At 59.8% G+C, this 114,054-nt stretch carries 104 protein-coding genes, 4 tRNA genes, 2 pseudogenes and 1 riboswitch; of the genes and pseudogenes, 42 read left to right on the top strand and 68 right to left on the bottom strand.

The window, feature by feature from the left end; all coding sequences use genetic code 11:
* Positions 1-9: 9 nt before the first annotated feature.
* From acpP to ACLH0J_RS11365, 6 genes are all read right to left on the bottom strand, one after another.
* On the bottom strand, positions 10-246 hold the full coding sequence (gene acpP / locus ACLH0J_RS11390) for an acyl carrier protein (protein WP_010566559.1): 237 nt from the start codon (positions 244-246) through the stop codon (positions 10-12).
* Positions 247-437: 191 nt separating this feature from the next.
* Positions 438-1,181, bottom strand: coding sequence for a 3-oxoacyl-ACP reductase FabG (gene fabG, locus ACLH0J_RS11385; protein ID WP_411392060.1), 744 nt, complete (start codon positions 1,179-1,181; stop codon positions 438-440).
* A 19-nt stretch (positions 1,182-1,200) separates the two neighbouring features.
* Positions 1,201-2,139, bottom strand: coding sequence for an ACP S-malonyltransferase (gene fabD, locus ACLH0J_RS11380; protein WP_411392059.1), 939 nt, complete (start codon positions 2,137-2,139; stop codon positions 1,201-1,203).
* Between the two features lie 126 nt (positions 2,140-2,265).
* A complete protein-coding gene (gene plsX / locus ACLH0J_RS11375; RefSeq protein WP_411392058.1) occupies positions 2,266-3,276 on the bottom strand; it encodes a phosphate acyltransferase PlsX in 1,011 nt (336 codons plus the stop codon).
* 4 nt (positions 3,277-3,280) lie between these two features.
* Positions 3,281-3,463 carry a 50S ribosomal protein L32 gene (gene rpmF, locus ACLH0J_RS11370; protein WP_003179396.1) on the bottom strand — a complete coding sequence of 61 codons (183 nt, stop codon included), beginning with the start codon at positions 3,461-3,463 and terminating at the stop codon, positions 3,281-3,283.
* 13 nt (positions 3,464-3,476) lie between these two features.
* A complete protein-coding gene (locus ACLH0J_RS11365) occupies positions 3,477-4,007 on the bottom strand; it encodes a YceD family protein (protein WP_411392057.1) in 531 nt (176 codons plus the stop codon).
* A 105-nt stretch (positions 4,008-4,112) separates the two neighbouring features.
* Here ACLH0J_RS11365 and ACLH0J_RS11360 point away from each other — a divergent pair, with 105 nt between their 5' ends.
* Positions 4,113-4,691, top strand: a complete 579-nt coding sequence (locus ACLH0J_RS11360) for a Maf family protein (RefSeq protein WP_411392056.1) — start codon at positions 4,113-4,115, stop codon at positions 4,689-4,691.
* A gap of 34 nt (positions 4,692-4,725) precedes the next feature.
* Here the strand turns inward: ACLH0J_RS11360 and ACLH0J_RS11355 are convergent, their stop codons facing one another.
* Genes ACLH0J_RS11355 through rluC form a run of 3 tightly spaced genes read right to left on the bottom strand, consistent with a single transcriptional unit; the run spans position 4,726 to position 7,339 of the window.
* Positions 4,726-5,709: a S49 family peptidase gene (locus ACLH0J_RS11355; RefSeq protein ID WP_411392055.1), complete on the bottom strand. Its 984-nt coding sequence runs from the start codon at positions 5,707-5,709 to the stop codon at positions 4,726-4,728.
* Positions 5,710-5,730: 21 nt separating this feature from the next.
* A complete protein-coding gene (locus ACLH0J_RS11350) occupies positions 5,731-6,393 on the bottom strand; it encodes an HAD-IA family hydrolase (RefSeq protein ID WP_411392054.1) in 663 nt (220 codons plus the stop codon).
* A complete protein-coding gene (gene rluC, locus ACLH0J_RS11345; RefSeq protein ID WP_411392053.1) occupies positions 6,380-7,339 on the bottom strand; it encodes a 23S rRNA pseudouridine(955/2504/2580) synthase RluC in 960 nt (319 codons plus the stop codon). Before rluC ends, ACLH0J_RS11350 begins: the two co-directional genes overlap by 14 nt.
* 767 nt (positions 7,340-8,106) lie before the next feature.
* Between rluC and rne the strand changes: the two genes are divergently transcribed.
* Positions 8,107-11,280 (top strand): ribonuclease E, encoded by a 3,174-nt coding sequence (gene rne / locus ACLH0J_RS11340; protein ID WP_411392052.1) that lies wholly within the window; start codon positions 8,107-8,109, stop codon positions 11,278-11,280.
* 62 nt (positions 11,281-11,342) lie between these two features.
* Here rne and ACLH0J_RS11335 read toward each other — a convergent pair whose 3' ends face one another.
* From ACLH0J_RS11335 to ACLH0J_RS11325, 3 genes are all read right to left on the bottom strand, one after another.
* Positions 11,343-11,927: an NTP transferase domain-containing protein gene (locus ACLH0J_RS11335; protein WP_411392051.1), complete on the bottom strand. Its 585-nt coding sequence runs from the start codon at positions 11,925-11,927 to the stop codon at positions 11,343-11,345.
* Complete coding sequence (locus tag ACLH0J_RS11330) at positions 11,924-12,910, bottom strand: XdhC family protein (RefSeq protein WP_411392050.1); 987 nt, start codon at positions 12,908-12,910, stop codon at positions 11,924-11,926. Before ACLH0J_RS11330 ends, ACLH0J_RS11335 begins: the two co-directional genes overlap by 4 nt.
* Before the next feature lie 248 nt (positions 12,911-13,158).
* Complete coding sequence (locus tag ACLH0J_RS11325; RefSeq protein WP_411392049.1) at positions 13,159-14,493, bottom strand: dicarboxylate/amino acid:cation symporter; 1,335 nt, start codon at positions 14,491-14,493, stop codon at positions 13,159-13,161.
* 339 nt (positions 14,494-14,832) lie between these two features.
* Here ACLH0J_RS11325 and ACLH0J_RS11320 point away from each other — a divergent pair, with 339 nt between their 5' ends.
* Positions 14,833-15,831 carry an AraC family transcriptional regulator gene (locus tag ACLH0J_RS11320; protein ID WP_411392048.1) on the top strand — a complete coding sequence of 333 codons (999 nt, stop codon included), beginning with the start codon at positions 14,833-14,835 and terminating at the stop codon, positions 15,829-15,831.
* Here the strand turns inward: ACLH0J_RS11320 and ACLH0J_RS11315 are convergent.
* Genes ACLH0J_RS11315 through ACLH0J_RS11305 form a run of 3 tightly spaced genes read right to left on the bottom strand, consistent with a single transcriptional unit; the run spans position 15,828 to position 18,175 of the window.
* Complete coding sequence (locus ACLH0J_RS11315) at positions 15,828-17,174, bottom strand: ATP-binding protein (RefSeq protein ID WP_411392047.1); 1,347 nt, start codon at positions 17,172-17,174, stop codon at positions 15,828-15,830. The genes ACLH0J_RS11320 and ACLH0J_RS11315 overlap by 4 nt on opposite strands.
* Positions 17,171-17,848, bottom strand: a complete 678-nt coding sequence (locus ACLH0J_RS11310) for a response regulator (RefSeq protein WP_010208358.1) — start codon at positions 17,846-17,848, stop codon at positions 17,171-17,173. The genes ACLH0J_RS11315 and ACLH0J_RS11310 overlap by 4 nt, the downstream gene beginning before the upstream one ends.
* A gap of 18 nt (positions 17,849-17,866) precedes the next feature.
* Positions 17,867-18,175: a hypothetical protein gene (locus tag ACLH0J_RS11305; protein WP_411392046.1), complete on the bottom strand. Its 309-nt coding sequence runs from the start codon at positions 18,173-18,175 to the stop codon at positions 17,867-17,869.
* A 149-nt stretch (positions 18,176-18,324) separates the two neighbouring features.
* On the opposite strand from ACLH0J_RS11305, the gene ACLH0J_RS11300 reads away from it, so the two are divergent.
* Entirely contained in the window at positions 18,325-19,044 is a 720-nt protein-coding gene (locus tag ACLH0J_RS11300) for a 4'-phosphopantetheinyl transferase family protein (protein WP_411392045.1), read from the top strand.
* Positions 19,045-19,063: 19 nt separating this feature from the next.
* Here ACLH0J_RS11300 and ACLH0J_RS11295 read toward each other — a convergent pair whose 3' ends face one another.
* Positions 19,064-20,674, bottom strand: coding sequence for an ATP-binding protein (locus ACLH0J_RS11295; protein WP_411392044.1), 1,611 nt, complete (start codon positions 20,672-20,674; stop codon positions 19,064-19,066).
* Positions 20,671-21,396: a response regulator gene (locus ACLH0J_RS11290; RefSeq protein ID WP_411392043.1), complete on the bottom strand. Its 726-nt coding sequence runs from the start codon at positions 21,394-21,396 to the stop codon at positions 20,671-20,673. Before ACLH0J_RS11290 ends, ACLH0J_RS11295 begins: the two co-directional genes overlap by 4 nt.
* Before the next feature lie 771 nt (positions 21,397-22,167).
* Between ACLH0J_RS11290 and ACLH0J_RS11285 the strand changes: the two genes are divergently transcribed.
* On the top strand, positions 22,168-25,059 hold the full coding sequence (locus ACLH0J_RS11285) for a ribonucleoside-diphosphate reductase subunit alpha (protein ID WP_411392042.1): 2,892 nt from the start codon (positions 22,168-22,170) through the stop codon (positions 25,057-25,059).
* Positions 25,060-25,162: 103 nt separating this feature from the next.
* Here ACLH0J_RS11285 and ACLH0J_RS11280 read toward each other — a convergent pair whose 3' ends face one another.
* From ACLH0J_RS11280 to ACLH0J_RS11245, 8 genes are all read right to left on the bottom strand, one after another.
* A complete protein-coding gene (locus ACLH0J_RS11280) occupies positions 25,163-26,212 on the bottom strand; it encodes a hypothetical protein (RefSeq protein WP_411392041.1) in 1,050 nt (349 codons plus the stop codon).
* 143 nt (positions 26,213-26,355) lie between these two features.
* Positions 26,356-27,561 carry an ISL3 family transposase gene (locus tag ACLH0J_RS11275; RefSeq protein ID WP_411392040.1) on the bottom strand — a complete coding sequence of 402 codons (1,206 nt, stop codon included), beginning with the start codon at positions 27,559-27,561 and terminating at the stop codon, positions 26,356-26,358.
* 142 nt (positions 27,562-27,703) lie between these two features.
* On the bottom strand, positions 27,704-29,008 hold the full coding sequence (gene flgE, locus ACLH0J_RS11270; RefSeq protein ID WP_411392039.1) for a flagellar hook protein FlgE: 1,305 nt from the start codon (positions 29,006-29,008) through the stop codon (positions 27,704-27,706).
* Positions 29,009-29,039: 31 nt separating this feature from the next.
* Positions 29,040-29,765, bottom strand: a complete 726-nt coding sequence (gene flgD, locus ACLH0J_RS11265; protein ID WP_411392038.1) for a flagellar hook assembly protein FlgD — start codon at positions 29,763-29,765, stop codon at positions 29,040-29,042.
* A 16-nt stretch (positions 29,766-29,781) separates the two neighbouring features.
* Positions 29,782-30,225 carry a flagellar basal body rod protein FlgC gene (flgC, locus tag ACLH0J_RS11260; RefSeq protein WP_411392037.1) on the bottom strand — a complete coding sequence of 148 codons (444 nt, stop codon included), beginning with the start codon at positions 30,223-30,225 and terminating at the stop codon, positions 29,782-29,784.
* Between the two features lie 3 nt (positions 30,226-30,228).
* Entirely contained in the window at positions 30,229-30,636 is a 408-nt protein-coding gene (gene flgB, locus ACLH0J_RS11255; RefSeq protein WP_003175633.1) for a flagellar basal body rod protein FlgB, read from the bottom strand.
* A 306-nt stretch (positions 30,637-30,942) separates the two neighbouring features.
* On the bottom strand, positions 30,943-31,770 hold the full coding sequence (gene cheR / locus ACLH0J_RS11250; RefSeq protein WP_411392036.1) for a protein-glutamate O-methyltransferase CheR: 828 nt from the start codon (positions 31,768-31,770) through the stop codon (positions 30,943-30,945).
* Between the two features lie 43 nt (positions 31,771-31,813).
* Positions 31,814-32,746 (bottom strand): chemotaxis protein CheV, encoded by a 933-nt coding sequence (locus ACLH0J_RS11245; protein WP_411392035.1) that lies wholly within the window; start codon positions 32,744-32,746, stop codon positions 31,814-31,816.
* Between the two features lie 81 nt (positions 32,747-32,827).
* On the opposite strand from ACLH0J_RS11245, the gene flgA reads away from it, so the two are divergent.
* The 4 genes from flgA (at position 32,828) to ACLH0J_RS11225 (ending at position 35,422) form a co-directional block, all read left to right on the top strand.
* Positions 32,828-33,592 carry a flagellar basal body P-ring formation chaperone FlgA gene (flgA, locus tag ACLH0J_RS11240; protein ID WP_411392034.1) on the top strand — a complete coding sequence of 255 codons (765 nt, stop codon included), beginning with the start codon at positions 32,828-32,830 and terminating at the stop codon, positions 33,590-33,592.
* A 141-nt stretch (positions 33,593-33,733) separates the two neighbouring features.
* Entirely contained in the window at positions 33,734-34,057 is a 324-nt protein-coding gene (gene flgM, locus ACLH0J_RS11235) for a flagellar biosynthesis anti-sigma factor FlgM (RefSeq protein ID WP_411392033.1), read from the top strand.
* Between the two features lie 48 nt (positions 34,058-34,105).
* Positions 34,106-34,576: a flagella synthesis protein FlgN gene (locus ACLH0J_RS11230; RefSeq protein ID WP_411392032.1), complete on the top strand. Its 471-nt coding sequence runs from the start codon at positions 34,106-34,108 to the stop codon at positions 34,574-34,576.
* A 96-nt stretch (positions 34,577-34,672) separates the two neighbouring features.
* Positions 34,673-35,422 (top strand): flagellar brake protein, encoded by a 750-nt coding sequence (locus ACLH0J_RS11225; RefSeq protein WP_411392031.1) that lies wholly within the window; start codon positions 34,673-34,675, stop codon positions 35,420-35,422.
* A gap of 61 nt (positions 35,423-35,483) precedes the next feature.
* On the opposite strand, the gene ACLH0J_RS11220 is transcribed toward ACLH0J_RS11225, so the two are convergent.
* Positions 35,484-36,869 (bottom strand): MFS transporter, encoded by a 1,386-nt coding sequence (locus ACLH0J_RS11220; RefSeq protein WP_411392030.1) that lies wholly within the window; start codon positions 36,867-36,869, stop codon positions 35,484-35,486.
* A 722-nt stretch (positions 36,870-37,591) separates the two neighbouring features.
* Between ACLH0J_RS11220 and ACLH0J_RS11215 the strand changes: the two genes are divergently transcribed.
* Together ACLH0J_RS11215 and ACLH0J_RS11210 are read left to right on the top strand one after the other, a co-directional pair.
* Positions 37,592-39,988, top strand: coding sequence for a membrane-bound PQQ-dependent dehydrogenase, glucose/quinate/shikimate family (locus tag ACLH0J_RS11215; RefSeq protein WP_411392029.1), 2,397 nt, complete (start codon positions 37,592-37,594; stop codon positions 39,986-39,988).
* 116 nt (positions 39,989-40,104) lie between these two features.
* Positions 40,105-41,290, top strand: a pseudogene (locus ACLH0J_RS11210) (ISL3 family transposase).
* 120 nt (positions 41,291-41,410) lie between these two features.
* Here ACLH0J_RS11210 and ACLH0J_RS11205 read toward each other — a convergent pair.
* Positions 41,411-41,487 (bottom strand) — tRNA-Arg (locus tag ACLH0J_RS11205).
* 326 nt (positions 41,488-41,813) lie between these two features.
* Here ACLH0J_RS11205 and ACLH0J_RS11200 point away from each other — a divergent pair.
* The 4 genes from ACLH0J_RS11200 (at position 41,814) to ACLH0J_RS11185 (ending at position 44,264) form a co-directional block, all read left to right on the top strand.
* Positions 41,814-42,041, top strand: a complete 228-nt coding sequence (locus ACLH0J_RS11200) for a hypothetical protein (RefSeq protein ID WP_411392028.1) — start codon at positions 41,814-41,816, stop codon at positions 42,039-42,041.
* Between the two features lie 11 nt (positions 42,042-42,052).
* Positions 42,053-42,235 (top strand): PA3371 family protein, encoded by a 183-nt coding sequence (locus tag ACLH0J_RS11195; RefSeq protein ID WP_411392027.1) that lies wholly within the window; start codon positions 42,053-42,055, stop codon positions 42,233-42,235.
* Positions 42,236-42,605: 370 nt separating this feature from the next.
* Positions 42,606-43,828, top strand: a protein-coding gene (locus ACLH0J_RS11190) for an IS3 family transposase (RefSeq protein ID WP_411389081.1) whose coding sequence is annotated in 2 segments (ribosomal slippage) — positions 42,606-42,957 and positions 42,957-43,828 — 1,224 coding nt in all. Because the reading frame shifts where the segments join, the coding sequence is not laid out codon by codon here.
* A gap of 109 nt (positions 43,829-43,937) precedes the next feature.
* Positions 43,938-44,264: an Arc family DNA-binding protein gene (locus tag ACLH0J_RS11185; RefSeq protein ID WP_262049941.1), complete on the top strand. Its 327-nt coding sequence runs from the start codon at positions 43,938-43,940 to the stop codon at positions 44,262-44,264.
* Positions 44,265-44,361: 97 nt separating this feature from the next.
* Here the strand turns inward: ACLH0J_RS11185 and mgtE are convergent, their stop codons facing one another.
* The 8 genes from mgtE to ltaE all read right to left on the bottom strand — a co-directional run bounded on the left by mgtE (position 44,362) and on the right by ltaE (position 52,101).
* Positions 44,362-45,804: a magnesium transporter gene (gene mgtE / locus ACLH0J_RS11180; protein ID WP_411392026.1), complete on the bottom strand. Its 1,443-nt coding sequence runs from the start codon at positions 45,802-45,804 to the stop codon at positions 44,362-44,364.
* A 339-nt stretch (positions 45,805-46,143) separates the two neighbouring features.
* Positions 46,144-46,220, bottom strand: a tRNA-Arg gene (locus ACLH0J_RS11175).
* A gap of 72 nt (positions 46,221-46,292) precedes the next feature.
* Positions 46,293-46,369, bottom strand: a tRNA-Arg gene (locus tag ACLH0J_RS11170).
* 108 nt (positions 46,370-46,477) lie between these two features.
* A tRNA-Ser gene (locus tag ACLH0J_RS11165) sits at positions 46,478-46,568 on the bottom strand.
* Positions 46,569-46,630: 62 nt separating this feature from the next.
* Positions 46,631-46,819 (bottom strand): carbon storage regulator CsrA, encoded by a 189-nt coding sequence (gene csrA / locus ACLH0J_RS11160; protein ID WP_003175645.1) that lies wholly within the window; start codon positions 46,817-46,819, stop codon positions 46,631-46,633.
* A gap of 175 nt (positions 46,820-46,994) precedes the next feature.
* Positions 46,995-48,236 carry an aspartate kinase gene (locus ACLH0J_RS11155; protein ID WP_010566599.1) on the bottom strand — a complete coding sequence of 414 codons (1,242 nt, stop codon included), beginning with the start codon at positions 48,234-48,236 and terminating at the stop codon, positions 46,995-46,997.
* 96 nt (positions 48,237-48,332) lie between these two features.
* A complete protein-coding gene (alaS, locus tag ACLH0J_RS11150; protein ID WP_411392025.1) occupies positions 48,333-50,951 on the bottom strand; it encodes an alanine--tRNA ligase in 2,619 nt (872 codons plus the stop codon).
* A 145-nt stretch (positions 50,952-51,096) separates the two neighbouring features.
* Positions 51,097-52,101 carry a low-specificity L-threonine aldolase gene (gene ltaE / locus ACLH0J_RS11145; RefSeq protein WP_411392024.1) on the bottom strand — a complete coding sequence of 335 codons (1,005 nt, stop codon included), beginning with the start codon at positions 52,099-52,101 and terminating at the stop codon, positions 51,097-51,099.
* Between the two features lie 192 nt (positions 52,102-52,293).
* Positions 52,294-52,463: riboswitch (FMN riboswitch) on the top strand.
* 112 nt (positions 52,464-52,575) lie between these two features.
* On the opposite strand from ltaE, the gene ACLH0J_RS11140 reads away from it, so the two are divergent.
* Positions 52,576-53,085 carry a 6,7-dimethyl-8-ribityllumazine synthase gene (locus tag ACLH0J_RS11140; protein WP_411392023.1) on the top strand — a complete coding sequence of 170 codons (510 nt, stop codon included), beginning with the start codon at positions 52,576-52,578 and terminating at the stop codon, positions 53,083-53,085.
* A gap of 71 nt (positions 53,086-53,156) precedes the next feature.
* Here the strand turns inward: ACLH0J_RS11140 and astE are convergent, their stop codons facing one another.
* The 7 genes from astE to ACLH0J_RS11105 form a co-directional block, all read right to left on the bottom strand.
* Positions 53,157-54,161: a succinylglutamate desuccinylase gene (gene astE / locus ACLH0J_RS11135; RefSeq protein WP_411392022.1), complete on the bottom strand. Its 1,005-nt coding sequence runs from the start codon at positions 54,159-54,161 to the stop codon at positions 53,157-53,159.
* Between the two features lie 11 nt (positions 54,162-54,172).
* Complete coding sequence (locus ACLH0J_RS11130; protein WP_411392021.1) at positions 54,173-54,463, bottom strand: topoisomerase II; 291 nt, start codon at positions 54,461-54,463, stop codon at positions 54,173-54,175.
* Between the two features lie 23 nt (positions 54,464-54,486).
* Entirely contained in the window at positions 54,487-55,833 is a 1,347-nt protein-coding gene (astB, locus tag ACLH0J_RS11125; RefSeq protein WP_411392020.1) for an N-succinylarginine dihydrolase, read from the bottom strand.
* 53 nt (positions 55,834-55,886) lie between these two features.
* Complete coding sequence (gene astD, locus ACLH0J_RS11120; protein ID WP_411392807.1) at positions 55,887-57,356, bottom strand: succinylglutamate-semialdehyde dehydrogenase; 1,470 nt, start codon at positions 57,354-57,356, stop codon at positions 55,887-55,889.
* Complete coding sequence (gene astA, locus ACLH0J_RS11115) at positions 57,353-58,378, bottom strand: arginine N-succinyltransferase (RefSeq protein WP_411392019.1); 1,026 nt, start codon at positions 58,376-58,378, stop codon at positions 57,353-57,355. The genes astD and astA overlap by 4 nt, the downstream gene beginning before the upstream one ends.
* A 50-nt stretch (positions 58,379-58,428) precedes the next feature.
* Positions 58,429-59,448, bottom strand: coding sequence for an arginine/ornithine succinyltransferase subunit alpha (aruF, locus tag ACLH0J_RS11110; protein ID WP_411392018.1), 1,020 nt, complete (start codon positions 59,446-59,448; stop codon positions 58,429-58,431).
* A 190-nt stretch (positions 59,449-59,638) separates the two neighbouring features.
* Positions 59,639-60,859 carry an aspartate aminotransferase family protein gene (locus tag ACLH0J_RS11105; RefSeq protein ID WP_411392017.1) on the bottom strand — a complete coding sequence of 407 codons (1,221 nt, stop codon included), beginning with the start codon at positions 60,857-60,859 and terminating at the stop codon, positions 59,639-59,641.
* A gap of 310 nt (positions 60,860-61,169) precedes the next feature.
* Between ACLH0J_RS11105 and ACLH0J_RS11100 the strand changes: the two genes are divergently transcribed.
* On the top strand, positions 61,170-67,082 hold the full coding sequence (locus ACLH0J_RS11100) for a dermonecrotic toxin domain-containing protein (RefSeq protein WP_411392016.1): 5,913 nt from the start codon (positions 61,170-61,172) through the stop codon (positions 67,080-67,082).
* An 8-nt stretch (positions 67,083-67,090) separates the two neighbouring features.
* On the opposite strand, the gene ACLH0J_RS11095 is transcribed toward ACLH0J_RS11100, so the two are convergent.
* From ACLH0J_RS11095 to acs, 7 genes are all read right to left on the bottom strand, one after another.
* Entirely contained in the window at positions 67,091-68,071 is a 981-nt protein-coding gene (locus ACLH0J_RS11095; RefSeq protein WP_411392015.1) for a GlxA family transcriptional regulator, read from the bottom strand.
* 139 nt (positions 68,072-68,210) lie between these two features.
* The gene (locus ACLH0J_RS11090; protein ID WP_411392014.1) at positions 68,211-68,975 is read right to left on the bottom strand and encodes an ABC transporter ATP-binding protein; all 765 of its coding nucleotides are present in this window, start codon (positions 68,973-68,975) and stop codon (positions 68,211-68,213) included.
* Between the two features lie 27 nt (positions 68,976-69,002).
* Positions 69,003-70,115, bottom strand: a complete 1,113-nt coding sequence (locus tag ACLH0J_RS11085) for a succinylglutamate desuccinylase/aspartoacylase family protein (protein ID WP_411392013.1) — start codon at positions 70,113-70,115, stop codon at positions 69,003-69,005.
* Position 70,116: 1 nt separating this feature from the next.
* The gene (locus ACLH0J_RS11080; RefSeq protein WP_411392012.1) at positions 70,117-70,815 is read right to left on the bottom strand and encodes an ABC transporter permease; all 699 of its coding nucleotides are present in this window, start codon (positions 70,813-70,815) and stop codon (positions 70,117-70,119) included.
* Entirely contained in the window at positions 70,812-71,501 is a 690-nt protein-coding gene (locus ACLH0J_RS11075) for an ABC transporter permease (RefSeq protein ID WP_010566615.1), read from the bottom strand. The genes ACLH0J_RS11080 and ACLH0J_RS11075 overlap by 4 nt, the downstream gene beginning before the upstream one ends.
* A 91-nt stretch (positions 71,502-71,592) precedes the next feature.
* On the bottom strand, positions 71,593-72,378 hold the full coding sequence (locus ACLH0J_RS11070; protein ID WP_411392011.1) for an ABC transporter substrate-binding protein: 786 nt from the start codon (positions 72,376-72,378) through the stop codon (positions 71,593-71,595).
* Positions 72,379-73,041: 663 nt separating this feature from the next.
* Positions 73,042-74,997 carry an acetate--CoA ligase gene (acs, locus tag ACLH0J_RS11065; RefSeq protein ID WP_411392010.1) on the bottom strand — a complete coding sequence of 652 codons (1,956 nt, stop codon included), beginning with the start codon at positions 74,995-74,997 and terminating at the stop codon, positions 73,042-73,044.
* A gap of 397 nt (positions 74,998-75,394) precedes the next feature.
* Here acs and ACLH0J_RS11060 point away from each other — a divergent pair, with 397 nt between their 5' ends.
* Both ACLH0J_RS11060 and ACLH0J_RS11055 read left to right on the top strand, forming a co-directional pair.
* Positions 75,395-75,664 carry a DUF2790 domain-containing protein gene (locus ACLH0J_RS11060; RefSeq protein WP_411392009.1) on the top strand — a complete coding sequence of 90 codons (270 nt, stop codon included), beginning with the start codon at positions 75,395-75,397 and terminating at the stop codon, positions 75,662-75,664.
* Positions 75,665-76,252: 588 nt separating this feature from the next.
* On the top strand, positions 76,253-77,503 hold the full coding sequence (locus tag ACLH0J_RS11055) for a ribonucleotide-diphosphate reductase subunit beta (protein ID WP_411392008.1): 1,251 nt from the start codon (positions 76,253-76,255) through the stop codon (positions 77,501-77,503).
* A 1,473-nt stretch (positions 77,504-78,976) separates the two neighbouring features.
* Here the strand turns inward: ACLH0J_RS11055 and ACLH0J_RS11050 are convergent.
* From ACLH0J_RS11050 to ACLH0J_RS11040, 3 genes are read right to left on the bottom strand one after another with little or no spacing between them, the layout of a single operon-like run.
* Positions 78,977-79,294 carry a hypothetical protein gene (locus ACLH0J_RS11050; RefSeq protein ID WP_411392007.1) on the bottom strand — a complete coding sequence of 106 codons (318 nt, stop codon included), beginning with the start codon at positions 79,292-79,294 and terminating at the stop codon, positions 78,977-78,979.
* Positions 79,287-80,006 carry a DUF4225 domain-containing protein gene (locus tag ACLH0J_RS11045; RefSeq protein WP_411392006.1) on the bottom strand — a complete coding sequence of 240 codons (720 nt, stop codon included), beginning with the start codon at positions 80,004-80,006 and terminating at the stop codon, positions 79,287-79,289. Before ACLH0J_RS11045 ends, ACLH0J_RS11050 begins: the two co-directional genes overlap by 8 nt.
* Positions 80,003-80,491 (bottom strand): Hcp family type VI secretion system effector, encoded by a 489-nt coding sequence (locus ACLH0J_RS11040; RefSeq protein WP_411392005.1) that lies wholly within the window; start codon positions 80,489-80,491, stop codon positions 80,003-80,005. Before ACLH0J_RS11040 ends, ACLH0J_RS11045 begins: the two co-directional genes overlap by 4 nt.
* A gap of 357 nt (positions 80,492-80,848) precedes the next feature.
* Between ACLH0J_RS11040 and ACLH0J_RS11035 the strand changes: the two genes are divergently transcribed.
* The 3 genes from ACLH0J_RS11035 to ACLH0J_RS11025 all read left to right on the top strand — a co-directional run bounded on the left by ACLH0J_RS11035 (position 80,849) and on the right by ACLH0J_RS11025 (position 82,933).
* The gene (locus tag ACLH0J_RS11035; RefSeq protein ID WP_411392004.1) at positions 80,849-81,493 is read left to right on the top strand and encodes an HAD-IB family hydrolase; all 645 of its coding nucleotides are present in this window, start codon (positions 80,849-80,851) and stop codon (positions 81,491-81,493) included.
* A gap of 66 nt (positions 81,494-81,559) precedes the next feature.
* Entirely contained in the window at positions 81,560-82,507 is a 948-nt protein-coding gene (locus ACLH0J_RS11030; RefSeq protein WP_411392003.1) for a hypothetical protein, read from the top strand.
* A gap of 105 nt (positions 82,508-82,612) precedes the next feature.
* Positions 82,613-82,933, top strand: coding sequence for a helix-turn-helix domain-containing protein (locus ACLH0J_RS11025; protein ID WP_411392002.1), 321 nt, complete (start codon positions 82,613-82,615; stop codon positions 82,931-82,933).
* A 6-nt stretch (positions 82,934-82,939) separates the two neighbouring features.
* On the opposite strand, the gene ACLH0J_RS11020 is transcribed toward ACLH0J_RS11025, so the two are convergent.
* The 3 genes from ACLH0J_RS11020 to ACLH0J_RS11010 form a co-directional block, all read right to left on the bottom strand.
* Positions 82,940-84,418, bottom strand: coding sequence for an amidase family protein (locus tag ACLH0J_RS11020; RefSeq protein WP_411392001.1), 1,479 nt, complete (start codon positions 84,416-84,418; stop codon positions 82,940-82,942).
* 126 nt (positions 84,419-84,544) lie between these two features.
* Entirely contained in the window at positions 84,545-85,099 is a 555-nt protein-coding gene (locus ACLH0J_RS11015; protein WP_411392000.1) for a hypothetical protein, read from the bottom strand.
* A 327-nt stretch (positions 85,100-85,426) separates the two neighbouring features.
* Positions 85,427-86,485, bottom strand: coding sequence for an MBL fold metallo-hydrolase (locus ACLH0J_RS11010; protein ID WP_411391999.1), 1,059 nt, complete (start codon positions 86,483-86,485; stop codon positions 85,427-85,429).
* A gap of 123 nt (positions 86,486-86,608) precedes the next feature.
* Here ACLH0J_RS11010 and ACLH0J_RS11005 point away from each other — a divergent pair, with 123 nt between their 5' ends.
* The 3 genes from ACLH0J_RS11005 (at position 86,609) to ACLH0J_RS10995 (ending at position 89,094) form a co-directional block, all read left to right on the top strand.
* The gene (locus ACLH0J_RS11005) at positions 86,609-87,235 is read left to right on the top strand and encodes a TetR/AcrR family transcriptional regulator (protein WP_411391998.1); all 627 of its coding nucleotides are present in this window, start codon (positions 86,609-86,611) and stop codon (positions 87,233-87,235) included.
* Between the two features lie 190 nt (positions 87,236-87,425).
* Complete coding sequence (locus ACLH0J_RS11000; RefSeq protein ID WP_411391997.1) at positions 87,426-88,484, top strand: diguanylate cyclase; 1,059 nt, start codon at positions 87,426-87,428, stop codon at positions 88,482-88,484.
* Between the two features lie 91 nt (positions 88,485-88,575).
* On the top strand, positions 88,576-89,094 hold the full coding sequence (locus ACLH0J_RS10995; protein WP_411391996.1) for a DUF1003 domain-containing protein: 519 nt from the start codon (positions 88,576-88,578) through the stop codon (positions 89,092-89,094).
* Here ACLH0J_RS10995 and ACLH0J_RS10990 read toward each other — a convergent pair.
* Complete coding sequence (locus ACLH0J_RS10990) at positions 89,091-89,975, bottom strand: LysR family transcriptional regulator (protein WP_411391995.1); 885 nt, start codon at positions 89,973-89,975, stop codon at positions 89,091-89,093. The genes ACLH0J_RS10995 and ACLH0J_RS10990 overlap by 4 nt on opposite strands.
* A gap of 80 nt (positions 89,976-90,055) precedes the next feature.
* Between ACLH0J_RS10990 and ACLH0J_RS10985 the strand changes: the two genes are divergently transcribed.
* Complete coding sequence (locus ACLH0J_RS10985; protein ID WP_411391994.1) at positions 90,056-90,763, top strand: CTP synthase; 708 nt, start codon at positions 90,056-90,058, stop codon at positions 90,761-90,763.
* Entirely contained in the window at positions 90,760-91,128 is a 369-nt protein-coding gene (locus ACLH0J_RS10980; protein ID WP_411391993.1) for an antibiotic biosynthesis monooxygenase family protein, read from the top strand. Before ACLH0J_RS10985 ends, ACLH0J_RS10980 begins: the two co-directional genes overlap by 4 nt.
* Here ACLH0J_RS10980 and ACLH0J_RS10975 read toward each other — a convergent pair.
* A complete protein-coding gene (locus ACLH0J_RS10975; RefSeq protein WP_122720494.1) occupies positions 91,100-91,423 on the bottom strand; it encodes a DUF2025 family protein in 324 nt (107 codons plus the stop codon). The two genes, ACLH0J_RS10980 and ACLH0J_RS10975, sit on opposite strands and share 29 nt — an antisense overlap.
* A 234-nt stretch (positions 91,424-91,657) precedes the next feature.
* Here ACLH0J_RS10975 and ACLH0J_RS10970 point away from each other — a divergent pair, with 234 nt between their 5' ends.
* Together ACLH0J_RS10970 and ACLH0J_RS10965 are read left to right on the top strand one after the other, a co-directional pair.
* Positions 91,658-92,785: a glycerophosphodiester phosphodiesterase gene (locus ACLH0J_RS10970; protein WP_411391992.1), complete on the top strand. Its 1,128-nt coding sequence runs from the start codon at positions 91,658-91,660 to the stop codon at positions 92,783-92,785.
* An 83-nt stretch (positions 92,786-92,868) separates the two neighbouring features.
* Positions 92,869-93,177, top strand: coding sequence for a PepSY domain-containing protein (locus ACLH0J_RS10965; RefSeq protein WP_411391991.1), 309 nt, complete (start codon positions 92,869-92,871; stop codon positions 93,175-93,177).
* Between the two features lie 94 nt (positions 93,178-93,271).
* Here ACLH0J_RS10965 and ACLH0J_RS10960 read toward each other — a convergent pair whose 3' ends face one another.
* Together ACLH0J_RS10960 and ACLH0J_RS10955 are read right to left on the bottom strand one after the other, a co-directional pair.
* Positions 93,272-93,976 (bottom strand): methyl-accepting chemotaxis protein, encoded by a 705-nt coding sequence (locus ACLH0J_RS10960; RefSeq protein ID WP_411392806.1) that lies wholly within the window; start codon positions 93,974-93,976, stop codon positions 93,272-93,274.
* Between the two features lie 228 nt (positions 93,977-94,204).
* Positions 94,205-94,315: pseudogene (locus ACLH0J_RS10955) on the bottom strand (hypothetical protein); the annotation flags it as partial.
* 843 nt (positions 94,316-95,158) lie between these two features.
* On the opposite strand from ACLH0J_RS10955, the gene ACLH0J_RS10950 reads away from it, so the two are divergent.
* Positions 95,159-96,181, top strand: coding sequence for a transporter (locus ACLH0J_RS10950; protein WP_411391990.1), 1,023 nt, complete (start codon positions 95,159-95,161; stop codon positions 96,179-96,181).
* 142 nt (positions 96,182-96,323) lie between these two features.
* A complete protein-coding gene (locus ACLH0J_RS10945) occupies positions 96,324-97,940 on the top strand; it encodes an inorganic phosphate transporter (RefSeq protein ID WP_411391989.1) in 1,617 nt (538 codons plus the stop codon).
* Positions 97,941-97,985: 45 nt separating this feature from the next.
* Here ACLH0J_RS10945 and ACLH0J_RS10940 read toward each other — a convergent pair whose 3' ends face one another.
* Positions 97,986-98,882 (bottom strand): LysR family transcriptional regulator, encoded by an 897-nt coding sequence (locus tag ACLH0J_RS10940; RefSeq protein WP_411391988.1) that lies wholly within the window; start codon positions 98,880-98,882, stop codon positions 97,986-97,988.
* Between the two features lie 104 nt (positions 98,883-98,986).
* Here ACLH0J_RS10940 and ACLH0J_RS10935 point away from each other — a divergent pair, with 104 nt between their 5' ends.
* Positions 98,987-99,745 carry an SDR family NAD(P)-dependent oxidoreductase gene (locus ACLH0J_RS10935; protein WP_411391987.1) on the top strand — a complete coding sequence of 253 codons (759 nt, stop codon included), beginning with the start codon at positions 98,987-98,989 and terminating at the stop codon, positions 99,743-99,745.
* Here the strand turns inward: ACLH0J_RS10935 and ACLH0J_RS10930 are convergent.
* On the bottom strand, positions 99,644-100,156 hold the full coding sequence (locus tag ACLH0J_RS10930) for a multidrug/biocide efflux PACE transporter (RefSeq protein WP_411391986.1): 513 nt from the start codon (positions 100,154-100,156) through the stop codon (positions 99,644-99,646). The two genes, ACLH0J_RS10935 and ACLH0J_RS10930, sit on opposite strands and share 102 nt — an antisense overlap.
* An 88-nt stretch (positions 100,157-100,244) precedes the next feature.
* On the opposite strand from ACLH0J_RS10930, the gene ACLH0J_RS10925 reads away from it, so the two are divergent.
* Positions 100,245-101,099, top strand: coding sequence for a LysR family transcriptional regulator (locus tag ACLH0J_RS10925; protein WP_411391985.1), 855 nt, complete (start codon positions 100,245-100,247; stop codon positions 101,097-101,099).
* Positions 101,100-101,106: 7 nt separating this feature from the next.
* Here the strand turns inward: ACLH0J_RS10925 and ACLH0J_RS10920 are convergent, their stop codons facing one another.
* A complete protein-coding gene (locus ACLH0J_RS10920) occupies positions 101,107-101,595 on the bottom strand; it encodes an SRPBCC family protein (RefSeq protein ID WP_411391984.1) in 489 nt (162 codons plus the stop codon).
* 106 nt (positions 101,596-101,701) lie between these two features.
* Between ACLH0J_RS10920 and ACLH0J_RS10915 the strand changes: the two genes are divergently transcribed.
* Both ACLH0J_RS10915 and ACLH0J_RS10910 read left to right on the top strand, forming a co-directional pair.
* On the top strand, positions 101,702-102,199 hold the full coding sequence (locus ACLH0J_RS10915) for a GNAT family N-acetyltransferase (protein ID WP_411391983.1): 498 nt from the start codon (positions 101,702-101,704) through the stop codon (positions 102,197-102,199).
* A gap of 157 nt (positions 102,200-102,356) precedes the next feature.
* Complete coding sequence (locus ACLH0J_RS10910) at positions 102,357-103,538, top strand: hypothetical protein (RefSeq protein ID WP_411391982.1); 1,182 nt, start codon at positions 102,357-102,359, stop codon at positions 103,536-103,538.
* A 41-nt stretch (positions 103,539-103,579) separates the two neighbouring features.
* On the opposite strand, the gene ACLH0J_RS10905 is transcribed toward ACLH0J_RS10910, so the two are convergent.
* Positions 103,580-104,059, bottom strand: coding sequence for a GyrI-like domain-containing protein (locus ACLH0J_RS10905; protein WP_411391981.1), 480 nt, complete (start codon positions 104,057-104,059; stop codon positions 103,580-103,582).
* A gap of 196 nt (positions 104,060-104,255) precedes the next feature.
* Here ACLH0J_RS10905 and alaC point away from each other — a divergent pair, with 196 nt between their 5' ends.
* Positions 104,256-105,467: an alanine transaminase gene (alaC, locus tag ACLH0J_RS10900; RefSeq protein WP_411391980.1), complete on the top strand. Its 1,212-nt coding sequence runs from the start codon at positions 104,256-104,258 to the stop codon at positions 105,465-105,467.
* 44 nt (positions 105,468-105,511) lie between these two features.
* Here alaC and ACLH0J_RS10895 read toward each other — a convergent pair whose 3' ends face one another.
* Together ACLH0J_RS10895 and ACLH0J_RS10890 are read right to left on the bottom strand one after the other, a co-directional pair.
* Positions 105,512-106,864, bottom strand: coding sequence for a GntP family permease (locus ACLH0J_RS10895; RefSeq protein ID WP_017847208.1), 1,353 nt, complete (start codon positions 106,862-106,864; stop codon positions 105,512-105,514).
* Positions 106,865-106,948: 84 nt separating this feature from the next.
* Positions 106,949-107,482 carry a gluconokinase gene (locus ACLH0J_RS10890; protein WP_411391979.1) on the bottom strand — a complete coding sequence of 178 codons (534 nt, stop codon included), beginning with the start codon at positions 107,480-107,482 and terminating at the stop codon, positions 106,949-106,951.
* A 213-nt stretch (positions 107,483-107,695) separates the two neighbouring features.
* Here ACLH0J_RS10890 and ACLH0J_RS10885 point away from each other — a divergent pair, with 213 nt between their 5' ends.
* The 5 genes from ACLH0J_RS10885 to ACLH0J_RS10865 all read left to right on the top strand — a co-directional run bounded on the left by ACLH0J_RS10885 (position 107,696) and on the right by ACLH0J_RS10865 (position 111,461).
* Positions 107,696-108,727, top strand: coding sequence for a LacI family DNA-binding transcriptional regulator (locus tag ACLH0J_RS10885; protein WP_411392805.1), 1,032 nt, complete (start codon positions 107,696-107,698; stop codon positions 108,725-108,727).
* Positions 108,728-109,045: 318 nt separating this feature from the next.
* Positions 109,046-109,285 carry a DUF6124 family protein gene (locus ACLH0J_RS10880; RefSeq protein WP_411391978.1) on the top strand — a complete coding sequence of 80 codons (240 nt, stop codon included), beginning with the start codon at positions 109,046-109,048 and terminating at the stop codon, positions 109,283-109,285.
* Positions 109,286-109,374: 89 nt separating this feature from the next.
* The gene (locus tag ACLH0J_RS10875; RefSeq protein ID WP_411391977.1) at positions 109,375-110,007 is read left to right on the top strand and encodes a glutathione S-transferase family protein; all 633 of its coding nucleotides are present in this window, start codon (positions 109,375-109,377) and stop codon (positions 110,005-110,007) included.
* Positions 110,008-110,208: 201 nt separating this feature from the next.
* Positions 110,209-110,706, top strand: a complete 498-nt coding sequence (locus tag ACLH0J_RS10870; protein ID WP_411391976.1) for a hypothetical protein — start codon at positions 110,209-110,211, stop codon at positions 110,704-110,706.
* Between the two features lie 323 nt (positions 110,707-111,029).
* A complete protein-coding gene (locus ACLH0J_RS10865) occupies positions 111,030-111,461 on the top strand; it encodes a GNAT family N-acetyltransferase (RefSeq protein WP_411391975.1) in 432 nt (143 codons plus the stop codon).
* A gap of 62 nt (positions 111,462-111,523) precedes the next feature.
* Here ACLH0J_RS10865 and def read toward each other — a convergent pair whose 3' ends face one another.
* From def to ACLH0J_RS10850, 3 genes are all read right to left on the bottom strand, one after another.
* Positions 111,524-112,063, bottom strand: coding sequence for a peptide deformylase (gene def / locus ACLH0J_RS10860; RefSeq protein WP_411391974.1), 540 nt, complete (start codon positions 112,061-112,063; stop codon positions 111,524-111,526).
* Between the two features lie 3 nt (positions 112,064-112,066).
* Complete coding sequence (locus tag ACLH0J_RS10855) at positions 112,067-113,017, bottom strand: YihY/virulence factor BrkB family protein (RefSeq protein ID WP_411391973.1); 951 nt, start codon at positions 113,015-113,017, stop codon at positions 112,067-112,069.
* Positions 113,018-113,186: 169 nt separating this feature from the next.
* The gene (locus tag ACLH0J_RS10850; protein ID WP_411391972.1) at positions 113,187-113,372 is read right to left on the bottom strand and encodes a CsbD family protein; all 186 of its coding nucleotides are present in this window, start codon (positions 113,370-113,372) and stop codon (positions 113,187-113,189) included.
* A 199-nt stretch (positions 113,373-113,571) separates the two neighbouring features.
* Between ACLH0J_RS10850 and ACLH0J_RS10845 the strand changes: the two genes are divergently transcribed.
* Entirely contained in the window at positions 113,572-113,949 is a 378-nt protein-coding gene (locus ACLH0J_RS10845) for a hypothetical protein (protein ID WP_411391971.1), read from the top strand.
* Positions 113,950-114,054 lie beyond the last annotated feature (105 nt).

Here is a 114,054-nt window from a genome sequence, read left to right as displayed (position 1 = left end):
TACAAACTATTACGCCTGGTGGGCAGTAACGTAGTCGATAGCAGCTTGAACAGTAGTGATTTTTTCAGCTTCTTCGTCCGGGATTTCGGTCTCGAATTCCTCTTCCAGAGCCATCACCAGCTCAACGGTGTCAAGGGAATCGGCACCCAGGTCTTCTACGAAGGAAGCAGTGTTGGTCACTTCTTCTTCTTTAACGCCCAGTTGCTCGGCGACGATTTTCTTGACGCGCTCTTCGATGGTGCTCATACCTTGTTTAACTCCTAATGGACAAATTCAGGCAGCTGGCCAGTGGGTAAGTGTATAGAAAGCCATTTCAGCTTTTCAACTGAAAGCTTCACCCTGTACCCGGTCCGTCACCTGCCTATAAATTAAGTTGCAGCTTTATAACGGATTTTAGACAGCTCGTATGACATTTTTTTGAAGCGATCCGTCACAATTTAACTCATGTACATCCCGCCGTTAACCGGGATTGTAGCCCCAGTCACGTATGCCGCACCGTCGGATGCCAGGAAAGTGACCACATTCGCGATCTCTTGAGCCTGGCCCAGACGACCCAGCGGAATCTGCGTCAGCAAGGCTTCACGCTGTGCTTCCGGCAGTTCGCGGGTCATATCGGTATCGATGAACCCTGGGGCTACCGAGTTGACCGTAATCGACCGCGAGCCGACTTCACGCGCCAGTGCACGGCTGAAACCTTCCAGACCGGCCTTGGCGGCTGCGTAGTTTACTTGGCCTGCGTTGCCCATGGCACCCACTACGGAGCCAATATTGATAATTCGGCCCCAACGCGCCTTGGTCATCCCGCGCAAAACCCCCTTGGACAGGCGAAACAGACTGTTCAAGTTGGTGTCGACGACGTCATGCCACTCGTCGTCTTTCATCCGCATCATCAGATTATCGCGGGTGATACCGGCATTATTGACCAGAATTGCCGGCGCGCCGAACTGTGCGGTGATTTCGGCCAGTACGGCCGCCACGGACTCATCGCTGGTGACATTCAGCTCAAGGCCGGTGCCCTGCACGCCGTTTTCCTTCAAGGTCGCGGCGATACGCTCGGCACCCGAGGCGGAAGTGGCGGTGCCGATCACAACGGCGCCCTGACGACCCAGCTCCAGGGCGATCGCCTGGCCAATGCCACGGCTCGCGCCGGTAACCAGTGCAACTTTACCTTGCAGACTCATGCAGGCTTCTCCTAAGTTCTCAGGCCTGTGCCGCCAGCGCGGCAGCAAAGGCTTCAGGGGTATTGAGGTTGGCAGTCGACACGCCGTCGGCGCACCGCTTGTTCAGGCCGGCCAGGACTTTGCCCGGACCGCACTCGACCAGCTCGGTGGCACCATTGGCGGCCAGGGTCTGGACCGATTCAACCCAGCGCACCGGCTTGTAGAGTTGCTCCAGCAGGTCGCGCTTGAGGGTCTCGAGGTCGGCGGCCACAGCCGCGCTGACGTTCTGCACCAGCGGGATCTGCGGCGCCTGCCAGTTGATGGCCGCGATGGACTCGGCAAAACGCTCAGCCGCTGGGCGCATCAACTCACAGTGAGACGGCACGCTCACCGGCAACGGCAAGGCACGCTTGGCACCAAGTGCCTTGCAGCCCTCGATGGCGCGCTCGACAGCGGCCTTGGCACCGGCGATCACCACCTGGCCAGGGGAGTTGAAGTTCACCGCGCTGACCACTTCGCCCTGGGCCGCTTCGGCACAGGCTTTGATCACGACGGCATCGTCCAGCCCCAGAATAGCGGCCATGCCGCCCTGCCCGGCCGGAACGGCTTCCTGCATCAGTTGGCCACGACGCTCGACCAGCTTGACCGCTTCAGCGAGAGTCAGACTGCCCGCTGCAACCAGGGCACTGTATTCACCCAGGCTGTGACCGGCAACGAATGCCGGACGCGCACCACCTTGCGCCAGCCACAAGCGCCACAGGGCGATCGAAGCGGTCAGGATGGCCGGTTGGGTTTTATCGGTTTGATTGAGTTGCTCTTCCGGCCCCTGCTGGGTCAGTGCCCACAGGTCGTAACCCAGGGCCTCGGAAGCTTCCTTGAAGGTTTCCAGGATCAGCGGATGTTGCGCGCCCAGCTCGGCCAACATGCCGAGGGACTGCGAACCCTGCCCTGGAAAGACGAATGCGAGGGATGTAGACATGTAACAAGCCCCTAATGATCTGGTCGTCGGAAATAGTCGCCCCTACGATGGGAGCACACGAAACTGACAGATTGGATGGTCAATTGAACTGGCCGGTCACATTTAAGCATTCCCGGGCCGATTCGCCTAAGGCAACAGATCCTCAAGACGGCCGTGCAAGCGTTGCGGCAGGTTCTCCTGGATCTCGATCACCGCCCGTGCAATCGCACTTTGGAAGCCCTCGACACCCGCCGAACCATGACTCTTGACCACAATGCCCTGCAGGCCGAGAAAACTCGCACCGTTATGCCGCGCTGGCGCCAGGTCGGCCTGCAAGCGCCGCATCAGCGGCAGCGCCAGGGCACCCACCAGGCGCGAGGCTAGGTTGCGCTTGAACAAGGCCTCGATACGCATGGCAATCATGGTCGCCAGGCCTTCACTGGACTTGAGCAGGATGTTGCCGACAAACCCGTCGCACACCACCACATCGGCTTCGCCACGATACAGGCCGTCACCTTCGACAAAGCCGATGTAGTTCAAGCCCCGCGCGCCCTGCAATAGGGTCGCGGCGAGCTTGACCTGCTGGTTGCCCTTGATGTCTTCAGTGCCGATATTCAACAAGGCCACCCGCGGCCGGGCAACACCTAGCGCTTCGGCGGCCACCGAGCCCATTACGGCGAACTGGAACAGGTTCTCGGCGCTGCAATCGACGTTTGCGCCCAGGTCCAGCAACTGGCAATAGCCTTTCTGCGTCGGAATCGCCGCCACCATCGCCGGCCGGTCAATCCCCGGCAGGGTCTTGAGCACATGCCGGGACAACGCCATCAAGGCGCCCGTATTGCCGGCACTGACACAGGCTTGCACCTTGCCATCGCGCAACAACTCAAGGGCCACCCGCATTGACGAGTCGGGCTTGCCACGCAGGGCGACCGCCGGCTTTTCATCCATGCCGATGGTTTCGCTGGCCGGCGTAATCGTCAGGCGCGCGCGATCCACCACCGGATGGCTGGCAATCAGTTCGTCAAGAAGAGAGGGTTGACCGACAAGGGTCAGGTGCAGCGAGGGAGTGGCAATCAGGCTGGCAATACAGGCCTGAACAATGCTGCGGGGACCGAAGTCCCCGCCCATTGCGTCAATCGCGATGACTTGGGCAGACAAGTGATTACTCGTCAGCGCCCTTGTCGATCACTTTACGGCCACGGTATACGCCTTCTGGCGATACGTGGTGACGCAGGTGAACTTCACCAGTGGTCTTTTCCACGGACAGGGTGCTAGCCTCGAGAGCGTCGTGCGAACGGCGCATGTCACGGGCGGAGCGGGATTTTTTGTTCTGCTGAACAGCCATAATTGATTAACTCCTAAACGTTTGGGTCACGCTTTAACTGCGCCAATACACTGAACGGGTTGGACCGCGTTACCTCGTCCTCGCTCGGTTCGGGCTCGTCATCGAGACCCGCCGGCTGCTGGCATTCTTCCGGATGATGAGCAGGCACAATGGGCAAGGCAAGCAGAAGCTCCTCCTCGATCAGTGCATGCAGATCCAAAGGATCTTCGCCCAGTTCCAGCACGTCATAACCTTTCGGCAACGACTGGGTATTCGCACCCTCCTTCACCACAACATAACTGCATTCGCTGTGGATCGGCAGGGTGACCAGCTCAAGACAACGCTGGCAAACCATTTTGACTTCGGTGTCGATAACGCTGTGGATAACCACAGATTTACGTTCATCTCGTTCAAAAACTAATTTGGCCTGGACCGTACCGACAGTGTCGGAAAGCGGGTCGCAGAGTCTCTCCAAATCGGCCAGCAGCAACTCACCTTGAAGGGAAGTGCCACGATCAGCCAATTTGCGCGGGTCAACGTGAGGTGGAATCGGGTCATTCAACATAGGCGCAGCATTATAGGGATGCCCCCAGCCATGTCAAAGGAAATTCAGCCCTGTGCGTCAGCCGGTCGCCCCGCTAGAATTCGCGACTGCCTTGAGGAGACGCCCATGCTGCCTTTATTACTCGCATCCAGCTCGGTTTATCGCCGGGAATTGCTCAGCCGCCTGCACCTGCCATTTGTCTGCAACTCGCCGGATATCGACGAGAGCCACCGCGCAAATGAGTCGGCCGTGGAGCTGGTCAAACGCCTGGCCGAACAGAAAGCCCGCGCCCTCGCCGCCCGCCATCCAGGCCATTTGATTATCGGCTCCGATCAGGTCGCAGCACTCGAAGGCCGGATCATCGGCAAGCCCCACACCTTCGAGAACGCCCGCGAACAACTGCTGGCGGCCAGCGGCAAGCGTGTCAGCTTCCTCACCGGGCTGGCGCTACTGAACAGCGAGACTGGACACTGCCAGGTCGACTGCGTGCCGTTCACCGTGCACATGCGCGAGCTGGACGCGGAGCGGGTCGAGCGCTACCTGCGAATCGAGCAACCCTATGATTGCGCGGGCAGTTTCAAGGCCGAAGGGCTGGGCGTGAGCCTGTTTCAAAGCACCGAAGGCCCGGACGCGACCAGCCTTGTCGGCTTACCTCTGATTCGCCTGGTGGATATGCTGCTGGCCGAAGGCGTACAAATCCCTTAAAAACACCACATTTATCTACACCGACCTTGAGATATCAGCGCAGGGTCGGGCCCTGAAACCCCATGTACAAGGCCAACTTCTCCGCCACACTGGCGCCGAGCTTCTTGGAGAAGCGGTCGAACGGCGACTCCTCAACGGTGAAATCCACCAACTCCTTCTCACCAATCACGTCCCGCGCCACCGAACTGGCACTGCCCAGTCCATCGACCAAGCCCAACGGCAAAGCCTGCTCGCCCGACCACACCAGCCCGGAGAACAGTTCTGGGTGCTCCTTATCCTTGAGACGATCTCCGCGCCCCTGCTTCACACTGGCAATGAACTGACGATGAGTGGTGTCCAGCACGCTCTGCCAGAACTCGGTTTCATCGGCTTTTTGCGGCTGGAACGGGTCGAGAAACGATTTGTGCTCGCCCGAGGTGTAGGTACGACGCTCAACACCCAGCTTCTCCATGGCGCCGACAAACCCGTAACCGGCTGCCGTGACACCAATGGAACCGACCAGACTGGCCTTGTCGGCATAGATCTGGTCGGCAGCACTGGCAATGTAATAGGCACCGGAGGCCCCCAGATCGGAAATCACCGCGTACAGCTTGATATCCGGATGCAGGCTGCGCAAACGGCGAATCTCGTCATACACGTAGCCCGACTGCACCGGACTGCCGCCCGGACTGTTGATGCGCAGAATCACACCCTTGACCTTGGGATCTTCAAACGCGGCGCGCAGGCTGGTGACGATGTTGTCGGCGCTGGCGGACTCCTTGTCGGCAATCACACCGCGCACTTCGATCAGGGCGGTGTAGTTGGCGCCACGGGTCGCGCTTTTCTCGATGTCCATCAGCGGGCTGAACAGCGCCAGCATGGCTATCAGGTAGGTGAAGGTCAGCAACTTGAAGAAAATTCCCCAGCGCCGCGAACGACGCTGCTCCTGGACGCTGGCCAGGAGGGTTTTCTCCAGCAACTTCCAGCTCTTGTCATCACCGCTCTCAGCCTTCTCAGGCGCTTTCCACTCGTCACTCATGCCATCAACCCCAGCAAAGACTTATTGAGCCCGGCCAAGCCAGGCCTGCAATTCAGAAAACCGATCGATCGTCAGCCTGGGCTCATATTGTTGCAAAGCCTCGCCAGACTGGGCACCGTAGCTCACCGCCACGCTGTCCATGCCGGCGTTGCGCGCCATCATCAGATCGAAAGACGCATCGCCCACCATCAACGCCTGGCGTGGCGACACGCCGCAATGCGCCAGGATCTGCTCCAGCATCAGAGGATGGGGCTTGCTGGCAGTTTCATCGGCGGCACGGGTGATATCGAAATAATCTTCCCAGCCGTGCGCCTTGAGCACCCGATCCAGACCGCGACGCGCCTTGCCGGTCGCGACGGCGAGGTGGTAACCCTCGGCGCGGAAGGTGTCCAGCGATTGCGCCACGCCTTCAAACAATGGCGAAGGCTCTGCCTCCAGCGCAATGTAGTGATCGGCGTAATGATTGCGGAATGCCACCAGCTCATCGCCACCGATCTGCGGGTACAGGGTGCGGATCGCCTCAGGCAACCCCAGGCCGATGATGCCCTTGACCGCCAGGTCGCTGCACAACTCGAAACCCGAGCGCGTTGACGCCACATGCATCGACTCGACGATCCGACCAATGGAGTTGGCCAGGGTACCGTCCCAATCGAAAATCAGTAGCTTGTAATCAAGGTGCGACACTCAAGCGCTCCACGGTCTTGGCCCACATGTCATCGACCGGCGCCTGTAGCTTCAATTCGCCACCATCGGGCAATGGCACCGTGAGCATATAGGCGTGCAGGAACAGGCGTTTACCGCCCAGGTCGCGGATCTCCTTGGAGAAATCCTCGTCGCCATACTTGGTATCGCCGGCGATGCAATGGCCCGCGTGCAGGGTATGCACGCGAATCTGGTGAGTACGACCGGTGACCGGCTTGGCCTCCACCAGGGTGGCGAAGTCGCCGAAGCGGCGCAGCACCTTGAACAGGGTCAGGGCCTCTTTGCCCTCCTCGTCCACTTCGACCATGCGCTCGCCGGAACGCAGATTGCTCTTCTGCAACGGCGCGCGGACGCTCTTGATCGAACTGGCCCAGTTGCCGCGCACCAGCGCCATATAGCGCTTGTCCACACCGTCGCCCCGCAAGGCCGTGTGCAGATGGCGCAACATGCTGCGCTTTTTGGCGATCATCAGCAGCCCGGAGGTGTCGCGGTCCAGGCGATGAACCAGCTCCAGCTCCTTGGCATCCGGGCGCAACTGGCGAAAGGCTTCGATTACGCCAAAACTCAGGCCGCTGCCGCCATGAACCGCAATGCCGCACGGCTTGTTGATCACGATCAGCTTGCTGTCTTCGAAGACAATCGACGCTTCAAGGCGCTGCAACAGACCCTGGGCCAGCGGCACAGGCTCATCGCGCTCGGGCACGCGAACCGGCGGCACGCGGACGATATCGCCCGCCTGCAACTTGTACTCGGGCTTGATCCGGCCTTTGTTCACGCGCACTTCGCCTTTACGCAAAATGCGGTAAATCAAGGTCTTGGGCACGCCTTTGAGCCTGGCCAGGAGAAAATTATCGATGCGTTGGCCGGCATATTCCGGCGAGACCTCGAGCAGCTGGACGCTGGGGGTCTGGGGGGCGGTAGTCGTCATGGCGGCGATGATAACAATTTTTTATGGAATTGAAGCACTTAATCATTGCTGCTATAGTCGCGAACGCCGCCAAAAGCGGCCTGGACAGAGGACTTGCGGCAAACTGCCGGCCCTGACCATCGCAATTCATCAGGACGCGAGGCCGTCCTACGGGGCTTTCGCCACCTAGGAAGGCTTGAGATTGTAACAAGCGCAGGTGACATGAGGCCTGAAGCGAGTGCAGGAAGCAGAGTGAATACTCGCCTTCTGTGCCGATATTTACGGCCAGTTCACAAAGTGCAGTCAGTCTTGAGCCAGTCCATGGCGAATGCTTCGGAAACAACGCCTGTTAAGAGCTGAGTGCGTGCGCAATCGCCCGCACTTAGTCTTGTTTAGCCATGAGCGTGGACTCCCCATTGGAGAACACGGTAAATGCCAACCCGCTGCGGATTCTGCGCGCGGCAGCACCCGAATTATCAGGGATACGTGTAGGGTGGAGATGCACAACCGTCGGACCGTGTAGCACTAGGCTTATATTTAGACGCTTCATCTCGTCCACAGTCGCCGGTTGATTCCTCCTCCTGACCTTAGCTTTTGTTGAAGTGGTGCCTTTGTCACCACCGCTAACAAGCAGGACGCGTCCGTCGCGACACCGGCCCAATTGGTCGATTTAGCTGGACACTGGAGTGGCCAACCACTCTTGACGCACCTGACACCGACCGTGAGAAGTCGTGTGTGCCGAACGCCGTTTCCGGCAGCCCGGAAACCGACGGTACAACATGAAAAGAATGCTGATTAACGCAACTCAACCCGAAGAGTTGCGTGTTGCACTGGTAGATGGCCAGCGCCTCTACGACCTGGATATCGAATCCGGTGCACGCGAGCAAAAGAAGGCCAACATCTATAAAGGCCGTATTACTCGCATCGAACCAAGCCTTGAGGCTGCCTTTGTCGATTTCGGCTCCGAGCGCCACGGCTTCCTGCCACTCAAAGAAATCTCCCGCGAATACTTCAAGAAAGCCCCCGAAGGCCGCGTGAACATCAAGGACGTCCTGAGCGAAGGCCAGGAAGTCATCGTTCAGGTCGAAAAAGAAGAACGTGGCAACAAGGGTGCGGCCCTGACCACCTTCATCAGCCTGGCCGGCCGTTACCTGGTCCTGATGCCGAACAACCCACGTGCCGGCGGCATTTCCCGTCGCATCGAAGGCGAAGAGCGCAACGAACTGCGTGAAGCGCTGAACGGTCTGGTCGCTCCAGCCGACATGGGCCTGATCGTTCGCACTGCCGGCCTTGGCCGCAGCAGCGAAGAAATGCAGTGGGACCTCGACTACCTGCTGCAACTGTGGACCGCCATCAAAGAAGCGTCCCTGGATCGTTCCGCGCCGTTCCTGATCTACCAGGAAAGCAACGTGATCATCCGCGCCATCCGCGATTACCTGCGCCAGGACATCGGCGAAGTGCTGATCGACAGCGTTGAAGCCCAGGACGAAGCCCTGACTTTCATCCGCCAGGTGATGCCGCAGTACGCCAGCAAGATCAAGCTGTACGAAGACAGCGTTCCGCTGTTCAACCGTTTCCAGATCGAAAGCCAGATCGAGACCGCCTTCCAGCGCGTGGTCGAACTGCCTTCCGGCGGTTCCATCGTGATCGACCCGACCGAAGCCCTGGTGTCCATCGACATCAACTCGGCGCGCGCCACGAAAGGTAGCGACATCGAAGAAACCGCCCTGCAGACCAACCTGGAAGCGGCTGAAGAAATCGCCCGCCAGCTGCGCCTGCGTGATATCGGCGGCCTGATCGTGATCGACTTCATCGACATGACCCCGGCCAAGAACCAACGCGCCGTGGAAGAAAAAGTCCGCGAATGCCTGGAAGCCGACCGCGCCCGTGTACAAGTCGGTCGCATCTCGCGCTTCGGCCTGCTGGAAATGTCCCGTCAGCGCCTGCGTCCATCCCTGGGCGAGAGCAGCGGCATTGTCTGCCCGCGTTGCAACGGCACCGGCATCATCCGTGACGTTGAGTCGCTGTCCCTGGCGATCCTGCGCCTGATCGAAGAGGAAGCCCTGAAAGACCGCACCGCCGAAGTCCGCGCGCAAGTGCCGATCCCGGTCGCCGCCTTCCTGCTCAACGAAAAACGCAACTCGATCACCAAGATCGAACTGCGCACCCGTGCCCGTATCGTCATTCTGCCGAACGATCACCTGGAAACGCCGCACTTCGAAGTGCAGCGCCTGCGCGATGACAGCCCGGAAGCCCACAGCGGCCAGTCCAGCTACGAAATCGCCGCTGCCGCTGCCGAAGTGGAAGAAGTTCAGCCAGCCGCCGCGACCCGTACCCTGGTTCGCCAGGAAGCGGCGGTGAAGACCGCACCGGCCCGCGCCAACGCACCGGTGCCGGTTGAAGCCGCGGCTCCAGTCGCTCCACCGGCCGCAATGCCTGAGCCAAGCCTGTTCAAAGGCCTGGTGAAGTCGCTGGTCAGCCTGTTCGCCAGCAAGGAAGAGCCTGCGGCACCGGTTGTGGTCGAAAAACCGGCCACCGAGCGTCCGGCGCGTAACGAAGAGCGTCGCAACGGTCGCCAGCAGAGCCGTAACCGCAACGGTCGCCGTGACGAAGAGCGCAAACCACGCGAAGAACGTGCCCCGCGTGAAGAACGCGCACCCCGTGAAGAGCGTGCGCCTCGCGAAGCCCGTGAAGAGACCCCGACGACCGTAGCCCGCGAAGAACGCGCACCGCGCGAAGAGCGGGCACCACGCCCACCACGTGCTCCGCGCGAAGATCGCAAGCCCCGTGGCGAGCGTGAAGAACGTGTGCGTGAGCTGCGCGAACCGCTGGATGCCGCGCCAGCCGCTGCCGCTGCCACCGGTGTCGTTGCGGCTGTTGCCACCACTGAAGAACGCCCGGCTCGCCAGCCGCGCGAAGAACGCCAGCCACGCGCACCACGTGAAGAGCGTCAACCGCGTGCCGAGCAGGCACCTGCCGCCAGCGAAGAAGAAGAAGTGCTGACTGGCGAGGAGCAACTGCAGGAAGACGGCCAGGACAACGCCGAAGGCGATCGTCCACGCCGCCGCTCCCGTGGCCAGCGTCGTCGCAGCAACCGTCGTGAGCGTCAACGTGATGCCAATGGCAATGTGATCGAAGGCTCGGAAGAATCCGGCGAGAACGCAGAAGCCGCTACCAGCGAGCCAACTGGCACCGAACTGGCTGCCGGCCTGGCCGTTACCGCAGCTGTTGCCAGCTCGGTCATCAGCGCGCCGGCTGAAGCTCAGGCTCACGAGCAGGCTGAACGCGCCACTGCCGCTGTCGAAGAAACCGCCGCCGTACAAGCACCGGCTATTGAAACCCCAGCCGTTGAAGCGCCGGTGGTTGAAGCCACAACACCTATCGAAGCCCCAGTGGTTCCGGAAGTGGAAGTGGCACCGGTTCGCGAGGCCGAACCTGAAGTCGAAGTGGCTGCCGTTGAGCCTGCTCCAGTGGTTGAAGCCGTTGCGCCAGCACCGGTTGTCGAAGAAACCGCCCCGGCAGTGCGTGAAGTTCGCGAAGAACAGACCGCCTTCCAGTGGACTGCCGAACCGGTCGCCCCGGTTGAAACGCCAGCGCCTACCCCTGTGGTAGAAGAAGCGCCAGCACCGGTGGCCGAAGTGGTTGAAGCCGCTCCGGTCGTGGTTGCCGAACCTGCACCCGTGGTTGAAGCGCCAGTCGTTGCCGAAGTCGCCGCTCCGGTGGTTGAAGCAGCGCCGGCCAGCGCCCTGACCGAAAATGGTCGCGCGCCGAACGATCCACGCGAAGTGCGTCGCCGCCGCAAGGAAGCTGAGGCGGCGGCCGCCGCTGCCGCAGCAGCAGCGCCAGCCCCGGTTGAGCACACTGCCCCTATCGTCGACGAGACCCCAGGTTCCGCTGAAGAAGTGGCAGAGCACACCCCAAAGGCCCTGGAAGCAGAACACGAGCCTAAACCCCTCGTCTGATCCATCAGCCACTAAAAAGCCCCACCTGAGCGATCAGGCGGGGCTTTTTTATGTCTGCTCGGTTAGGGGAACTGCAACAACTGCGGCACATCCACATCCCAGAAAATACCGGGGTCCGCGACGTCGACTTCGCGTACGGATGCCTGGGCAAATAACGGCTTGGCACCACGATCACCGGTGAGCGCCATCAAATGCGGCCCGAAGTCACGACCAAACGCCACCGGGTGCCCATATTCACCCGCGTGTACCGGCACACTGATAGCATCCACCGCCGCCGCCTCAATCACCCGCTCAATGCTCGATGATTGAATAAACGGCATGTCCCCCAACACTACCAACCAGCCATCCGCTGAACCACTGGCCGCAACCGCCGCGGCAATGCTGTCGCCCATACCTGCCGAGCGCAGCAACAAGACCTGGCAACCATACGCCTGCGCCAGCCGGATAATCTCCGTGTGCTCCGGCGCGGTCACCAGCCAGCGATTGACAACACGCCCAGGCAAGTTCATCAGCACCTGCTCGATCACCGGCCGCGTCACCCCGTCCAGGCCGACGCAATCGGCCAACAATTTGTCTTGATCCGCCCTCGCCTCGATCCGAAAGCGACTGCCCTGCCCGGCCGCCAGCACAATCGCCGTGACATTCACTGCGCCGTCACCTGCAACGGCTTTTTCTGCATCGGCGCCACGCCATTTTTGATCGCAACAATTTCCGCCAGCAGCGACAAAGCAATCTCAGAGGGCGTATGACTGCCGATATGCAAGCCGATCGGCCCATGCAAACGCGCAATGGCGTCGGCAGACAACCCCAGCGCAGCGAGATTTTCGCGCCGTTTCTGGCTATTGACCCTCGACCCCAGCGCGCCGATGTAAAACGCATTGGAATTCAAGGCCGTGAGCAACGCCATGTCATCCAGGCGCGGATCGTGGGTCAGGCAGACGACAGCGGTGCGTTCGTCGGTCTGGATATTTAGCACCGCCTCATCAGGCATGCCGGGCACAAAACGGCCATGTTGCTCTTCCCAGCCGTAGACGAACTCTTCGCGCGGGTCGCAGATCAACACTTCGAAATCCAACAGGCGCGCCATTTGCGCCACGTACCGCGACAACTGCCCGGCGCCGATCAACAACAAGCGCCAGCGCGGCCCGTAGATAGCGCGCAGGCGCTCGCCGTCAAACGTGACGACGTCGGTCTTGCTCGCCCCGCTCAAGCTCACCACACCTGTTGCCAGGTCCAGCTCGCGCGCGACAATTTCATGGGCTTCACAGCGCGCCAGCAACTGCGCGACCCAGGCCCAATCCTCAACCCGTTCTTCAGTCAGGCGCAGGGTGCCCCCGCAAGGCAGGCCGAATCGCGCCGCCTCATCGCGGGTCACACCGTAGGTGATCAACTGCACCGGCGGTCCATCCTTCGCCAAGCGACCATCCTGCAGACGCGCGATCAAGTCGTCCTCGATGCAACCACCCGACACCGAGCCGATCACCACGCCATCCCCCCTCAGCGCCAACATGGCGCCCGGTGGCCGCGGCGCGCTGCCCCAGGTCTGGACCACGCTGTACAACACCACTTGCTGCCCGGCACGGCGCCATTCGAGCACGCTGCGCAGGACATTCAAATCAACACTGTCCATGCACCCTCCTGCAAGTGTTCCAGCGAAAATGCCTGCGTGATAACTGCGATCAGAACGCCTTGAGCGGCGCGAACTTCATCGGCAAAGACAACAGGCCCTACCATCGATACAGGGCCCGCCGAAATAATGAAGTGATGACTTACTGTAAATCAAAACAACACAAGAGTGGCCGGGCACACATGCAAACGCCCCGAACCAGTCGGGGCGTTTGCGGGTAGCGGTCAGCGTCAGGTCACGCCATCAGCGACTTACTTGAGAGCAGCAGGTGCAGGGCCTTCAGCCACGCCCAGGTCATCTTCTTCACGGGTATCAGAGATACCGCGACCACCGGAGGCCAGCTCACTTTGCAACTGGTCGGTGTCCAGTTCCTTGACCCACTTGGCCACAACCAGGGTGGCAACGGCGTTACCCACCAGGTTGGTCAGCGCGCGAGCTTCGGACATGAAGCGGTCGATACCCAGGATCAGTGCCAGGCCGGCTACCGGCAGGTGGCCTACTGCGGAGAGGGTTGCCGCCAGTACGATAAAGCCGCTACCGGTCACGCCAGCAGCACCTTTGGAGGACAGCAACAGCACCAGAAGCAGAGTGATCTGGTGGGTGATGTCCATGTGGGTGTCGGTCGCCTGGGCGATGAACACGGCCGCCATGGTCAGGTAGATCGAGGTACCGTCGAGGTTGAAGGAGTAGCCGGTCGGGATCACCAGGCCTACTACGGATTTCTTCGCACCCAGACGCTCCATCTTGATCAGCATGCGTGGCAGTGCGGATTCGGAGGAGGACGTACCCAGAACGATCAGCAGCTCTTCACGGATGTAGCGGATCAGCTTCAGCACGCTGAAACCGTGTGCGCGGCAGATGGCGCCGAGCACCACGACCACAAACAGGACGCAGGTGATGTAGAAGCAGATCATCAACTGGCCCAACTGCACCAGGGAACCTACGCCGTAAGCCCCGATGGTGAACGCCATGGCGCCCAGGGCACCCAGTGGCGCGAGCTTCATGATCATGTTGATGATGTTGAACATCACGTGGGCGAAGCGGTCGATGAAGTCCAGCACCGGCTTGCCGTAGGCACCGAGGCGATGCAGGGCAAAACCGAAGATCACCGAGAACATCAGCACTTGCAGGATGTCGCCGTTGGCGAAGGCGCCGACGATGGTGTTCGGGATCACATTGAGGATAAAGCCGACGATGCTCTGGTCTTTACCGGCCGTCACGTAGGCAGCGACTTTCGAAGCGTCCAGGGTGGACACGTCGATGTGCATGCCGGCACCCGGTTGCACAACGTTCACCACGACCAGGCCGATCAGCAGGGCGATGGTGGAAACGATTTCGAAGTACAGCAGCGCATAGCCGCCGGTTTTGCCGACCGATTTCATGTTTTGCATGCCAGCGATACCGCTGACAACGGTGCAGAAGATGATCGGGGCGATGACCATTTTGATCAGCTTGATAAAGCCGTCACCCAGTGGCTTGAGGGCCACACCGGTCTGCGGGTAGAAGTGACCGAGCAAAATACCGATAACGATTGCAACGATCACCTGGAAATACAGGGATTTGTAGATTGGCTGACGAGTCGTCATTGCAAAGTTCCTCAATCGTCCCGCGTGGCAAATATCCGCCATTGCCCACGGCACTTGAATTGCGAACCCTCCTGCACTGGAGGGATTTGTTGTTTGCGAGAACTGTAGGACCAGGCCTGCGCTGTGTTGTGTATCGCAAACGCCGTGCCACTTTGCCGAAAAGCCCTAACGGCCTTTAGACATCAGGCCCGGGGGATTCAGGGCGCCCTTCGAGGCGAACGCATGGGTGGCGGATTTCCGCCTTGCCGGCCAATCCCGTCCTACAATTTGGCGGATATCCGCCTTGTCGCCCCTGCCGGGGGTGGCTACCATCCGCCACTCCAAGGACGAGGCCATCCCATGCGCGAACGTACCATCGCCAGCCACTATGCCCGAGCAGCCCTCGGCGGTGCGCGGCGAGCCGGGTACGATTATTCGGACCTGCTGCTGCAGGTGGGCATCACACCGGAGTTGCTCACCGAACCCCGAGCCCGCATCGCGCCGGAGCAATTTACCCGGCTGCTGCAAATGCTCTGGGTGGGACTGGACGACGAATACCTGGGCTTTGCCGACGGCCCGAGCAAGCGCGGCACTTTCGCCATGATGTGCCACGCGCTGATCCACTGCCGCACGCTGGAGAAGGCCCTGGAACGCGGCCTGCTGTTTTATAGCCTGTTCCCGCAAGGCCCGCGCTGGCAACTGACAAAGGAAGGCGAAATGGCCCGCTTGAGTCTGGACGACTCGCAGTTATGGGACCCGGATCACTTCCTCAGCGAATGCCTGCTGGTGATCTGGCACCGGCTCGGCAGTTGGCTGATCGGCCAGCGCATTCGGCTGCACCAGACCACGTTCAGCTATCCGATGCCGGCTCATGCCGGTGAATATGACCTGTTGTTTCCCTGCCCTCACGCATTCGACGCACCGCACAGCAGCCTGGTGTTTCCCAGCCGGTACCTGAGCCTGCCGCTGTTGCAGGATGAACGAACCCTCAAACACTTCCTGGAGCGCTCCCCCGCCGATTTGTTGTCACGGCCGGATGAAGGCGACAGTTTGAGCAGCCAACTGCGGCGTCTATTGAGCCGCGACCGCACACCCTGGCCAGACCTGGAAGCCGTCGCCCAGCACCTGCATATCAGCCCGCAGACCCTGCGCCGGCACTTGCGCGAAGAAGGCACCAGCTTTCAGGCACTCAAGGACGAATTGCGGCGGGACATCGCCATCTATCACCTGGGCCGTGCGGATCTGTCCTTGCAGGAGATCGCCGAGCAGTTGGGATTTTCCGAACCGTCGGCGTTTCATCGGGCGTTCAAGAAGTGGACGGGGCTGACGCCAGGGGCTTACCGAGCGCAGGAAAACTAGAGCGCAGGAAAGTGAATCTTGAACGCCGCCCCCCCCAACGGTGAGTCGCCCAGGGTCAGGCGCGCGCCGTAGCTTTCGATAATGTCCTTGACCACCGCCAGCCCGATGCCCTGACCCGGATGCTGACGGTCCAGCCGCTCACCCCGTTGCAGAATCCGCGCGCGTTGGTCGGATGGCACACCGGGGCCATCGTCTTCGATGCACAGCTCAGTGCCTTCCAAGCTTTCCACCAGGCTGATACGCACTTTGCTCAGGCACAACCGATAGGCGTTTTCCAGCAGATTACCGAGCAATTCCAACAAGGCGCCCTTCTCGATGGGCACGTCGCACTCTTGCGGCAAGTCAAAGGCCACGGTGACACGCTTGTCGCGGTAAACCTTGTCCAGGGTATCGCACAGGCTTTGCAGCACCGGCGCCAGGCGCACCTGATGGCGCACCAGGCCGCTTTTGCGCAGACTGGCGCGCTGCAACTGATAGCTGATCTGCTGGCTCATGCGCTCGATCTGGGATTGCAGCACCCAGGCCTGCTCGCGATCTTCGGGACGCTGGGCCATGTCTTCGCTCACACCCTGCAGCACCGCCAGCGGGGTTTTCAGGCTGTGGGCCAGGTCGTCGAGGGAGTCGCGGTAACGCGCACGTTGTTCGCGCTCGCTGTGCAGCAAACGGTTGAGGGAGCCCGTCAGGCGCAGCAGTTCGCGGGGATGTTGTTCGGAAAGGCTCTCGCGGGTGCCGCCTTCGATCTGGTCAAGCTCCTGGCTCAAGCGCCGCAGGGCTTGCAGCCCCCAGGTCAGGCCCAGCCACAGCAAGGTCAGCAGCACCAGCAGTGCCGCGCCGAACCCCAGGTAGAGGTTTTCCCGCAGGCCTTCGAGGGTCAACTGGTATTCGCGCACCGGCTGCAGGGCGACGATACTGAACGCCGCACTCTTGCCACCGAGCAGCTTGACCTCGACGTCATACACAAAGAATTCCTGGCCGTTGGCCTCGCGAATCCTTGCAAACTCATTGCCGCGCCCGTCATAGCGCGGCTTGTAGTTGATGTTCTCTTCCTTGGTCGCCCGCGAGCGCCACACCAGGTGGCCTTCACGGTCATAGATATAGCCAAGCAACCGGCTGTCCGTGAGGTTGAAGCGTTCGTCGGGCAGCTGCGCCGGCATCAGCAGGCGGTTGTTTTCGACCCGCGCGGCGGAAATCAGGGTGGTGACGTCCGACGCCAGGCGCTGTTCGATGGAATCCTGCAATGCCAGGCTGAACGCCCCCTGCATGGCGGGCAACAAGCCCAGCATGAACAACACAGCCAGGGTGGCGGCCGCCAGCATCAAGCGCACGCGCAGGGAGCGAATCAACGGCAGCGCTCATTGAACAGGTAGCCCAGGCCACGCACGGTGTCGATCGGCTTGAACCCTGCCGGGCCTTCCAGCTTGCGGCGCAGGCGGCCGACCAGCACTTCGATGACGTTCGGATCGCGCTCGTCGTCATCGGGGTAAAGCTGTTCCATCAAGCGATCCTTGGCCACCACTTGCTGGTGATGGCGCATCAGGTATTCGAGGATGCGGTATTCGTAGGCGGTCAGTGCCAGGGGCTGTTCGTCGAGGGACGCCTGCTTGCGATTGAGGTCCAGCAGCAGGGGCCCGGCAACGATGGTCGACTGGGTAAAGCCGCTGGAGCGGCGCAGCAGGGCGTTCATCCGCGCTTCCAGCTCTTCGAACTGAAATGGCTTGACCACATAGTCGTCGGCGCCGGCCGCCAGGCCTTCGACCTTATCCTGCCAATTGCCACGGGCGGTGAGGATCAGGATCGGGAAGGTCTTGGCCTGGGTGCGCAGTTGGCGGATCAGGTCCAGGCCGCCCATGCCGGGCAGGCCCAGGTCGATGATCGCCAGGTCATGGTTGAATTGGCCGGTCTGGTACAGGGCCTCTTCGGCATTGGCCACGGCCTCGACCACATGCCCGCTGTCGGTCAGGCGGGTAAACAGGTGATGACGCAACAGCGCCTCATCTTCCACCACCAGCAATTTCATAAGGCTCTCCAAAGCAAATCAACTGTCCGACAGAGGGATATCATAGCGGCCCTGCAAATCTTGCTGGCGCATTTTAATGCCATTGAACTGACCGGTCAGGTGTTCATAGCCGACGCGATAGCCTGACTGCGAGGCAGTGAGGCCCAGTGACTGGCCCCAGGGCGCGGGCTGACTGCCAGAGTCTTCGAAGCTGACGCGCTGGATCAGCGTGCTGGACTTCTTGGGTTTCTCGCGACCGAATGCGGCAAAGGCACCATCGGTGGCCTGGGCCCCGGCGGTGGCACTGAGCATGGTCAACGCCAACATCAGCTTTTTGATCGCAGTCATGGTGTTACCTCATACGCGTTTGGCTGTATGCCCTTGTGTTGGAGCCCAGAGTACGCAGACGCCCCTGAACCCCCCCTGAACAGGCTCTGAACCTCACCTGAACCGCAGCGGGCTATCCTCCAGCCGATCAACTCGGCAAAATACCGCCCATGACGCCCTTACCCGCTTGCTGCACCCCACTCGACGCCCGTTGGCCGCTGCCCGCTCCCCTGCCGGGCACGGTGTTTCTCAGCACCCGTTTTGATCCCACCTTGCTGGCCGCCGGTGATTTCCAGCGCAGCGCCGTACCGCCACCGCCGAGCATCCAGCGCTCGGTGGCCAAGCGCCAGGCCGAATTCCTCGCCGGCCGGCTGTGCGCTCGCGCCGCCGTGCACCGACTTGACGGCCTGGACTGCATCCCGGCGATCGGAGAGGACCGCGCGCCGGTCTGGCCCGCGCATATCAGTGGTTCCATCACCCACAGCACCGGGCGTGCCGCGGCGATTGTCGGGCACAAGGCGCAATGGCGTGGGCTGGGGATGGACCTGGAGAACCTATTGTCCCTGGAGCGGGCGGAGCGTCTGGCCGGGGAGATTCTGACCGCCGATGAATTGCAGCGCATGGGCACCGTTGAGCGAGAGCAGATCGCCCTGCTGGTGACGCTGACGTTTTCGGTCAAGGAGAGTTTGTTCAAGGCGCTCTATCCGATCGTGGGCAAGCGCTTCTACTTTGAGCATGCCGAGGTGCTGGAGTGGTCCGACGCAGGATCTGTAAGGCTGCGCTTACTGACGGACTTGTCCAACGAGTGGCGCCATGGCACGGAACTGGCGGCGCAGTTTGCGGTGGTTGATGGGCAGTTGCTGAGCCTGGTTGCCATCGGCGCTGAATAGATCGCTATCGGGAGCAATGTCAGGTTTTTTCCTGATCTCTGGGCCAACTCAGGCTGAAACACGCCCCACCCAGGTTGTTGCTCTTGCCGATCAACGCCCGCCCGCCATGCCAATAAATGATGCGCCGCACGATCGACAAGCCCAGGCCATGGCCACCCGAGGCGCGCGTGCGGCTGTCGTCCAACCGAAGGAAAGGCGTGAAGATGCGCTCCCATGCGCTTTCCGGCACGCCAGGACCGTCATCCTCCACGTCGATGCGGCAGCGCACCTGCCCCACCTGATAACTGATCAACACCTGGCTTTGGGCGTGGCGCATGGCATTGCTCACCAGGTTTTGCAGGGCGCGGTGCAAGTAGCGCGGTTCGGCATCGACCCAGGCGTCATCCCAATGCGCCGAGGACAGGCAAATCCCCCTGGCTACGTTGACCTGAGGACGCAGTGGCGACAATTCGCCGATCACTTGGTCTAGCAACGCACTGAGGTCGACCCGCTGAAAAATCAGCTCCGGCGAACCTTGTTCCAGACGTGCATAGGTGAGCATTTCATCCACCAGGCCATCCAGGTCCTGGATATCACTGTCCATGCCTTCGAGGTATTTACGTCGAGCCTCGGGCGTGGCGGCATCGCCCAGCATTTCCAGGCCGAAGCGCAGGCGTGCCACTGGCGTGCGCAATTCGTGGGACACCGCACGCACCAGTTCGCGCTGGATCGCCAGCAGTTGCTGCAAGTGCTCGGCCATGCCGTTGAACGCCGCCGCCAGGCGCCCCACCGAGTCAGCGCCACGGGCCGGGACGCGGACTTCCAGACTACCTTTGGCGATGCGTGTGGCGGCGGCTTCCAGACCTCTGAGGCGGCGCTCGAGCTGACGCACCAATAGATAGACTATCAGGCCGATCAGGGTCAGGCCGATCAAGGCGATCAGGATCAACCATTGCGCCGGGTAAGGGTTCATCTGAAACAACGGGCCGATTTCCAGCACCCACGGCGTGCCGACCATGCCGGCGAACACGCGGATCGAATCACCGCCCTTGCCCAGCGCCATCACCGTGTCGCCCTCGGACACGCGACGGCGTTGATCGTCGTCCATATCCGCCTGATCAAGGGTCATCAGGTGCATCTCGAAGCCAAAACCCTTCGCTTCTTTTATATCCGCCAGGCGTTGGGGCTGCTCGGCCACCGGGAAACGCACGAGCTCATCGGCCAGCAAGTAGATGGTTGCACGAGCCAGTTGCTCGCTGATCTGCTGGACTTCGCCGCTCAACACTAGCTGTTCCTGCTCGCTGACCAGACGCAGCACCCGCGCGGCATGGGGGCCGGTCTGTTCTACCAGGACTTGGCCACGCTGCAGGCGGCTGCGCTGGCTGAGGTCCAGTTGGGCATCGGCAAGGGGGCGCAATTCCAGCGGGATGCCGAGCAGACGCTCCCACACCGCCAGGGCACGCTGGCGCTCGATAGGGCTCATGGGCTGCAGGTTGTCGCCCATCAAGGCAAACGTGCCGTGGGCCAGGCGTTCGCGGTACTGGCCACTGCGCACCTCATTAAGCAGGTGCAGCGCCAGCACGCCGAGCAGCGCCACCAGGATCAGCGCGGCGCACATGCCTCCATAGATACGCAGGAAAATCGAGTTCACAGCGGCATGTCGGCGGCGGCTTCAGGGACGAACAGGTAGCCTTTGCTGCGAATGGTCTTTATAAGGCGCGGATGGATCGGATCGTCGCCGATCTTCGGGCGAATACGCGAGATGCGCACGTCAATCGAGCGGTCCTGCCCGTCGTAACCGATGCCGCGTAGGGCGATGAAGATTTCTTCGCGGGACAGGATGCGCCCGGCATTCGCCACCAGCAGCCAGAGCAGATCGAATTCGGCGCTGGTCAGTTCGATCTCCCCTTCGTGCAACCAGGCTTCGCGCAAGGCGTTGTCCACCACCAACGGGCCGAATTGCAGGCGGCGCTGATTTTCCACCGCAACGGGTTCCGCCGGTTCGCTGCGCCGCAGCAGGGCCTGGATGCGTGCCAGCAACAGACGCGGGCGCACGGGCTTGCACACGTAGTCGTCGGCGCCCATGTCCAGACCCAGCACCTGGTCCATGTCATCGGTCCGGGCGGTGAGCATCAGGATCACGCCGTCGTAGCGCTCGCGCACCTTGCGGCAAATGCTCAGGCCATCTTCGCCGGGCAGCATCAGGTCGAGGATCACCAAGTCCGGTTGCTCGGCGATGACCCGCGCCGCCGCCAGGGCTCCGTCGCTTTCTACCGACACGCGCAGGCCGTTGCTCTCCAGATAGTCACGGGTCAATTCGGCCAGTCGCTGGTCGTCCTCGACGATCAGTATTTGCCAGGCTTCCTGCTCCACGGGTGATCCTCATTGTTATAAGTTCTTCTGACCGTCGTGATCGAGTGTGGGAACAAGCCCCACATTTGACCGTCACCCGGCATACCCTCTTTGTCATGTTTTGAGGGCATAACGGAAGTCGATTGTAGCCACGCCTCAACCCACCAACACAAGCCAGGAAATCCATTCGGTAATCGCGTTTTTTTGTGATAGGGTTCGCGCCCTCAAAAATCCAATCGGCTGTTTTCATATTGGAATATTCAGTGACAAACGGCTGAATCCAGCAGCACTGCGGCCTACACGGGCGTTCCACGTTTCATACACATTTTACTCACAACGTTATCCACAGGCGGTGCGTTGCTAAGCCCTCCAAAACGCATTATCTTGTAGCTCGGCGCTAAAAAAACCCTACATGTAGGGTTTTCGGCAAAAAGACCAAACACAAATCAGACGAGAAACTCAAGCCCTTTCTTGCTCCTGTTTGGCCTGACCCAAGCATTTTTTCAAAGCCCAAACCGTGCACGCGGATGGCAACCGTTTTCAAGCTCCAACAGCGGAATACGGTACGGGTGTTGCAGTGCTTGAACCTGGCAACTGTCACCCACCAGGAATACGGCGAAGGGCTTTTGAGCTCCGAACCGAAGACTTCGGCATGGAAGCGACGCGAATAGCTCTCTTCCTCCTGTCCCGAAGTTGTTATGCCAGGCCCAGGCCTGCTGTAAGTGCTTCAGGACGGAACGGTGGGCACCGTGATGGTGCCCAAATAAATATAGAATGTGGAGACAACACCCCATGCAAACCGACACAACTCGCGAGAACCCGCAGGGCTCCGTGCCGCAGGCCGCTGATTCGAATATGGATCTGTCCGCCACTGCACCTGGCCAACTGCGCGTGATCAAGCGTAACGGCACTGTCGTTCCTTACACCGATGACAAAATCACCGTCGCCATCACCAAAGCGTTTCTTGCAGTTGAAGGCGGCACCGCTGCCGCGTCGTCGCGCATCCACGACACCGTTGCTCGCCTGACCGAACAAGTCACCGCGACCTTCAAGCGTCGCATGCCTTCGGGCGGCACCATCCACATCGAAGAAATCCAGGACCAGGTCGAACTGGCCCTGATGCGTGCCGGCGAACAGAAAGTCGCCCGCGACTACGTGATCTACCGTGATTCGCGCGCCAAGGAACGTGCCGTACGCTCCCCGGAAGAAGCTGCCGTACAAGCGCACCCCTCGATCCGCATCACCCTGGCCGATGGCACCTTTGCCCCGCTGGACCTGGGCCGCCTGAACACCATCATCACCGAGGCCTGCGAAGGCCTGGAAGAAGTCGACGGCGACCTGATCCAGCGCGAAACCCTGAAGAACTTGTACGACGGCGTGGCCCTGACCGACGTCAACACCGCCCTGGTGATGACCGCCCGTACCCTGGTTGAACGTGAGCCGAACTACTCGTTCGTGACCGCACGCCTGCTGATGGACACCCTGCGTGCCGAAGGCCTGGGCTTCCTCGGCGTGGCCGACAGCGCCACCCACCACGAGATGGCCGACCTGTACGCCAAGGCCCTGCCGGCCTACATCGCCAAGGGTATCGAATACGAATTGCTGAACCCGGTCCTGGCCACCTTCGACCTGGAAAAACTCGGCAAGGCGATCAACCACGAGCGCGACCAGCAGTTCACCTACCTGGGCCTGCAAACCCTGTACGACCGTTACTTCATCCACAAGGACGGTATCCGCTTCGAACTGCCGCAAGTGTTCTTCATGCGCGTGGCCATGGGCCTGGCGATTGAAGAGAAGCACAAAGAAGACCGCGCCATCGAGTTCTACAACCTGCTGTCGTCCTTCGACTACATGTCGTCGACCCCGACCCTGTTCAACGCCGGTACCCTGCGTCCACAGCTGTCGAGCTGCTACCTGACCACCGTGCCGGACGACCTGTCGGGTATCTACCACGCGATCCACGACAACGCCATGTTGTCCAAATTCGCCGGCGGCCTGGGTAACGACTGGACTCCGGTGCGCGCACTGGGTTCGTACATCAAGGGCACCAACGGCAAGTCCCAGGGCGTCGTACCGTTCCTGAAAGTCGTCAACGACACCGCTGTAGCGGTCAACCAGGGTGGCAAGCGCAAAGGCGCTGTCTGTGCCTACCTGGAAACCTGGCACATGGACATTGAAGAGTTCATCGAGCTGCGCAAGAACACCGGCGATGACCGTCGTCGTACCCACGACATGAACACCGCCAACTGGATTCCTGACCTGTTCATGAAGCGTGTCTTCGACGACGGCAAGTGGACCCTGTTCTCGCCATCCGAAGTGCCGGACCTGCACGACCTGACCGGCAAGGCTTTCGAAGAGCGCTACGAGTACTACGAAGCCCTCACCGAATACCCAGGCAAGGTCAAGCTGTTCAAGACCATCCAGGCCAAAGACCTGTGGCGCAAAATGCTGTCCATGCTGTTCGAAACCGGCCACCCATGGCTGACCTTCAAGGACCCGTGCAACCTGCGCAGCCCGCAGCAGCACGTAGGCGTGGTGCACAGCTCGAACCTGTGCACCGAGATCACCTTGAACACCAACAAGGATGAGATCGCCGTTTGCAACCTGGGCTCGATCAACCTGCCGAACCACATCGTCAACGGCAAGCTGGACACGGTAAAGCTTGCACGCACCGTCAACACCGCCGTTCGCATGCTCGATAACGTCATCGACATCAACTACTACTCGGTGCCACAAGCGCAGAACTCCAACTTCAAGCACCGTCCAGTAGGGCTGGGGATCATGGGCTTCCAGGATGCTTTGTACCTGCAGCACATACCTTACGGTTCGGACGCAGCGGTCGAGTTCGCCGACAAATCCATGGAAGCGGTCAGCTACTACGCGATCCAGGCTTCCTGCGACCTGGCCGACGAGCGCGGTGCCTACGAGACGTTCCAGGGTTCCCTGTGGTCCAAAGGCATCCTGCCGCTGGATTCGCAACAGATCCTGATTGCACAACGTGGCCAGAAGTACATCGACGTTGACCTGAACGAATCCCTGGACTGGGCGCCGGTACGTGCCCGTGTGCAGAAAGGTATCCGTAACTCCAACATCATGGCCATCGCGCCGACCGCGACCATCGCCAACATCACTGGCGTATCACAGTCGATCGAACCGACCTACCAGAACCTGTATGTGAAATCGAACCTGTCGGGCGAATTCACCGTGATCAACCCGTACCTGGTTCGCGACCTGAAAGCCCGTGGCCTGTGGGACTCGGTCATGATCAATGACCTGAAGTACTACGACGGTTCCGTGCAGCAGATCGAACGCATCCCGCAAGAACTCAAAGAGCTCTATGCGACTGCCTTCGAAGTGGACACCAAGTGGATCGTTGACGCCGCCAGCCGTCGCCAGAAGTGGATCGACCAGGCGCAGTCGCTGAACCTGTACATCGCAGGTGCTTCGGGCAAGAAGTTGGACGTGACCTACCGCATGGCTTGGTACCGTGGTCTGAAAACCACTTACTACCTCCGTGCCCTGGCCGCGACCAGCACCGAGAAGTCGACCATCAACACCGGCAAGCTCAACGCTGTTTCCAGCGGCAACCACGGTGATGATTCGGTACTCGCCGCACCGGCCGGCCCGGCGCCAGTGCCAAAGGCCTGCGCGATCGACGAACCGGATTGCGAAGCTTGCCAGTAAGCTGAGCACGCCTCGGGTTTAACCGCCCAAGGTTGAAAAGCCCCCGATATGCCTGTGGTATATCGGGGGCTTTCTTTTGCCCGGCAATACCTTCGTGGACGACCTAGAACAATACGGTCGCTATCCCCGACTCAGGCACTCCGCCGCGCCCTCCCCACAACTCGATACGGCCATTGATCACAGCCATCGAATGGCCGTTGTATTCAACTGTCCCCACCTTGCTGTTTCTCAAGTCGGCATCAGTCGCCGGTCGGTAGCGCCCCTTCAGGCCCAGGCGGTCCAAGCCTTCGCGTGCATATTCGCCATCATTGAGGCTACTCATCGCAGCCATGAAACTGCGGCCTGCCCTTCCGTCATTGTTTTCCATCTGCGCCCGCTTGGCGCTCGCGGCGTACATGAAGTTGGCATCCGTCATCATCGCGGGGTCATCTCCCTCGAAACGCGCGTGCTTGGCAGCCTGCTTCAATTCATCTCGGGACAAGGAAAGTTTGAAGCCATCGCGCATGGTTACGTCATAGCCTCTACTGGTCTCCTTCACCTCCTTGAAGACATCCGTAGGCTTCTGGCCGTATTGCATCATCGCGGCTTTGATTGCCGAAACAGTGATGCAGTTTCCATCAGGCCCCTGGAAGAAACCGCTCCAGATATTGTCCGGTTTTTTCCCTGGATTACTGTGATCCGGCGTGTAGTTGAAATACCGGGAGCCTTCGGTAATAGGTTTGTTGCTCATGGACTCACGGGGACCAAAATCCCCTGGATTCACTCTTCCGCCGCCGCCACCACCACCGCCCGCCCCACCCCCGCGCGGCGATGGTGGGGCGGGCGGTGCTACATCGTCGTCATCGGGAAACCACTCTTTGAGCAACCGTTTGAGGAACTCAAGAAACGCTCCATCAGCACTTGCGATCAGCTTGTTGAGCGCCTCCTTGAATGCGTCGTCACCCAAGTTCCGGCGCAACGCATTCAACTTGTCGCGAATGTCCTGAACCGTTTGACTCTTGGAAGATTGCACAGCCTCGAATAGCTCGCCAAGCAACGTCCTCAGTGCAGAAGCCTCTGCAGCAGGTTCGACAGGCGCCGGATCCTTCAGCCCGGCGACCGGTAAAAATGCCACGCGTCCGACACCTGTGGCGTACTCTCCTGAAATACTCATTCCCACCCCTCCGATAGACTGATGAGCCTGGAAGGCTCTTAATCAATCGGTGGTGAGGCGGTTATGGAGTGTTCCTTCCAAAACGATTCAATGCGTAACCGAATGCGTTGCAAATGGACTTTCTGACGCAAAAAAAAGGTTCTTCACGGATTACCGGGAAAGACGCTCTTGATTTTCATGAAAAAGAATTCGCTATCCCGGTAACCGTACGCCATCCGTTTGATGACCTTTATTCGATTATTTATTCCTTCCAACTGACCGGTGTGCATCGGCCAGCGAACCCGGCTGACGATGCCCCGCCAGTAACTCTTTAGCCGTTTGGCGAACTGGATCAGTGCCGGTATTTCGCTTTCATGCGCATGGCGCAGCCATTGCTTCCAGGCCGATCGCCAACCCCAAGCGGTGCTCGGCGTCCAAAGCGTTTTGAGTTCAGTCTTCATCAAATAGACCTTCATCAACGCGTGGTTGGCCGCCAGCAGATCCTCCAAGCGGACCTGTTGCTCCGGTGTTTTCAGGTTCTGCGGGTTGCGCAGGAGCAGCCAACGCGCCTGCTTGATGACCTGTCGGGCCGGCTTGTCATGACGCAGTCGATTGGCTTCGTCGACGCGAACCCGATCAATCACCTCTCGGCCATACTTGGCCACCACATGGAAGAGGTCGTAGACCACTCGCGCGTTGGGACAGTGCTGACGAACCTCCAGGTCAAAAGCAGTGTTCATGTCCATTGCCACCGCTTCGATTCGGGCGCATCCCTCTGGCCCCAGCTCTTCGAAAAACGGCCTGACCGCCGCCCGGCTGCGGCCTTCGCCGACCCACAGCACTCGTCGTGTATTCGCATCCAGCACCACACTGGCGTAACGATGGCCCTTGAACAGGGCGAACTCGTCCATCACCAGACGCCGTGGTTGCGCCTTCGGCAGATCGCTCAATGCCGCTTGCAAGGCACGACGCTCCAGCAACCGAACGGTGTCCCAATGCAGCCCAAACATCTGCGCCACGTGCAGCGTGGGAAGGCGTTCACAGGCTTGAATGACCGCCTCTGCCAGACGCCGCGTCATACGGGCATAGCGATCCAGCCAACTGACGGCCTCCATGCGTTTACCGCAGTCGCGGCAACCAACGCGTCGGAGCAAAACGCTCAGGCGCACCGCACGACCGAGAATGGGCAAATCACGAATGACTCGCTCGCAATACTCATGCGTGGTTGAACAGGGTTTTTGGCACCCGCCACAGGAAGGGAATCGGGTGGCGTGGGGTGTCAGATCGATCTGGAGGGCGTCACCATCAGGCTTGATCGTGACGACAGAAAAGCCCTCCCAAAAAGGAAGGAAAGTATTAATATCGCGCATAAGAACGCCGGTTTGTTAGATGTGTTTGCTCGCACGAACATCATCAATCAAATCGGCGTTCTTGTTTCTGTGTTTCCCGGGATTCCGTGAAGAACCAAAAAAAACCCCTCTCACGAGGGGCTTCTTCTGGAGCGCTACCGCATCAGGTCATCTGAATGATGGTCTGCATGATGGTGCTCTGGGTGGAGATGGTCTTGGCGTTCGCCTGGTAGTTGCTCTGGGCCTTGATCAGGTCCACCAGCTCGTTGGTCAGGTTGACGTTGGAGTTCTCCAGGGAGTTGGCCACGATCGAGCCCAGGGTCCCGGCTTGCGGCGTGTCATAACCCGGCTGACCCGAAGAGAAGGTCTCTCTCCAAGTCGTGCCACCCGATGGCTGCAGGCCCTGTTCGTTATTGAAGCTGGCCAGGGAGATCTGGCCAATGGCCTTGCTCTGCTGGTTGCTGAACGTGGCGAACAGTACACCACTACCGTCGATTTTCAGGCCGGTGATCTGGCCGGTGGCATAACCGTCGGTGGTCGGCGGATTGCGGTAGCTGGCGGAGTTGTATTGGGTGACGTTACCAAGGTTGACGGTAATATCCGGCGCGGTAGCCGAGTTGGGCGTCCACACGCCATCGGTCACCGAACCTGGTATCCAACCGGTGAGCGTCAATGTTGTACCGCTCACATTGGCCCCGGCGACACTCTGTAGCTTACCGGCACCATCAAAGGTGAAGGTTGCCGGTACTGGCGCGGTGGCACCCGTCGTCGTCGGTGCCGAACCATCCAGGTTACGGCCGTCGATCAACGTATAAGAGTTCCATTTGTTCGCGTCTGTTTTCACCATGTACTGCACCATCGAGTGCGAGTTGCCCTGGGCGTCGTATAAGGTGGTGCTGTATTGGGTCGTGAAGGTGCTGGTATCCGTGGGGTCGAATGGCTTGGTGGTCTGGTCGATCACCGGCTCCGATGAATTCAGGTTGCTGGTGGAGTCCACTTTGGTGGAAGCCTTGGGTGGCAGGTACGACAGGTTCAATTGCAGATCGGTTAAACCGCCCTTGACGATATTGCCATCCGCGTCCGCCGCGTAGCCTTGCAGGCGCGAGGTACCGGTGTTGTTGGTGATGTAGCCGTCTTTGTCGGCACGGAATGCACCGCTACGGGTGTACTCCAGCGAACCGTCGCTGGCCTTCTGCACGAAGAAGCCGCCACCCTGGATCGCCATGTCCAGCACGCCGCCACTGTTGTTGACGTCACCCTGAGTGAATTGCTGGGACACGGCCGCCAGGTTCACACCGTTGCCGATGCTGTTCTGGCCGGTGCCCAGCTTGGACGCGGCGTAGATGTCGGCGAATTCCGCGCGGGACGACTTGAAGCCAGTGGTCGCGACGTTGGCGATGTTGTTGCCGGTCACGTCCAGCTGTTTGTTGGCCGCATAGAGGCCGCTAAGGCCGATATTAAAAGACATGTTTCTCTCCCTCTGCCGTATTTAGCCGGCTCTATGTACCGATAGTCTGAATTTGCGAGAGCTTGACGCTGCCCATGCCACCGGCAAGGTTCAGCACCATTTCGCCGCCGGTCTGGCTCAGCGTCACGCTGGTTACCGTTGCCGGCAGCGAAGTCGCCAGGGCCACTGCCTCGCCCGCGTCATTCTTGGTGGTCGCCGTAAAGGTGTAAGTACCTGCCGGAGCGACCTCACCGTCGGCGTTCTTGCCATCCCAGATGAAGTCGGAACTGCCCGCGCTCTGTGCGCCCATATCAAGGGTACGCACCACAACGCCATCTTTGTCGGTGATCTTGACTGAGAGGTTGCCCGTCGCCGCAGTCACCGCGACCGAACCGGTCATGCTCTTGCTTGTGTCCACCCAGGCCTTGTCGGTCTGGGTGATGATCGAACGCCCCACCAGCGACGAAGCCTGCAGCGCCTGCGAGGAGCTGAAGTTGCTGGAGATCGCATTCACCGAATCGTTCAGGGTATTGATGCCTTCCAGGCTACTGAACTGTGCCAGTTGCGCCACGAATTCACCGTTGTCCTGAGGCGACAGCGGGTTCTGGTTTTTCAGTTGTGTCACCAGCAATTGCAGGAACGCGTCCTTGCCCAGCGACTGGTTACCCGTCGCCGCGCTGGTCGCAGCGGCGACGCTGGTGTTGTCTGTCGCAGTCTTGACCTTGGTGTTGAAAAGGTCCTGGACTGCTGAGTTGGTAGACGTATCAACAATGGCCATTATTTGGCGCCCCTTATCACTGACCCAGGGTCAGGACCTTCTGCATCATGGTTTTGGCGGTGTTCATCATTTCCGCGTTTGTCTGGAACGAGCGGCTGGCGGAAATCATGTCGGCCATTTCCTCGACCACGTTGACGTTCGGGTAGTACACGTAGCCTTTTTCGTTGGCCGCCGGGTGGTTAGGCTCGTAGCGGGCTTCCAGATTGCTCTGGTCTTCAACCACGCCGAGTACCTGCACGCCAGAGCCTGCGGCATCCTGGTTCTGGAACAACGAATCGCTGCCACCGCTCTGGCCGCCCTGGAACATGGTGGCGAACACCGGGTGACGGGCGCGGTAGGTCTGGTCAATGCTCGAAGACACGGTCTCGGCGTTGGCGATGTTACTGGCGACGGTGTTCAAGCGCGTGGTCTGCGCGCTCATGCCACTGCCGGCAATATTGAAAACACTGGACAGGGACATGGCTTACTCTCCACGCAGGGCTGACATCAGCCCTTTGAATTTGCTGTTGAGCAGGGTAAAGCTGGCCTGGAAGTTCACCGAGTTCTCGGCGTAGGCCGATTGCTCCAGTTGGGCGTCGACGGTGTTCTGGTCGATCGACGGCTGCATCGGCGTGCGATACAGCAGCGACTCATCCCCACTGCTCAGACCTTGCGCTTCAATATGACGGCTGTTGGTCATGTTCAAGGCGAAGGTGCCGTTCTTGGTCTTGTCCTGCTGCGCGGCGAGCACGGCGGAAAAATCCAGGTCCCGAGCCTTGTAGTTCGGGGTGTCGGCGTTGGCAATGTTGTTGGCCAGGACTTCGGCGCGTTGGGCGCGGAAGCCCAGGGCTTGTTCGTGGATACCGAGCGCTTTATCGAAGCTGATGCTCATGGCGGAAACCTTTAGGCTGACCTGCTGTTCGTTAACAGGGTTATAGCAAAGCCCATGCCAATATTTGAAAACCCCGTAAATCAAGGGTTTGTGCGGAACTTGCCGGCGGCAATGCCAGAAAAGCGGCAAGCGGTTTCCGCGTGGTGCCAGTAAAGCGGCAATGGGATTGCCGTTTTCTTCAGCTTTGCCGCAGAAACAAATGTGGGAGGGGGCGTGCTCCCGATAGCGGTATATCAGTGATAGCTACATCAACTGAACCACCCCTATCGGGAGCAAGCCCCCTCCCACACTTTGTCTGCGTACCGCTTACTTGGCCTGGTAGATGATCCCAGGGCTGCACTGCACCATCTGGTAGTGATCCGGCAGGCCGTTCAGTGCTTCGGATGCACCGAGAAACAGGTAGCCGCCACGCTTAAGGGTTCCGTGGATGCGCAACAGAATGTCTTTCTTCACCTCGGCCGAAAAGTAGATCAGTACGTTGCGGCAGAACACCATGTCGAACTTGCCGAGGCTGGCATAGCTGTCGAGCAGATTGAACGAGCGAAACTCCACGCGGTTCTTGATCGGTGCCTTGACCGCCCAGCGCCCCGCCCCTTTCGGGTCGAAGTAGCGTTGCAGCCGTTCCTGGGACAAACCGCGCCCCAGGGCCAGGCTGTCGTATTCGCCGGTCTTGCAATTGGTGAGCATGGTGCCGGACAGGTCGGTAGCAACAATTTGCGCCCCGGCTTTAAGCTGGCCCATGTTGGTCCGCTCGAACTCATCGACGGCCATCGAAATCGAGTACGGTTCCTGCCCCGACGAGCAGGCGGCCGACCAGATACGCAAGCGCTGCCCGGGACTGGCCTTGATGGCCTCCGGCAGCACCTTGCTCTTGAGCACTTCAAAGGGATAGGTATCGCGAAACCACAGGGTTTCGTTGGTGGTCATGGCATCGACCACCATTTCCTTGAGCCCACTGCGTGGCTGCCCCTGAATGCGCTGGACCAATTCACCCAGAGACTTGATGCCCTGCTGCTCCATCAGCTTGTTGAGACGGCTGGATACCAGGTACTGCTTGTTTTCACCGAGCAATATGCCACAGGCTTTCTCCAGGAAGACCCGGAACTGTTCGAAATCCAAATTACCCGTAGACAATGATACCGCCTCTTAAATCGTGTGACCGCCCGGGAGAAATTCCCTAGCCGTGATCTGCTGCCTTGATCCGGTCGACTACCCTGGATGCCAGGTCATCAGGACGAAATTTGGCCAGGAAGTCATCGGCACCGACCTTCTTGACCATCGCCTGGTTGAACACGCCCGACAGCGAAGTATGCAGGATGATATGCAATTTTTGCATGCGCGGGTCGTTGCGTATTTCGGCCGTAAGGGTATAGCCATCCATTTCCGGCATTTCGATGTCGGAGATCATCATCAAGAATTCGTCTTCCGGCTTCTTGCCCTCATCCACCAGCTTGCGCAGATAATCGAGCGCCTGGCGACCATCATTGAGCGCCACCACTTCAACGCCGACGGTTTGCAGGCAACGGGTGACCTGCTTGCGCGCCACCGAGGAGTCATCCACCGTCAGCACACGCAGCGAGATAGCCTTGTGCGCCGTATCAGCATCCACCACCCCGACGGAAATCGCTTCTGAAGTGGGTGCCACTTCGGCGAGGATCTTCTCGACGTCGATGATTTCCACCAATTGGTTATCGACCCGCGTCACAGCCGTGAGGTAGTGATCGCGGCCTGTGCCCTTGGGCGGTGGATGGATCTCTTCCCAGTTCATGTTGACGATGCGTTCCACCGAGCGCACCAGGAAACCCTGGGTCTTGGTGTTGTACTCGGTAATGATCACGAACGGGTTTTCGCGGTCCTGCAGACCTGCCGCACTGGTGGCCAGAGCCAGATCAAGAATCGGAATGGTAGCGCCACGGATATTGGCGACACCACACACCACCGGGCTGGACTTGGGCATGATCGTCAGCTTGGGACATTGCAGCACTTCCCGCACCTTGAACACGTTGATGCCATATAGCTGCTTGCCGTCGAGGCGGAAAAGCAACAACTCCAGGCGATTCTGCCCTACCAGCTGTGTACGCTGGTTTACTGAATCCATTACACCTGCCATGCCCAGACTCCTACGCTAAAACCTTTGGGGGTACGACGCGCACCCAACACTAAACGGCACGAGCTTTGCTATTTATTGATCATGGACATTAAAACGACAGTTTCCCGACGCCCTCGCCTCACCGGGATGCGCAGATCACTCTACGCATCGATGGCGCTGCTCGCCTTGAGCCTGGGCGCCACGGCCCGCGCTGATAACGTCACCTTGCCTGATCTCCTTATCGGCGTCACTCAGGGCTTTCTTGAGTTCACTGTAGAAGATTATCTGGCGACCACACAGACGCCCGGGCGTTATGAGATCCAAGTCAACCCACTGGACCCCCGTCTGCGCATGCCAATGTGCGACAAGGAATTGACAGCGTCCCTGGAAAGCCCCGCCCAACCCATCGGCCGCGTGACGGTCAAGGTCCGCTGCGAAGGCAGCTCGCCCTGGACCGTGTTCGTGCCGGCCCAGGTCAAGCTGTTCCGGGATGTGGTGGTGGTAGCCCGACCGCTGAAACGCACCGGCATCATCGGCTTTGAGGATGTTGTGCTGCGCGAACGGGATATCAGCCTGATCAATCAGGGTTACCTGACCTCCCTCGACCAAGCCATCGGGCAGAAATTGACCCGACCAGTGGTCACCGACCAGGTTATTACGCTGGTACATCTGGAACAGGCCGAGGTCATTCGCAAGGGCGATCAGGTGGTGATTTCCGCCAGTAGCGGCGGCCTGAACGTCAAAATGCCGGGGGAAGCGCTGTCCAACGGCGGCATGAGCGAACAGATCCGGGTCAAGAACCTCAACTCCAACCGAGTGATCAAGGCACGGGTGACGGCGCCCGGCCAAGTCGAGGTAGCCTTATAGATTACTGGTACAGGACGCCGGCTTTTCCTACACTGTGCACGAGATATCCCGTGCGGAGATTTATTGTCATTCGCGCCTAAAGTTTGTCCGGGTATGGCCGAAAACATGGCAAGCGTCCAAATACCCAGAGGTTTTTTTATCATGGTCATCGATTTCAGTCGTTTGAATAGCACCCCGACAACGTCAGGCACTACGCGAGCAGCCGTTACCAAGGACAGCGTAGAAGCCAAGGCCCAGCCGCTGCCCGTCAAGACAGAACAGGCCAGCGTCAGCCAGAGCGGGGAATCCGTACACCTGAGCAATGAGGCTCAACAGTTGCAGAAGGTCACTGACTCGCTGCGCGATCAACCTGTCGTCAATAAAGCCCGTGTGGCCGAATTGAAACAGGCTATCGCCGATGGCAGCTATAAAGTCGACAGCAACCGTGTAGCCAGCAAGCTGCTTAACTTCGAAGCCGAGCGCTAGGCACAGGCCTGCGCCGGGCTTTTGGACGCTTAAAACCCAAGGCCAGCCATGCATCACGACGAACATTTGCTTCAACTGATCATTGATGATCTAGCGCCGACGCAACAATTGCTCGAGCTGCTCAAAGAAGAATCCCTGGCCCTCTATGGCCGGGACATGCCGTTGCTGGAAGAAATTCTGGCACGCAAGCAGTCGCTGATTGTCCTGCTGGAACAGCACGGCAAGAAACGCAGTCAGATTCTCACCGGCCTGGGCCTGCCGGCAGACCGCGACGGCCTGGCGCAACTGGCCAGCCACTCCTCGGTCGGCAGTCAACTACTGGCTCAGAGCGAAGAACTCAATCAACTGCTCGCCCAATGCCAGGAAGTCAACCTGCTCAATGGTCAGTCGATCCAGCTTCAGCAAGCGACGACCGCCAACCAGTTGCGCATACTTCACGGCGGAGAACCACCGGCGCTTTACAACGCCCAGGGCTCCACCTCGCGCCTGGTCAAGCCAAGTACCCGCAGCCAAGCCTGATGCCTGTTTAGCGCGCTATCTATCCAAGTCGCGCCACATACTGGCAAAATGCTCCCTATTGCGTGTAGTCGTATTTTGTCTGGAGATGGAAGAACCGTGTTCAACGCCCTTAATGCGGAAGATGCTCCGCAGCCACCCAAGGTCCTCACCACGCCTCTGGAAATCGCCGGCACCTTGCGAATGCTGCAGGACAGCCATGACCCGCTGATCATCACCTTCCACGAACGCAGCCAGCGCTTCCAGAGCTACCTGGTGGACGTCAACCGGGACAATGGCACCCTGGCGCTGGATGAAATGATCCCCCGCGACGGCGAACGCCATCTCGAGAACGGCGAACCCTTCCGTATCGAAGGTTTCCATGATGGCGTGCGCGTCGCCTGGGAAAGCAAAGGCAACCTGAGCATCAGCGAAAAGGACGGCCATCGCATCTACACCGGCAGCATGCCCGACGAAGTGGTCTACCATCAGCGCCGCAACGCCTTCCGCGCCGCCTTGAAGCTGGCTCAACTGGTCAACATCGAGCTGGGGGGCGAGAAGTTGAAGGCGCCCGCCAGCGGCAAGCTGCTGGATATTTCCGCCACAGGCTGCAAATTGCGCTTTGAAGGCGACATCTCCGAGCGTCTGCAACTGGGTCAGGTCTACGACCGCTTTATCGCCGCCCTGCCCTTTGGCAGCATGACCACCTCGGTTGAATTGCGTTACCTGCATTATGAAGAGAAGATCAACACCACCTTCGCTGGCGTGCGCTTCCACAACATGAGCGGCCTGGTACAGCGCCAGGTCGAACGGTTCGTATACCAGTTGCAACGTGAAGCGCGGCGCTTCGACAAAGACGACGATTTTTAAACCTTAATGATCGCGACAAAAAACGGGCAGATCCTTCTGGGATCTGCCCGTTTTTTTGCTATCAGGGACGCGCCCGACTCAAGTCATGGGGATGCTCTTCCGGCCCCAGGGGTTCCGGCGGCCCTTCAAAGGCGGGCTGATCCACCGGTGGTTGCGGATCGGCCTCAGGTTCAGGCTCCACAGCGGCGGTCTGCATCTGCTCCTGCACCATCTGCTCATCCACCCGCGGATCAAGGGCAGCCACCAGCGGCGAGCTGGACATGCTGTCGGGCATCGCCACATGCTGCAGCGGTGCGTCATCCACCTGATGCAAGTTGGTAACGGCTTTAGGCCGGATACGCCACACCAGGATCAACGCGCACAGACTGAAGAACGCATACAGCATCTGACTGCCGAACATGTTCATCATCACACCGGCCAGCAACGGACCGATACTGGCGCCGACACCGTAGGTCACCAGCAACATGGCCGTAAGTGAGACGCGACGGTCACTCTCCACGTGGTCATTGGAAAACGCCACCGCCAGCGGGTACAGGCAGAATTGCACCAGGGAACACACGAACCCCACCACAAACAGCACTTCCAGCGGCACCTTGGTCAGCACCGCCAACGGCAATGCCGCCACCGCCAGGCACACGGCAAAACAGCGAATCAACAGCGCGCGATCATAGCGGTCCGACAACCAGCCCAACGGCCACTGCACCACCAACCCGGCAAAGATGCAGCTACCCATGAACAGGCCCACCTGCTCGGTGGTCAGCCCTTGCTGAGAAGCATAGAGCGGCGCCAGGCCGTAGAACGACCCCACGATCAAGCCGGCCCCCAGCACGGTACTCAGCGACTGCGGTACGCGCTTGATAAAGAAGCGCGGCTCCATTGGCGCAGGATGCAGAGGCGCCGGGTGAATACGTCGGGTCATGGCCACCGGCACCAGGCACAGTGCAAAACACAACGCGACCAGCATCAACAGTTCCAATCCCAATTGAGGGTGCATGACCAGAATCAATTGACCCAGCACCAGCCCCAGGTAAGAAGCAATCATGTAGCCGCTGAACACCAGGCCACGTTGCTTGGCATCCGCCTGCTCGTTGAGCCAGCTTTCGATGACCATGTACTGGCACATCATCCCCAGGCCGACGATCACCCGCAGCACGATCCAGGCCGGCAGCCAGTCGATCAGGCCGTGGCCAAGCACCGCCGCACCGACAATCCCGGCACACGTGGCGTAGGCACGGATATGCCCGACCCGTGCGATCAGGCGGTGCCCGATCTTGCCCCCCAGTACCAGGCCAAAATAGTTGGCCGCCATCAACGCGCCGACCCACAAGCTGTCGACGTGGTCGGCCGCCAGGCGCAAGGCCAGATAGGTACTGAGCAGGCCGGAGCCAATCAGCATCATCAAAGAAGCGAAATAAAGGGCTCGAAAAGATTTCCAGATCTGGCGCATCGGCGTTCCGAGCGGCTCCTTGAGGTGAGAGACAGGACTACCGGCATGATAGTCCCGGGTTGCCGGGTCCGGACAGGCGACATGCGCTATTTCCGGGGATTATTTTGTTTACATCGATTGGCTACAGCTCAGACGCCGACGAGAGGCGTGCGGGTACACCTTTGCGATAAATATAGGAAGCTCCTGCTGTGAACCTCAATCGACGGCAAGGTTCGACCCGCCTTGGAAAAGACTGAATGCCCACGAAAAAGACCCAGCGTGAAAATTCTCTAGACCTGTCGCCTCGGCGAAGCCGTTCGCAGCGGATTGTTACTGTTCTAATAACAATGTTTTCCAGTCTTATGGATTTATTCGAAAAAACATCGCTATAGACTGGCTCCTGCGTGAAACCACCTCGATCAAACTCCGAATCAGTCAAAACATCGTATGCACCCGGTCAAGGTTCGCAGAAGCCACGGACATACTCATTAGAGACTGAACATTAAGCGGGCGTAATACTGCCGCCAACGTTTTTGTTTACCCCTCCTGCCAAACCTCAATCAGCCCGGTAATTCGCCCTCCCTTTACCTCGGGACCGTGGACGAACGACATCTGGACAGCTAAATGCCGGACCGAACAGTCGGCCAGATTGCCCGTACGCAGTGGACGCAACTTTGTATCTCCCCAACTGAGCCCATACAAATATGACGGACGATAATCGACCTAACTCTGGAAGTTCCTCAATGAGCACTATCGCAAGGGGACTGTTTTCCCTGCTTGTTTTTACCGCAGCACTGGCGTTGATATATGGCGGCGTGAAGCTGTCAGCACTCGGCGGATCGAGTTATTACCTGCTTGCCGGCCTGGCGTATTTAGTGTTGGCAGCACTCTTCGTTCTGCGCAAACCCATCAGCATTGCGCTCTCCGTGGTCATATTCCTTGCCACCTGTATGTGGGCTTTTTACGAAGTCGGTCAGTTCAGCTATTGGGAACTGCTTCCGCGCCTGGTCGTTCCGGCCATTATCCTGGCCCTCAGCCTGTGGGTCGGCGCCGCCTTCCCGAATACGCCCTCGAGCACACGGCGCGCAGCCAATCGCTTCGGGTTTGCGGTGTTCCTCGCCCTGATCGCAACGTTTGTTGCAGCGTTCTTCCCCCATGGCGGGATCTCGAACCCTGTCGCCGCAACTGGCTCGACCACACCCAGCGAGCCATCCAACGCCCCTGAAAACTGGGAGTTCTTTGGGCGTAATGCCTCGGGAACACGATTTGCCCCCTATACGCAAATCACCCCGGATAACGTCAAGGACCTGCAAGTAGCCTGGACCTACAGAACCGGCCGCAGGACCACCGGTGCTGGCGCCGGCGTTGACGAAAACACACCGCTGCAGATCGGCAACGTGCTGTATTCGTGTACGCCGGAAAACCTGATCACCGCTCTTGACGGAGATACGGGCAACCCGATCTGGAAATTCGACCCTCATGCCAAGAGCGAAGAGCATGTCACTTGCCGCGGCGTGGGCTACTACGACATCGATAAAGACGAGAGCTTGAGCGCGGCGGCAAAAGCCTCCTATGGCAATGAGCAGCAATGTCGCCAGCGTATTCTGGTGTCATCTGTAGATGCCCGTTTGTTTGCACTGGACGCACATACCGGTGCCCTTTGCCAAAGCTTTGGGGACAAGGGTTATGTCGACCTCAAGAAAGGCATGGGCCCGACGGAAAACAGCAAGCGCTATCACCCAACGTCGCTGCCGGTTGTCATGGGCCATCTCACCGTGGTCGGCGGCTGGGTACGCGACATCGTGGCAGGCGAACCTTCCGGGGCCGTCCGCGCATTCGATGTGTTGACGGGTTCCCTGGTGTGGGCCTGGGACGTGGGCGCGCCCGAGGGCACAGATACCGCGGCTGCCGATCACCAATTCACCCTGGAAACACCTAACGTATGGACGATCCCGACCTACGATAAAGAGTTGAACCTGGTCTACTTGCCGACTGGTAATGGTCCTCCCGACTATTGGGGCGGTGACCGCAACCAAACCAAGGAGAAATTCGGCGCGGCCGTCGTGGCGGTCGATGCATCGACCGGTAAGGCCAAATGGGTTTTCCAGTTGGTCCACCACGACGTGTGGGATTACGACCTGCCCTCCCAACCCGTGCTCTATGACATCAAAAATGCTCAAGGCGTGAAAACGCCGGTACTGATTCAGACCACCAAGACTGGCCATATTTTTGTGCTGGACCGTCGTACCGGCCAGCCAGTAACCGAAGTCCAGGAACGTGCGGTCCCCACCTCCCCGGCGGCTGAAGGCGAGCACCTGTCGCCGACGCAACCGTACTCGGTTGGCATGCCGGTCATTGGGGCCGACCCGTTGACTGAAAAGTCGATGTGGGGCGTGTCGACCTTCGACCAACTGTATTGCCGCATCATGTTCAAAGACTCCGTCTACGTGGGCCCGTTTACGCCGCCTACCGAAAAGCCGTACATCGAATGGCCTAGCTTGCTCGGCGGCATGAACTGGGGCGGCATTTCCATAGACGAAAACACCGGCATGATGTTCGTCAACGACATGCGCATGCCGTTGCGGATGTCGCTGGTCACCAAGGAAGAGACCAAGAAGTTCAAAGTATCCACCGACGAAGTGCCCGGCTTCATGGGCACCATTCGTCCGCAAGTGGCCGGCATCTATGGCGGGGTTAAGATCGACATTCTCCAGTCTCCACTGGGCGTGCCGTGCAACACCCCACCGTTCGGCAGCATGAGCGCGATTGATCTCAATACTCAAAAACTGGTCTGGCAGGTTCCGATGGGGACGGTCCAGGACACAGGCCCGCTGGGGATCAAGACGCACATGCAGATTCCGCTGGGCATGCCGACACTGGGCGGCCCGACTTCGACGGCCTCCGGCCTGGTGTTCTTCGCAGGCACCCAGGACTACTACCTGCGTGCGCTCGACTCGGCCACCGGCAAAGAAGTGTGGAAAGCTCGTCTGCCGGTTGGCGCAGTTGCCGCACCGCTGATCTACAAGTCACCCACCACAGGGAAGCAGTACGTGGTTATCTCCGCAGGTGGCGCGAGCCATTCGCCTGACGTCGGTGATTACATCATTGCTTACGCGCTGCCGGACAGCATCACGAAATAACGCGTTAGTGGCAATAAAAAGGTTCTTCACGGAATCCCGGGAAACACAGAAACAAGAACGCCGATTTGATTGATGATGTTCGTGCGAGCAAACACATCTAACAAACCGGCGTTCTTATGCGCGATATTAATACTTTCCTTCCTTTTTGGGAGGGCTTTTCTGTCGTCACGATCAAGCCTGATGGTGACGCCCTCCAGATCGATCTGACACCCCACGCCACCCGATTCCCTTCCTGTGGCGGGTGCCAAAAACCCTGTTCAACCACGCATGAGTATTGCGAGCGAGTCATTCGTGATTTGCCCATTCTCGGTCGTGCGGTGCGCCTGAGCGTTTTGCTCCGACGCGTTGGTTGCCGCGACTGCGGTAAACGCATGGAGGCCGTCAGTTGGCTGGATCGCTATGCCCGTATGACGCGGCGTCTGGCAGAGGCGGTCATTCAAGCCTGTGAACGCCTTCCCACGCTGCATGTGGCGCAGATGTTTGGGCTGCATTGGGACACCGTTCGGTTGCTGGAGCGTCGTGCCTTGCAAGCGGCATTGAGCGATCTGCCGAAGGCGCAACCACGGCGTCTGGTGATGGACGAGTTCGCCCTGTTCAAGGGCCATCGTTACGCCAGTGTGGTGCTGGATGCGGATACACGACGAGTGCTGTGGGGCGGCGGTCAGGCCGTTTTTCGAAGAGCTGGGGCCAGAGGGATGCGCCCGAATCGAAGCGGTGGCAATGGACATGAACACTGCTTTTGACCTGGAGGTTCGTCAGCACTGTCCCAACGCGCGAGTGGTCTACGACCTCTTCCATGTGGTGGCCAAGTATGGCCGAGAGGTGATTGATCGGGTTCGCGTCGACGAAGCCAATCGACTGCGTCATGACAAGCCGACCCGACAGGTCATCAAGCAGGCGCGTTGGCTGCTCCTGCGCAACCCGCAGAACCTGAAAACACCGGAGCAACAGGTCCGCTTGGAGGATCTGCTGGCGGCCAACCACGCGTTGATGAAGGTCTATTTGATGAAGACTGAACTCAAAACGCTTTGGACGCCGAGCACCGCTTGGGGTTGGCGATCGGCCTGGAAGCAATGGCTGCGCCATGCGCATGAAAGCGAAATACCGGCACTGATCCAGTTCGCCAAACGGCTAAAGAGTTACTGGCGGGGCATCGTCAGCCGGGTTCGCTGGCCGATGCACACCGGTCAGTTGGAAGGAATAAATAATCGAATAAAGGTCATCAAACGGATGGCGTACGGTTACCGGGATAGCGAATTCTTTTTCATGAAAATCAAGAGCGTCTTTCCCGGTAATCCGTGAAGAACCAATAAAAAGCCCCGCCGGAACATCGTCCGGCGGGGCTTTTTACACACCTGATGCTGCTCGGCACTCACGAACAATGTGAACGGTCAGAGAGGCGGCGCGAGAGGCTTGATTGATTGGTGTCCCAGGGCCGGTTCGAACGGCCAACCTTCCCCTTAGGAGGGGGATGCTCTATCCAATTGAGCTACTGGGACAAATGTCAGCCAACGGGCCACGGGCACGGCGACAGACGGCGTGCATGTTAACGGCCAAGGTCGATTTTGTCATGTCGTCCGTTGGCTTTTTAAGCGTAGGTCGATGCTGGCCGGGTAGATCGGGCTTGTACCCCGCAAACACGGGCATCCGACACTATCGTGCAAAATGCAACAACCCAAATTGCCATCATTGCAAATTGCAACCTTCCGGCATTTCAAAGTAGATTCAAACCATTGTTTTTATTGAATTTATACATTGGCACGACACCTGCAATACTTCTCCTACAAGACCCACTCAGCCACGGTGTCAAGCGGAGAACATGACCATGAACAGTGCCCTGCTGTTAGCCCTCAACACCGTAGCCCTGGCCGCATTGGTGATGTTCCATTTTCAACCGACAGGCAGTAACGACCCTGCGCAGATCAGCCAAGCCGTGCCGCACCACCTGCAACAGCGCCCGCAACTGGCCGTGATGACCCCCAACGCGCAATTGCCGGTACGCCTGGCCCAAGACACCCAGGTGGCGCCTGCATCTGAACACTGGGTTTTCTGAGGAAACCGCTCATGTCCAAATCCGCCTGGCTATTTCTGTGCCTGACCCTCGCCACCGGCGCCATCGGTTTAGGCGCTCACGCGCAGCAAGACGCTCAAACCACCGCATTCATCGCCAGCGGCGTGTCGGCGAGCCTTTTGCTGTTGACGCTCATTTTGGGTCGTCGAATTAAATTCGACCCGGTACTGCGCTAGTCCCCTCCTATTCCGCCCGACCTTACGTCGCTTCCCCCTAGTAAATCGGCAAATTGCCACTACTCTTAAACATGAGGGCAAAGGGCCACTTTGCTATAGGATGTGCGGCCTCAACCCTGTGGTGGCCTGGCGTTGCGGGAAGGTCCCTCGCGGAATCACTCGTGCAAGAGTTTTCCAACCAGTCCACAAAAATGCAAATGAATGCTGGCATAAAGCCTTTAGTCAGTTCAATATTTGTCACAGAATTGACGCCAAGGAACTGGCTAATCTGAGGCATGATGCGGCCTCTTTGCAATTCAGGTTGAACTTTGGTCGTGTGTCCCGTCCTGAATAAGGTTTACACCTTCTGACCGATCTTCAGGAGGATTCAATGGATACGGGAAAAAGGCGGAGCCAGCGCGATTACACGCTAGCTTTTAAATTGTCAGTCGTAGATCAAGTCGAAAAAGGCGAGTTGAGTTATAAAGAGGCTCAACGGCGCTTTGGCATTCAAGGCCGGTCCACGGTACTGGTTTGGTTACGCAAGCATGGCCGACAGGACTGGAGCCAAGGCGCCTCAATCCGAGCGCTGCGGAGCAGGCCGATGACCGACCCCAACCTCCCGCTGACACCCGAACAGCGGATCAAAGAGCTTGAAGAACAGTTGGCGCTGAGCAATCAGAAGGCCCAGTTCTTTGAAGCTGTCGTGAACGTCTTGAAAAATGATTACGGTGTGTCCATCGTAAAAAAGCGACCCGGCAAGTCCTCTCGCAAGGGCAAATCCAAGACCTGAGCATTACCAGGGCTTGCCTGTTTATGGGCATTTCGCGCCAAGCGTATTACAAGCGCAACCGAGCCTTTGACGCGAGAGTTTGCCAAGACCAGCAGGTAGTGGAATTCGTTCTGGAAAAGCGTCGCCGCCAGCCGAGGCTTGGGACGCGCAAACTGCACCACCTGATGGTAACTGAAGCCGCAGCGACGCTACGTGTCGGTCGAGACCGCCTGTTTTCCATCTTGCGAGAGGCGCGAGAGCTAGTCCCTCGCAAACGTGCTTATCATAAAACCACGCATAGCCATCATCGCTTCCGCCGTCACCCCAACCTACTCAAAGCTGGCCCGGAACAAGTTGTAGCCAGCAGACCTGAGCAGGTTTGGGTCGCAGACATTACCTATCTCCCAACGCGGGAAAGTGTCGCTTACGTCAGCCTGATAACAGACGCGTACTCACGCAAAATCGTGGGTCATCATGTGCACGGCAGCCTGCATACGGAGTCGGTGGTCAGGGCACTGCAGAAGGCTGTTAGTCAGCGAAAATCCAATCAACCGCTCATCCATCATTCAGATCGCGGAGCCCAGTATTGCTCCGATTTATACCAACGGATGCATACCCGGCATGGAATCAGGTGCTCAATGACTGACGGCTATGATTGCTATCAGAACGCGATGGCGGAGAGGATAAATGGGATTTTGAAGACTGAGTTTTTGCTGCATCGTCCCAAAGACCTGGCGGATGCAGTGAAAATGGTGGATGAGTCGGTGCAAATCTACAATCGGGAGCGGCCGCACTTATCCCTGAAATACAAAACGCCCGATGCAGTGCACCGGGCGTTTTGAGACTGAAATAGGTGTAAACCTATTTCAGGACTAGACAGTGAGCCTTGTCTTAACACTCATCTTGCGGCCAATTCCAATAACCGCTCCCCTGAACTAACCGGTTAAATATATGCGCCCATTGAAACAGGCAATTTATTCCAGCCGTACGGCTGACAAGTTCGTCGTACGTCTGCCAGACGGAATGCGGGAACGCATTGCCGAGGTGGCTCGCAATCATCACCGCAGCATGAACTCCGAAATCATCGCGCGCCTGGAACAGAGCCTTATTCAGGAAGGTGCGCTGGGCGACGAGTTGAGCATGCGCCTGGACAGCCCTGAGCTGTCGCTGCACGAACGCGAACTGCTGCAGCGTTTTCGCCAGCTCTCCCACCGCCAGCAAAATGCTCTCGTCTCGCTTATCGCACACGACGTTGAGGCGGCCACCGAAGCCGATTGATTTGCAACTGAAAGCCAAAGCCAGCCATGTGCTGGCTTTTTTTTGTCTGGGATTTGGGAAGGCAAGGCGGGAGCACATTTGCCCCCGCCTTAAGGACTCAGAGCAGGAAGATCGTCGCCAAGCCCAGGAAGATGAAGAAGCCACCGCTGTCGGTCATGGCAGTGATCATCACACTGGCGCCCATAGCGGGATCGCGACCGAAACGCGCCAATGTCATAGGGATCAGCACCCCCATCAGAGCCGCCAGGAGCAGGTTGAGAGTCATGGCGGCGGTCATGACCACCCCCAGCGACCAACTGCCGTACAGCAAGTAGGCCACCATCCCGATCACTCCACCCCATACCAGGCCATTGATCAGGCCCACCGCCAACTCTTTGCGCAGCAGCCGCGATGAATTGGCGGTACTCACCTGATCCAGCGCCATGGCACGCACGATCATGGTGATGGTCTGGTTACCGGAGTTGCCACCAATACCGGCCACGATTGGCATCAGCGCTGCCAGTGCCACCAGTTTCTCGATGGAGCCTTCAAACAGCCCGATCACTCGGGAGGCAATAAACGCGGTGATCAGGTTAATCGCCAACCAGGCCCAACGGTTACGCAGCGAACGCCAGACAGACGCAAAAATATCTTCCTCTTCACGCAAACCCGCCATGTTGAGGACTTCGGTCTCACTCTCTTCACGAATCAGATCGACGATCTCGTCGATGGTCAGACGACCAATCAACTTGCCGTTCTTGTCGACCACCGGAGCGGAAATCAAGTCATAACGTTCGAAGGCCTGAGCGGCGTCGTAGGCGTCCTCATCCGGGTGAAAGCTCACGGTGTCGCTGGCCATCAGGTCGGCGACTTTCTTTTCCGGATCATTGACCAGCAGACGCTTGATCGGCAGCACGCCCTTGAGGATGCCCTCATAGTCGACCACGAACAGTTTGTCGGTATGGCCCGGTAACTCTTTCAGGCGGCGCAGATAGCGCAGGACCACTTCCAGGCTGACATCTTCGCGGATGGTGACCATCTCGAAGTCCATCAGCGCACCGACCTGATCCTCATCGTAAGACAGCGCGGAACGCACTCGCTCACGCTGCTGGGTGTCCAGAGCCTCCATCAGCTCATGGACGACATCACGGGGCAGCTCAGGGGCGAGGTCTGCCAGTTCGTCGGCGTCCATCTCCTTGGCTGCAGCCAGGAGCTCGTGATCGTCCATGTCGGCGATCAGGGTTTCACGGACCGAGTCGGATACTTCGAGCAGGATGTCGCCGTCGCGGTCGGCCTTGACCAACTGCCAGAGGGTCAGTCGATCATCCAACGGCAAGGCTTCGAGGATATAGGCGACGTCGGCAGAGTGCAGGTCATCGAGCTTGCGTTGCAACTCGACGAGGTTTTGCCGGTGAACCAGGCTTTCGACACGATCGTTATTCGGACCGTCCTGACGGTGCGTAAAGTCTTCGACCACGCGCTGGCGCTGCAGCAGCTCAATGACTTGAGCCAGGCGATCCTGCAGGCTTTCTTGAGTTTTCTTTACTTCTACTTCGGTCATAGGCGAACTCCACTCCCAGCAGCGGGGCACGCCGGAAGGATCAATCAGTCAATTCATGATTGGTAAAACGGGATACTGAGTAACTACTGGGTAAGTCCATGGAGGTATTCCACAAGCCCCGGCGGGGCTGACGGGCGCAATGATACACCGCCCGGCCGCTTTTAACGTCAAAAAACTGGAAAGAACAAGCGCTTGCGAGCCAAAGCTGAGTATTGGCTGCATCTTTGAACTGCGACGACGCACAAGAAGAAGAAAACACATGGAGCGGGAGAAAAAGGTGGAATCCCACGCAAACTCCAGACGGCAAAAAGCCCGCACTAGGCGGGCTTTTTGTTTGTATGGTGCACTCGACAGGATTCGAACCTGTGACCGCTCGGTTCGTAGCCGAGTACTCTATCCAGCTGAGCTACGAGTGCAGATTGTGTTTTTAGACCAGATCACAACTGGTTGAAACCGAGACACCTGCATTACTGCAGCTGACTCTTAAATGGTGCACTCGACAGGATTCGAACCTGTGACCGCTCGGTTCGTAGCCGAGTACTCTATCCAGCTGAGCTACGAGTGCATTTGTTGCCGCGCATTATAGGCCGTTCAATCTCTATGTAAAGCTATTTTTTCGAGCAATTTCAAGAACTTATCGAAAAAACCAGATTGCAACGTACTAAGCAAATAATGGCGGAGAACGGGGGATTCGAACCCCCGACACCCTTTTGAGGTGTACTCCCTTAGCAGGGGAGCGCCTTCGGCCACTCGGCCAGCTCTCCGCAACACGGGGCGTATATTAACCACGTTCATCCCCGTTTGCAAACATAAAAAACGATAAAAATTAAAGGCTTGGTTCTTCGTCCTTCTCTTTCTTGATCCGCAGGTAGATTTCCTCGCGGTGCACCGCCACCTCTTTCGGAGCGTTAACCCCGATACGTACTTGATTGCCTTTGACGCCGAGCACGGTCACGGTGATTTCGCCATCACCAATAATCAGGCTTTCTGCGCAACGACGAGTCAGAATCAGCATGCCTTTCTCCTCACGCATTTCAGTTCAGGAACAACAGTCTGCAAAAAAAAGGCATTCGACCTACAACCAAAAAGCCATAGCCCTACACACCTAAGTATTGTCCAGCGCAATCAAAAGACCATGCGCCCCACAAAAAAATGAAAGGCGCGGTAAGCCGCGCCTTCCTGGCATCACATCACTCGCCCTGTCGGGCCGGAGCGTCCAGCTCAAAAGCGGTATGCAACGCGCGAACAGCCAGTTCCAGGTACTTCTCTTCGATCACCACCGAGACTTTGATTTCCGACGTGGAGATCATCTGGATGTTGATGCTTTCCTTGGCCAAAGCCTCGAACATGCGGCTGGCAACGCCGGCATGGGAACGCATGCCCACACCCACGATCGACACTTTGGCAATCTTGGTATCGCCAACCACTTCACGGGCGCCAATCCCGCTCGCAGTGTTGCGCAGGATACGCTCGGCCGCATCGTACTCGTTGCGGTGCACGGTGAAGGTGAAATCGGTGGTGTTATCGTGCGAAACGTTCTGCACGATCATGTCGACTTCAATGTTCGCGCCGCTGATAGGCCCCAGAATCTTGAACGCCACGCCCGGGGTGTCTGGCACGCCACGGATCGTCAGCTTGGCTTCATCGCGGTTGAAAGCGATGCCGGAAATGATCGGCTGTTCCATGGATTCCTCTTCATCAATAGTAATGAGGGTGCCCGGACCCTCTTTGAAGCTGTGCAATACGCGCAGCGGAACGTTGTACTTGCCGGCGAATTCCACCGCGCGGATCTGCAACACCTTGGAACCGAGGCTGGCCATTTCCAGCATCTCTTCAAAGGTGATCTTGTCCAGGCGCTGGGCCACGGCCACAACACGCGGATCAGTAGTGTAGACACCATCCACATCGGTATAGATCTGGCATTCATCAGCCTTGAGGGCCGCAGCCAGCGCCACGCCCGTGGTGTCCGAACCGCCACGCCCGAGGGTAGTGATGTTGCCGTGCTCGTCCACGCCCTGGAACCCGGCTACAACTACCACGCGTCCGGCCTTCAGATCAGTACGGATTTTCTGATCGTCAATCTGCAGGATGCGCGCTTTCGTATGCGCGCTGTCGGTCAGGATGCGGACCTGGCTGCCCGTGTAGGACACCGCTGGCACACCACGCTTGTTCAGCGCCATGGCCAACAGGGCAATGGTCACCTGCTCGCCAGTGGACACGATCACATCCAGCTCACGCGGCAGCGGTTGTTGATCACCACTGATTGCCTTGGCCAGATCGATCAGGCGATTGGTCTCGCCGCTCATGGCCGACAGCACCACCACGAGGTCGTCGCCGGCATCGCGGAATTTCTTAACCTTGTCGGCGACCTGCTCGATTCGTTCGACAGAGCCGACCGAGGTGCCTCCAAATTTCTGTACGATCAAAGCCATTTTCTAAGCCGCCTCAGCCCGTAAAGGGGCGCCTATTAATCAAACCAAACCGCCGTTACCTGAGCCCGCGACTAGACCACGGGCTAGCATAACGACTTAGATACCGGCCTCGACAAACGGCACGGTCAGAGCAAGGGCCGCGTCCAGGGCACCGGCGTCTACACCACCGCCTTGCGCCATGTCCGGACGACCACCGCCCTTCCCGCCCACTGCCGCAGCGGCTTGCTTCATCAAATCACCGGCTTTGAGTTGGCCAGTCAGGTCCTTGGTTACACCCGCAACCAGTACAACCTTATCCTCATGGACACTGCCGAGCAGGATCACTGCGCGGCCGAGCTTGTTCTTCAACTGATCGACCAGCGCCAACAGCGCTTTGCCGTCCTGACCGTCCAGGCGCGCGGCCAGAACTTTAACGCCCTTGACGTCCTGAGCGGAGGCCGACAGGTCGTCGCCCGCCGCACTGGCCGCCTTGGCTTGCAGCTGTTCCAGCTGTTTTTCCAGCGCACGGTTGCGCTCCAGCACAGCGGACAGCTTGTCGATCAGGTTGTCGCGGCTGCCCTTGACCAGGCTGGCCGCTTCCTTGAGTTGCTCTTCAGCCGCATTGAGATAGGCCAGGGCCGCAGCGCCAGTGACCGCCTCGATACGACGTACGCCGGACGCTACACCGCCTTCGCTGATGATTTTCAGCAGGCCGATGTCGCCGGTACGGTTGGCGTGGATACCACCGCACAGCTCCACCGAGAAGTTGCCGCCCATGCTCAGCACGCGCACATTGTCGCCGTACTTCTCGCCGAACAGCGCCATGGCGCCCTTGGCCTTGGCGGTCTCGATGTCGGTTTCCTCGGTTTCCACCGGGGTGTTCTTGCGCACTTGGGCGTTGACGATGTCTTCCAGGGCCTTGATCTGCTCAGGCTTGATCGCTTCAAAGTGGCTGAAGTCGAAACGCAGGCGCTGGCTGTCGACCAACGAACCTTTCTGCTGAACATGCTCGCCCAGCACCTGGCGCAGCGCCGCATGCAGCAAGTGCGTGGCCGAGTGGTTCAGCGCAGTGGCGTGGCGCACGTCGGCGTCGACCTGGGTGTCCACCGGCGAACCGATGGTCAGGCTGCCCGAAGCCAGCACACCGTGGTGCAAGAATGCGCCACCGGTCTTGGTGGTGTCACGCACGTCAAAACGGCCGGAAGCAGCCTTGAGGAAGCCGCAGTCGCCGATCTGGCCACCGGACTCGGCGTAGAACGGCGTCCGGTTCAGTACCACCACGCCCTCGTCGCCTTCATTCAAGATGTCGACCGACTGGCCATCCTTATACAGACCGACCACTTTGGCCGCACCGCTGGTGGCGTTGTAACCGGTGAATTCAGTGGCCACGTCAACCTTGACCAGGCTGTTGTAATCCATGCCGAAGGCACTGGCGGAACGTGCACGCACGCGCTGGGCGTCCATCTCGCGCTCGAAACCTTCCTCGTCGAGGGTCAGGTTGCGCTCGCGGGCGATGTCGCCGGTCAGGTCCATCGGGAAGCCATAGGTGTCGTAGAGTTTGAACACCACGTCGCCCGGCACCACCGTGCCTTGCAGGTTGGCGAGGTCTTGTTCGAGGATTTTCAGGCCCTGTTCCAGGGTTTTGGCGAACTGCTCTTCTTCGGCCTTGAGCACGCGCTCGATGTGGGCCTGGTTCTGCTTGAGCTCCGGGAACGCATCGCCCATCTCGGCCACCAGGGCCGCGACGATCTGGTAGAAGAAGCTGCCGCTGGCGCCCAGCTTGTTGCCGTGGCGGCAGGCGCGACGAATGATGCGGCGCAGCACGTAGCCACGGCCTTCGTTGGACGGCAGCACACCGTCGGCAATCAGGAAGCCGCAGGAACGGATGTGGTCAGCGACCACTTTGAGCGACGCCTGGTCTTCATTGGCGCAACCGATGGCCTTGGCGGCCGCGGCCAGCAGGCTCTGGAACAGGTCGATTTCGTAGTTGGAGTGCACGTGCTGCATCACCGCACTGATCCGCTCCAGGCCCATGCCGGTGTCCACCGACGGCGCCGGCAGCGGATGCAACACGCCATCGGCGGTGCGGTTGAACTGCATGAACACGTTGTTCCAGATTTCGATGTAACGGTCGCCGTCTTCCTCTGGCGAGCCTGGCGGGCCGCCCCAGATATCGGCGCCGTGGTCGTAGAAGATCTCGGTGCATGGGCCGCACGGGCCGGTGTCGCCCATGGTCCAGAAGTTGTCGGAGGCGTACGGTGCGCCTTTGTTGTCGCCGATACGCACCATGCGCTCAGGCGGCACACCGATTTGCTGGGTCCAGATGTCGTAGGCCTCGTCATCGCTGGCGTAGACGGTGACCCAGAGTTTTTCCTTCGGCAGTTTCAGCACGCCAGTGAGGAAGGTCCAGGCGAAATTGATCGCGTCTTGCTTGAAATAGTCGCCAAAACTGAAGTTGCCGAGCATTTCGAAAAAGGTGTGATGACGGGCGGTGTAGCCGACGTTTTCCAGGTCGTTGTGCTTGCCACCGGCGCGTACGCACTTCTGGCTGCTGACAGCGCGGGTATAGGCACGTTTTTCCTGGCCCAGGAAGCAGTCCTTGAACTGGTTCATCCCCGCGTTAGTGAACAGCAGGGTGGGGTCATTGCCTGGGATCAAGGAGCTGGAGGCGACACGGGTGTGGCCTTGCTCTTCGAAGAAGCGAAGGAAGGCTTCACGGATTTCTGCGCTTTTCATAGGTTCTTCCACGGAGGCTGCGGCCAAAGGCCAGTGCGCAACATCATCAGACGAAGCGACGGCAAAGGGCCGCATTATATCGGCCCTTTGCCGGTGGTACAGCGTGTTTATGCGATAGAGAAGCTCAATTAGACGGCCAGCACGATCATTTGCGCGAGAATTCGACGAATGTCTCCAGCACCTGCTCGATCTGGGCCCGGCTCACGTCCAGATGCGTGACCATGCGCAGGCGCGGTGCGGCGCTCAACTTGATCCCGCGTTCGGCGGCAAAGGCCTTCAAGGCGTCGGCCCGATCCCCGACCTGCACGTAGACCATGTTGGTCTGCACCGGCTCGACCTCGTAACCGGCGTTGCACAGCGCATCCCCCAGCCATTGGGCGTTGGCATGGTCGTCGGCCAGGCGCTGCACCTGATGGTCCAGGGCATACAGCCCCGCCGCCGCCAGGGAACCTGCCTGGCGCATGCCGCCACCGACCATCTTGCGCAGGCGCCGGGCCTTGGCGACCAACGCCGTGGAGCCGCACAACACCGAGCCGATTGGCGCGCCAAGGCCCTTGGACAAGCACACCGACACCGAGTCGAAGTGCCGGGTAATCTCCCGCGCATCGACCCCGAGCTTGACCGCCGCGTTATAGAGGCGCGCACCGTCCAAATGCAATGCAAGGCCGTGTTCACGGGTAAACGCCCGCGCCCGCGCCAGGTATTCCAGGGGCAGCACCTTGCCTTGCATGGTGTTTTCCAGGGCCAGCAGGCGGGTGCGGGCGAAATGGAAGTCGTCGGGTTTGATCGCCGCCAGCACCTGGTCCAGATCCAGGGAGCCATCGGGCTGCACCTCCAGCGGCTGCGGCTGGATCGAGCCCAGCACGGCCGCGCCGCCGCCCTCATATTTGTAGGTATGGGCCTGCTGACCGACGATGTATTCCTCACCGCGTTCACAGTGAGCCATCAACGCCAGCAGGTTGCTCATGGTGCCGGTGGGTACGAACAAGGCCGCCGGGAATCCCAGGCGCTTGGCCAGTTCTGCCTCCAGATGGTTGACGCTGGGGTCTTCGCCGTAGACGTCATCACCACTGACGGCACTGGCCATCGCATCGCGCATGCCGGGGGTGGGTTGGGTCACGGTGTCGCTACGCAGGTCAATCACAGACATGAAACGAGCCTCTAACGGGAATGGGTAGGTAACGCTTGTAGACGATTACTGCGGGCAAACCCACGGAATATCAAGCGCCATCGAAATTCAATCGAATAACGATCAAACAAACCGATATAGGTTATCGACACGGCAATCGTGCAGTTTTTGAAAAACCATGTTAAAAACTCTCCGCCGCCAGGGTTCTGGTGGCAACGTTCTCAGGGCGGGGTGCAACTCCCCACCGGCGGTAATTGCGCGCAATGCGCATAGCCCGCGAGCGCTTGGCGCCTCGAACTGCTCACGCAGGACGGCGACAAGGTCAGCAGACCCGGTGTGATCCCGGGGCCGACGGTCATAGTCCGGATGAAGAGAGAACGGGATTGGCGCCAAAGGGCCGCGCGCTGAGCTCATGCCTGCATGACCCAGCTGTCCGTACCCTTAAATCCCATTCGATTCATAACGCCCTGTTTTTTCTTAAACAGGAGTCAGAACATGCAACCCACCGCAATCGACAGCAAAAGCAAAAACCACCATGGCGAGCGCGTCGCGTTTATCCAGGCCTGCTGGCACAAGGATATTGTCGACCAATCCCGTAAAGGCTTCCTCGCCGAAATGATCGCCCTGGGTTATCAGGAATCGGACATCGACTTCTTCGAAGTCGGCGGCGCCTTTGAAATGCCCCTGCACGCCAAGCTGCTGGCCAGGACCGGCCGTTACGCCGGCATCGTTGCCGCCGCGCTGGTGGTGGACGGCGGTATCTACCGTCACGAATTCGTCGCCCAATCGGTGGTCAGCGGCCTGATGCAAGTGCAGTTGGAAACCGAAGTACCGGTGTTCTCGGTCTCCCTGACCCCGCACCACTTCCACGCCGGCAGCGAGCACCACGCATTCTTCCATGATCACTTTGTGCACAAGGGCCAGGAAGCTGCACGCACCTGCGCCGACACCCTGCACAAGGTCCGTGCGATCCGCCGCAGCGAACCTCGCGCGGTAGCCGTTTAAGCCACAGCGCAAAACCAATGTGGGAGGGGGCTTGCTCCCTCCCACATTTGAATCCGCTTACGCCTTGAGCCTTATGCCAGGCTCGCGTCCGTGGTCGGCACGATCAATATCCCTGCGCGCAAGCCGTTCTTGACCTTCGGGTTGGGAAAGATGATGCGCGCGCCCTCCTCCTCTATCACCCAACGGGTCTTGGCCACGTCTTCGGCCAATAGATAGCCTTTGTCCAACTCTGAAAAGTTTTCCACGTCTGCCGGTAGGTGCAGCAGGAAGGCATCGCTGTGCTTGATGACTTCACGGGACACGGCAAACAGTTGCAGGCCATCCAGGCTGCCGCTGGCCGGTTCGGTGGCTTCGATGATCTGCTTCAGGCGGGTTTCCAGGCGCGAGACATTCACGCCCTGGTTGTGTCCGAACGGCCGCGCCTTGCCCAGTTCCAGGGTGAAGGCCTCGGCGCCCAGTTGCTCATAGGTAAATGCCGTGAAGGTGATCGAGGTCTTGTTCTGCAGCAGCACCGCTTGCATGCCGGCGGCGCGCAAGCGTTCCAGTTCACGGCGTGAATGCTGGCGCCCGTCTTTCCAGGGATAGAGGGCGAACTGTTCGATCTTCGAGCCACGAATCGCGGTGTGCAGGTCGTAATGCAGGCGTGAACGGCCAGGCACGCTGAAGAAGCTGCGGGCCAGTTGCTCGAGCTCGGCGGCGCGCATGGCCTCGGGGCCGATGTTTTTTTCGTGACGGCCGTTGAACAGCCGGTTGACGTCCAGCTCGAGGTAACGCTCGCCGCGGCGCATGGCCTCGGGGTTACCGAACAGGAACAGAATACGGGTGCGGGGCTTGATCTCCCCACGGGCGATGCCGTGCAACAGGCGGTCGAGCAGTTCGATCGGCGCGGTTTCGTTGCCATGGATGCCGGACGACAGCAGCAGGTCGCTGCCAGCGTCTTGTGCCTGCGGCGGGCGCACTTCAAGCGCGCCCTCGCTGAGCCAGCGCATCTGCACGCCGCCGACAGTCAGTTGAATTTTTTGCGCCGGTTCGCGACCGGCGAGGGTCAGTTCAAGCAGTTTGCCGAGGGCGAGCATAAGCAGCTTCCTTAGTGGTTGCAGCCTGGACCGTGAACGTGATCGTCGTCATCGCCGTCAACGTCGGCCGGTTCCATTTCCAGTTGCAGGCTCATCAGATTGGTGGCCAATGGGCGCATCAGCAGGTTGGCGTACTCGGCGTCGCCCTCTTCAACGTCCACGCCGATCAGCAGTTGGCCACGGCCGTCGTGCTGGATCCAGATCTCCTTACCCTGCCAGACCACGGCGACGCGGGTGCAGGAGGTTTCCAGCTGGGTGCCGTCGGTGTCTTCAAGGATCAGTTGCAGGGTATCGGTGCTCATAAATTGCTCTCGGCCGTGTGGCGTTAATGGATCTGGAAAGGATAAACCGAGCCCAGTTTAAGGATTTGCGTCAATTCATCCAATGCCGTCCGGCACTCCAACAGCAATTGCGGGTCAGCCAGGTCGGTTTCACGCAGGCTGTCGCGGTAGTGCTTGTCGACCCACTGGGTCAGCGTGTCGTACAACGGCGCGGTCATGATAACGCCCGGATTCACCGCCGCCAGCTCGGTTTCGTTCAACGCCACGCGCAGGCGCAGGCACGCCGGGCCACCGCCGTTCTGCATGCTTTGCTTGAGGTCGAAGACTTTCACTTCGCGGATCAACCCACCGGAGGCGGTCAGGTTTTGCAGGTAATGCCACACACGTTCGTTGGCGCGGCATTCTTCCGGCACGATCAGCAGCATCGAGCCGTCGGCGCGGGTCAGCAACTGGCTGTTGAACAGGTAGGAACGTACCGCGTCCTCGACGCTGACCTGGGCGCGCGGCACGCAGACGGACTGGAAGTTGCCACCCAGCGTGCCCAATTTACCCTGCAGCTCGGCGAGCATCTGCTCGGTATTGAGGAAGGCGTCCTCGTGATAAAACAGCATTTCGCCGTTGCCCACCGCAATCACGTCGTTGTGGAACACGCCGGCGTCGATCACCGCCGGGTTCTGCTGGGCGAAGACCACGCCCTCATCCGCCAGGCCGTGCAGGCGTGCAACCGCCTGGGACGCTTCGAGGGTCTGGCGCGCCGGATACTTCTGCGGCGCCGGGTAACGGGTGTCGAACGCGCTGCGGCCGAACACGAAAAACTCCACGCCCGCCTCGCCATAGTCACGGCAGAAACGCGTGTGGTTGGCCGCGCCTTCGTCGCCGAACTGTGCCACCGCCGGCAACGCGGCGTGGTGGGCGAAGTGTTTCGCATCAGCGAACATCGCCCCCAGCACGCGGCTGGTGGTCGGGTGTTCGATGCTGCGGTGGTACTTGCAGTTGAGGTTGGCAGCGGTGAAATGCACGCGGCCATCCGCCGTGTCGGCGCTCGGGCTGACGGTGGCGGCGTTGGCCACCCACATGCTCGATGCCGAGCAACTGGCCACCAGCAACGGCATGGCCTGCTTGGCCGCCTGCTGGATGACCTGGGCATCGCTGCCGCTGAAGCCGAGGTTACGCAAGGCCGCTACGTCCGGACGTTCCTGGGGCGCCAGCACGCCTTGCACAAAGCCCATGTCCATCAGGGCTTTCATTTTTTGCAGGCCCTGCAACGCCGCTTCCTTCGGATTTGAAGACTGCTGGCTGTTGCTCTGGGACGCGACGTTGCCATAGGACAAACCGCCGTAGTTATGGGTCGGCCCCACTAGACCGTCAAAATTGACTTCATAGGATTTCATCGGCGAGGCTCCACGAACATCTGTTTTTATAGGCAATCTTCAGCACGCCCCATTCAGGCCAGCGTAACGCCTGGGGTCAATGTGGCGGGCAGTACCAGGCTCGGGGTCTCCAGCGACGCCACCGGGTACGCGCAATAATCTGCCGCGTAATAGGCACTGGCGCGATGATTACCCGAGGCGCCGACCCCACCAAACGGCGCGGTACTGGCGGCGCCGGTCAATTGTTTGTTCCAGTTGACGATCCCGGCACGGCTCTCCAGCCAGAACTGTTGGTAACGCGCTTCGGAGTCCGACAGCAAGCCAGCGGCCAGGCCGTACCGGGTGTTGTTAGCCTCGGCAATCGCAGCCTCGAACCCCACGTAGCGGATCACCTGCAACAGCGGGCCGAACAGCTCTTCGTCGGCGCGCTCGCTCACTTCGGTCACGTCAATGATGCCCGGGGTCAGCAACGCGGCCTGATCCTGGGGCTGGGTCATTTCCAGCAGCGCCACGGCGCCGTTGGCCAATAGCAGTTCCTGGGCGTCCATCAAGGCTTTCGCCGCCGCCAGGGAAATCACCGAGCCCATGAACGGCGCCGGTTGCTGGTCGAACGCGCCGACTTCGATCGTCGCACTGACCGCCACCAGCCGCGCCAGCAGCACATCGCCCCACGCGCCTTGCGGCACCAGCAGGCGACGGGCACAAGTGCAGCGCTGGCCGGCGGAGATGAATGCCGACTGGATGATGGTGTAGACCGCCGCATCCACATCGGCCACTTCGTCTACGACCAGCGGGTTGTTGCCGCCCATCTCCAGGGCGAGGATTTTGTCCGGGCGCCCGGAAAACTGTTGGTGCAGATGATTGCCCGTGCGGCTGGAGCCGGTGAAGAACAAGCCGTCGATACCGGGGTTGGCCGCCAGGGCGATCCCGGTTTCCCGTGCGCCTTGCAGCAGGTTCAGCACGCCCGCCGGCAGGCCGGCTTCGATCCAGCATTGCACGGTCAACTCGGCGACTTTCGGGGTCAGTTCGCTGGGTTTGAACAGCACGGTATTACCCGCCAGCAACGCCGGGACGATATGCCCGTTCGGCAAGTGGCCGGGGAAGTTATAGGGACCGAACACCGCCACCACGCCGTGGGGCTTGTGGCGCAAGACGGCGGTGGCGTCGCCCAGGGGGCCGCTCTTCTCGCCGGTGCGCTCGCGGTAGCTTTGTACCGAGATCGCGATCTTGTTGGCCATGCTGGTGACTTCGGTGGCCGACTCCCACAAAGGCTTGCCGGTTTCCTCACCGATGCAGCGGGCGATTTCATCGGCGCGGCGTTTCAAGGTGTTGGCGAAAGCTTCGAGTACGCCGATGCGCTCTTCCAGCGGGCGCCGGGCCCAGGCCGGGAATGCCTGGCGCGCGGCCTGCACGGCGGACTCGACCTGTTCGGCGCTGGCGCCATTGCCGGCCCACAGCACGTGCTGGGTCACCGGGTTGCGCGATTCGACCCACTCCCCCTGGCCGGCCAGCCAGGTGCCTGCGATATACAGCGAATTCATTATTTCGACTCCCGAGCAGCGGACAACGGTACGGCACGCACTTGATCGCCCACCACTAACTGCAGGCGTTTGGCGGTCAGTGGATCGACCACCAGCGTGCCGGCCGCCAGGCGGGCCGGTGCGGCGGTGATGCGGCACTCTTCGCGCTTGCGGTTATGGATCAGGAACGGCGTGGCGTCATCCCCTGGCGTGCCGATGGCCAGAACCAGCGACTGGCTGTCGCGCACCGCACGGATCTTGCTGGTCTCACATTCCACCGCCGGGCCGGCGTCGAAAATGTCGACGTAACCCTGGTAGCTGAAGCCTTCGCTCTTGAGCATGCTCAGCGCCGGTTCGGTGTCTGGATGCACCTTGCCGATCACATTGCGCGCATCTTCGGACAGGAAGCAGCTGTACAGCGGAAACTTGGGCATCAGCTCGGCGATGAAGGCCTTGTTGCCCACGCCGGTGAGGTAGTCGGCCTGGCTGAACTCCATCTTGAAGAAGTGACGGCCCAGGCTTTCCCAGAACGGCGAGCGCCCGGCGTCGTTGGACACGCCGCGCATCTCCGCGATGATCTTGTTGCCGAACAGTTGCGGGAATTCAGCGATAAACAGCAGGCGCGCCTTGGCCAACATGCGGCCGTTGAGGCCATTGCGGTAATCGGCGTGCAGGAACAACGAGCACAACTCGGAGTTGCCGGTGAGGTCGTTGGCCAGGAACAGTGTCGGAATTTCACGGTAGATGTTCAGTTCCTGGGAGGCGCTGACGGTCAGGCCCACCCGGAAGTTGTACCAGGGCTCACGCAGGCCGACGGCGCCAGCGATGGCGGAAATGCCCACGACGCGGCCATCGTCGTCTTCCAGCACGAACAGGTAGTCGGCATCCCCGCGCCCGGCTTCGCCGCGAAAGGTCTTTTCCGCCCAGCCAACCCGGTGGGTCAGGCGCTCTTCGTTGGCCGGCAAGGTGGTCAGGCCGGTGCCGGTGCTGCGCGCCAGATCAATCAGGGCCGGTAAGTCGCTGCTGCGTACGGGACGAACGATCATGCTATCTCCTCAGGCGGGCCGCCCGTTCAGGCCACCCGCAAAACTCTGCTTTAAACCGCAACCAAACGCACGCTGGCGCCTTCGCCGACACCCAGGGCTTCGGCCGCTTCCAGGTCCAGGGTCACCGGTTTGCCGGGCGCGTAGTCCAGCTCCAGCATCACCGCGCGGTAATCCTGCAACTGCCCGTTGCTCACCAGGTACTGGCGACCGACACCCTTGACCCGCTCGCCGATCTTCACCGGCACCACGCGGCTCTGGGCGATCGAGCGGATGCCCGAAACCCGTGCATGCAGCGTCGGGCCGCCGTCGAAGATGTCGATGTAATGGTCGGTCTCGAAGCCTTCGCGCATGAGGATGTCGAAGGTGATCTGCGCACGCGGGTGCACCTGGCCCATGGCTTCCTGGGCTTCGTCCGGCAACAGCGGGACGTAGATCGGGTAGTGCGGCATCAGCTCGGCGAGGAAGGTGCGGCTTTTCAGCCCGCACAGGCGCTCGGCGGCGGCGTAGTTGAGGTCGAAGAAGTTGCGGCCGATGGCGTCCCAGAACGGCGAATCACCGTTCTCGTCGCTGTAGCCGACAATCTCGGTCACCACCGAATCGGCAAAGCGCTCGGGGTGGCTGGCGACGAACAACAAGCGGCCGCGGGAATTGAGTTCAGACCACGGCGACCCGACCAGCTCCGGCACCACATAGAAACTGGTGAGCAGGCTGTTGCCGGTCAGGTCGTGGCACTGGGAAAGCACGTGAATCTTGTTGTGGATCTTCAGCTCGCGGGAGGCGTGCACGAAGGTCTCGTTACGGAAACTGTAGAACGGCTCCGAGTAGCCGGCCGAGGCGACGATGGCCGAGCAGCCGACGAGCTTGCCGGTCTGGGTGTCTTCGAGCACGAAGAAATAGCTTTCTTCACCGTTGAAACTGACCTCAGCAGCGAAGGACGCTTCGCTGGCGGCGATCTTGTCGCTCAGGCGTTCCACATCATCCGGCAAGGAAGTGACACCAATCGGGCTGTCCGCAGCCAGACGCTGTACCTCGCCCAGATCAGCCATTTGCGCGGGGCGCATCACCAGCATGGTGTCACTCCTTAACTCGAAAAACTCATAGGAAAAAATTACCGGACAGGTCAGGAACAACTCATATCCAATGTGGGAGGGGGCTTGCTCCCGATAGCGGTGGATCAGTCACCTGATTCATCGACTGACAGGCTGCTATCGGGAGCAAGCCCCCTCCCACATTTGATCCGGTCCGACAGATAGATGTGTATCAGGCTTGCGTCAGCGTTTTTACCGCACGTTCGAAGCGATCCAGGCCTTCGTTGATGTCCGCCTCGTCCACCACCAGGCTCGGGGCGAAACGCACCACGTCGGGGCCGGCTTGCAGGATCATCAGGTTTTCTTTCTCGGCGGCGTTGAACACGTCCTTGGCCTTGCCTTTCCAGGCATCGCTCAAGACGCAACCGAGCAGCAGGCCGAGGCCGCGCACTTCGCTGAAGATCCCGTATTGCTTGCCGATCTGTTCCAATCGGGTCTTGAACAGGTCGTGCTTGGCGTTGACGCCGGCCAGCACTTCCGGGGTGTTGATCACGTCGATCACCGCTCCGGCCACCGCGCACGCCAGCGGGTTGCCGCCGTAGGTGGTGCCGTGGGTGCCGACCACCAGGTGCTTGGCCAGGGCTTCGGTGGTGAGCATCGCGGCAATCGGGAAACCGCCGCCGAGGCTCTTGGCGCTGGTGAGGATGTCCGGCACCACACCGTAATGCTGGTAGGCGAACAGGTGGCCGCTGCGGCCCATGCCGGTTTGCACTTCGTCGAACACCAGCAGCGCGTCATGGGCGTCGCACAGTTCGCGGGCGCCTTGCAGGTAGGCCAGTTCGGCCGGCAGCACGCCGCCCTCGCCCTGGACCGGCTCCAGCACCACCGCGCAGGTCTTGTCCGACACGGCAGCTTTCAGCGCGGCTAGGTCGTTGAACGGCACGTGGGTGATGCCGGTGATTTTCGGCCCGAAACCGTCGGAATACTTCGACTGGCCACCGACGTTGACAGTGAACAGGGTGCGGCCGTGGAAGCTGTTGAGTGCGGCGATGATCTCGTACTTCTCGCTGCCGAAACGGTCGAACGCGACGCGACGGGCCAGCTTGAACGCGGCCTCGTTGGCTTCGGCACCGGAGTTGCAGAAGAACACGCGCTCGGCAAAAGTGGCGTCGATCAGCTTGTGGGCCAGGCGCAAGGCCGGCTCATTGGTGAAGACGTTGGAGACGTGCCACAGCTTGTGGGCCTGTTCGGTCAGTGCACCGACCAGCGCCGGGTGGGCGTGGCCCAATACGTTGACCGCGATGCCGCCGGCAAAGTCGATCAGCTCGCGGCCCGCCTGGTCCCAGACGCGCGAACCGGCGCCACGTACGGGAATGAATGCGGCCGGTGCGTAGTTGGGCACCATGACCTGGTCGAAATCGGCACGTTGCACCGGGGCTTGCTCAACGGACATCGGAGTCTCCTGAAGAGGAACGCCTACCTGAAACTGGCGGGCGATGCAGGGATTGTAAGGACAGTTTTCAGCGCGGCCTTGTCGCCAAGCGACAACTTCTTATAGCGCCAACCCGCGTTTTCAGCGGGTTTACGCCAATGCGACAAATAGCGTCGCAATGGCGCAGTTTAAACCGTGCAAGGGCGTCGTGGGCAGGTCATGAAGGGATCTTCGCAAATCCGAGCACGCGGGCCGCACTAACTGTTTACCGCCTGCTCGCCCCTGCGCACTGGTTTGCTGAGCCGATTCAAGAGCCATCAAGGACAGGCCCATGGCGCAGCACCCTGCAACCCAAACCCCGCACCTCGACATCCTCACCCACGCGATTCCGCCCTGGCTGGGCAATGCCAGCGCCGCCAAGCGCGCCGTGCTGGCCGCCGGCACAGTGGCCATGGCCGATGTGTACCCCCACACGAGCGAGCAACAACAAGCGCAACTCAAGCAGCTCAATGGCGCCGCCTGGGCCGCGCAAAACCGCGTGGACCAGGCCCTGGCGGCGCTCCAGAGCCCCGAAGACTTCGGCACCGACCGCCTGCAGGCGGCGCTCAAGGATGAGTTCGGCATCGACACCGATGTGCGCACCACCTACCTGCAACTGTATGTGCCGCTGACCCTCGCCGGTTTTACCGTCAAGCCGGGGGCGGCACGGACGTGGTCGGTCTCGTTGCTGGAGGCGGCGCTGCACAACTTCGAGGCCGACGAAACCTACGAGCAACACTCCGGCTTCACCACCCGGCCCACGCCCACGGGCCAGTTCAGCCCGCTGCCCGCCCTTGACGCGACGATCAGCATCGCGCAGTTCACCCAGCTGTGCCGCCGCCTGGACATCGGCGGGCAGTATCAACGCTATCTGGACGAGCACCTGGACCTGGGCAACCCCGTGGCCCGCGCCGGCCTGGAGCACTGGCTCAAACAAAGCCACCTGGCGGCGCTGAAACTTGCGCTGTATATGGCTGTGCTGAAGGACGACCTGCCGGCCGCCAGCCACGATGCGTTGCTCAACCTGATCGACAACGGCCACGCGGCCCACAATGGCTGCCCGCCGCTGCTGGCTCATGACCTGGCGATCATGGACTGTCGCCTGACCGGTATCGTGCTGTTCGCGCCGGACCTGGAGAACAGTCGTGAAGTCGTGCCGCTGATCGCCTACATTCCCGACGACCCGCAACACCCGATCAAACACTACCCCAGCAGCGCGGCGTTCATGCAGAGCCTGGTGGCACGGTTACGCGCGACGGACTATCAAGGTTTTTTCAGCCGATTTGTCCGCCACGCAGACGCCGGGGTATTTTTTGCCAACCTCAATCAGCAGCTCGGCCAGGTCACCTGGCATCCGCATAAGGCTGGCGATCCGCTGCCCAATTGGCGCGACACGCCGAGCCAACGCCCCAACCTGCAATTTCGCGGCATCAAGATCAACGGCGACCTATTCACCCATCTGTTCCAGATGAAACTGAGCAAGCTGCAGGCAGACACCCAGAGTCGCGCCGTCTCCACCGCCCAGGTCGATCAGAAGGCACGCTGGGAGCGCTGGGCGTTCCTGCAGAAAATCGGCGAGACCCTGTTGCAGATCGTCGCCTTCGTGGCCCTGCCGTTCATCCCGCCTTTAGGTGCGTTGATGTTGGCGTACACCGCCTACCAAGTGCTCGACGAAGCCTTCGAAGGGGTCATCGACTGGGCGCAAGGCCTGCAACGCGAAGCCCTCGGGCACGCCTTGGGCCTGATGGAACAACTGGTGCAACTGGGCCTGTTCGCCACGGGCGTGCCCATCGCCGAGGAGGTGCTGCGCCAGGCCTTGCCCAAGGAGATGCTGGCCTTCATCGACCGCTTCAAGCCCGTCAAGCTGCCCAACGGCGAGCGCCGCCTATGGCAACCCGACCTCAAGCCCTATCGCCAGGACGTCAGCTTGCCGGCCGACGCCCGCCCTGACGCACAAGGCCTGCACCAGCACCAGGACAAGGCCATCCTCGCCCTCAATGGCGCGTACTACCATGTGCAACAGGACGCCGGTAGCTATGTCATCCGGCACCCCACGCGTGCTTCGGCCTACCGACCCGCCGTCATGACCAACGGCCAGGGCGCCTGGGTCACCGAGCTGGAAAACCCCTTGCGCTGGGACAGCACCACCCTGATGCGCCGCCTCGGCTACCAGACCGACACACTCAGCGACACCCAACTGGCGCAGATCCGCGACAGCAGCGCCACCCACGACAACACCCTGCGCAAAATGCACAGCACCCAGCAGACGCCACCGCCGTTGCTGGCCGACACCCTCAAGCGCTTCAAGATCGACCAGCAGTTGCAGGACTTCCTGGTGCAGATGAACAGCGACGATCCGGCGATCTACACCCAGGCCGATCCGCAAACCCAACTGCAATTGCTCATCAGCTATGGCTTGTGGCCCTCGAGCAAAACCTTGCGCGTGCTGGATGCCAGCGGCAAAACCCTGTGGGAATTCCCCGGTGAGGCCGGCGCCAGCACCATGCAAGTGCTGGAGGCGCAATTGCACAACGGCGATCTGCTGCCCACCCTCATCGAAGGCCTGAGCGAGCCAGAGCGCAAGGCCCTGCTCGAAGAGGAATTCGGCCTGCCCCCCGCCTCCAGCCGCACCCGCGCCACGGCCTTGCGCAAGAAACTGGCGCGTATTGCCCATGACAAACGCTTCTCGCTGTTCGACTCGCGCTACCGTGGCCTGGACCGCACCACCGATCCCCGGGTACAGAAACTCATCGACAGCACCTCACGCCCCGGCCTGCCCTCAACGCTGGCTGCAGAACTGCTGTCCAGTGCCAGTGGCGAGGAGCTCAAGGCCATCGATGCCGGCCAGGTGCCAACGCGCCTGGTCGAACTCGCCGAGTGGTCGCTGCATGAGGTGCGCACCACCCGTGCCTATGAGGGGCTGTACCTGGACACGGTGGAAAACCCGGACACTGGGCGGCTCGCCCTGCATTCGCTGGAAAACCTCAGCGGCTGGCCGACCTGGGTGCGCCTGGAGGTCAGGCAGTACCGCGCCGACGGTGAATTGCTGGACGCCATCGGGCCCACCTACGCACTGACCAAACGCACCCTGGTGGCCACGCCAGATGGCCAGTACATCCCGGAAAACGGCCAGGGTGCGCTGTTCGGCAGCACCGACTTTTACACCGCCGTGCTGCAAGCCCTGCCCGACAGCGCACGGGATGCACTGAAGATCCATATCGGCCAGGGCCCGCGTCTCAGACAGGCTATCGGCGCATACCCCGTGGACCGCCCAACCCTGCGCGCACTGCTCGATACCGACCCGCAGCTCAAGCCCACCTACGACCCCAACGTCATGCGCTTGCGCGGTGGCATGGACGGCTACCCGCCGGCCGTTCCCGAACAGCCGGGGCCAAGCCGGGGTCCATCGCTGGAACAACAACTACAGGCCCTGCGCCCGCAACTGCCGCCGGCGAACATCCGCGACATGGTCGCCGACCTGCACAACACACCTGGCGGCGCCCAGCTGGCACTCACGCGCCTGAGGAACGAGTACATTCAACTGGACCTCGCCCTGGTGGTCTGGGAATCGCAAACGCCCCGTACGCACCCGCTCACCGGCGCCCCGTTGAACGCGACCGACCATGAATACCTGCGCCGTGATCGCAGCCTGTTCGCCCACCAGTTACGCAGGGCCTGGCGCCAGGAAACCGCGATCGATAACTTCTACGAACCACCGGCCACAAACGGCCACATGCTGCGCCTCTCCGGCCCAATGCTCGGCGAGCTGCCCACACTGACCGCACGCTTCGAACATATCGCCCACCTGGAACTGCAAGGCGCACATCAAGCCATTGACGTCGATGGTTTCTTGCAGCTATTCCCACGCCTGCGGCACTTGAGCATCCGCAATGTCGCCCTCGGCGAACTACCGCCGAGCCTGACCTCGATGAACAGCCTCAACGAACTGATCCTGAGCAGTTGCAACATCCGCCTGACCGCGCAAAGCCAGGCCACTCTCAACGGCATGACGCGCCTACTGACCCTTGACCTCTACAACAACCCCCTAAGCCTGACTCCCAACCTGGAGCAGATGCCGCAATTGCAATACGTGGACCTGGCCAGCACCGGCATCAGCCAACTGCCGCCCGGGCTGTTGAGCCGCGCCCACCTGACGTACGTGATGCTGTCCAATAACCGGATCAGCGAACTGCCCACGGCGCTGTTCGACTTGCCCAGCGAGATCACACGGCATTTCGACCTCTCCGACAACCCGCTGTCGAACGAAGCGCTGGAGCGCGTCAAAACCTACTTCCAACGCACCCACCACTATCTGGAAGCGACCCCGGCCCAGTCCGACACGGAGCAGGCCAGAAGGCTGTTCCCCACCTTCAATGGCGACCAGATCAACCGCTTCATTTTTGGTCTGCCCGGCGATCTGGTCGCCGGTCGAAGCGAGATGACTCGCCTGGAGAACGAGTTTCCCAGCATCCGCCTGGACACCCAGGCCTGGGCCAACGACAACCGTATCAGCACCGACGAACACGCCCTGCGCCAGCGTTTCATCAACGCCCTGGAAGCCGGCTGGCGACGCGACATCACCTCGGGCGACACCCACGACGGACTGCCCACACCCAGTTACGAATTCAGCCTGTTCATTCCCGTGAGCGGCGAACTGCCTGCGCTGCGTACCGCGTTCAATCACGTGTCCGTGCTAGTGCTCAAAGGTGCGGGAGCGCCGTTGCGTATAGATAGGTTCCTGCAGAGTTTCCCGGCACTCACCGCGCTGCATATCGAAAACTATGCACTGGGTGAACTGCCGCAGATCAGCGCCCTGTCTCAACTGTCCTACCTGGTGCTGGACCACTGCGCCATCGGCTTGTCGCCCGAGACCGTGCATGTGTTGCAGAACATGGCAGAACTCAAGCACCTGAACCTCGATAACAACCCCCTGGGCTTGCTGCCGGACTTCAGCCAAATGCCCCATCTGGTCAGCCTGTCACTGCGCAACACCGGCCTGAACGAACTGCCCATCGGGCTGATTTCCCCACCCACGATGCGTGCACGGGTGGATTTGAGCCAGAACAGCCTGCGCGACCTTCCCGATGCAGCCTTCCAGGTGCCACCAGCTATCAGCGCCGCGTTCGACCTGTCGGCCAACCCCTTGTCACCCGTGACCTTGCAGCGCCTCAAAAGCTATTGCCAAGCCAAGGGACAGCACTGGAACGCCGACATCCCCGCCAGCCAACTGCAGCGCCTCAAAGCCCTTTACCCCAGGCTCGCGGAACGCGACAGCAAGCGCATCTTCTTCGAGCTGCCCGGCGAACTGGAGGCCGCCGACGCACACATCAACCGCCTGAGCACCGAATACGCGCGGCTCGACAGCGATCTGCAGGACTGGGCCCTGGACGCACCCCTGATGGATCAAGTGCGTGACCCCGTGCTCAACGAAAACGCCCGCGCCGGGGAGCAGGTTCGCCGTCTGGCCTTCAAGGAATTGCTGCTGCGCTGCTGGCGTCGGGAGACGGAGCACGACGAGAACGAATGGCCGGCGCGACGCACCTACAAACTGGTGTTCAACGGCGAACTGCTCGGCGATCTGCCGCCACTGAATGCGCGCCTGGAACATGTCACGCTGCTGGAACTGACGGGCAACGGCAGCCGCAGAAACATCGGCGAATTCCTGCGCGCGTTCCCCAACCTGACCAGCCTGACCGTGGAACGCCATGCCCTCCAGCACATTCCCGATAGCGTCTTCGACCTCAATCAATTGCGGCACCTCAAGCTCAGCTACAACCGGCTCCGCATGACGCCGGACAGCATCGAGCAACTGTCGCGCCTGAGCGAACTCAACTACCTGGATTTGAGCGACAACCCGCTGACCCAGAGCCCGGACCTGCGCAACCTCTCGCGCCTGGCCATGGTGTACCTGCACAACTGTGAGCTGCACGAAGTGCCACAGGGGGCCTTCAGCCTGCCACGCCTGCGGGCCCTGGATCTGAGTGACAACCTGATCCAGCACTTGTCGACGGACCTGCTGGAAATGCCGCTGCCACTCAACGACGAATCGGACCTGAGCGGCAACCCGTTGTCTGCGGCGAGCATGGCGATCTTGCGCGCCTACTACCGGCAGACGGGTTATGAGTTGGGGGTGGAAGAAGCGACGCTTGACGAAAACCGGGTCGAGCTGACGCCGCCCAGCACGCCGGAGCCCATGGAGGAGTAGGACGCCGCTCAGCCGCGCTCGGACGGCACCGATGACAACTCGAACGGGCTGCTGCTGCGCCGTTGGTTACGATCTTCACGGGGGGTGGCGCCAAAGAAGTTGCGGTAGGCGCTGGAGAAGTGCGGCCCCGAGGAGAAGCCGCAGGACAAGCCGATCTGGATGATCGACTTGCTGGTTTGCATGAGCATCTGGCGGGCCTTGTTCAGACGCAGCTCCAGGTAGTACTGGCTGGGGACGCGATTGAGGTACTGCTTGAAAATCCGTTCCAGTTGTCGTCGTGAGACGCACACATGCTGGGCGATTTCGTCGGTGGTCAGCGGCTCTTCGATGTTGGCTTCCATCAACAACACCGCCTGGGTCAGCTTCGGATGGCTGGAGCCCAGGCGGTTTTGCAGCGGAATGCGCTGGCGCTCGCCGCCTTCGCGGATGCGCTCCACCACCAGCTCTTCGGACACCGCACCGGCCAGTTCAGCGCCGTGATCGCGGGCCAGCACCGCGAGCAGCAGGTCGAGCACCGACATGCCGCCGCAGGCGCTGAGGCGATCACGATCCCAATCGAACAGATGGCTGGTGGCGATGACCTTGGGGAAGCGCTCGGCGAAATCGTCCTGCCAGCGCCAGTGCACGGCGGCGCGGTAGCCGTCGAGCAGACCGAGCTGGGCCAGCGGGTACACACCGGCCGACAAGCCGCCGATCACGCAGCCGGCGCGTACCAGTTGCTTGAGCGCGCTGCTTAGCTGCGAAGCGATCACGGTGGGCGGCTCGTCCGCCAGCAGGAACAGCTTCTGAAAGCCTTCCAGCTTGCCGGCCCATGGCTCGCCCGGCAGTTGCCAGGCGCCCGAGGTTTGCGCCTCGGCCTGCAGGAACGACAGTTCGTAGACCACTTCCGGATGCACCCGCTGAGCAACGCGCAAGGCCTCCTCAGCCAGCGCAAGCGTCAGTGCTTTTGTGCTGGGCCAAATCAGGAAACCAATTCGATGGGCAGTCATGGAGGGCTATCCGAAGCGAAGAACAGTAATAAAGACAAGGGCCAATGCTAGCCCGTAAATAAACACAAATCTCAAAAACCGCTGTAAACCTGCCCACCTGTAGGCGCGAGCAAGCTCGCGCCTACAGGGATGGGCATGGTTATTTCAAGCTGCCGGAGAGGAACTGCTGCAACCGCTCGGACTGCGGATTGACCAGCACTTCACGCGGGTTGCCGCGCTCTTCGACGATGCCTTTGTGCAGGAACACCAACTGGTTGGACACTTCACGGGCAAAGCCCATTTCGTGGGTCACCACCACCATGGTGCGGCCTTCCTGGGCCAGGTCCTGCATCACCTTGAGGACTTCGCCGACCAGCTCCGGGTCCAGCGCCGAAGTGGGCTCGTCGAACAGCATCACTTCCGGCTCCATCGCCAGCGCACGGGCAATCGCCACACGCTGCTGCTCGCCACCGGACATATGGCCGGGGAACGCATCCTTGCGATGGCCCACGCCGACTTTGGCCAGGTAGTGCTCGGCCTTGTCACGCGCTTCTTTCTTCGACACGCCCAGCACATGCACCGGTGCTTCCATCACGTTTTCCAGCGCGGTCATGTGCGACCACAGGTTGAAATGCTGGAACACCATCGACAGGCGCGAACGCATGCGCTGCAACTGCTTGGGGTCGGCGGCCTTGAGGGCGCCGTCCTTGCTGGCCACCAGCTTGAGTTCTTCGTTGTTGAGCAGGATCTTGCCGGCGTGAGGCTGCTCCAGCAGGTTGATGCAGCGCAAAAAGGTACTTTTACCCGAACCGCTGGAGCCGATGATGCTGATCACATCACCGGCGGCGGCGGCCAGGGACACGCCTTTGAGCACTTCATGACTGCCATAGCGTTTATGCAGGTCTTGGACTTCAAGTTTGTACATGCGGTCGGTTCTCACAAAAACAGGTGGTCAGTCGTTGAGCAAGCGCCCGTGACGCAGCGCTTCGCGCCCCGCCACCTTGGCCAGCCAGAAACCCGCTTGGGCATAACGCAGCCGTTCAACGGCAAACAACACCCCCGAGGTGCCCGCACAGATGATGCTCACGCGGTCTTCCAGGGGATCGATCACTTCAAAAATCGGCTCGCCGGTCTCGACCCAGTCACCGGCTTTACGCAGGTAACTGATGACCCCGGCGTGGGGTGCGAACAGCAACTCAGTGCCCTCGAAGGGCATGCCTTCGCACGGATCGTGTTGTGGCGCCGGCCAGTCGCCGTGGATCAGGCCCTGTTCGGCGAGAAACGCAAGGATACCTTCGGCGTGGAAGATCGCCTCATCGCGGCCGGTGTCGGCCTGACCACCCAGTTCCAGGGTGGTCGCCAGGCACGCCAGCGGGATCTGCGCCTCGGGGAACGCCCGCGACACTCGCAACCACGGCAGCGAACAGGCTTCATCGAACGAGCTGCCGCCGGAGTCTTCCGCCAGCAGGCCGACTTTCACATTCAAATGCGCCGACAGCGAACGCCACTGCGGCCAGTGCTGGGGCAGCGCGTACATGTGCAGGGCGGCTTCGGCGTCGCAGTGCAGGTCGAGGACGATGTCCGCGGTACACGCATGGCTGAGCAGGATGCGCTGCATGCCTTGCAACTGGCTGCTCGGCGTGGGCAAGGCGTCGAGTGCATCGCTCATCGCCTGGCGGATCGTGCGCACGTTGGCATGGGGATCGTCCCCGAGCTTGCCCTGCAGTTGCGCGATTACCGGCTCGCTCAACTCGACGAAATCACGGTTGAAATTCTTGCCGCTGCCCACCTCGAAACGCCCCTGGTGACTGCCTTGCAGCAACTGGCCCAGGCCCATCGGGTTGGCCACCGGCACCAGCTCGATCACGCCATTGAGGGCGCCTTGGCGTTCCAGTTCGGTGAGGCGTTTTTTCAGCTCCCAGGCGGCGCGCATGCCGGGCAGTTCATCGGCGTGCAGGCTGGCCTGGATATAGGCCTTGCGCTCGCCACTGCCGAAACGAAATACGCTCAGTTGGCGCTCGCACCCCAGGTGGCCCCAGGGCAACAGGTGATCGATACGTTCCATATCAGTGCTTCCGTGGAGCCAGGTAGCTCAGCCAGCGGCGCTCGGCCATTTTGAACAGGCGCACCAGGATAAAGGTCAGGCACAGGTAAAAGGCGCCGGCGGTGATGTAGGCCTCGAACGGCAGGTAGAACTGCGCGTTCACCGTGCGTGCGGCACCGGTGATGTCGATCAGGGTCACGATCGACGCCAGGCTGGTGGTCTGCAGCATCATGATCACTTCGTTGCTGTACTGCGGCAGTGCGCGGCGCAGGGCCGACGGCAGCAGGATGCGCCGGTACAGCTTGTAGCGCGACATGCCCATCGCCTTGGCCGCTTCGATCTCGCCATTGGGCGTGGACTTGAGGCTGCCGGCAATGATCTCGGCGGTGTAGGCGCTGGTGTTGATCGCAAACGCCAGGCATGCGCAGAAGGTGGCGCTGGACAGCAATGGCCACAGGAAGCTCTCGCGCACTGCCTCGAACTGGGCCAGGCCGTAGTAGATCAGAAACAGCTGCACCAGCATCGGCGTGCCACGGATCACGTAGGTGTACAGCCAGGCCGCGCCGTTGACGACCGGCTGTTTGGACACGCGCATCAAGCCCAGGGGCAGCGCGGCGAGCAGGCCGAAGAACAGCGAGATGGCGAGCAGTTTCAGGGTGGTCAGCAAGCCGCCAAGGTACAGCGGCATGGCCTCCCAGATGACGTTGTAGTCGAAGATCATAGATCAGCCGCCCTTACGCCTACCGAGTAGCGCTTCTCAAGATGACGCAGGGCCAGCAACGATACGCTGGTGATCACCAGGTACATCGCCGCCACCGCGAGGAAGAAGGTAAAAGGCTCACGGGTGGCATCCGCCGCCTGCTTGGCCTTGAACATCATGTCTTGCAGGCCCACCACCGAAATCAGCGCGGTGGCCTTGGTCAATACCAGCCAGTTGTTGGTGAAACCGGGGATCGCCAGCCGAATCATCTGCGGCACCATCACCCGGAAAAACACCTGGAAGGGGCTCATGCCATAGGCAAGGCCGGCTTCGGCCTGGCCTTTGGGGATGGCCATGAAGGCGCCACGGAAGGTTTCCGAGAGGTAGGCGCCAAAAATGAAACCCAGGGTGCCGATACCGGCGGCCAAGGGGTTCAAGTCAATATAGTCGTCATAGCCGAGCATCGGCGCGACGCGGTTGAGCAGGTCCTGACCGCCGTAGAAAATCAGCAGGATCAGCACCAGGTCGGGAATCCCACGGATCACCGTGGAGTACAAGTCACCCAGCCAGGCCAGCCAGCGCACCGGCGACAGGCGTAACGCAACCCCGATCAGACCCAGAACAATGGCCAAGGCCATGGACGACAGGGCGAGCTGAAGCGTCAACCATGCGCCATCGAGGATGACGGCCCCGTAGCCTTTCAACATGATTCAGGTCCTCGAAAAGGGGGATGAAAAAATGGCGCAAACCGCAGGAATTCTGTTGCTTGCGCCATTTCGGACAGACTGCTACGACGATTTACTGGGCTTCTGGGCCGTAAATGTCGAAGTTGAAGTACTTTTTCTCGATTTCTTTGTACTTGCCGTTGGCACGGATCGCGGCGATGGCAGCGTTGATGCGGTCCAGGTTTTCCTTGTCGCCTTTACGTACCGCGATGCCTACGCCGTCGCCGAAGTATTTGACGTCGGTGAAGGCCGGGCCGGTGAACGCGTAGCCTTTGCCGGCCGGGGTGTCGAGGAAACCTTCCTGCAACAGGGTAGCGTCGGCCACGGTGCCGTCGAGGCGACCGGCTTCAATGTCCAGGTAGATTTCGTTCTGCGAGCTGTAAGGCACAACGGTGGCGCCTTTAGGGGCCAGGACTTCCTTGGCGAAACGGTCATGGATCGAACCGCGCTGCACGCCGATCTTCTTGCCTTTGAGTTCGTCCAGGCTGTCGCTGACCGCCGTGCCTTCCTTCAACACCAGGCGCGCCGGGGTGAGGTAGTAGCGGTTGGTGAAGTCCACGGACTTCTTGCGGTCTTCGGTGATGGACATGGACGACAGGATCGCGTCGATCTTGCGCACTTTCAGCGCCGGGATCAGGCCGTCGAATTCCTGCTCGACCCAGGTGCACTTGACCTTCATCTCTTCGCACAGGGCGTTGCCGATGTCGTAGTCAAAGCCGACGATGCTGCCATCCGGCGCTTTCGAGGCAAACGGAGGGTAGGCCGCTTCGATACCAATTTTCAGAGGCTTGCCTTCGGCGAAAGCCTGCATGGACAGCACGGACAGCGCCAGGGCGCCCAACAGCACGAGTTTCTTCATCTTGGGACTCCATCGGTATAGGGCAGAACAGCAGTATGAGCCATGGCCCACGATGCGACTTGAGTGAAACCGAATAGCGGTGCTGCGTCCTGCACCAGTTCAAGCCTGGCGACGACGAGCGAGTGATCGGCATTCTAACGACAGGCCGGAAGCCGATATTTCCTCAATGCGACAACAATTTACAGAAGCACTGAGAAAGCGGTTCCAGCACATTGACAGTCTCTGAATTTTATGCAGAGACAAAAGACATTAAACCTGTAGACGCTGCAAATTGCGGGCCTATTATTCGCAAACCCTTATGGCACGGCAAGTCTGGTGTTTAACCTTCTTCGCGAGGCGGTCTAAAACGCTGCTTTTGCAGGCGCGTGCGTAGCACTTTGCCTCATCATTGGGCGATGGGTTACACATTTGCACCGCCCGGTAACATTCAGAAACCTCCTACGAGAAAAACCGATATTTATTCATTTGGACGTCAGAACCGTACTGGCGCATGACATGAAATGCCTTTCCATTGTGGGAGGGGGCTTGCTCCCGATGGCGGTGTATCAGTCGATACGCTTGGCACTGACCCACCGCTATCGGGAGCAAGCCCCCTCCCACAGTGGCGCACAAAAAAGCCCCATCCGGCTCACACCGAATGGGGCTCTGTACCACCGACCCGCCTTAGGCGACGTTCATGGTCTTGTGCGTCTCGATCAGATGCGCCACGACGCCTGGATCCGCCAGGGTGGAGATATCCCCCAAGCCGTCGTATTCGCCGGTGGCAATCTTGCGCAAGATACGTCGCATGATTTTCCCCGACCGCGTCTTCGGCAAGCCCGGCGCCCACTGGATCACGTCCGGCGAAGCAATCGGCCCGATCTCTTTGCGCACCCAGTTTTTCAGTTCCAGGCGCAGCGCTTCGTTCGGTTCTTCGCCATTCTTGAGGGTGACGTAGACATAAATGCCCTGGCCCTTGATGTCGTGCGGCACACCGACCACGGCAGCCTCGGCGACTTTCGGGTGAGCGACCATCGCACTTTCGATTTCAGCGGTCCCCATGCGGTGACCGGACACGTTCAACACGTCATCCACACGGCCGGTGATCCACCAGTAGCCATCTTCGTCGCGACGCGCGCCATCACCGGTGAAGTACATGCCACGGAAGGTCTTGAAGTAGGTGTCTACGAAACGGTCATGGTCGCCGTACAGGGTACGGGCCTGGCCTGGCCACGAATCGAGGATCACCAGGTTACCTTCGGCAGCGCCTTCGATGATGTTACCCAGGTTGTCCACCAGTGCCGGCACCACACCAAAGAATGGCTTGGCCGCCGAACCCGGCTTGAGCGCGTGGGCGCCCGGCAGCGGGCTCATCAGGGTGGCGCCGGTTTCGGTCTGCCACCAGGTGTCGACGATCGGGCAACGGGATTGACCGACATTCTTGTAATACCAGTCCCAGGCTTCCGGGTTGATCGGCTCACCCACCGAACCGAGCAGGCGCAGGCTGCTGCCATCGGCGCCTTCGCAGGCGGCGGTGCCGGAGGCCATCATCGCGCGGATCGCGGTCGGCGCGGTGTAGAGGATGTTGACCTTGTGCTTGTCGACGATCTTCGCTACCCGGGTGATGTCCGGATAGTTCGGCACGCCTTCGAACAGCAGCGTGGTCGCGCCATTGGCCAGCGGGCCATAGACGATATAGGTGTGGCCAGTGACCCAGCCGACGTCGGCGGTGCACCAGTAGATTTCGCCAGGGCGATAGTCGAAGACGCGTTCGTGGGTCAGCGCCGCATACAACAGGTAACCGCCGGTGGTGTGCTGCACACCCTTGGGTTTGCCGGTGGAGCCAGAGGTGTAGAGGATGAACAGTGCTTCTTCAGCGCCCATCTCTTTGGGCGCACACACGACGCCCGCCACTTTCATCAGGTCTTCGTACCAGATGTCGCGATGCTGGTTCCACTTGATGTCGCCATTGGTGCGCTTGCACACGATGACTTTCTGGACACTGCTGGTTTCCGGGTTGGTCAGGGCGTCGTCGACGTTGGCCTTCAGCGGAATTTTCTTACCGGCGCGAACACCTTCATCGGCAGTGATCACCACCTTGGATTTACAGTCGATGATGCGACCAGCCAGGGCTTCCGGCGAGAAACCGCCAAACACCACCGAGTGAATCGCGCCGATACGGGTACAGGCCAGCATGGCGACCACGGCTTCGGGGATCATCGGCATATAGATAGTCACCACGTCGCCGCGGTGCACGTCCTGACCACGCAGGGCGTTGGCGAACTTGCAGACTTCTTCATGCAGTTCGCGATAGGTGATGGTGCGGCTCTCGGCAGGGTCATCGCCCTCCCAGATGATCGCGGCCTTATCGCCGCGCTCGGCGAGGTGGCGGTCCAGGCAGTTGTAGGAAACGTTCAGGGTGCCATCGGCAAACCACTTGATGTCGACATGGTGATCGTCGAAAGAGGTCTGCTTCACCGTGGTGAAAGGCTTGATCCAGTCAAGACGCTTGGCTTGCTCACGCCAGAAACCGTCGGGGTTGACCACCGACTGCTGGTACATGGCCTTGTAGGTCGCCTCGTCGGTCAGCGTGTTGGCTGCTACTTCGGGGCGGACGGGGTACAGGGAAGCCGCACTCATCTTTCTTACCTCGGTGATATATTTGTTGTTGTATGACCCCGTTGTAGCCGGGGTAGCCCTATAGAACCATTCGACGATGGTAGTAACAAGCCCCTACAAATTGCCCTCCTATCCCCCTTTACCGCTCTGACCCGAGGGCTGCGAGGTTTTTCAGGGGGTGTAAAAATACCTATACCCTGGGATTGTTACAAAAACCGCCAATAGTGTTTATCAAAAGCACGGCTATATGAATATAACCGGCAGGCCTAAAATCATTTTCGCCAACCAAGGCAACGTGATTAACCTAGTTACAGCCCCCACGAAGGCATGTTAATCCGGATGTACCAAACCTAAGTTACACACGTGGCCCCAAAAGGGCCCCGTGACCCCTTTCGCCCTGAAGAAGGTAAAGACAGTAATGAAAGCTTTATTAGTTATGGCCCTCAGCAGCTTGTGCGCCACCGCCGCCCTGGCCGAAGAAGCCCCGACTGAGCAGGCCGGCAAGAATGCGCCGATTGTTGAGGATTACACCTACAGCACTCACCTGGACATCGCCAAAGTTCTGTCCATGAGCCCGATTCCGGAAGTATGTGAAGTTGTACCGGCCAAGATGGAATATGAAGACTCCAAAGGTCAGCGTCACATTCTTAATTACCATGTAATGGGTAACGGTTGCTCTAACGGATAATAACGTCGCTCGTCTGACCTGAATCCGGATCTTGTTCGCCGCAAGAAATCGTTCTTGCGGCCAAGGCCCGACAACTGACACACCTCAAGGATTGCTCGCGATAGCGATCTCAGCCACCGCCACAGCTCAAGCCCCTTCCCCCTCCCCCCGCATTTCCAGGCCCTGCAAGCCCACTTCAGCCCCCCTGCAAAAAACATCCCGCCGTCCGTCAAAAAATTCCAACACCAGCAAAGCCTTATAAACCCGCGCTTTGGCCGAAAACCACGTCATTGCGGCACTTGATCGTGACCATCCGCCGCAACACAAAGCCGAATTTTTCCCTATAATGCGCGGGTAAATCGGGCCTGCAATATCCCTTTACACAGGGATGAAGAGCCAGACCTGAGGCCTCCGCTGGAGCATGCATCGACCGCTCCGCCCCTCAAGCCTCACGCAGAGCACCCGTACACCCAATTCCGTTTAATGCCTGCGCTAGCTGTTGCAACAAACGATTCCTTAAGATCCACCGCGGCCCGAGGGCCGTGTGAACACCCAACCATCCGGTTTCACACGGGCACCTTTGAGCCCTCACGCAGGAGACGACACGTCATGCTGAGCTGGGACGAATTCGACAAAGAAGAAGACGGCGAAGTAGCCATCAAAGGCGCCAACGCCGGCCACGCCACCGAAGCCAACATGGACCGCCTCGACGGTGCCGGCGCCGCCGCTGCCATCGAAGCCCGCGCCGTCACCGCCAACGACTCCGCCGCGATCATCCGCGCCAAGGCCGCCCTGGACAAACTCGACATCGCTGAAGGCCTCGCCGAACTCGAAGGCGCCTCCGCCCGCGTCGCCGTCGACGAAAAACGCATGATCAACTGCCGCGCCGACCTCAACCAGCTCGTACCCTTCAAGTACGACTGGGCCTGGCAGAAATACCTCGACGGCTGCGCCAACCACTGGATGCCGCAAGAGGTCAACATGACCGCCGACATCGCCCTGTGGAAAAACCCCGAAGGACTGACCGACGACGAACGCCGCATCGTCATGCGCAACCTCGGCTTCTTCTCCACCGCCGACTCGCTGGTCGCCAACAACCTGGTGCTGGCCGTGTACCGCCTGATCACCAACCCGGAATGCCGCCAGTACATCCTGCGCCAAGCTTTCGAAGAAGCGATCCACACCCACGCCTACCAGTACTGCATCGAATCGTTGGCCATGGATGAAGGCGAGATTTTCAACATGTACCACGAGATCCCATCGGTCGCGAAAAAAGCCGCCTGGGGCCTGAAATACACCCGTTCGATCTCCGATCCGAAGTTCGAAACCGGCACCGTCGACACCGACAAAGAACTGCTGCGCAACCTGGTCGCCTACTACTGCGTCCTCGAAGGCATCTTCTTCTACTGCGGCTTCACCCAGATCCTCTCCATGGGCCGCCGCAACAAAATGACCGGCGTGGCCGAACAGTTCCAGTACATCCTGCGCGACGAGTCGATGCACCTGAACTTCGGTATCGACGTGATCAACCAGATCAAAATCGAAAACCCACACCTGTGGGACACCGAGATGAAAGAAGAAGCGACCCAGATGATTCTGCAGGGCACGCAACTGGAGATCGAATACGCACGCGACACCATGCCACGCGGCGTGCTGGGCATGAACGCGGCGATGATGGAAGACTACCTCAAGTTCATCGCCAACCGTCGTCTGTCGCAGATTGGTCTGAAGGAAGAGTATCCAGGCACGACGAATCCGTTCCCGTGGATGAGCGAGATCATGGACTTGAAGAAAGAGAAGAATTTCTTTGAGACTCGGGTGATTGAGTATCAGACGGGTGGGGCGTTGAGCTGGGATTGAAGCGTTAAAAAAGTACAAACAAGGTCGCCTTTGGGCGACCTTTTTATTTTAGTGCGGTGATGCCTGGACGAACCGTTCAAACCCACTATTTTTACTCCAACACGCGCAGCCTTATAAAGGTTAGCCATATGCATAACGACCAAAGCTGATCAGTTCACCTTAAAAAATATAAAACTCAAGATTTAAAATATTTATTTATGAATTTCAATTTCTTCCCTTCCCACGGCATAGGAACTGAAAACATATACATAAATATCACGACAAAAGAAGCCCAACCTAAAATTTCATTATTTTTCTCGCCAACAATAGGCAAAACCCCACGATCTACAAATCGCATGTGAACATAGACACAAAAAATATTATAAACAATAACACCTATGAATTTACTCGTTGAAAACTTGCGCCCTGACCAACACTGGCTGGCCCATAGAGATGGGATGTAAAACGCAATGCTAAAAAAAATATAGCTCGTGTAAAAAATCGAGTCACTCACAACTATTCCACCTATCCAAAACGTCTTCCGCAGTCAATACCCCCCCCTTGCGATAGGGAGTTGCAGACCGCATCCAGTGATGCCGAAAAACCCTCAAAACCACCACCTCAACTCTCTCTCAACAGGAAAAGCAAATGCGTGTATATAAATGCAAAAAATGGCGATATAGCTAATTAAAGGATAATCAGCTATCAAATCGGGTCTAAACCCCAGCACCGGAAACTCTTGAAACTTAACAATCCGCAAATAAATAAACACGAATACAAAATTGAAAATTATGCAAACAATGAATTTCAGCCCCAGAAAGCCCCATATTTCCTCCCCAGAGAATTTGATCCTCAACGTATAAGCACTCAAGATTCCCCATAAAGCGAACAAGGGAAACGTAAACAAGAACCATACTGTCATCGCATCCGCCTCGTACAATTAACCAAGCCAAACAAAAACCTCACCTTCCGTTCCGCTGGAATTGCAAATCCGTGGACAAAGATACATACAAAAGTAAACCACCCAGCAAAACTGCAAAATTCAAAGATATCCGGCCTATACCCCAAAAATGGAAAATCATCGTGCTGAATCATCTGCATATAAATCCATATAAAAATCGAATTAACAACAAGTCCAAAAATAAGCTGTGCGTCTCCAAGCCGCGGGCTTGAAAGAACAGATTTCAGCCAGAAAACCAATAGCACCCCACATACTTCCAATAGAACCAATAACCAGCACATAGTTTTCTTCTATTTTATACAGCAGATTAATAACAAGTTCCGTAAGGCCCGCATCAGAACTTAATTTCACTTGAAAAAAGCACCTCACTCCCGATCCAACCTTATAGGGAGGGTAAAGGAGTGAATCAATAGCCCTGCAAAAGCAAGCCACTCAACATCATTAGCGAAACTTAGTAAACCCCGAAAAATCTAATAAACATCAGTCACACATAATAATCGAAGCAAATCAACCCACCTCACAAAATATAAGACTCAAGTTTTAAAATATTTACTTATGATTTTCAATTTTTTCCCTTCCCACGGCATAGGAACTGAAAACATATACATAAACATCATAACAAAAGAAGCCCAGCCTAAAATCTCATTGTTTTTCTCACCTACAATGGGTAAAATCCCACGATCTACAAATCGCATGTGAACATAGACACAAAAAATATTATAAACTATAGCACCTATAAATTTACTCGTTGAAAACCTGCGCCCCGACCAACACTGGCTAGCCAGTAAAGACGGGATATAAAAGGCAATACTAAAAAAAACATAGCCTGTGTAAAAAATCAATTCACTCATTACGGTCCCACCTTTTCAAAATATCTTCCGCAGTCAATACATCATTGGATCTATCAAAAACAAATCCCCCGATAGAAGTTTTCTTAAACGCTCGTATGTAGTCCGCATCGACATATCGAAACAACCGCCAAGAATCAGGTTTTAATACCATTCTACCGGCACTATAAATTGAAGTTGCAATATCAACGAGACCATAGGCAATATCCCCTTCCTCTTTGGTCCCCCCTAACTTTACGGCGGCGTTTTGATAAAGTTTCCTGACCGGCCCTTCAGTATCAGAACGTCCCTCCCATAAATTTCGTCCATTCTCGTATACGTTATTGGAACCATGCGCAATCATTGGTAACCCGGCTACCACGCACAAAGTCCCCAAGGAGGCCACGCAAATTTCCGCACCCGTTTTGAACTGTAGCGCCCCGGCTATCAATCCAACTCCCTTACGAGCGACCTCCATCGACTGACTCATCAAACTGCGCTGTTCTTCTTTTATCTCTATCAATCCCTGATCAATAGTTTTTCTTCCCTCCTCAACATCCCTGACAATACTGCGCGCATAATAAGCAACCTCCCGATTAAACTGCAGCCGCACTATTCCATCCTGAATATGCCGAGCACTGATCGTGCAAGCCTGGTTACTCAAATTTGCAGCCGCCTGGCTCACTACCCAAATATCGTGAAACGTTGGCTCTGTATAACTACTTTCCTTTTTCATTTCTCGTCCAACTCCCCATAGCTGTAGCCACTCGTACTGGCTCGATGATGCGTCCAGATAATCTGGCGGTAACGCAGGGCCAAGTGTTCTTGTGCTTGCGCATCGTGTTGCAGAACCGCGTGGGGCACGTCGAGGGTAAGGTCGGCAATGACGCAGCCACGAATATCGACGGTGTAGTATTTTTCATAGCCACTGGTACTTGAGCTTCGATAGAAATTAATCACGCAGTTGAGTTCTTCCCTATTGGAAAGGGCTACCGCCAATAAAGGGGAGGACTTATCGATATTCTTGGTAATCACCACCGGCCCGTGTGTCGCGGCATTCACGTTGCCGCGGTTGGCTAGGTGATGTTGGAAAGACAGCACCATGATTTCATCCCTGTGCCCGTCCTGGCAGCTGTTACCAATTGAATCCAGGGTCGAACATCCCGCGGAGATCAAGCCTTGCTCTTTGCCATTGATGGTCATGTAGCTGTGATTTGCCATAGGGTCAGCGCCTTGTTGTTTTTGGCACTTACCATACGAGAACTTGAAAATAGGAAATATCGGACGATTCCGTTTAATCGGTGTGAGATTTTTGTAGGAAATTTAACATTCATGTAATCCGCTACTGCCCCGTCGTAACGTTGAGCCCGCAGAGGCCTCAGAAACTCCAATCCTTGGCCTTGGGGTAGTAAACTTCGCCGACCGTCGGGGGTGAACAGACACGCCCGCCCACTACAAAGCCTGGAGATTGGCCAGTCGCCATCGCGGAGCAGCATCCGCCTGAACCCGACCGACGCGCGCCAGTCAGAACGCTATGAACCCGCTCCACCTGATCAAGGACCACCCGTGAACCCAGACATGCTCGAAGCCGGCCCCGTGGGTGCCAAAGTACTGTCCGTCTTTGACTTCGACGGCACCCTGACCCACCACGACAGTTTCGTGCCCTTCCTCAAGTTTGCCTTTGGCCCCGGCGAGTTCTATGGCCGCATGCTCAAGCTTGCGCTGCCTGGGCTGCGGTTTCTGGTGCGGCAGATCAGTCGGGATGAGTTGAAGGCGCAGTTGATCCGCACCTTTATGACCGGGGTGGAGAAGGCCTGGGTGCAGCAGAAGGCCGAGGAGTATTGCCAGCGCAATTGGGCGCGGTTGATGCGTCCGGCCGGGGTGCTATCGGTGGAGCATGAGCTGGGGTCGGGGGCGGTGGTGACGCTGTGCTCGGCATCGCCGGCGTTGGTGTTGCAGCCCTTTGCCGATCGGCTTGGGATCAAATTGATCGGGACTGAGCTTGAGGTGATCGACGGGGTGTTGACGGGCAAGCTCACGGGAAATAACTGCCGCTGCGAGAACAAGGTGCTGCGGCTCGAGGCGGTGTATGGGGACCTGGGGGAATATCGGCTCCGGGCCTGGGGCGATACGCGTGGGGATCGGGAGTTGTTGGCGGCGGCGCAGGATGCGCATTTTCGGCATTTTCATGCGAAGAAGAAAAAGCGCGCCCGGAAACACTGAGGCCGCTGCTGATATTTACGCAAGTTCCCGCTATTAATAGCGAAACCTCTCACGGACCCGAGCCCTATGAAATTCGACACGGCCTACAGCCTGAGTCTCGATGAAAAACTGTCGATCTACGACGTACGAGACCTGAATTTCGACGAAACCGCTGCGTACGATTCCGACAAGGACCGTTTCCTTTGCCCCAACGATGCGTGCCGCGCCGCCTTCGAGGCGGGTAATACGCTGAGCACCTTCAACGCGAAGAACGTCAATTACCTGCGCACACCGCACTTCAAGAACAAGACCGGCACCCGGCATATCGAGGGCTGCCGCTATGCCGGCAGCCACAGGGCCGCTGCTGGAGAAAGCGACGACGACCGCGAGGATCATTTCCCATCGGAATTTGTACTGACCCGGCGCACCTATCCACGCAAGACGCCGTTGGCCGGTGCCGAAGGACAAACCCCACAAGACCCGCCGAAAACACCTTCAACCCGCGCCAGCACGTCTGTCAGTCCCAGCGACACCACCCCGGATAAAACCAGCGTATTCGCCCACCCGGTGGAATGCTATGTGTCAAATATCGACGACAAGGACAAGCTCAAAGCCATGCCCTTGAAGATCGGCGAGCACACCGCAACCTACTGGGCCTTTTTCAAGAAGATCGAATACCTGCAGGACAACGAGGGCCTGATCTACTGGGGCAGGATCAAAGCGATCAAGGACTACACCAACAGCTTTCGCATCGACTTCGAAAAGAAAGTATGGCTCGACAAAAAGCCCTACTCGGTCAACGTTTACCTGAGTAAGAAACTCATCGACAACTACCGCAAGCGCAAGGCATTCCTGGAACAGATCAAGGCCGCCGCCAGCAGCGACCGACCGTTGTATTGCTTTTTCTATGGCGTGACGCCGGAGCTGAAGCAGGTGCCCAGCAAGAAAAACCCCGAGCAGACGTTCGGGGTATTCAGCGCCAATATCGAGAACCTGGATCATCTGATTATTCGCGAGGCGCCAGGGCTGGGCTAGAGACGCTGAAAAACCATCGGAAAAATTCCAGTTGATGAGCGGTCAAAACAACTGTACAAAAACACAGTATAGTTTGCCTTCCCCGTCGAACCCTGGAGAAATTCCATGTCCTCTCTGGCAATGAGCTCTTTCGTAGACCAGCAGATCGTCCTGCATCAATTCACCGCCAAACACAGCGTACAGGCCCGCGCCATGCTGGGTTGGAGCCGCGAAGAGCTGGCCCGCCAGGCGGGCGTGACGGTGGATGCCGTTCAACAATTCGAGCACCAGGGCGATGGGGGCGATGAAACCCGCCTGGCACTGGCGTTTCGACTTGAGGCCGAGGGGCTGGTGTTCTTCCCGGGGTTCGCGCCGGGCTGGGGGATGAGTGCGCGGCGCGTCGAGGATGTGAATTCGATGGGCCATGGCATTGCTCCACGGCCTTGAGTGTTATCAGAGCCGGGGGCGTGGAGCCGCCTGTGCCGCCTGTTCATAACCATGGGCCACGGCCAGCAGCGTGGGTTCGGTCCAGCGGGCCCCGAAGAAGTATGCGCTGGTCGGCACGCCCTGCTCGTCTTTGCCGGAAGGTACCGAGATCCCTGGATAGCCCGCCGCCGCCACTGCGAAGTAGCTGTTGGTTTCAAAGTCCGCCACCAGGGCGTCGAGCTTTTCCCCGCCGATCAGTTCATCGACGGTGCCACGGAAGTCCTGGATCAGTGCATCCCATAACGGCTTGCGCGTCTCCTGGGTGAGCGTGGACGCATCGATGTCCTTGAGGACTGGTTGGTGATCGGTGTCGGTGCCATCGCGTTTTTCGTTGAAGGCGATCAGTTCGGCAACAGACTTCACCGGTAGCCCCTCACGCTTGCCCAGGTAGGTGTTCAACTCGTCCTTCACATCGGCAAGCAATAATTCGTCATAACGCGAAGCGTCCGCCAACCGCATGTTCACCGGTACCAGCACCGCGCCTTGTGCACGAAGCACCTCCAGCGTCTGGTGAAATGACGCGCTGTTATCCACCGACAGGCTTTCGCCATTCGCGCTAAAGGTTGCGGGATAGCCGATACGCTTACCCTGCAAGGCGCCGGGTTTGAGCAAGGCGGTGTAGTCGACGCCTTGGGGGGCCTCCACACTGGCCGAGTCCTGAGGGTCCGTGCCCGACAGGGCGTTGAGCAACAACGCGGTATCGAACACCGAGCGAGCCATCGGCCCCGGCGTGTCCTGCCGATGGCTGGCGGGAATGATGCCACTGCGGCTCAACAACCCAACGCTGGGTTTGAAGCCGACCACACCATTGAACGCCGCCGGCACCACGATCGAGCCATTGGTTTCGCTACCCACGGCCAGGGGCGCCAGGCCGGCAGCGACTGTAGCAGCCGAGCCCGAGCTGGATCCACCGACCGGCGCATCCGATTGATGCGGGTTGCGCGTCTGCCCGCCGCGTTGGCTCAAGCCATCGACGCCGCCGCGAAAGCCGGCCAGTTCAGTGAGGTTGGTCTTCCCCAGGATCACGGCTCCCTGCTGGCGCAGGCGCTCGACGATAAACGCATCCTTGGCTGCCGACAGGCCCACCAGACCATAGGCGCCTGCGCTGGTTTGCTGGGTATCACCTGTCTCGATATTGTCCTTGAGGAGCACCGGAATGCCATGCAGCGGACCGCGAACCCGGCCATCGGCGCGCTCGCGATCCCGCTCGCGGGCAATGTCCAGGGCTTGAGGGTTGAGTTCAATGATGGTGCTCAATTTGGGATCGAGTTTGCGAATGCGCTCGTGCAGGTAACTGACCAACGCTGCCGATGTGAGTCCCCCCGGCCAGGCCATCTGTTCGTTGAGCTGACGGACACTGGCATATTCCGTTCCCGGCGCCACGGGCGTTGAGGCCTCGGCGGGCGATTGCAAACCCAGGAAATGCGCAGCATGGTTAATAAGCATATTCACACCATGACCCATACCAAACATGAACACCTCCCGGACAAGATAAGAACTGACGGGGCCCACAGTGCCCTCATGCGCCAGTCTAAAAACCTCATGCCTGCCGGACAGTACGACGCGCGCCATTCACACAGTGGGATTATTCAACGTCACAGGTAGCCCATCCTGCACATCCAGCAGGCGGCGGGTATTGCGATAGCCCTGCACCAGCGCCGTCAGCGCATCCTTCGACCACCGCGCACCATAAAACCACAACGTCGCGCCGTCCCCGAGCGGCTCGCCAAGCATCGGATAACCACTCCAGCAAGCGGCATGGAAGGCGGCGCTCTGGCTGTCCGACACCAGCGCATCCAGGCGATATTCATTCACCAGTTCGTCGATTTCATTGTGGGTGTGCAGGTTGAACCGCAGCGTCTCGTCAGCCCGTTGCGCAGGCACCGGTAACAGGTGCACCCCTGCCTGACGCAGAATATCCAGTGCTCGCCTGAACGGTGCACGGTGTTCAATGGCTTCGTGGTCATTGCCACGGCTATACCGCTCGGCAAACCCCACACGCCTGCCGGCCAACACGTTGGCGGCGATAAACGAGCTGTTGTTCTGCACCAGCGGCACTTCCACCATCACCGGCCCCGAGGGGTCGACACCACTCAAGGCAATCAGCGACAACGATGGATCGCGCACGGGCCGGAGGGGAAGCCCGGGTGAGTCATACCCGGGGACCGGGACACGCACCTGGGAGGGCGCTTGAGAGCGGGGATCGACACCAAAAGCGATGCCATGCGGACTCCCATGCTCGGTGCAAGGAGGCGCCTGAATCGTTGGATCCAGGCTCCCGGGTGCCGGCTGCCCCGTGGGGCAAGACACACCTGCTTGCCAGAGTTTCCTACATTTTTCGTCCATCAGAACGGCCTCCCGGAACCTAATTTTCCGGGAATCATCGCACCCTTGACCGGCACCTGTCGCAGTCCTGAAACAGCTTGAAAACTCCTTTTTCCGACACTTCAACCGTCAACCGACGACGCGCTCCTGCGTCACCTGTATCTCCACCTCCAGCCACCACACATGACCACGCTCAGGTTGGCTCAGATTGAACGCTTGCCCCATCGGCGGCGTAGCAATCGACACATTGCGCTCCCAGGCCAGGGCCATGATGCGATCAAAAGGCTCGTGCCAGGCATGAAACGCCAGGTCGAACGTGCCGTTGTGAATCGGCAGCAACCAACGGCCCTTCAGGTCGATATGGGCTTGCAGGGTTTGTTCCGGCTGCATATGCACATGGGGCCAATCGACGTTGTAGGCGCCGGTTTCCATCAGCGTCAGGTCAAACGGGCCGCACTGCTCGCCGATGCGTTTAAAACCGTCGAAGTAGCCAGTGTCGCCGCTGAAGAAAATGCGCCGTGCATCGTCGATCATCACCCACGAACACCACAGCGTCTGGTTGGCATCGAACAGGCCGCGCCCGGAAAAGTGCTGTGCGGGTGTGGCGACAAACCGAATGCCTTCCACCTCGACGTCCTGCCACCAGTCCAGTTGCTGCACCTTGCTGGCATCGACACCCCACTTGATCAGAATGTCGCCTACGCCCAGCGGCGCCAAAAAGTGGCGCGTCTTGGCGGCCAATTGGACGACAGCCTTGCGATCAAGGTGATCGTAGTGGTTGTGGGAAAGAACGACCGCCTCCAGGGGCGGCAGCTCTTCCAGGCTGATGGGTGGCGCGTGGAAGCGCTTGGGGCCGGCCCAACTGAACGGCGAGGCACGCTCGGCGAACACCGGGTCGGTCAGCCAGAATTTGCCGCGCATTTTCAGCAATACGGTGGAATGCCCCAGGCGGAACACGCTGTGATCGGGGGCTGCCAACAACTGCTCGCAGGTCAGCGGTTGCACCGGAATCTCCCCCACCGGTCGGGTACTGCGCGGTTTGTTGAAGAGCATGTTCCAGAAGATACGCAAGGTCTTGCCAAAGCCCCCGTGCTGCACCGGGGTGTCGTTGCGAAACTGCTTTTGTTCCTGCTGCGCAGACTCGCGCGCCGCAGACGAAGGCTTGAGACGGGTTGAGAGCGTGGCCATAGCAGAATGACTCCTTTGGACCGTCAATAAATTACACTGCGCAGTGTAGTTTCAAGATTGCAACAAAACCCCGAGCAAGTAAACTGCCGAGTGTAATTTCCCTTCAAGAGACGAGCGCCATCCATGACTGTCCCTCAACGCCTCACCGACCGTAAACGCGAAGCCATTGTGGCAGCGGCTATCGCCGAGTTCAGGGCCAACGGGTTCGAGGTCACCAGCATGGATAAGATCGCCGCCACCGCCGGCGTCTCCAAGCGCACGGTGTACAACCACTTTCCCAGCAAGGAGGAGCTTTTCGCCGAAATTCTCCACCAACTCTGGGCCAGCACCGTCGCTCAACTGGATGTCGGCTACACCCGTGAGCGCCCGCTGCGCGAACAATTGCGCGAGTTGCTGGAAGCGAAGATGAAGATGATGTCCGACGCCAACTTCCTCGACCTGGCCCGGGTCGCCATCGCCGCCACCATCCATTCGCCGGAACGTGCACAAGACATGGTCAACCGCCTGAGCCAGCGTGAAGAAGGCTTTACCCTATGGGTACGCGCCGCCCAGGAAGATGGGCGTCTGCGCGGCAGCGACCCGGCGTTTGCCGCCCACCAGATCCAAAGCCTGCTCAAAGCCTTTGCCTTCTGGCCCCAGATCACCCTAGGCCAGCCGCCCCTCGACGCCACCAGCCAGGCCAACGTGATCGAGTCCGCGATCGACCTGTTTTTGGCCGGTTACGAAGTCCCCCCATCGCCCCAGCCATAAAAACCGGGTGCAGGAACGACATTGGCAGTCGTTTATGACGCATTCGCCCTATGTTTTGCGTAAATGGCCTGGAAGGACACTGATTATTCCTACAGGAATAACTGACAATATTCTCCGGAATTATCCGATCAACGGTTGATCCTGCGAACACGTGCCATCGTGCGTACAAAAAGAGCTGACCCGGGAATCTATGGAAAACAGACAAGGCAAAGGGCTTTCGTTTGCCAAGCGCATTTACAGGCCAAGGATCATCGGCACGGCCATGTGCTGTATCAGCATCACTGCTGTCCTGTACCCGCTGGCAACGCCTGGCTGGATCTGGGCGTTGCTGCTGCTCAATACGGTTGTCTGGCCGCACCTGGCGTATCAGTTGGCCACCCGTGCCAAGGTTCCCTACGACGCTGAACAGCGCAATCTGGTGTTCGACGCATTATTCTGCGGGTTCTGGGCCGCTACGCTGCAGTTCACACCCTTGGCCGCCGTGACGCTACTGTCAATGGTGACCATGAACAACGTCGCCGCCGGCGGCAAGCGCCTGTTGATACGCGGCGCGCTGGCCCAAGTGCTCGGCGTATGTGTGGCGGGATTGCTGCTCGGCTTGCACTTCAATCCCTCGGTCAGCCTGGTTCAAGTCTATGCCTGTTTGCCGATGTTGACGCTCTACCCCATGGCCATCGGTATGGTCTGCTATCAACTGGCGATCAAACTGACGGAGCACAAGCGCACCCTCAGTGCCCTGAGCCGTATCGACAGCCTTACCGGCCTGCTCAATCACGGTTCCTGGAAAGACCTGCTGCACCTCAAGTTTCACAAGTGCCAGCAACTGCAAAGCCACGCCACCATTGCGTTGATCGACATCGATCACTTCAAGCAGATCAACGACACTTACGGCCATATCGTGGGCGATGCGGTACTGCGGCAGCTGAGTCTGGAGCTGCGCCGTAACCTGCGGGAAAACGATTTGGCCGGGCGGTACGGTGGCGACGAGTTCTGTGTGATTTTTCCGCAAATGCCACAGGAACAGGCCGTAAGGATCATGGAGCGCGTGCGCGAAACCTTCAGCAATTACCGCAACCCACACTCACCGGAACTGCGCGTCAGCCTGAGCATCGGCCTGGCGGACTTCCATCCACTCTTCACCGATGCGGCCATGTGGCTGAATGCGGCGGACCGCGCACTGTATGCGGCCAAGGACACCGGGCGTAACCGGGTCAACATCAGCGACGACAGGGTCGCCCAATCCGCCTGAAACTGTCCCGCAGCCCCCGGTTGTTCATAGGTAAGACAGGTCGCCAACGCTATAGTGGCGGATGTCTTAACGTTGATCACCCGAGCCCACCATGACTCCAGACAAACCCAAAGCCGCCCCCGTCGATCACCTGCGCTTCCACCGCCGCCATGCCCACCTGGCGCCAACCTTTGGCAACGACACCTTTGCCCTCAAGGCCGAAGCCTTTGCGCGCTTCTTCGGCACGCCGACCTTCCTCGGCGCGCAGACCGCCATCGTGATCTTGTGGGTGGCCCTCAACGTCAGTGGCATCACCCATTTCGACGTGTACCCGTTCATCCTGCTCAACCTGGCCTTCAGCCTGCAATCAGCCTATGCCGCGCCGTTGATCCTGCTGGCCCAGACGCGCCAGGCCGCCCGCGACAAAGCCCAGTCCGACGCCGATGCGCAGCACCGTGAAGCACTGGCCGTCGCCAATGCCGAACGCCAGGCCGAGGCGGAACAGACCAGCAAACAGCTGTTGATCCTGCTGGAGCAAAACACCCAGCTCACGGAAATGACCAAGAAGCTGACGGAGCACATCGAAACCCTGACGTGCGAAATGCATGAGCACTTTGTGCGAAAAACCTAACGTCCAGGCAACTGCACTTGCCGTCCCAGCTCATCGAACAGCGTGACCACCGAGCGTAAGGCCCGGCAATCGGGACGCGTCAGCAACCACAACGCCGTGTCGTGCCCTGCCAATGCGGGGCCCAACGGATGCAGGCCGTCACCGAGCAGAAAATCCGGCAGCGCCGCGACCCCCAATCCCGCCCGCACCAGTTCGGTGACCGACAACATGCTGTTGCAACGATAACTGGGGCGCACGCCCGGCAGGTGTTCGCGGCGCCAGGCGACGGTGGGGTGATCGGGCAGGAAGTCATCCGGCGCGATCCACGCAAGATCGGCCAGCGCGCGACCTTCGTGCAGGCGCGCATAGGCGGTGCTGGCGCACACCTGATAGGTCACCGCGCCCAGGCAACGGCCGACTAGATGCTGCGGCGGCGTCCGGGTCAGGCGCAAGGCGATATCGGCGTCGCGGCGGCTGAGGTTGGCAAAATCATTCGAGGTGCTCAGCTCCAGGGTCAGCGCCGGGTACTGCGGCATGAACTGCGCCAGGGCCGGCAGCAACAGGCCTTGTAGCACCGAATCGGTACAGGTCAGGCGCACCGTGCCGCTGATCACTTCACCGCCCTGCTCCACGCCGATCCGCGCGGCTTCCAATGCCTGCTCGGCCCGTTCGGCCTGCTGCGCCAGGTGGCTCGCCAGCCCGGTGGGCAGGTAGCCCGCGCGGCTTTTTTCAAACAGCGTCTGGCCCAACGCGGCCTCCAGGCGCCGCACCGCGCGAAACACCGTAGACACATCCACCCGCAACAGCGCCGCCGCCCGCGCCAGGGTGCCGCCGCGCACCAGGGCAAGGATCAGCGACAGATCGGGGTAGTCGATTCGATAGTGCGTGACTGCATTGAGCATATGGGTAAACGCCAATATTGATTGCGCGAGCGCCAATCTATAGTGCGCATCAGGACACCACAAGCCATGGGATGCACACGATGAAAACCACCGCCTTACACCTCGCCCTGGTCGGCGATTACAACCCCGATGTCATCGCACACCAGGCCATTCCCGTCGCGCTGCAACAGGCTGCCGAAACCCTGGGCCTGACGGTTCATACACACTGGCTCGACACCGACACCCTCACTTGCACCACTGAACTGCAGCGCTTCGACGGTTTCTGGTGCGTCCCCGCCAGCCCCTACCGCGACACCGACGGAGCCTTGCGCGCCATCCAGTTTGCCCGCGAACAGCGGCGCCCTTTCCTCGGCACCTGCGGCGGTTTTCAACATGCGGTGCTGGAATATGCTCGTAACGTGCTGGGCTGGGCCGATGCCGAACATGGCGAACTGGCGCCGGATGCCAAGCGCGCCGTGATCGTGCCGCTGAGTTGTGCGCTGGTGGAGGCCACCGACACCGTGCGTCTGGCCCCCTACACCCGCATCGCCGAGGCCTATGCCAGCCTTGAAGTCGAAGAAGGCTACCGCTGCCGTTACGGCCTGAACCGCGAATTCGCTGACGCGTTGCTGGAACATGCACTGATCCCCTGCGGGCATGATTCGGCCGGCGATCTGCGCGCTGTGGAGTTGCTCGACCATCCGTTCTTCGTCGCCACGCTGTTCCAGCCGGAACGCACCGCCCTCAAGGGCATCACCCCGCCCCTGGCGATTGCCCTGCTCAAGGCTTGCCGGGAGGTCTCGGCATGATCGCCAACACACCCGCGCCGCCCTACTACGCGGTGATTTTCAGCTCACTGCGCACCGAAGGCGACCACGGTTACGCCCAGGCCGCCGCCCGCATGCTGGAACTGGCGCGCGAACAACCGGGGTTTCTCGGGGTGGAATCGGCGCGGGAGGACGGCCTGGGGATTACTGTGTCGTACTGGCGCAGCGAAGCGGAGATCCTGGCCTGGAAAGAGCAGGCCGAGCACCGCGCAGTACGTGAGCAGGGGCGCTCCACCTGGTATTCGGCGTTTCAGACGCGGGTGTGCAAGGTGGAGCGGGATTACCGCGGCGAGCAGACAAGCCTGCTCACCCCAACAACTAACTCACCAGACTACGCAACGCGCTGATCTGTGGAATCTCCACCCGCCGCATGTACACCCGCAGCGGCTCGCTGATGTTGATGCGGTCGTCGATGTTCTGGTCGAGCAGCAACTGGATACGTTCGCGCGACAGGGTCATGGTCTGTTCGGGGGCCGGTAGCCAGACGAATTCGGCGGTGGGGATGATGCCGTCATCGGCCACGTCCATGCCGAAGGAATCTTCGCTGAAACGCACGATGTACTGGCCGGTCTTGCGGTTGAGGCCGACAAAACCGTGGAGTTGGTCGGCGGCCTGGCAGATAAGCTCGGAAGTGATGCGCATGGTAAACCTCACTGAAAAGTCCCACAGGGACTGGAAAGATGGTTTACACGCGTGGCAAAAAGTACCGCCCTCTAGCGGGACGGCTGCGGGCAAGGGTACTGCAATGCACCGTAAAAAAACCGAGAAAAATTGCCGCGTGCGCACGTTAATGTCGGTTTGGTGATAGCGCCGCTCGCAATCAATTGTTAAAAAGGAGGCCTTCCCTAAAGCTACCTCCACGAAAGGACTTCGCATATGCCTGTCACGTTTACCAAGAGTGCCTTGCTGCTCGCCCTGATGCTCGGCCTTGGCCAAGCGCAGGCTGCCGAACCGATCAGCCCGGCTGAATTGGCAACAAACGAAGGCATTCCCCACCCTGCCGTGATCGCTCACCGTGGCGCGTCCTACGATGCCCCCGAATCCACCGCTGCGGCCTACAAGGTTGCCCGCGACCTGGGTGCCGACTATCTGGAACTGGACCTGCAGCGCAGCAAGGACGGCGTCTTGTTTGCCCTGCACGACAATAACCTGCAGCGCACCACCGACGTGGCCACCAAGTTCCCCGAGCGCAAAGATGCGCCGGCCAGCGAATTCACCTGGAAAGAACTGCAAACCCTCGACGCTGGCAGCTGGTTCAACGCCGCCTACCCGGACCGCGCGCGTCCAGGCTTCGTCGGCCTGAAGATCCTCAGCCTGGACGACATCATCAAGATCGCCGAAGGCAACCCGCAGCACAAACCCGGCCTGTACATCGAGACCAAAGAGCCCAAGCAATTTCCGGGTATCGAAGCCGACCTGAAAAACAAGCTGCTGGATAAAGGCTGGTTGAGCTCCGCCGGTTCCAAGCTGGGCAAGAGCAACACGGGTGTCGGCCAGGGCAAGGGCCGCGTGGTGCTGCAAACCTTCGATCCGGCGAGCCTCGAAGCACTGCAAAAAGAGATGCCGAACACACCGAAGATTTTGCTGCTGTGGGTGGGGGAAGGCAGCATCGAGCCGAAGTCCAAAGTGACCTTCGCCGAATCCGGCGAACCGACCAAGGCCGCCTACTACGCCAAGCAAGAGCCCAAAGACGCCGCCGAGTTCGAAAAGTGGCTGGACGAAGCCAAGCGCCTCGGTGCTATCGGCACCGGCCCATCGGCCGAGCTGACCGACCACGGCGACCAGAGCTACGCGAACCTGGTCAAGCCGGAAATGAACAAGCTGACCCACGACAAAGGCCTGCTGGTGCACGTCTACACCGTCGATGAACCGGTGGACTTCGACAAGGTGATGAAAGCCGGTGTCGACGGCATCTTCACCAACCGCGCCGCCGAATTGCTGAAGTTCTACAAACGCTGGCCGTCGTCCAGCGTGCAGGATCTGCTGAACGACTATAAATACTGAGTCAGTGTGCCATTAAGGGTGAGTTAAGTTGCGCCGGTTAATCTAGCGCCACTTAAACAGCTCACCCGAGAAGGACACACAGCATGAAAACCCTGACCGCTTTGTTCGCCGCTACCGCCCTGACCCTGACCGCCGGCCTGGCCCAGGCCGATGTTCGCCCGGACCACATCGAAGGCCTGCTCAAATCCGGCGCCGTGATGCCGTTCGACAAACTCAATGCCACCGCAGTGGCCAAGCACCCGGGCGCCAACATCACCGACACTGAGTTGGACCACAACAACAGTGGTGTGCTGGTCTACGAGGTCGACGTCACCGACACGGCCGGCAAGAAGTTCGAAATCAAGCTCGACGCCAAAACCGGCGCCGTGCTGGAAGACAAACTCGACACCTGAGTCAAACCGTATATGAAACGCGCCACCTGATGGGTGGCGCGTTTTTTTATGGGCGCTTGCCTATCAAACCAATGAAACGCGCAGTACCGCCTGATCAGGCGCTCAGCCGCGCCGTCACTTCGTTCAACTCGCCAGACAAACCACGCAAGTTCTGACTCGCTGCTTCGGTGCGCTTCACGTTGTCGAGGTTGGCTGTGGCCACCTCGGTGATCTGGGTGATGTTGCGCGAAATATCCTCGGCCACCGACGTCTGCTCCTCGGCCGCCGTGGCGATCTGCCGGTTCATGTCGCGAATCGCTTCCACCGCCTGGGTGATGTGGGTCAGCATGGCGCCGGCCTGAGTGACTTTTTCTACGCTGTCGTCGCTGCACGACTGGCCGCTGACGATGGCTTCGGCCGCATCGACCGCACCGGTCTGCACCGCATGGATAATCTGGTTGATCTCGATGATCGAGGACGCCGTGCGTTGCGCCAGGTTGCGCACTTCATCGGCCACCACGGCAAAACCGCGCCCGGCCTCTCCCGCCCGCGCGGCCTCGATGGCCGCGTTGAGCGCCAGCAGATTGGTCTGCTCGGCGATCCCGCGAATCACTTCGAGTACCTTGCCGATACGCACGCTGTCGGTTTCCAGGCGACGGATGATCGTGCCGGTGTTGAGGATTTCGGTGCGCATCTGGCCGATGGTGGCGATGGTGACTTGCATTACTTCCCCGCCTTCACGGGCCGAATGGTCGGCTTCATCGGCGGCGCGCGAAGCACTGGCGGCGTGACGCGCGACTTCCTGGGCGGTGGCCGACATTTCGGTCATGGCCGTGGCCACCTGGTCGGTGCGGTTGAATTGGTCATGGGTCCCCGTGGCCATCTGCCCGGCAATCGAGTTCAGCTCGCCGCTGGCGCTGACCAGATCAGTGGCGCTGCGCTGCAGGCGGCTGAAGGTCTCGGCGAGGAAATCGCGCAAGGTATTCGCAGCGACGGCCAGATGCCCCAGCTCATCCTGGCGGCGATTGGCCACGCGCTCGGCAAAGCGGCCATGGCTCAGTTGCGTCACATAGTCGATCAAGCCGCGAATCGGCAGGATCAGGTTGCGGTTGATCAACCACAGGCTGAACAGGCCAATCAACGCGCCGGACAGCAGCATGATCGCCAGGCCCACCATCACCGTGCGCTCGGCATTGGCACTGATGGCCACCGATTGCCTGGCGCCTTGTTCGCGCAACTCACTGACCAGCGCGCTCATTTGCTCGCTGGCGGCGCGATCCACGCCCTTGACCGCCGTGTCTCCGGCAGTCGGGTCGGCGCCGGCGGCCACGTAGGCATCGCGGCCGCGCTGGTAGGCGATGCCCAATTGCTGATGTTCCTGGCGCAAATGGGCGATGCGCTGGCTCAAGGCCGGGTCGCCGCTGGTCTGCGTCACCAACCGCGCGAGAAGGCCTTGTACATCGTGCTGGCGCGCCTGGAACTGGCCCCAATACTTTTCCAGCTCCTGGGGCTGCTTGCCGCGCAACAGTACGTTTTTCCATTCTTGCACTTGCACTTTGAATTGCAGGTTGGCCTCATCGATCAACTGTGAGGTCAGCAACGGCCCCTCCAGCAAACTGCGGTAACTCTGCACGCCATTGGAGAGGAAGTTGAAACAGGCCAGGGCGATCAACAGCATGGCCAGCAGGCTGCCACCGAGCAGGGACAAGATCTGTGCCCGCAGGGACGTTCGCAAAAAATTCATCGGGAAAGCCTCGAAACAGGAAAAGGGTGCATACACGCCAAAACCTCCCTGTCCTTTCAAAATACGGCACATCCACTGCCGTGCTTGCGCCTTGAATCGGCCGGGCCAGACGCTTCTTGAGCGAATTCTTACCAGCGGTCAATAAAATGTCATCTCGACGAAATAAGTCGAAAAATGTCACAAAAATGTCAAATCTACTTGCAATGATCGCCCTCGCGCCTGTGAAACGTCCTACAGGCCCTTTCTGCGCGAGCCGCCATGAACCACAGCATCGACCAACGCCACCAGGATTCCGATCTCTTCGGTTTGCTTTACGGTTTTCGTTTTCGCCCCGGTGAAAAAGGCGAGCAGATCGACTCGGCCACCGCCCTGCACGCCTTGCAGCAACCGGCCGCCCCGGAAGAGTTCCTGTGGCTGCACCTGAACCTGGCCCACGCCGCCTGCGAGCGCTGGATGCAGGCGCACCTGGACTTGCCCGAGGAATTCTTCGAAGCCCTGCACGAAGGCTCGCGCTCGACCCGCATCGAGCACGTCGACTCGGCCTTGCTGGCGGTGGTCAACGACGTGGTGTTCAACTTCAGCAGCATGGTGTCGTCGGATATTTCCACGCTGTGGGTGTGTGCACGCAGCCGGTTGTTGATCAGCGCACGCCTGCAGCCGCTGCATTCGGTGGATAAATTGCGCTCCTCGGTGAAGGCCGGCGAACGCTTTCGCTCGCCGCTGGAACTGCTGGTGCACCTGCTGCGCGACCAGGGCGAAGTGCTGACCCAGATCGTGCGCAAGACCAGCATCAGCGTCGACCACATCGAAGACCAGTTGCTGTCGTCGCGCCTGTCCACCAACCGTGCCGAACTGGGTGCGGCACGCCGAGTACTGGTGCGCCTGCAACGCCTGCTGGCGCTGGAGCCCGGTTCGCTGCTGCGCCTGCTCAACCGCCCGCCGCAATGGCTGCAAAAGGAAGACGTGAAGGAGTTGCGCAAATCCACCGAGGAGTTCGCGCTGATCATCAACGACCTCACCGCCTTGGGTGAGCGGATCAAACTGTTGCAGGAAGAGATCGCCGCCAACCTCAACGAACAGAGCAACCGCACGCTGTTCACCCTCACCGTGGTCACGGTGCTGGCGTTGCCGATCAACATCATCGCCGGCTTCTTCGGCATGAACGTGGGCGGCGTGCCGCTGTCCCAGGACCCCGAAGGCTTCTGGATTCTGGTGGCGCTGGTGGCGACCTTCACCTTGATAGCCGGGCGCTGGGCCTTCAGAAAGCGCAAAGACTACTGACGCTCCTACAGGTTTTTTGGACTTTTTGCGGGTTTGTGGATCGGCGGCGCACCCAATCGCCGAAACACTGACCTATCGCAGCATCCTTGTAACACTCTGCAATGATCATTTACGCCATCCTCCCAAAACTGGATGTTTTTGCATGGCCACCCCTTCACTGACTGCCTCCACGCATACGTCTTCGGCTGACACCCAACCCAAGCTCGACAAAAAACCCGGCCTGCTGACGGTGGTCATTTTCTTCGCTGTGCTCGCCTTGGGCCTGTTGTTCACCGCCTATAACCTGATGCACGACATGCACGAACTGGGCACGGTGGTCACCACCTGGACGCCGTTCCTGCTCTTGGGGGTGGCGCTATTGATCGCCCTCGGGTTCGAGTTCGTCAATGGCTTCCACGACACCGCCAACGCCGTGGCGACGGTGATCTACACCAACTCGCTGCCGCCGCAATTTGCGGTGGTGTGGTCGGGCTTTTTCAATTTCCTCGGGGTGCTGCTGTCCAGCGGTGCGGTGGCGTTCGGCATCATTGCCCTGCTGCCGGTGGAGCTGATTCTGCAGGTGGGCTCCTCGGCCGGTTTCGCCATGATCTTCGCCCTGTTGATCGCCGCGATCCTGTGGAACCTCGGCACCTGGTGGCTGGGGTTGCCGGCGTCTTCGTCCCACACCCTGATCGGTTCGATCATCGGCGTCGGCGTGGCCAATGCCTTGATGCACGGGCGTGACGGCACCAGCGGTGTGGATTGGAGCCAGGCGATCAAGATCGGTTACGCGCTGCTACTGTCGCCGCTGATCGGCTTCGTGTTTGCCGCCCTGGCGCTGCTGGCCCTACGCGCCTTCGTGAAAAACCGCGCGCTGTACAAGGCGCCCAAAGGCGACACCCCGCCGCCGTGGTGGATTCGCGGCATGCTGATCGCCACCTGCACCGGCGTGTCATTCGCCCACGGCTCCAACGATGGGCAAAAAGGCATGGGCCTGATCATGCTGATCCTGGTGGGCACCTTGCCGATGGCCTATGCGCTGAACCGCGCCATGCCCGCCGAACAGTCATTGCAGTTCGCCGCCGTGGCCGAAGTGACCCAGGTGGCCCTGATGAAAAGCGCGCCCCAGGCGCTGCCGGGCGATCCGCGTCCGATCCTCTCCACGTATGTACGCACCAAAGACGCCACGCCGGAACTGATCCCGGCCCTCGCCGCCCTCGCCGGCCAGATCGGTGAACAGGTCAAAGGCTACGGTTCCCTGGCCAAAGTTCCCGCCGAAGCGGTCGGCAACGTGCGCAACGACATGTACCTGACCAGCGAAACCATTCGCCTGATGGACAAGGCCCAGCTCGGGCATTTCGACGCCGACACCCAAGGCAAGCTGCAACTGTTCAAGCAACAGATCGACAATTCCACGCGCTTTATTCCGCTGTGGGTGAAGATCGCCGTGGCCATCGCCCTGGGGCTGGGGACCATGGTCGGTTGGAAGCGCATCGTGGTGACCGTCGGCGAGAAGATCGGCAAGACCCACCTGACATACGCCCAAGGCGCCTCGGCCGAGACAGTGGCGATGCTGACCATCGGCGCGGCGGACATGTTCGGCCTGCCGGTGTCCACCACCCATGTGTTGTCGTCCGGCGTGGCCGGGACCATGGTGGCCAACGGCGCAGGCCTGCAAATGAAGACCATCCGCAATTTGCTGATGGCATGGGTGTTAACGTTGCCAGCAGCGATCCTGCTGTCCGGCAGCCTCTACTGGCTGTTCACCCAACTCTTCTGACACATGCCCTTGTAGGAGCTCGCTCCTACAAGGGTCAGTTGGAAGCTAGAGCTGGGACTGCAATGTCGCCGCCAGCCACTCCATGAACACCCGTACCCGCAGCGGCAAATGGCGCTGGCCGGCGTAGAGCAAGGACACGTCCAACGGCGCCGCCGGGTAGTCCGGCAAGATCGCCACCAGCTCGCCCCTGGCCAACTCATCGCCCATCCCCAGGGCCGGCACCTGGATAATCCCGAAGCCGCCCAGGCACGCCGACTTGTAGCCATCGGTGCTGTTGACCGTGACGCGCCCGGCCATGGGAATGCGCTGGACCTTGTTGCCCTGCTGGTATTCGAACCCCGCCGAGCGTGCGCCCAACGGCCGCACGTAATGCACCAAGTGATGATCAGCCAGGTCCGCCAAGGTGCGCGGCACGCCGTAACGTTGCAGGTAGCCTGCGCTCACGCAGTTGATCATCGGCATGCTGCACAGCAACCGCGCGACCACCGACTGGTCCGGCTGCGCCCCGACGCGCAACACGCAATCGAAGCCTTCGGCGAGCAGGTCGACCTGGCGGTCGGTGGTGCTGATTTCCAGCTCGATCAACGGGTGTGCGTCCATGAAGGACGGCAGGCGCGGCAGGATCAAATCCCGCGCCATCATGTTGGGCAGGTCCACGCGAATACGTCCGGTCAGTTGGGCTTCGTCCTGGCGAAACAACCCTTCCAGCTCCTCCATATGTGCCAGCAGATCCTTGCTACGCTCATACAGCACGCGGCCATCCTGGGTCGCCTGCACCTTGCGCGTGGTGCGCTGCAGCAGGCGCGTGCCGAGCAGTTCCTCCAGCGCCTGTACATGCTCGGACACGGTGGAGCGCGGCAAGCCCAGGCTCTCGCCGGCGCCAGTGAAACTCGACAGTTCGGTGACGCGCACAAAGGTGCGCAGCAGCTCCAGTTTGTTCATGGGATTGTTCGCCCTATCCGGCCAGTGATTCCGACATAGCGCTGTTTATCACGTTATGGCCGGACAAATACACTCCTTCCACGATCACATCAGAGGACTGCACCATGACCCGTAAAATCGCACTGATCACCGGCGCCAGCCGTGGCTTGGGGAGAAGCGCCGCGCTGCACCTGGCGGCACAAGGCGTCGATATCATCGGCACTTACCACAGCCAGGCGGATGAAGCGCAGGCCGTGCTTGAGCAGATCGAGCAATGGGGTGGCCGCGCCGCCATGTTGAAACTGGATGTGAGCCAGAGCGCCAGCTTCGACGCGTTCGTCGAAGCAGTCGGCGGCGCACTCAAGGATGTTTTCGCACGGGATGACTTCGACTTTCTGATCAACAACGCCGGTATCGGTATCCACGCCAGCTTTGCCGAGACCAGCGAAGCGCAGTTCGATCAACTGGTGGCCATCCAATTCAAGGGCCCGTTTTTCCTGACCCAGAAACTGCTGCCGCTGATCCGTGACGGTGGCCGCATCCTCAATATCTCCAGTGGCCTCGCGCGTTTCAGCCTGCCCGGCTACGCCGCCTATGCGGCGATGAAAGGTGCCATGGAAGTGCTGACCCGCTACCAAGCCAAAGAACTCGGCGCGCGCGGCATCAGCGTCAACATCCTCGCGCCGGGCGCCATCGAAACCGACTTCGGCGGCGGCGTTGTGCGCGACAACGCCAACCTTAACGCGATGGTCGCCAACAACACCGCCCTGGGTCGCGCCGGGTTACCGGACGATATCGGCGGGGCCATTACCAGCCTGCTGGCGGACGGCAGCCACTGGATCACCGGCCAGCGTATCGAGGCGTCGGGCGGCATGTTTCTGTAGGAACCTGGCGCGCAGCACGTCATAGCCCCAGTGATACACATAGGTGTACGGCAGGAAAAACAGCAGTACACCTATGTCGAGGATAAACGCCTGCATCAAGCTGATATTCAGCCAGGCGGCAATCAGCGGCACGCACACCACAACCAGCCCCCCTTCGAACAGCAAGGCGTGCAGCACGCGCGTCCAGCCATTGCCGGCCAGGTGCCAGCGCGCCTTAAGGCGGTCGAACAGGCCGTTGAAAATCACGTTCCACGTCAGCGCCAGCAGGCTGATGGCCAGGGTGACCATGCCCATGTCCAGGGCCGGCTTGTCCATGATCCACGCCAGCAAGGGCGTACAGATCAACAACGCCAGGACCTCGAAAGCGATGGCCTGGCACACGCGTTCAGTAATCGACTTGGTAGGGTTCATGACCCGGCTCCGTGAGTGGCGAGGGTTGCCATCATTGCGCCTCGGTTCGATACTTCATAACCAATAACCATCGACCAAGGCGATAGACATGGCGTCCAACGAAGTGCTGCAAGCGTTTGTCCAGGCGGCGACCCAAGGCTCGTTTTCGGCGGCGGCGCGCAAGCTGGGCAAGAGCCAGTCCACCGTCAGCGCGGCGGTGGCAAGCCTGGAGATTGACCTGGATGTGGTGCTGTTCGACCGCAGCAGCCGCAAGCCGACGCTCACGCCGGCGGGCCATGTGGTGCTGCAACGGGCCGAGCAGGTGCTGGAGGCCAACAGTCGCCTGGCATTGGCGGCGAACCAACTGGCCCAGGGCCTGGAGCCGAAAGTCACGATTGCCATGTCCGATACCTACCAGTCGGAGCGTTTCGAACTGGCCCTCAAGGCCTTTGAGCAACGCTACCCGGACCTGGAGCTGGAATGGCTGATTGCCGAGTGCGAAGACCTGATCGCCCTGGTGCAAAGCGGGCGCGCGCAGATGGCGTTTGTCGAAGCCCAGGAGGTGTATCCCCCGGACCTGACCCGCGCGCCCGTGGCCGAGCGCACGGAAATCGCGCTGTTCGTCGCTCCCGCTCATCCCCTGGCGAGCCTGGCAACCCTCGACCCGCACGCCTTGCAGCAACACCGCGAACTGCGCCTGGCGAGCATCATCAACCCCAACGAAACCCGGCCCATGGGCCGCGTGTGGTCGGCGCCGAGTTTCCTGATGCTGATGGAAATGGCCCAACTCGGTTTCGGCTGGGCCGCGCTGCCGCGCTGGCTGGTGGAACGCTTTGGCAACGCCGGGCTGGTGGAACTCAAGGTGCGCGGCTGGCCACGGTCGGTGGCAGTGGATGCGCTGTGGTCACGCCAACACCCGCCGGGGCCGGCGGGCAGCTGGATGTTAGGCCTGATGCTCGACTGACCACCTCTTACCCCCCGTAGGAGCGCATGCCTTGAGTCACCAGCGCCTCCAGCCGGTCCAGGCTTTGACCCCAGCCCTGGTGAAAGCCCATGGCTTCGTGGGTCAGTTTGTCTTCCAGGCTCCAATGCATGGCGCGGGCGGTGTAGAGGGTCTTGTCGCCCTCGACTTCCTGCAGGGTCACTTCGGCGGTCATGAACGGCTTGCCCGAAGGGATCCAGCCCGGCGTGAAGGCATCGGTAAACACCAGGCGCCGGGGCGCGATGATGTCCAGGAACACGCCCTGGGTCGGGTATTCGGTGCCATCCGGCGCACGCATCAGCGTACGAAACAGACCACCGACCCACAGGTTCATTTCGCATTCCGGGGTAGTCATGCCATGGGGCCCCCACCATTGTTGCAGCAGGGCCGGCTCGGTCCAGGCACGGAACACCCGGCTGCGCGGTGCGTCGATCAAGCGGCTGATGGACAGTTCGAATTCAGCGGGTTGCGTATTCATGGGTAAACCTCCCGAGTCGTGTGATGTCTGCCTTTTCGGACTAATGACTATAGTTCGCGCCAATCCGCTAGACTGCGGCCTCCCTTGCAGCCGTTCGGACACTCCGATGCAAACCCGCCTCGTCGCCTACGAGGTGCTCACTGCTGTGCAACAACAGCAAGCCAGCGCCATCGAAGTCCATCCCGAACAGCTGCCGTTCTGCGGCGACATGTACTGCGCACTCAATACCCTGCTGGTCAACCCCAGCCCCGGCGTCAAAGGCTTTGCCCTGCTCGCCGACGAAATACCCGTGGCTTTCCTTCTGCTCAAACGCCCGCCTTGCTTGCCCCATTGGGCCGATCAGCACAGCGCGACGCTGCATGCGCTGCAGGTGGACCGGCGCCAGCAGGGCCGCGGGTTTGGCAAGGCGTGTTTGCAGGCGCTACCGGCCGCGGCAATGCAGGCGTGGCCCGAAATCAAGGCGATCGAGCTGTCGGTGGACAGCGACAATGTGGCGGCGATGGGCTTGTACCTGGGGCTTGGATGGGTGGATGGCGGGGAGGCGTACAAGGGGCGGGTCGGGTATGAGCGCAGGTTGAGTTGGGTGTTTGGTCTGCGCGGGTAAAACCACCATTCTCACCCCGCCTCCCCGGCTGTCTACTGTCAGAGTTCACAGCTATACACGCGTCGCCGATTGCTTTGTACTGGAATGCCAAGGAAGTCGCTCATGCGATGCAGCGAGCAGGCGTGGAAACGCTCAACGCCCAGCACGGAGACCTGCCATGAAGACGTCATCGAACAACAATTCAGTTAACACTGCGGGAAGCCCGGATCTTTCCTTTGGCAACACAATCCCCAAAAATGGCACCGTTATAAACCCACGCACCGGAGGAATCTCCCGCGTCCTGGATGACGATTCAACCATCACGGCAGGCCTGCATAGCGAGCCCGATGGACTTTCCATTGTTATCACCAAACAAACGCCTACGGGAGAGGACGACGCCCAATTCGGGCGCGGGGTAACGCCGATGAGACAGCGCCGCTTCTTGATCGATATGCGCATTCAGCCGAATGGCAGGCAACTGTTATTGGCCGCCCGTACCAACTATGAGGCTGTCTCTATCAGTCGATTCAAAAAAGAAAACGGCGATTCAGACTTTCAGTTTGGCAACAACGGCGAAGTTGTGCTGAATCATCCGATTCGTGTGGGGTTAAACAGCACGGCCGGTTTAGCGATACAGGCCGATGGCAAGATCATTTGTGTGTTCAATGACGGTACAAACAGTTTTATCTATCAAGTCAGCAGTTCCGGTCAGGAAATCAACTTCGGTCTTGATGGCCCGCTTGAAGTGCGCGGCGCCCTCATGGGCTCAGTGTTGATCACTGAGAGCGGTTTTTTGATTGCGGGCTCCGGCAACGACAAGGCCATTATCCGCGGGTTTAAACCCACGGGGGAAGCGGACACGGCTTTTGGTGACGCCGGTATCGTGCAATTGCAGCTTTCAGGTAATGAGCCAAAACAAGCCTCGGCACTGGCCAACGGGCCGGATGGCCGGATAGCTGTCGTCGGCGGCAGCCGCCTGTTGCCGCGTCAAATGAACTTCGTCGCGAGCCTGCTTGCCAACGGCCAAACTGATCCGCAGTTCAATGGCGCAACCCCCGTGGAGGCCGATGACAGCCATGGCAGCTATGAAAGCGTGGTGGTCCAGACCGATGGCAAAATTGTTGCGTTGGCGCGCAATTCAATAGGCAGCCTGGTCAAACTGATCAGGCACACCGCGACTGGGCAGTTGGACTCCGATTTTGGCGATCACGGCAGGGCCGTGGTATGGCGCGACCAGCAATCAAGACCCCAGACCTCCTATGTCGACAAGGTGGAATGGGTACATCAGGGTAAAAAACTGCAAAGCAGCGGTGTGCTGGACACCAACGAATCCTTCATCGGCCGCCTGCTCAGCCAGTAACGCCCGCGACTGAGCTGCCAACACAGCTCAGTCGTGTGACCTCAGGCCTTGACCACCGGCAACCAGACCTCCACCGTCCCCAGGCCCTTCTTCCCATCGAAATCAGCGCTGTAGCGTTCGAAATCCGCCCCGGCCACCTTGTAGCCCGAGTGCGGCAACCATTCGAACATGATGCGTTCGTAGGTCTGCTCCAGCGCCTGTACCGGGCCGTAGTGCGGGAACACGGCGTAGCGATGCGCCGGGATTTCGACATACTCGAAGTTGCTCGGCACATCGTCCTTGGAAGGGACTTGCACCCCGGCCATGTAATCAAATTCGCCGTGGCTGGGGTTATGGCAAACGCCATAGGTCACGCCGCCGATGCGCTGCTTGATGTCCTTGATGCAGGTGTCGAACAACTCCCACAGCCGTGGGATATCGCCGGCAGTGGCCTTGGCATAACGCCCCTGGACACCTGCAATCACCAGGGCCTTGCCATCTTCCATGTGTGGCTCTAACGGTTGTTTTGTCTGCTGATCCATACGAACAGTCTCCTTCTTATGAGGGAACAAACCCGCATCGAGTATAGGGGTATATCCGCACGGTACTCCATGTAGAAAATTTTCCTACGCATCTGGACAACTGGCCATCATCGACCGTATTGTCTGCCCCGCAGGCCACCGCAGTGGCCGACGTCGCTCGGACGGTTCCGGGCGCTTACGTACTCTCGAGGCAACAATGGCCGACCAAGGTTTGCCGCGCCGCTTTGCGCGCATCGATCGACTCCCCCCCTACGTTTTCAATATCACTGCCGAGCTGAAGATGGCTGCGCGTCGGCGCGGCGAAGACATCATCGACTTGAGCATGGGCAACCCAGACGGCCCGACTCCACCGCATATCGTGGAAAAAATGGTCACCGTCGCCCAGCGTGAAGACACCCACGGTTACTCCACCTCCAAAGGCATTCCGCGCCTGCGTCGAGCGATTTCGCGCTGGTACAAGGACCGCTATGAAGTGGACATCGACCCGGAAACCGAGGCCATCGTCACCATCGGTTCCAAGGAAGGCCTGGCGCACTTGATGCTGGCCACCCTGGACCAGGGTGACACCGTGCTGGTGCCCAACCCGAGCTACCCGATTCACATCTACGGTGCCGTGATTGCCGGCGCCCAGGTGCGCTCGGTGCCGCTGATTCCCGGCGTGGATTTCTTCGCCGAGCTGGAACGCGCGATTCGCGGTTCGATCCCCAAGCCGAAGATGATGATCCTGGGGTTCCCGTCCAACCCCACCGCGCAGTGCGTGGAGTTGGACTTCTTCGAACGGGTGATCGCCCTGGCCAAGCAGTACGACGTGCTGGTGGTGCATGACCTGGCCTACGCCGACATCGTCTACGACGGCTGGAAAGCCCCGTCGATCATGCAGGTACCGGGCGCCAAGGACATTGCGGTGGAGTTCTTCACCCTGTCCAAGAGCTACAACATGGCTGGCTGGCGCATCGGTTTCATGGTCGGCAACGCCGAACTGGTCAACGCCCTGGCGCGGATCAAGAGCTACCACGACTACGGCACCTTCACCCCGCTGCAAGTCGCCGCGATTGCCGCACTGGAAGGCGACCAACAGTGCGTGAAAGACATCGCCGAGCAGTACCGCCAGCGCCGCAATGTGCTGGTCAAGGGCCTGCATGAGTTGGGCTGGATGGTGGAGAATCCCAAGGCGTCGATGTACGTCTGGGCCAAGATTCCCGAGCAGTACGCCGCCATGGGCTCGCTGGAGTTTGCCAAGAAGCTGCTGCTGGAAGCCAAGGTGTGCGTGTCGCCGGGGATCGGCTTCGGTGAGTATGGCGACGACCATGTGCGCTTTGCACTGATCGAGAACCAGGACCGGATTCGCCAGGCGGTGCGCGGGATTCGCGCGATGTTCCGCGCCGATGGCCTCGTGCAGAAGCCCTGATACAACCCGAGTGTAGGCGCCGGCTTGCCGGCGCCTACACAGGTTCAGACCACCAGCGACAGCAGCATGATGAAGATCAGCGCCACCACCGACAGGATGGTCTCCATCGCCGTCCAGGTCTTGAAGGTCTCGGCCACGGTCATATTGAAGTACTGCTTCACCAGCCAGAACCCCGCATCGTTGACGTGAGACAGGATTAACGAACCCGCCCCCGTCGCCAGCACCAGCAACTCGCGGTTAACCCCCGGAATCATGCCCACCACCGGCACCACGATGCCCGCGCCGGTAATGGTCGCCACGGTCGCCGAACCGGTCGCCACACGAATCACCGCCGCCACCAGCCAGGCCAGCAGGATCGGGTTGATCTGCGCGTTCACCGCCATATGGCCGATCACGTCGCCCACGCCGCTGGTCACCAGCATCTGCTTGAAACCACCCCCGGCACCGATGATCAGGATGATCGCCGCCGTCGGCGCCAGGCTGGCGTCGAGCAGCTTGAGGATCTGCTTGGAGTGGATGCCCTGGCGATGGCCAAAGGTGTACAGCGACAGCAGCAACGCCAGCAGCAAGGCGCTGATCGGGTGACCGATCATGTCCATCCAGTTGCGCACCACATGACCGTCGGCCAGGGCGATGTCGGCGAAGGTTTTGAGCAGCATCAGGAACACCGGCAGCAGCACGGTGATCAGGGTGATGCTGAAGCTCGGCAGCGTCTTGTGCTCCGACTCGCGGGCGAGTTGGTCGACCAGTTCCTGGGACGGGTTGCCCGGGATGTACTTGGCGATGAACGTACCAAAGATCGGGCCAGCGATGATGGCTGTCGGCAGCGCGACGATCAGGCCATACAGAATGGTCTTGCCGATGTCCGCACCAAACACGCCGATGGCGAGCAACGGCCCTGGGTGCGGCGGCACCAGGCCGTGCACCGCCGAGAGGCCGGCGAGCAGCGGGATGCCGATCTTGATCAGCGACACGCCGGTGCGGCGCGCGACGATAAACACCAGCGGGATCAGCAGCACAAAGCCGATCTCGAAGAACAGCGGGATGCCCACCAGGAAGGCGGCGAACATCATCGCCCACTGGACCTTTTCCTTGCCGAAGGCGCGGATCAGGGTCTGGGCGATCTGATCGGCACCGCCGGATTCGGCCATCATTTTGCCGAGCATCGTCCCCAGCGCGAGGATGATGCCGACGAAGCCGAGCACGCCGCCGAAGCCGTCCTGGAACGCCTTGATGATCTTGTCCACGGGCATGCCCGAGGTCAGGCCGAGGAAGCCGGCCGCAATGATCAGGGCAATGAACGGGTGAACCTTGAACTTGGTGATCAGGAAGATCAGGCCAATGATAGTGACCACTGCATCAAGCAGCAGGTAGGACTCGTGGGACATGCCAAACATGGGGGGTCTCTCCTGTTTGTTGTTGTTATTAAAGCGGGTATTCGATTTATCGCCGGGGACAGCGCTATCTTTTCCGGCAAACAATTATCGGGTTGGTTCAAAACCGTGTTGCCGCCACCAGGTGTTGGTCTGCTCGGCCAGCGCCTCGATGCTGTCGTCACTGGCATTGAGCGCCAGGGTCAGCGGCTCGCCCACGGGCGATTCAAGGGTGGCGAACTGGCTGTCGATCAGGCTGGCCGGCATGAAATGGCCGGGGCGATGGGACACGCGGTCGGCGGCCACTTCACGGGTCAGTTCCAGGAAGACAAAGCCCAGGCCCGGCGCGGCTTCGCGCAGGTGGTCGCGGTATTTCTTTTTCAGGGCCGAACAGGTGAGGACCGGATGTTCGCCAGCCTTGAGCGCGCGGCGCAATTCATCGCACAGGATGTCGAGCCAACCGGCGCGGTCGTTGTCGTCGAGAGGGTGGCCGGCACTCATCTTTTCGATGTTCGCGGCGGGGTGAAAGCTGTCGCCTTCGATGGCAGTGGCACCGTTCAGGCGGCACAGGGCCTCACTGACGCTGGTCTTGCCACAGCCGGCAACACCCATGATGACCAGGGCGGTAACAGGTTGAGTCATGAAACACCTCAGGACGCAGATAGCGCTACCTTTGCACGCTGTAAGGCTAGTGCAAAAACAGGCTTTTCCCGCGCCGTCTTGTCTTTTTTTATGGAGTGACGCGTGCATCCGCTCCAAGCAGTTGAACCGGATCAGGCAACCCAGCGTTCAAGTATTTGCAGCCGTTTGGAGACAGCGCTACCTTAGTGCCTCGATTTTTGTTTGGCAAGCCGCCTGATGACCTCCAAGAACGATAAAAATACCCGCACGACGGGTCGCCCAACCCTTAACGAAGTCGCGCGCCTGGCCGGCGTCAGCCCGATCACCGCCTCCCGGGCCCTGCGCGGCATCAGCACGGTGGCCACCGAACTGGTGGAAAAAGTGCAACAGGCCGCCGCCGAGCTGAACTACGTGGTCAACCCCGCCGCTCGCGCCCTGGCCTCGGCCCAGAGCCAGTCGGTGGTGGTGCTGGTGCCGTCGCTGTCCAACCTGCTGTTTATCGAAACCCTCGAAGCCATCCACCAGGTGCTGCGGCCCAAGGGCTTCGAGGTACTGATCGGCAACTCTCACTATTCGCGTGACGAAGAAGAAAACCTGCTGCGCAACTATATGGCCTATCAGCCACGGGGTTTGCTGTTGACCGGCTTCGACCGCACCGAAAGCGCGCGACGAATGGTCGAGGCCAGCAACGTGCCCTGCGTGTATATGATGGATCTGGACCCCAACGCCGGCGTGAACTGCGTGGGTTTCTCGCAGTTGGCGGCGGGCGAAACGGCGGCGGCCCATCTGCTGTCCCGTGGACGCAAACGCCTGGCCTATATTGGCGCGCAACTGGACCAACGCACCTTGCTGCGTGGCGAAGGGTTCCGCCGCGCGCTGCAACAGGCCGGCCTGTACGACCCGGCGCTGGAGTTGCTGACTCCGCGCCCTTCCTCGGTCGGCCTGGGGGGCGAGTTGTTCCTGCAACTGCTGGCAGCCCATCCGGACGTGGACGCGATCTTCTTCGGCAACGACGACCTGGCCCAGGGCGCACTCCTCGAAGCCCTGCGCCATGGCATCAAGGTGCCGGAGCGCGTCGCGGTGCTGGGCTTCAACGACCTGCCGGCCTCCTCCTTCATGGTGCCGCGCCTGAGCAGCATCCGCACGCCACGCGAGGCGATTGGCCGGCGTGCGGCGGAGCATTTGTTGACGGTCATGGCGGGCAACAAGATCGCCAAGCCGGTGGTGGATATGGGCTTTGAGCTGCAGGTGCGGGAAAGTACGTAGGACGCCTGTAGGACGGGGCTGACATTGCGGTGAACGCCTTGCTCCATTGCCTACGTTTACGTCAGAATCCGCCGGCTTGTGCGCCTGGGAGCCGATCTCTAAGGTTTGCCGGTCGCCGAATTTCTCGGTGATCGGGTTTAGTAGCCCGTGTCCGGATTTACTGAGTGCACACGCCTCGCCAACGCGTTTGATGGCGGCTGTGCGCAGGGCACCTTCGGGTGCGCCGGCTTTGTAAGTCCACCGGTCTACTAACCTGCGTACAGCTACCACCTCCCGTTTAGTAGCGAAGAGGCGGCGGCCTATTCCAGGACTTACGTAATGATCAAAGAAACCGAAAAACCGCCAACCACCCTCTTCACCGTCATCCCCGACACCGCCACCGAAACCCTGCTGATCAACAGCTACGAAACCGTGTGTTCCGTCAGCACCCTGCTGCTCCACCTGTCCGAAGACCTCACCGGCAAACACCGCGATATCGCCTTGGCCATTCATCAACTCAGTGAGCTGAGCGTCTTGCTGGTCGGCAAAGCCATGGACCAGCACAGCCCCCGCTGCTGACGCTCCTACGGAGGGCATGGTTGACAATTCGTTTCATCGTGTTGCTGGCACCTGCTAGATTGGTGGTTCTCCACCGCCAGGAAAGCACCATGGGACACTCACTGAAGATCTTGGGCCGCGCCTCCTCCATCAACGTACGAAAAGTGCTCTGGACCTGCCAGGAACTAGGCATCGACTACGTGCGCGAAGACTGGGGCATCGGCTTCAAACCGACCCAATCCGCCGAATTCCTTGCCCTCAACCCCAATGCCCAGATACCGGTGCTGATCGACGACCATGGCGTGCTGTGGGAGTCCAACACCATCTGCCGTTACCTGGTGAACCTCTACCAACGCCACGACCTGCTCCCCATCGAACCCGCGCCGCGCGCCCGGGTCGAGCAGTGGATGGACTGGCAGGCCACCGAACTCAACCCGTCCTGGGGCTACGCCTTCCAGGCCCTGGTGCGCAACAGCCCCGACCACCAGGACACCCAACGCATCACCGCCAGCGTGCGGGCCTGGAACGAGAAGATGGGCCTGCTCGAACAACAACTGGCGAAAACCGGCGCCTTTGTGGCCGGCGATGAATTCACCCTCGCCGATATCCTGATCGGCCTCTCGGTGCACCGCTGGCAGATGACCCCCATGGCACGACCGCCCTACCCGGCGATTGCGGCGTACTACCAACGCCTGAGCCAGCACGCCGGCTTCCAGGCCTTCGCCCTCGACGGGCACAACTGATCCAGCACACGCCTTAACCGCCTGTCGGAATCACCACGCAGGCGGGTGGCGTCAAACATCGCCCCCTGGCGGCAACCGTTGGCCGCCGGCGCGACAATCCTTGCCGCAAAGGCCGTACGCGCCCCCAGAAACCGGGGCCGTCGCGCCCGGCATGCTATTTGCTCCAGCAGTGGCACCGTACATTTCCCCAGGTGACCGATCATGCTGGTAAACAACAACCCCCAAGCGGTGTCGACCATTGAGAAGCTCAAGCGGACCGACATGGACCCCGCCAATGCTGCCGCCAGCACGCTGTACAGCGGTGCCGTGCAAGCAGCGCAACAAACCGTGACCGTGCCGGCCGCGCAAAAGGACCTGGACAAGGCCACCGACCGCATCGACGAAGCCTTCGCCAAGACCCGCGTGCAGTTGCAAACTGCAGCGTCGAGCACCGAAGTGCCGTCAACCAGCGCCACCTCCGCCGCGCGTTCGGAGTTCACCGACTACATGAGCAAATCCCCGGCCGAGCGCATCCGTGAGCAATTGCTCAAGGAACAGGGTTTGACCGAGGCGGATGTGCAGAACATGTCCCAGGAAAAGCAGGACGCGATTACCAAGCAAGTGGCCGAGCGTTTGAAGCAGCAACAAGAGCAACAGGTCGCCGCGAAGACGGCTGACCCGCAAGCCCAGACAGTAAAAGAAACCCTGGCCGCCATCTAAAGCCATTCGCCCCCCACTGTAGGAGCGAACTTGCTCGCTCCTACAGTGGGGGAGTGTTACAGGTAGGAAAATCGGTCAGCGCATTGAGTTTTGACACGCGGACTCAGTGCCCGAACAAACCCGTCTCGGATTTCTTGGCTTTCTTGTCCGCGCGTTTTTCATCGGCGGTCTTTGCCGGTTTCTTCTTCGCGGCTTTCTTTGAATCCATACCTTTGGCCATGATGCATGCTCCACTTACAGGGGATGTAACAGTGGGTATACCACCTATTGCCGCACAGAAGGCGCTTATAATCCTCGGCCCTCGATTCTGTTGCCCAACCACCATGCCCGAACTGCACATCGAACCGCTGGCAGAGCCGCTATGGCCGCTGCTGAACAAATTTTATCGCCACCATGACTCCTCGATGAAGGCGCTCAAGGGCGGGCGTTTGTGGGTGGCGCGCGATGGCGAGATCGTGGCGGGGTTGTGCCTGACCCCCGTGTTGGGCGGGCAGTGGTTGACCGGCGTATTTGTCGACCCGGCCTATCGCGGCCAGGGGCTGGCGGCGCGGGTGATCGGTGCGGCAGTGGCCGGTGTGGAGGGTACGGTGTGGTTGCTGTGCCATCCGGACCTGGAAGTGCTGTATCAGCGCATGGGGTTCACTCAGGACACGTTGCTGCCGCAATCCCTCAGCGAACGCCTGGTGCGTTACAAGCGCAACAAACCGATGATCGCGATGGGGCTTATCACCAAGGGTAAGGTCGACCTCGGATAAAGTGCGGTTGAAACGGTGGGAGCCAGCCCCCGTCCACGAGGTTATCTCGGTCAGTCGGACAGCTATTCGTCGGCGGTGGGGTCCATGTCGGGGAACATCACGTCCATAAACCCGAACTTGCTGAAGTCGGTAATCCGTGACGGATACAGCCGGCCGATCAAGTGATCGCACTCATGCTGCACCACCCGTGCATGGAAGCCGTCGGCGAAACGCACGATCGGCTCGCCCTTCGGATCGAACCCCTCGTAGCGGATCTGCTGGTAACGGTTCACCGCGCCCCGCAGGCCGGGCACCGAGAGGCAGCCTTCGAAGCCCTCTTCCATGATCGGGCTCAACGGTGTGATCAACGGGTTGATCAGGATGGTCTGCGCCACGGGCGGCGCGTCCGGGTAGCGCTCACTGGCTTCAAAACCAAAGATCACCAATTGCAGGTCGACGCCAATCTGCGGCGCGGCCAGGCCAACGCCGCCCACGTGTTCCATGGTCTGGAACATGTCATCGATCAATTGCCACAGCTCGGGGCTGTCGAACATTTCCGGCGGAACCGGCGGTGCGACACGCAGCAGGCGCTCGTCACCCATTTTCAGGATTTCACGGATCATCGATCAGACTTCATCGGGAGTGGGTTTGGAGTGGTCTCGGCCAAGGCCTGAGACGTGCTGTTTTTCATGGGGGTGGCCGGGCTCGTCGAACGTTTTTTCCCCCGGGTCCTTGCCTTCGGCGGACATGTGTTCGATCACCGCATTCATCTCCGCCCCCAGCAACAGCACGGCCGCGGAAATATAGAAATACAGCAGCAGCACGATGATCGCACCGATGCTGCCATACATGGCGTTGTAGTCGGCGAAGGTCTTGACGTAGTAGCCAAAACCCAGGGAAGCCACGATCCACACCACCACCGCGAGCACCGAGCCTGGGGTGATGAAGCGGAATTTCTGCTCGACATCAGGCATCACGTAATACATGAGCGCCACCGCGAACATCAGCAGGATCACAATCAACGGCCAACGCAGGATGGTCCACAGGGTGACCACGAATTCCTGCATGCCGATCTGTCCGGCCAGCCATTCCATCACCTGCGGGCCCAGCACCATCAGGGCGGCGGCGGCCAGCAGCATGCCGGCGATGCCGACGGTGTAGAACACCGACAGCGGGAAGCGCTTCCAGATCGGCCGGCCTTCGACCACGTCGTAGGCGGCGTTCATCGCGCTCATCATCAGGCGCACGCCCGCCGACGCCGTCCACAGGGCGATCACGATACCCACTGAGAGCAATCCGCCCTTGGACTGCTGCAGTTGGTCGATCACCGGGTTGACCTGCTCCAGCGCCTGGGGCGGCAGGACCAGCTCCGACTGCAGGCGCAGCCAGGTGAAAAAGTCCGGCAAGTGCAGGAAACCAATCAGGGCGATGAGGAACAACAGGAAGGGAAACAATGAAAACAGCATCTGGTAGGCCAGTGCCGAGGCGTAGGTGGACATCTCGTCATTGACGAATTCCTTGACGGTGCGCACCAGCACGGTGTGGAGCTTGAGGCCATCGAGGACCGGAAAAATCATAGCGTCTCCTTTCGCCGCAAAGAGGGTGAGTTCGTGGGCGACTCAGGGGCCGTTTTCTACATCAAGGTAGCCTATTTGGCGACTTTGAAACAATTTCAAAAGTTTAGTGGCCGCAGGAGAGACAAAAACGGCCATCCGTGGATGGCCGTCGGGTTGCGCGTGGGCAGTCTTACTTAGTGGCTTTCTTTATTGCATCTTTGGTGTCGCCCACCGCTTTCTGCACTTCGCCTTTCTTTTCCTGGATCACACCTTCAGCGCGCAGCTTGTCGTTTCCGGTGACTTTGCCGACACCTTGCTTGATGTTGCCGACTGTTTCGTTCGCGACGCCTTTTACCTTGTCCGATGTGCTGCTCATGGTATTTCTCCGAAAGAACCATCAAGGGTTTTGGTCATTACCTAAAGATGGACCCAAGGCCGTTCGGCAGAGTTTCAATTATTTTCGGCGCTGATTTGAGCGTCGTCGTCAGGTTTGGCTTTATGTTTTGCAACCAACCCACGAGAATGCCCGGCACATTCAGGCTATATCGCTGAATAACAGATCCCGTAGGAAGGTTATGAAACTCAATAAAGCACAGGCCATCGCCCGCAGAAACCAGGAACTGGGCGGCGCCGTTCTCGGCGTCAACAACTGCCACTTCACCGACCTGGACCGCAAACGCAACATCTGGTGGTTCGACCTGCCGGTGGCGCGGATTGCCGTAGGCCAGTACGAGTGGGTTCACCTGTTGATGCACAACGCCGAGACCGACCAGTTGCTGCACTTGAAGGTGCCAACGGTGTTCCTGCGTGAAAAGCTCGAAGGCCTGGTGGTGCGCAATGCGGGCAAGCGCAAGCCGGAGATCACCCTGGAGCTGAGCGCGGACAAGGACTCGTTCCTCAAGGATGTGCGCCCGGCCGGTGCTGGCGTCAGCTTCGCGCCATTCACCCTGTAGGAACGCCGTCAGAATGTGGGAGGGGGCTTGCTCCCGATGGCAGAGTGTCAGCCACTGCATCGAGTGACTGAACCACCGCTATCGGGAGCAAGCCCCCTCCCACAT

The sequence above is a fragment of the Pseudomonas sp. MPB23 genome, from assembly GCF_046605395.1.
Taxonomy (GTDB): Bacteria; Pseudomonadota; Gammaproteobacteria; order Pseudomonadales; family Pseudomonadaceae; genus Aquipseudomonas.
This window is presented reverse-complemented; position numbering and strand designations above follow the sequence as displayed.

Excerpts from the sequence above, each read along its gene's own strand:
- ACLH0J_RS10980 (WP_411391993.1), top strand. The coding sequence starts at position 90,760 with ATGATCGCCAACACACCCGCGCCGCCCTACTACGCGGTGATTTTCAGC.
- ACLH0J_RS11050 (WP_411392007.1), bottom strand. The coding sequence starts at position 79,294 with ATGAGTGAATTGATTTTTTACACAGGCTATGTTTTTTTTAGTATTGCC.
- ACLH0J_RS11020 (WP_411392001.1), bottom strand. The coding sequence starts at position 84,418 with ATGCTTATTAACCATGCTGCGCATTTCCTGGGTTTGCAATCGCCCGCC.
- ACLH0J_RS10945 (WP_411391989.1), top strand. The coding sequence starts at position 96,324 with ATGGCCACCCCTTCACTGACTGCCTCCACGCATACGTCTTCGGCTGAC.
- ACLH0J_RS10970 (WP_411391992.1), top strand. The coding sequence starts at position 91,658 with ATGCCTGTCACGTTTACCAAGAGTGCCTTGCTGCTCGCCCTGATGCTC.
- ACLH0J_RS10905 (WP_411391981.1), bottom strand. The coding sequence starts at position 104,059 with ATGGATCAGCAGACAAAACAACCGTTAGAGCCACACATGGAAGATGGC.
- ACLH0J_RS11035 (WP_411392004.1), top strand. The coding sequence starts at position 80,849 with ATGCTCGAAGCCGGCCCCGTGGGTGCCAAAGTACTGTCCGTCTTTGAC.
- ACLH0J_RS11100 (WP_411392016.1), top strand. The coding sequence starts at position 61,170 with ATGGCGCAGCACCCTGCAACCCAAACCCCGCACCTCGACATCCTCACC.
- ACLH0J_RS11275 (WP_411392040.1), bottom strand. The coding sequence starts at position 27,561 with ATGCGCGATATTAATACTTTCCTTCCTTTTTGGGAGGGCTTTTCTGTC.
- ACLH0J_RS11010 (WP_411391999.1), bottom strand. The coding sequence starts at position 86,485 with ATGGCCACGCTCTCAACCCGTCTCAAGCCTTCGTCTGCGGCGCGCGAG.
- ACLH0J_RS10985 (WP_411391994.1), top strand. The coding sequence starts at position 90,056 with ATGAAAACCACCGCCTTACACCTCGCCCTGGTCGGCGATTACAACCCC.
- ACLH0J_RS11025 (WP_411392002.1), top strand. The coding sequence starts at position 82,613 with ATGTCCTCTCTGGCAATGAGCTCTTTCGTAGACCAGCAGATCGTCCTG.
- mgtE (WP_411392026.1), bottom strand. The coding sequence starts at position 45,804 with ATGACCGAAGTAGAAGTAAAGAAAACTCAAGAAAGCCTGCAGGATCGC.
- flgC (WP_411392037.1), bottom strand. The coding sequence starts at position 30,225 with ATGTCCCTGTCCAGTGTTTTCAATATTGCCGGCAGTGGCATGAGCGCG.
- ACLH0J_RS11200 (WP_411392028.1), top strand. The coding sequence starts at position 41,814 with ATGAACAGTGCCCTGCTGTTAGCCCTCAACACCGTAGCCCTGGCCGCA.
- ACLH0J_RS11155 (WP_010566599.1), bottom strand. The coding sequence starts at position 48,236 with ATGGCTTTGATCGTACAGAAATTTGGAGGCACCTCGGTCGGCTCTGTC.
- flgD (WP_411392038.1), bottom strand. The coding sequence starts at position 29,765 with ATGGCCATTGTTGATACGTCTACCAACTCAGCAGTCCAGGACCTTTTC.
- ltaE (WP_411392024.1), bottom strand. The coding sequence starts at position 52,101 with ATGTCTGTGATTGACCTGCGTAGCGACACCGTGACCCAACCCACCCCC.
- ACLH0J_RS11005 (WP_411391998.1), top strand. The coding sequence starts at position 86,609 with ATGACTGTCCCTCAACGCCTCACCGACCGTAAACGCGAAGCCATTGTG.
- ACLH0J_RS11215 (WP_411392029.1), top strand. The coding sequence starts at position 37,592 with ATGAGCACTATCGCAAGGGGACTGTTTTCCCTGCTTGTTTTTACCGCA.
- ACLH0J_RS10975 (WP_122720494.1), bottom strand. The coding sequence starts at position 91,423 with ATGCGCATCACTTCCGAGCTTATCTGCCAGGCCGCCGACCAACTCCAC.
- ACLH0J_RS10845 (WP_411391971.1), top strand. The coding sequence starts at position 113,572 with ATGAAACTCAATAAAGCACAGGCCATCGCCCGCAGAAACCAGGAACTG.
- ACLH0J_RS11000 (WP_411391997.1), top strand. The coding sequence starts at position 87,426 with ATGGAAAACAGACAAGGCAAAGGGCTTTCGTTTGCCAAGCGCATTTAC.
- rpmF (WP_003179396.1), bottom strand. The coding sequence starts at position 3,463 with ATGGCTGTTCAGCAGAACAAAAAATCCCGCTCCGCCCGTGACATGCGC.
- ACLH0J_RS11105 (WP_411392017.1), bottom strand. The coding sequence starts at position 60,859 with ATGTCCGTTGAGCAAGCCCCGGTGCAACGTGCCGATTTCGACCAGGTC.
- ACLH0J_RS10895 (WP_017847208.1), bottom strand. The coding sequence starts at position 106,864 with ATGTTTGGCATGTCCCACGAGTCCTACCTGCTGCTTGATGCAGTGGTC.
- rluC (WP_411392053.1), bottom strand. The coding sequence starts at position 7,339 with ATGACGACTACCGCCCCCCAGACCCCCAGCGTCCAGCTGCTCGAGGTC.
- ACLH0J_RS11330 (WP_411392050.1), bottom strand. The coding sequence starts at position 12,910 with ATGGACAGTGTTGATTTGAATGTCCTGCGCAGCGTGCTCGAATGGCGC.
- ACLH0J_RS10850 (WP_411391972.1), bottom strand. The coding sequence starts at position 113,372 with ATGAGCAGCACATCGGACAAGGTAAAAGGCGTCGCGAACGAAACAGTC.
- ACLH0J_RS11285 (WP_411392042.1), top strand. The coding sequence starts at position 22,168 with ATGCAAACCGACACAACTCGCGAGAACCCGCAGGGCTCCGTGCCGCAG.
- ACLH0J_RS11060 (WP_411392009.1), top strand. The coding sequence starts at position 75,395 with ATGAAAGCTTTATTAGTTATGGCCCTCAGCAGCTTGTGCGCCACCGCC.
- astE (WP_411392022.1), bottom strand. The coding sequence starts at position 54,161 with ATGCTCGCCCTCGGCAAACTGCTTGAACTGACCCTCGCCGGTCGCGAA.
- ACLH0J_RS11075 (WP_010566615.1), bottom strand. The coding sequence starts at position 71,501 with ATGTTGAAAGGCTACGGGGCCGTCATCCTCGATGGCGCATGGTTGACG.
- fabD (WP_411392059.1), bottom strand. The coding sequence starts at position 2,139 with ATGTCTACATCCCTCGCATTCGTCTTTCCAGGGCAGGGTTCGCAGTCC.
- ACLH0J_RS11365 (WP_411392057.1), bottom strand. The coding sequence starts at position 4,007 with ATGTTGAATGACCCGATTCCACCTCACGTTGACCCGCGCAAATTGGCT.
- aruF (WP_411392018.1), bottom strand. The coding sequence starts at position 59,448 with ATGCTGGTGATGCGCCCCGCGCAAATGGCTGATCTGGGCGAGGTACAG.
- ACLH0J_RS11305 (WP_411392046.1), bottom strand. The coding sequence starts at position 18,175 with ATGACTGCGATCAAAAAGCTGATGTTGGCGTTGACCATGCTCAGTGCC.
- ACLH0J_RS10910 (WP_411391982.1), top strand. The coding sequence starts at position 102,357 with ATGAAGACGTCATCGAACAACAATTCAGTTAACACTGCGGGAAGCCCG.
- ACLH0J_RS11245 (WP_411392035.1), bottom strand. The coding sequence starts at position 32,746 with ATGGCAGGTGTAATGGATTCAGTAAACCAGCGTACACAGCTGGTAGGG.
- ACLH0J_RS10960 (WP_411392806.1), bottom strand. The coding sequence starts at position 93,976 with ATGTCGGCCACCGCCCAGGAAGTCGCGCGTCACGCCGCCAGTGCTTCG.
- ACLH0J_RS11070 (WP_411392011.1), bottom strand. The coding sequence starts at position 72,378 with ATGAAGAAACTCGTGCTGTTGGGCGCCCTGGCGCTGTCCGTGCTGTCC.
- ACLH0J_RS11080 (WP_411392012.1), bottom strand. The coding sequence starts at position 70,815 with ATGATCTTCGACTACAACGTCATCTGGGAGGCCATGCCGCTGTACCTT.
- ACLH0J_RS11140 (WP_411392023.1), top strand. The coding sequence starts at position 52,576 with ATGCAACCCACCGCAATCGACAGCAAAAGCAAAAACCACCATGGCGAG.
- ACLH0J_RS10930 (WP_411391986.1), bottom strand. The coding sequence starts at position 100,156 with ATGAACCCTACCAAGTCGATTACTGAACGCGTGTGCCAGGCCATCGCT.
- ACLH0J_RS10870 (WP_411391976.1), top strand. The coding sequence starts at position 110,209 with ATGCTGGTAAACAACAACCCCCAAGCGGTGTCGACCATTGAGAAGCTC.
- ACLH0J_RS11090 (WP_411392014.1), bottom strand. The coding sequence starts at position 68,975 with ATGTACAAACTTGAAGTCCAAGACCTGCATAAACGCTATGGCAGTCAT.
- ACLH0J_RS11195 (WP_411392027.1), top strand. The coding sequence starts at position 42,053 with ATGTCCAAATCCGCCTGGCTATTTCTGTGCCTGACCCTCGCCACCGGC.
- ACLH0J_RS10865 (WP_411391975.1), top strand. The coding sequence starts at position 111,030 with ATGCCCGAACTGCACATCGAACCGCTGGCAGAGCCGCTATGGCCGCTG.
- ACLH0J_RS10875 (WP_411391977.1), top strand. The coding sequence starts at position 109,375 with ATGGGACACTCACTGAAGATCTTGGGCCGCGCCTCCTCCATCAACGTA.
- ACLH0J_RS11355 (WP_411392055.1), bottom strand. The coding sequence starts at position 5,709 with ATGAGTGACGAGTGGAAAGCGCCTGAGAAGGCTGAGAGCGGTGATGAC.
- ACLH0J_RS10950 (WP_411391990.1), top strand. The coding sequence starts at position 95,159 with ATGAACCACAGCATCGACCAACGCCACCAGGATTCCGATCTCTTCGGT.
- ACLH0J_RS11095 (WP_411392015.1), bottom strand. The coding sequence starts at position 68,071 with ATGACTGCCCATCGAATTGGTTTCCTGATTTGGCCCAGCACAAAAGCA.
- def (WP_411391974.1), bottom strand. The coding sequence starts at position 112,063 with ATGATCCGTGAAATCCTGAAAATGGGTGACGAGCGCCTGCTGCGTGTC.
- ACLH0J_RS11320 (WP_411392048.1), top strand. The coding sequence starts at position 14,833 with ATGCGCGAACGTACCATCGCCAGCCACTATGCCCGAGCAGCCCTCGGC.
- ACLH0J_RS11130 (WP_411392021.1), bottom strand. The coding sequence starts at position 54,463 with ATGAGCACCGATACCCTGCAACTGATCCTTGAAGACACCGACGGCACC.
- ACLH0J_RS11085 (WP_411392013.1), bottom strand. The coding sequence starts at position 70,115 with ATGGAACGTATCGATCACCTGTTGCCCTGGGGCCACCTGGGGTGCGAG.
- ACLH0J_RS11310 (WP_010208358.1), bottom strand. The coding sequence starts at position 17,848 with ATGAAATTGCTGGTGGTGGAAGATGAGGCGCTGTTGCGTCATCACCTG.
- ACLH0J_RS11045 (WP_411392006.1), bottom strand. The coding sequence starts at position 80,006 with ATGAAAAAGGAAAGTAGTTATACAGAGCCAACGTTTCACGATATTTGG.
- ACLH0J_RS11325 (WP_411392049.1), bottom strand. The coding sequence starts at position 14,493 with ATGACGACTCGTCAGCCAATCTACAAATCCCTGTATTTCCAGGTGATC.
- astB (WP_411392020.1), bottom strand. The coding sequence starts at position 55,833 with ATGAAATCCTATGAAGTCAATTTTGACGGTCTAGTGGGGCCGACCCAT.
- csrA (WP_003175645.1), bottom strand. The coding sequence starts at position 46,819 with ATGCTGATTCTGACTCGTCGTTGCGCAGAAAGCCTGATTATTGGTGAT.
- ACLH0J_RS10940 (WP_411391988.1), bottom strand. The coding sequence starts at position 98,882 with ATGAACAAACTGGAGCTGCTGCGCACCTTTGTGCGCGTCACCGAACTG.
- ACLH0J_RS11030 (WP_411392003.1), top strand. The coding sequence starts at position 81,560 with ATGAAATTCGACACGGCCTACAGCCTGAGTCTCGATGAAAAACTGTCG.
- flgE (WP_411392039.1), bottom strand. The coding sequence starts at position 29,008 with ATGTCTTTTAATATCGGCCTTAGCGGCCTCTATGCGGCCAACAAACAG.
- ACLH0J_RS11300 (WP_411392045.1), top strand. The coding sequence starts at position 18,325 with ATGACGCCCTTACCCGCTTGCTGCACCCCACTCGACGCCCGTTGGCCG.
- astA (WP_411392019.1), bottom strand. The coding sequence starts at position 58,378 with ATGATCGTTCGTCCCGTACGCAGCAGCGACTTACCGGCCCTGATTGAT.
- ACLH0J_RS10925 (WP_411391985.1), top strand. The coding sequence starts at position 100,245 with ATGGCGTCCAACGAAGTGCTGCAAGCGTTTGTCCAGGCGGCGACCCAA.
- ACLH0J_RS11230 (WP_411392032.1), top strand. The coding sequence starts at position 34,106 with ATGCATCACGACGAACATTTGCTTCAACTGATCATTGATGATCTAGCG.
- ACLH0J_RS10915 (WP_411391983.1), top strand. The coding sequence starts at position 101,702 with ATGCAAACCCGCCTCGTCGCCTACGAGGTGCTCACTGCTGTGCAACAA.
- acpP (WP_010566559.1), bottom strand. The coding sequence starts at position 246 with ATGAGCACCATCGAAGAGCGCGTCAAGAAAATCGTCGCCGAGCAACTG.
- ACLH0J_RS11185 (WP_262049941.1), top strand. The coding sequence starts at position 43,938 with ATGCGCCCATTGAAACAGGCAATTTATTCCAGCCGTACGGCTGACAAG.
- flgM (WP_411392033.1), top strand. The coding sequence starts at position 33,734 with ATGGTCATCGATTTCAGTCGTTTGAATAGCACCCCGACAACGTCAGGC.
- ACLH0J_RS10935 (WP_411391987.1), top strand. The coding sequence starts at position 98,987 with ATGACCCGTAAAATCGCACTGATCACCGGCGCCAGCCGTGGCTTGGGG.
- ACLH0J_RS11055 (WP_411392008.1), top strand. The coding sequence starts at position 76,253 with ATGCTGAGCTGGGACGAATTCGACAAAGAAGAAGACGGCGAAGTAGCC.
- ACLH0J_RS10990 (WP_411391995.1), bottom strand. The coding sequence starts at position 89,975 with ATGCTCAATGCAGTCACGCACTATCGAATCGACTACCCCGATCTGTCG.
- flgA (WP_411392034.1), top strand. The coding sequence starts at position 32,828 with ATGGACATTAAAACGACAGTTTCCCGACGCCCTCGCCTCACCGGGATG.
- flgB (WP_003175633.1), bottom strand. The coding sequence starts at position 30,636 with ATGAGCATCAGCTTCGATAAAGCGCTCGGTATCCACGAACAAGCCCTG.
- ACLH0J_RS10890 (WP_411391979.1), bottom strand. The coding sequence starts at position 107,482 with ATGACTCAACCTGTTACCGCCCTGGTCATCATGGGTGTTGCCGGCTGT.
- fabG (WP_411392060.1), bottom strand. The coding sequence starts at position 1,181 with ATGAGTCTGCAAGGTAAAGTTGCACTGGTTACCGGCGCGAGCCGTGGC.
- alaS (WP_411392025.1), bottom strand. The coding sequence starts at position 50,951 with ATGAAAAGCGCAGAAATCCGTGAAGCCTTCCTTCGCTTCTTCGAAGAG.
- ACLH0J_RS10920 (WP_411391984.1), bottom strand. The coding sequence starts at position 101,595 with ATGAATACGCAACCCGCTGAATTCGAACTGTCCATCAGCCGCTTGATC.
- ACLH0J_RS11040 (WP_411392005.1), bottom strand. The coding sequence starts at position 80,491 with ATGGCAAATCACAGCTACATGACCATCAATGGCAAAGAGCAAGGCTTG.
- ACLH0J_RS10855 (WP_411391973.1), bottom strand. The coding sequence starts at position 113,017 with ATGATTTTTCCGGTCCTCGATGGCCTCAAGCTCCACACCGTGCTGGTG.
- ACLH0J_RS10995 (WP_411391996.1), top strand. The coding sequence starts at position 88,576 with ATGACTCCAGACAAACCCAAAGCCGCCCCCGTCGATCACCTGCGCTTC.
- alaC (WP_411391980.1), top strand. The coding sequence starts at position 104,256 with ATGGCCGACCAAGGTTTGCCGCGCCGCTTTGCGCGCATCGATCGACTC.
- ACLH0J_RS10880 (WP_411391978.1), top strand. The coding sequence starts at position 109,046 with ATGATCAAAGAAACCGAAAAACCGCCAACCACCCTCTTCACCGTCATC.
- acs (WP_411392010.1), bottom strand. The coding sequence starts at position 74,997 with ATGAGTGCGGCTTCCCTGTACCCCGTCCGCCCCGAAGTAGCAGCCAAC.
- ACLH0J_RS11220 (WP_411392030.1), bottom strand. The coding sequence starts at position 36,869 with ATGCGCCAGATCTGGAAATCTTTTCGAGCCCTTTATTTCGCTTCTTTG.
- rne (WP_411392052.1), top strand. The coding sequence starts at position 8,107 with ATGCTGATTAACGCAACTCAACCCGAAGAGTTGCGTGTTGCACTGGTA.
- ACLH0J_RS10965 (WP_411391991.1), top strand. The coding sequence starts at position 92,869 with ATGAAAACCCTGACCGCTTTGTTCGCCGCTACCGCCCTGACCCTGACC.
- ACLH0J_RS11360 (WP_411392056.1), top strand. The coding sequence starts at position 4,113 with ATGCTGCCTTTATTACTCGCATCCAGCTCGGTTTATCGCCGGGAATTG.
- ACLH0J_RS11280 (WP_411392041.1), bottom strand. The coding sequence starts at position 26,212 with ATGAGTATTTCAGGAGAGTACGCCACAGGTGTCGGACGCGTGGCATTT.